This window comes from Deefgea rivuli DSM 18356 (assembly GCF_000620145.1).
GTDB lineage: Bacteria > Pseudomonadota > Gammaproteobacteria > Burkholderiales > Chitinibacteraceae > Deefgea > Deefgea rivuli.
Window position 1 is genome coordinate 170,462 of the sequence record NZ_KK211083.1, and the last position, 113,762, is coordinate 284,223.

The following is a 113,762-nucleotide window of genomic DNA, read 5'->3' on the forward strand; positions in this document are numbered from 1 at the left end:
GCAAGGATTTTTACTGGCGCGCCAATTCCGGCTGGCGCAAATGCGGTGGCAATGCAGGAGGTGTGCAGCGTGGTGGAGGGGCGTGTTATGGTGAATCCCCCTCACCCCTTACCCTCTCCCGCAGGGGGCGAGGGGGATGAGCAGCGCCTGCGGCGCGATTTTATTTGTGCGGGCGCGAATATCCGCCGTGCCGGTGAAGACATCGCGGCACAAGCTGTGGTGCTCGCGAAGGGAACGCGCTTGGGCGCGGCTGAAATCGGTTTGGCGGCATCAATCGGCATGCCGACATTGAGCGTGGTGCGACCACTCAAAGTGGCGCTGCTCAGTACCGGCGACGAGCTGGTCGAGCCGGGGTCGGCTTTGAGCGCGGGGCAGATTTATAACTCGAATCGTTATGCGATCCATACTTTGCTGCAAAGTTTGGGCTGCATCGTAACTGATTTTGGCATTGTGGCGGATGATAAAGAGGCAACGATTGCGCTATTAGAAAAAGCCGCCGCCGAACATGATGTGGTGATGACGTCGGGTGGGGTATCGGTCGGCGAAGAAGATCATGTAAGGGTTGCGGTTGAATACCTAGGTATTCTGAATTTATGGAAAATCGCCATGAAGCCGGGCAAACCATTCGCGCATGGTCGGATCGGCGAGGCGGATTTTATTGGTTTGCCGGGTAATCCGGTGTCGAGCTTTGTGACTTTTCTGATGTTGGTGCGGCCGTTCTTGTTGGCGCGACAAGGTGTCGCAGCGCTTGAACCTGTGCGTTTGCCGTTGATTGCTGCATTTGACTGGAAAAAAGCCGGAGATCGCCGTGAATTCTTGCGCGTTCGGCTCAATAGTGCAGGGCAAGTTGAGCTATTTCCGCGCCAAGGCTCAGGCTTGTTGATGTCTATGGTGTGGAGCGATGGTTTGGTCGACTTGGCGGCGGGCGACACAGTTGCGGTGGGTGATGTGGTGTCGTATTTGCCTTTATCGGCTCTGCTTTAAGTACGGTATGTATAAAGTTATTTACACAAGAAATCATCAATTTGTCATTCCGGCGAAGGCCGGAATCCAGCTGCAATGGAGATTTTACCTTCGCTCTGGATACCGGCTTTCGCCGGTATGACGATCTAAATGAATGTTTTTTAAGCTGTGTTGATGCTTATTAGCTTTAAGGATAAACAATGATTTCAGTGGTCTATTTTGCACGATTAAAAGAACTGTTCGGCGTTGCCGAGGAAGTGATCACAGCCACACCTGCAACAGTCGCCGATTTGATTGCGTTGCTCGTCGCGCGCGGTGGCGTGTGGGCGGAGGAGTTGGCTGCGGGTAAAGTGTTTCGCGTGGCGATTAATCAAGACATGGCGCAGCTTAGCGATGTGATTCCAGATAACGCTGAAGTCGCGATTTTTCCGCCAGTGACTGGCGGTTAAGGTGGTGGCGCATAAGCAATTGGTAAAAGCTGAGGATGTGGCAATGGACTTGATTCAGGTTCAAACGGATGACTTTGATGTCGCGCTAGAATATGCGCGTTTAGTGGGTAATCCGGCAATCGGTGCGGTGGTGATGTTTGTTGGGCGGGTGCGTGATTTGAATCCAGAGCCCGAATTGATCGCACTCGAATTAGAGCATTATCCCAAAATGACTGAGCGGGCTTTGCTGCAGATTGTGCAAGATGCGCGCACGCGCTGGCCGTTGGATGCGGTGACGCTGATTCACCGCGTTGGCCCTTTGCATCCCGCCGAACAAATTGTATTAGTTTTGACCGCTAGCGCGCATCGGCATGCTGCATACGCAGCAAATGCGTATATCATGGATTACTTAAAGACTGAGGCGCCGTTTTGGAAGAAGGAGCGAACTTCAAGCCAGAGTGTTTGGCTGGATGCCCGCGAATCGGATCAAGCGGCTAGGCAACGTTGGGAATGACGTGATGCACGTCGGCGCGCAGATTAAGACGCGTTGGCAAGCAGATGGAGTGGATTGATGATTGTTGATGCGGTGATTCTGGCGGGCGGTGAAGGCCGCAGAATGGACGGGCGCGATAAGGGCTTGGTCGAGTTATCGGGCCGGCCTTTGGTCGAGTGGTGCTTGGAGGGCGTGCAGCGCCAATCGGTGCCGGTGGATCATATTATTATTTCGGCCAACCGCAATTTGCCCGATTATGCCCGCTACGGTTATGCGGTGTTGCGCGATGTGTATCCGAGCAATCCTGGCCCATTGGCGGGAATTCATTCGGCGTTTTTGGCGTCGCCTGCTGAAATGCTCTTGGTGCTGCCTTGCGATTTGCCTTTTGTGCCGCATGATTTATTGCTGCAATTGCGCGGCGCTTTGGCCAATTCCAGTGCCGATGCCGCAGTCGCCAAAACGGCAGATGGGCGAATTCATCCGACGATTTGCCTGCTACGCCGCAGCGCGATGCCGTCTTTGCTGGAGCATTTATCCAGTAATCGACTCAAAATGCTCGATTGGCTGGCCAGTATCAACGCGGTGCAAGTGACGTTTGCCGATGGTAGCTTCCCTAATTTGAATACCAGCGATGATTTAGCGGGCTTGGCGGCGCGATTGTCCGGTGTTGAGGCGATCCCCGTTGCCGGTGGTCTGACGCATTTTAATAGTGCGGGTGAAGCGCATATGGTGGATGTTGGGCAAAAAGCCGATACGCATCGCATTGCGACGGCGCAGGGCGAGATTCGGATGTTGTCTGATACGCTCAAATTGATTGAAGACGGCAATAATAAAAAGGGTGATGTGCTGGGCGTGGCGCGGATTGCTGCGATTATGGCCGCGAAAAAAACTAGCGATTTAATCCCGCTATGCCATCCTTTGCCGCTGACCAAAGTGAGTGTCGACTTTACGATTGACCGCGTGAAATCAACGGTGCGCTGTATTGTGACGTGCGAAACTCAGGGTAAAACCGGCATCGAAATGGAAGCGCTTACCGCAGTCAATATCGGCCTATTAACGATTTACGATATGTGCAAAGCCGTCGATAAAGGCATGGTGATGACCGATATTCGCCTGATGGAAAAAATCGGCGGTAAGTCGGGGCATTGGGAAGCAGCGAGTGAAATCTTGAAAATTTAGTATGGGCGTTTTAACGCGCCCGCGATGTATCACATGCTGAATGTCATTGAATGAGCCTCGAAAGAGGCTCTGTTCAATTGTTCATTATGCCCAAGGGATTGGGCTTTTTGTTATCGCTACGGCAATCATATAGCCAAACGTACAGAGCGCGGCAACAAAAGCCGTGGCGCGGATTGGGTAGGTTTTACCGCGTTTAATTGCAATCGTCCCTAGTGCAATGTACACCACCAGCGCAATCAATTTGGCCATAATCCACGGCGTTTCGCTGGGTTTTAAGCCACTTAATACCGCCAAACTCACGCCCGCAATGAGTAAACAGGTGTCGACAATATGCGGCGCAATTTTGAGTGTTTTCATTTGCAATGCCGCTGATTGCTTGAGCATCAAGATGCCGCGTAACAAAAAAAGCACGCCAGAAAGGGCGACTAAGCTTAAGTGTAAATGCTTAATTCCGAAGTAATATTCCATGCTTTTGTCTCGATGTGATGAATAGGTCTTATGCCTAGACGATTAAAACAGTAAAATGTTGCATTGTCGGCCTTAAATGTAGAAAAAACCATGGAAGAACCTCTTCGCTTATCCAAACGCATGGCTGAACTCGGCCTGTGCTCGCGTCGCGAGGCCGATGAATATATTTCCCGTGGCTGGGTTTTGGTCGATGGCCAAGTCATCGACGTGCTGGGTACCAAAGTATTACCTAGTCAAAATATCGAGCTGCACAAATTTGCAATGCAAGTGCAAGCAGGTCGCGCAACGATCATTATTAATAAGCCTGTCGGCTATGTTTCGGGTCAAGCCGAAGATGGTTACGAGCCTGCGGTAGTGTTGTTCAAGCCAGAAAATCATTGGGTGGGCGACACCAGCGGGATTCCGTTTTCGCCCGTGCATTACCAAGGCCTTGCGCCTGCGGGTCGCTTGGATATTGATTCGGTTGGGCTTTTAGTGCTGACGCAAGACGGCGTGGTCGCCAAAACGCTGATTGGCGAAAATTCGCAAGTTGAAAAAGAATATCTGGTACGCGTACAGGGGCATCTGAAATCGGATGGGCTGCGTTTGCTCAATCACGGTCTGGAACTCGACGGCGCACGCCTGAAACCCGCGCGTGTTTGGTGGCAAAATACCGATCAACTGCGCTTTATTTTGCGCGAAGGTAAAAAACGTCAAATCCGCCGCATGTGTGAAATGGTCGGCTTGGAAGTGGTCGGCCTGCAACGGATTCGCGTGGGCCGCATTATGCTCGGCGATTTGCCGCGCGGGCAGTGGCGCTATTTGGGGCCGGATGAGTCCTTCATTTGATTTGAAATGGCGCTGGTTTTGTTCGCTTTTTTAGACTGCCGCGCTATTTTCAATTTTAACGATCTAGATCGCCCTCTCTGTTGAGAGGGCGTCTTTTTTTAATGGTTATTTTTCAGGGATAAAGCGCATGCGTGCAGATCTTTGGCTGGTTGAACTCGGTTTGGCCAGTTCGCGTACCGCCGCGCAGACGATGATTTTGGCGGGGCGGGTGTTGGTCGATGGTCAAGCGATCAGCAAAGTCGCGGCCAAAGTGGCACCGGCTTCGGAGATCAGCGTAATTCCTGATGAGCTAGATCGTTATGTGTCGCGTGGTGGTTTGAAGCTCGCGGGTGCTTTGGCAGCGGCTGAGTTGGACGTTACTGGCATGTTGGTGCTCGATGTCGGGATTTCGACGGGAGGATTTACCGATTGCCTATTGCAGTCAGGCGCGCGCCGCGTCGTAGGTGTTGAAGTGGGTCATGATCAATTGCATCCACGCTTGTTGGCTGATTCACGGGTGACGCAATTTGAGGGCATCAACGCGCGGCATTTGACCTTGGACATGATTGCGCCTGCGCTGGATGCGCCAATTGATGTGTTGGTCGGCGATATTTCGTTTATTTCTTTGACTTTGGTTTTGCCCGCATTGCGTTCAGTTTTACCTGTTGGCGGACGACTCTTGTTTTTGGTGAAGCCGCAATTTGAGCTAGGGCCGCAGGCTTTGGGTAAAGGTGGCATTGTACGCGATGAGAGTTTGTATCCGCAGGTCGAAGAAAAAATCCGTATTGCTGCAATGGCAGCGGGTTTTGAGGTGATGAGTTATTTTGCCAGCCCGATTGCGGGTGGCGATGGGAACCGAGAGTTCTTTATTTATGCACTTGCGGTTTGATGATGGGTATATTGATCTAGGCTTGATTAATAAAGCGCTGTATTGATATACCTATTGATGCTATCTTTGTAGAAATGGCTTCGCGATTTAGTATTAAATCGCGAAGCCAATCAATCATACGGCCGTTTTCACGGCTGAATATCTTGAATATTTAGAACCCATCGTTCAATGCAAAGCCTGCGCCGATGGTATTTTGGCGCCAGTTGTAATCAATCAAGGTCTCGCCATAGCCAGTGAAGCCTTGCACATAGGCGCGTAGCGGGCCGATGACAGGTGGCGAGTACCAGCCGACTTGCAGCGAGCCTTTGCCTGTTTTCAAATTGCCACGCGCTAGGCCAGTAAAGCTATGACCTTTCCAGCGGTAAACCGCATTGAGCTGGCCGTGGCCGTAGTAGTCGAGGATGGTTGCATTTTCATCGACGTCATCGCTTTCTGGGATGCGATACCAGGCTTTACCGTAGATAGCGAAGTTACCATTGTCGATCCCCACCTCAGCAAAGAGTCGATCCCAACTGCGCGAAATGGTTTCAGTGCGGCCATTGGATTGATGCGTGTAGCCCGCATTGAGTAGTCGCCATTTAAATCCTGCGCCTAAGTCCACATCGGGACGGAAGCTAACGATTAGCTCTGGCATGTAATTGGTTTCGCGGAAAGGACGAGATTCTTCTTCGTTGTAGACTTGCCAATGATTATTTTGCGTGTACGCGCCCCAGATACCCCAACGGCGGTCATCGGTAGTCCAGAGTCGACCTTTAAAACTGAGCTGAAATTTGGCTTCGACTTTGTCTAAGTCGACCGTTTTATCAGCGTGCAGCACTTGATACGGTGCATCATTTGGATTGTCCGAGTAGCGACCTAGTAGTAGATAGTTAGAGTGATACATACCAAGGCTATAACGATCCGAGGCCGGATTAAAGCCCCATGCGGCATCGATGATGGAGTCTGAATTACTGCTGGTGCTGCTTGCGGGCGCAGTGCTTGTCGCCATCGTCTCTGTTGGCGTAGTGCTAGCGGTGGTGGTTGCGGCTTGAACGGGCTCGGTTGCGGTGTTGCTTGGTGCGCTAAAGCCGCTGGCTAGATCGTAGCAGGCTAGTCGCTGTGCGCTGTCGCTTATGCTACGGCAATTTGCATCGGCTAACGCGGCGTTGCCGCTTAAACCAGCTGCTGCGACAAGAATCATCCGCAGGCCGATTGAGTGTTGAACGGGTTTCATTGTGATATCCATTGGTTGTAACGCTAAATTGACTGTGGAAATAGTGGCAAATCAATGGCGCCTTAGGCGCGCGTAGAGGATGCCGGATTGCTGACTGTTGCTTTGATCGTTATGTTTAAATTGCAAAGTTTTTGTAGTAATTTATGCCGACGAACTAGGGGCCAGCGGTCGTAAAGCAAAATCTCAATCGGCCGCCAGAGCGCGACCCAGCCAAAAATAATCAGGCTTTGTTCCAGTGTGCCAATGAAGCCCGAAGATGGAAATGAATTCATCAAGGTAATGCTCAGCAAGGTACACAACAGCATAATCATAAAGCCGAATAACAGGCCTTTATGGCCGAGGCGGCGCAATTCCTCAATGTCGCCGACTTGCTCTTGGGCACGTAATTGGAAATGATGCCGGATTGCTAACTCAAGCGGTTGGTTTTGCGTTTGTGCGATTTGATTCGGCGGTAAATAAATTAACAGTTCAATGTTTGATTGCGATGGCATTTTCTGACTGGCGCTTAGGATGTAACGCTCTGCATTGCGATCTAATTCGCGTTCGCGAAAAGGAGCAGGATCCAAACTATTAAATAATTGCTCAATACTATTAATGCAGAGTTCGATTGTTTCTGTGTTACTCATCGTTGTTTTCTCGTGTCGATTCGCTGTCAGATGCGGCCAATTAGGGTGATGGCGACGCCAAATAGTAGTAGCAAACTCAGTAAGGTGATTGTGGCCAGCGGCCAGCGCCCCAAGGCGGCATCCATTTTGACGAATGCAGTGCTAATGCCCTGTGCAGGGCGTGCCAGCACATTAAGCATGGCGCTGCCGATATCACCCGGCGTAATTTCTGGCACGCGTATTTTGATTCGAGATAATCCCAGCGCCAGCAAGGCACCCAATAAAATCGGCCATAGCGCTGACCAGATCGCATAGGGTTTAAAGGCATCGGCAATATTTTGTGAAGGGGCAAAACAATAAATTGCGACGGGAATCACTAAAGAAGCTAAAGCCAGTACCAACCAAGGCAATGATTTACCACGCGGCGCTATGGCTGCTGATTCGGGTAGGAAAGTAGTTGTGAGCGTGCGCAGGAAATGCAGCATTAAGAGCGTCGTCGCAACGGAAGACATTGTCGCCACGGTATAGGCCAAGCCATCGCCCATGATGTCTTTGGTCACCGATTTGGCGAGTGCGCCGCCAGTGAACGGCAGGCCGGCAATACTGAGCGCGATTAAAATCACCGGCGTAAAAACCAGCCAATAGCGTCGTAAACTGGTGGCCGCAATGACGCCAACTGCGAGAAATAGGCCACCTTTGGCGAGTACATGGCGAGCCGCATAAAATGCTGCCGCCAAGCGAGAGCTTTCATCTGCCACCATAATGCCCATGCCGATAATGGCAATGATAAAACCCATTTGGCTGACGCTGGAATAGGCCAGTATTGTTTTTGGATTGCGTTGTGTCAGCCCGATGACGACGCCATAGAGCGCGCCAAATAAACCAATTGCCGCCATTGCCATTCCCCAATCGGGTAATGCAATTTGTGGCAAAAAGCGGATTAATCCTAAGATGCTGGCTTTAATCACCGCGCCACTGACGACGGCCGCCACCGGAATCATCGCCACGGTATAGGCTTTGGGCATAAAAAAGTGCGTTGGCACTAAACCTGCCTTGATGCCGAAACCGATAAAGAGCAGCGCGAGGATGATGTTGCGCCAAGAGGAATCAGCCAATGCCAGCGCGGCATCGCTAATCCATAAGCTATTGTCTGGCGTGATTGAAGCCAGCAATACAAAAGCCAGCAGCAAGAAGGTCTCGGCAAATAAAGCAATGCCTAGGTAAATCATCGCGGCATTTTGTGAACGAGGCGTGCCGTCGAGCATCACCAGCGTGCTGGCACCAACACTCAGCAGCGCCAATAAACCATAAAAGCTCACCATATCAGCGGCTAAATAGACGCCCATGCAGCCTGTCAGCGTCATTAGCCAGCACACCGAAAAACGTCCTGCATCGACGCGGCCGCGCATTTCTGTAATCGCGTAAAAGCCAGCTGCAATCCATAAAATCGCCGCAGCACCGAGTAAAATTGCACCCGGCACATCAAGCGCAAAAGCGATGGGGATTCGTGCATTACCCAGTACTAAAGCCGGTGCATTAATGGAAAATAGCGCCGCCAATAAGGCGGGGAGGGCGGCATAAGGCAAGAGCCTCAACATATTTTCCCTGACACTACGCAGCGTGCAGGCTAGTAGTAAGGCCAGTGGTAAGCCAATGGTGAGAGCGATTAAAAACGTAGCGAGGGTCATGGTTGCACCATAGTGAAAGGGCGACCAATTTGTAGGATATCAACAGGCGAAAATGCCGCCAGCCCAAGTAAAAATGCGATAGAAGCCAAAGCGAGCACGGCGGCTTCACGGTAACGTGGCACGGCGATTTTTGGCGCGAGCGGCGCTTCAGTGAACAGCATGGCTTTTGCCAGCACGATAAACACATAGGTACTCGTGAGCAGCCCACCGATGAGCATTACCGCACCCCACCACCATTGACCCGTGGTCAGCGCAGCAGTGAGCAGCAACCATTTGGCTAAGAAGCCGCCTGTTGGTGGCAAGCCAATTAAAGACGCTCCGGCGAGTGCAAAAGCCAGCATCGTCATGGGTAATTGCCGCCCTACGCCGCGTAGATCGGCGATGCGATCATGCCCCAGCGTCGTGTAAATCAAGCCCGCCGCCATAAACATTGCCGCTTTCGCCGTAGCGTGTGAAATCACTTGCAGCATGCCGCCTATTTCTGCGGCAGCAGACGGTAGATGCATTGCAGTCAAACCCGCAGCCAGCGGAAACATTAAAAATAAGTAACCAATTTGCGCGACAGTGGAATACGCAATTAAGAGTTTGAGTCTCGTTTGGCGCAGTGCGACGATATTGCCGATGATAATCGCGCTCGCGCCTAAACCTGCCAGCAATTGCCCAGCCGCAGGGGTGATGATATTGGGCATCACATCCAGCCAGAGCCTGAGCAGTAAGAAGAACGAGCCTTTGACGACTAGCGCCGAAAGCACGGCGCTTGCACCGGCAGGCGCACCGGCATGTGCGGGTGGCAGCCATAAATGCAGTGGAAATAAAGCGGTTTTGGCCAGCAAACCGACGGTCATTAAGGCTGCTGCGGCAAACGCGGCGGGTTCTGGGCGTATCGCTTGAGCGAGTAATGCAATATCTAAAGTGCCGTAAGCGCCGTATAAAATCACCGCGCCGAGTAAATACAGCACCGAGCCAAGGAGTGCGAATAGTAGATAACGCAAAGCGGCTTGTAGTGTTTCAGCTTTACCGTCGAGGCAAACCAAAGGCACGCCTGCAAAGGTGAGTAATTCGAGCGCCACATAGAGAGTGAATAAATCACTGGCGAGAAATAAGAGATTGAGTGCTCCCCAAACCCCAAGCAGCAAAGTCCAAAACATCAAAGGTGCACGTGCTTCGGCTTGCTCGATTGGGGTTTGAAAGTCGGCACTAGCGAAGATGGAGACGGCGAAAAGGATGATTGCAGTGATGAGTAACATTGCGGCGGATAAGCCGTCGACATGCAGCGCGATGCCTAGCGGTGGCGCCCAAGCACCGAGTTGATAGCTTAAGGCTTGTCCGGATTGAATCAGCGTGTAAACAATCCCTGTATTTAGGCCTACTCCGATCAAAATAGAGCCAATAGCGATTCGCTGGGCTTGTTTACCACCGATTGCGAAGGCGAGCATCATGCCAATAAAGGGCAGCGTTAAAGCGAAAACAAGCAGCAAGTTTCCAGAGGAGCTGGCTTCGGGCAAATAATTTAGCATTATGACTCTGGTGGTGAGGAGGGCTGTTTGGGTTCAAGTGCGTCCAGTGTGGCCTGACCGGTGCTGGCGTAGAGGCGCAGTAGCAAAGCGACGGCTAGCGCTGTGGCAGAGAAGGCAACGACGATGCCGGTAATGACCAGTGCATGGGGCACAGGATCAACGGCCATTCCGGCCGCCGCACCACGCCGCGCGACAACACCGAATAAAAGAAAAATTCCGCTACCGATTAGGTTGAACGCCAGAATTTTTCGTAGTGGTTGCGGGTTAACGATAAAACCGTACAAACCAAGGCCAAACAGGATGGCACCGCATACGCCAAATAAGGTTGTAGTACTCATGTTTGCTCTTCCTGTTCAGCAATTCCTGCGACCAATAAAGCCAAGGTCACCGCAATCGATACCATTGATGCAAACTCAATAATGATGATTAAGGGCTTTGCAAAGCCTTCCGGATAGGCGAGGAAAGCCCCCGTTAGTGGTATACCAGCGAAGCCAATAATCAAAAACACAGCCGTACCTGTGAGTAAGGCTAGCCGTAGCCAGCGTTGGCTAGTTGGAGGTAGTTTGATCAGCCCAGCCATTAGCAGTAGTAAAGCCATTGCTGCTAGTAGCGTACCGGCTTGGAATTTACCGCCGGGTAAATCAGCGCCAACCCAAAGAATGTACACAGCGATTACGATGCCAATTGGTGGTAGCAAGCGCGCTAAATACGTCAGTATGCCATTTGGATCGCTCTTCGTTTGCTGGCCAGGTCGATTACCCCACAGATGATTGGGCGTGAGCGACCAAACGGCAATGAGCGCCAACATCAGCACGATGGCTTCTAATAAGGTATCGGCAGAGCGGAATGCCAGTAAAACGGCAGTAACAGGATTGCCAAGGCCGGTGCTTGGCATTTGCTCGAGGACTTGGGGGGCTAAGCTGTTTGGTGTTTCCGGTAGAGACAAGATCACAGCCACTAATGCTGCAGTCAGCGTGGCGCACAGTAGTGCAGCTCCAATGCGAATCGATAAGCGAGGATAGCGTGCTTGCGCTGCCGCCTCGGTTGGGCGTAAACGTACTGCCGCGCTAATCAGCAAAATACCGGATAAACCACCGCCGATGGCCGCTTCAGTCAAAGCGGCATCAATCGCATGGAGTCGCACCCAAACCAGAGATAGCAAAAGGCCATAAATGGCATAGCCAATCACAGCTGAGAATGTGTCGCGAACTGCAACGACCCAGAGGGCTAAGGCCAAGATTAAGATAAAAAGACTGCCATCAAAAAGCATTTCCATGACGATCTTTAATCTCCAGAACGGCGTGATAAGCGTGCAATCAGCTGCGACACTACGGCACCCATTAACAAAATGAGTAGCCAAACTGCAATTAATTTAAGCGCGATTAAGGGGCTAGAAACTCGGGGTAGTAGGCCGATGATAATTAAGCCTAATCCTAAATTATCGGCCTTAGTTAAGGCGTGCAATCGAGTTAAGGCATCTGGAAATCGCAAAAAACCGATTGTTCCAGCAAAAAAGAAGAATAAACCGACTGAAATGAATGTCACTGTGAAGATGTTAAGCAGTAAATTCATTCTTTGTCCTCTGAAGGCTTCTCACTGGATGCGGCCGCCTTAACAAAAGCAATGGCTGCCAGCGCTGCGAGTAAGGCAAAAGTGAGTGCAACATCAATGGCTGCGGGTTCATCACTGGCCGCGCCAATGAGCAATAAAATCGCTACGCCGCCCGTGCCAATGAGTTGCGCCGATAGGATACGATCAAGATCACTGGGGCGACGTAAAAGACGCAATAAACTGAGTGCGGTAAAGAGCAGCACCAAGCAAGCTGCGCCCATTAGGAATTCATTCATCTGCGTCCTTCAATACCAATACGCTTGCCAACGCTTGTTGCTCTGCTCTGAGTTGCTCGGCCACAGGCTGCTCGGTGTCTAGAGTGTGGTATTCCAGTGCACCGGCACTTTCACCGCAAGGCACTGAGCCAGGTAACAGACTGGTGATGCTGGCGAAGGTATTGCGTAGGAATCCCGGTGGATAATTGATCGGATATTGGATGATTCCGGTGCGTAGCGGTAATTGTGGATCGAGCGCTCTGCGAGCCACGTCCCAGCCAGACAGTACCGATTGCCAGAGAAAATGCGGTAGGAATAAGCACAGTTGGCTCAGTTTCATTTGCTGTGATGTGGGTGGCATTAGTAGCAAGCTCGCCCAAGTTGCGGCGAGTGCTGTGAATAGGCCGACAATCAAATCTGTCCAGCCTATTCCCATTAATGCGATCCACAGCGCCAAGAATAAACCACAGCGAATCACGCCGGTGTTTAGCCTAGACCTCATTCTGTCACGATCTCTTCTGTTTCTTCTGCCTGCACAGGTGGTGTACCACCAAATACGGTGACATAGAGCGTTGGTAGGAAGACTAAGGTAAGCAAGGTTGCAACGAGCAAGCCCCCCATAATGGCGAATGCCATAGGCCCCCAAAATACTGTTGGTGCAATCGGAATCAAACCTAAAATGGTTGAAATAGCGGTGAGCGACATCGGGCGCAAGCGCGAAGTACTTGCCGTCACGACGGCATCCCAGATCTCTTTGCCTTCTTTTCGATCACTTTCAATCTGATCAATCAAGATCACCGCATTTTTAGCAATCATGCCAAATAGCGCCAAAATCCCCAGAATCGCCACAAAGCCAAGTGGACGCCCGGATAAGAGCAGTGCTGCAACGACGCCGACTAATCCCAAAGGCAATAGCGCAATCACCATCGCCAAGCGACGGAAGCTGACCAATTGGAACATGAGTACGGCCAGCATAATCGCAAACATAACCGGTACGACTGCCAAGACTGAAGCTTGTGATGCGGCACTTTCTTCTGCTACACCACCGATTTCGATTTTGTAGCCTTTAGCTAGGCTGGCATTGAGTTTTTCGATCTTTGGTTCGAGTACGGTCACTACGGCATCAGGCAATACGCCAGGCATAACGTCAGCCATTACAGTCAGCGTTGGTACGCGATCACGTCGACCAATGCGTGGAAGTTCTTGCACCTCTTTGAAGGTCGCAAATTGACTGAGTGGAACGTTTCGTCCATTAGGTAGTGGAACCTGTAAGGTGCGTAGTGTTGAAAATGACAAACGTTGGTCATCATTGGCTCTAGCCACCACATCGATGAGATAAATTCCATCCCGAACTTGGGTTACCGTTGAACCCGAGACTGCGGCATTAAGCGCTGCCGCGAGTGAGCTGGAGCTAACACCAAGTTGCCTTGCTTGGTCTTGGTCGACATGCAGGCGTAACTGACGGGCAGGTTCAAACCAGTCAAAGTTAACGTGACGCGCTTGTTTGTTGTCCCCGACCAACTGCGCGACTTCTTGAGCAATACGGCGAACTTCATTGGTGTCTTCACCGCTAATTCGGTATTGCAATGGCCAACCCACTGGCGGGCCAAGCTCTAGTGGCCCAACCCTTGCGACTACATCTGGGAATTCTTTAGCAAGGATTTTCTCAAGCTTGGTTTGTAGGCGAAGGCGTGCTTCAAAGTCTTTGGCGACTACTACAAATTGCCCTACAAACGGATCTGGCAAATGTACGTTGAGAGGGAGATAAAAGCGAATCGCGCCACGACCAACATAGGCACTCCAATGATCAACATCAGGATCACCTTTGAGTACTTTGTCTAAGCGCTCTGATACATTTTCACTCGCAAAAATAGACGCACTTTGGGGCAGCGTGATGTCTACGAGGATTTCAGGGCGATCTGATGAGGGGAAAAACTGATTTGGTACAAATTGCACTGCAAATAAAGCCAGGAAAAATGCACCAATGGTGAGTGAAATAGTCAGCCATTTTGCGCGCATTGCACCGTTGAGCAAGCGGCTGTAATGTTTGAGCATTGCGCTTGGTTTTTGATCGGGGTCGACTTTTGGTGCTTTTAGTAAGGCGATACCAATCAGTGGCGCAAAAATAACTGCCACAAGCCATGAAACAATCAATGCGATACCGACTACAGCAAAAATAGAGAAGGTATATTCACCGGCAGAGCTTGCAGCAAAGCCGATAGGGATAAACCCCGCAATCGTGACTAAAGTACCGATCAGCATCGGCGCGGCCAATGTTTTGTAGGCGAAGGTTGCTGCGTCTTCTTTTGAATCGCCAAGCCCAAGCCTGCGAATCATTGCGTCGACGGTGGTCATCGCATCATCAACGAGCAAGGTCAGCGCGATAATCAATGCACCGAGTGAAATCCTCTGTAGATCAATGCCGTAAATCTGCATGATCACAAAAACAATCGCCAAAGTGAGCGGAATGGCTAGCGCAACAACCGTACCTGGTCTTGCACCCAGACTAACAAAACTAGCGGCAATAATAATCAGAATGGCTTGCCACAATGAGGTGGTGAAATCGTTAATTGCCACATCCACCGTCACAGCTTGATCGGAGACGAGTACGGGTTCAACGCCGACAGGAAGCTTGGCGCGAATTTCAGCCATTTCTTTTTTTAGATTTTCACCAAGTGCGAGGATGTCACCTGAGTCTCGCATCGCAATTGCCAAACCAATGGCGGGTTGGCCATTCACTCGAAACATCGGTTGCGGTGGATTAACAAAAGTGCGGTGAACTTTGGCAATGTCGCCTAAACGAATCATTCGATCACCAACGGCAAAGTTGATGGCTTCGATGTCTTTTTCTGAGTCAAAAGAGCCTGAAACTCGTAATGAGATTCGCTCATTGTCGCCGTGTATAACGCCGGAAGGGCGAACCACGTTTTGTGACTGCAGTGCTCGCGCAATCGAGTTGTAGTCTAAGCCAAGGCCAGCCAAACGCTCGGTCGATAGCTCAATAACGATTTGCTCATTCTGCGCGCCAAGAACTTCAATTTTTGAAACGTCGGGGACGTGTAAAAGACGTGATCTAGCATCTTCGGCAAAGTCACGTAGTTCGCGCTTTGAAAAACCATCGCCGACAAAACCATAAATCGTACCAAATGTATCGCCAAAATCATCATTAAAACCAGGTCCAACGACTCCGGCGGGTAATGTTCCGCGAATATCGGCAATGTTGTTACGAACACGCTGCCAAGTGCTACGAACTTCGCTTGGCGGTGTTGAGCCTTTTAAGTCGATATAAATGGTGGTGACACCTGCCGTAGTAAAGCTACGCACCGTATCAACGTGAGGTGTTTCTTGGAGCTTACGCTCTAGGCGCTCAGTGACTTGTTGTATCGTATCGTCGATCGTGGCACCAGGCCATGCGGCCTGAACGATCATTGTACGAAAAGTAAATGCAGGGTCTTCTGCGCGGCCCAAGCCCAAAAAGGCCATACTGCCGCCAATTAAGGCCATAATCATTAAAAATATAACGAGAGAGCGGCGCTTAATCGACCATTCGGAAAGATTTGGACCGATCATTTATCACCTCGAAGCAAGCTCACTTTTTGATTCGGGCGTAATGCTTGTACGCCAGCCGTAACGATAATATCGCCGGCGGCTAAGCCGTTCCCAATAATAACGTTTGAAATTCCGGAATGAAGGACTTCTACTTTTCGTAGGGAAACTTGTTCGGTTTTTTTATCGACTAACCAGACTGCAGCAGCGCCATCACCACGTGTCAGTGCTGTACTCGGGATCTCAAATCCTTTTGGTGCATCGATTTGCATACGTCCTGTTACCGTTGTGCCTAGACGCATGGCGGCAGGTGGATCGATTAAGCCGACGCGAATACGGAATGAGCCTGTTGCTGGATCGGCGCGCGGCGAGACTTCACGGACACGACCTTCTACGGAAACGCTAGGGTCGGTAGCTAAGCTGATTGTGATTTTTGGTGCAGCAGGAGCAACATCTTTGAGTTGTGCTGGAATATTGAAAATTGCATCACGGCCATCTTGCAGTGCAACTTCAACCACCATACGTCCACCTTGCACGACTTCGCCAGGTTCGGCACCTACAGCCGTGACTACGCCAGCGGCATCTGCAGTGAGTCGAGTGTAGCCTAGGCGATTACGTGCGATGCTGGCATTGGCTTGTGCTGCATTGACTTGTGCTTGTGCGCTATTTGCTTGTTGTGTGATGCGATCAAAAGCCGCTTGAGAGATAAAATTCTGTGAAAGCAGGTATCGATTACGTCTTTCATTGGCACGCGCTTCGATTAATAGTCCACGTGCGGCTTCTAAATTGGCTTCTGCGGCATTGACGCCGTTTTGCTCATTGTCTGGGTTGAGTAGCGCGATTTCTTGCCCTGCTTTAACTGCATCGCCTACGTTGACAGATCGGCTCACCATTCGGCCATCAACGCGAAATGCCAAATTGACTTGATTCTGCGCCTGTACAGTGCCAGAAAGTACAGTCAAATCCTTGCTGTCGGTTGCACCCACGGTCATTACTTTCACTGAGCGGATATCTACTGGGGCCGCTTCTTCTGCAGGTTTGCATGCAACGAGGAGTGTGAGCACTGCACCGAGTGCAAGCGTATTTCGCACTGAGGATTTTGTATCAATCAATGGCATAAACGGATTCCAATCAAAATTTACACAACATATAGGTAGTTAAAAACAGAGGGCTCATTTGAAGGAGCGAAGCCTTGTCTTTTCACACAAACCCATTCAAACGCTATAGTACGTTGACATTATTTAGAACCCCTATGGTTCACTTTATAGGGCTCAGTCTAGCGATACTTAATTACACTAATTGGCGAGTAGTTTTCGTATATAAATTTTATGGCAAGGCGTGAAAGTCATAGGCGGTACTGATTCGTACGACTAGGCGAGACAGCGATGCAAGAAAATTTTTGTTGATCTACTTCCTTCAAATTGTTGGCCTAGAGGATCGGTTTACACAAGAAAACCCCATTCAGGGAGAGTGCCTGAATGAGGTTTCTAATTTCTTGCCATTTTCAATTTATTTCAATAATTTAATACGCTTAGAAATCAACTGCATCGCGTACGATTGGGCAAGTCATGCAGTGTCCACCACCACGTCCACGACCTAATTCAGCACCAACGATAGTGATAACTTCAACACCTTCTTTGCGTAACTGCGTATTTGTTTCTGTATTGCGGTCATAAGCAAATACAACGCCAGGAGATACCGCGACTAAGTTATTGCCACTATCCCATTGCTGACGCTCAGAAGCATAATGATCGCCGCCAGTTTCAACGACACGCAATTTTTTGAAGTTTAGTGACTCTGCAACTACGTCAACAAACGATTTTTTCTCAATCGTTGCTTCGATACCACTTGGTTTATCGCTTGGACGCAATGAAATTGCATGAACTTGATTCATAAACTCAGGTGAGAGCGTCACAACATCACGATCTGCGAAAGTAAATACGGTATCCAAGTGCATTGCAGTACGTTTGCTTGGCATTGCCGCGATAATTACGCGTTCTGCTGCGCCTTTCTTAAACAAGGCATTGGCTAATTGGCTAATACCTTGGCGCGAAGTACGTTCACTCATCCCGATTAACACAACGCCATTACCAATTGGCATCACATCGCCACCTTCAACCGTTGCTGAGCCGAAGTTGGTGTCAGGATCGCCCCACCAGTATTCAAAGCTTGCGCTAGTAAATGTTGGGTGGAAACGGTAAATCGCGGTAGTCAGTAGTGTTTCTTCTTTGCGAGCTGGCCAATACAGTGGATTGAGCGTTACACCACCATAAATCCAGCACGTCGTATCACGTGTGTAGAGCGTGTTTGGTAATGGCGGCAATAGATACTCAGTCACACCATGAGATTCGCGCACCAAATCTAAATAGCCGCAGGTCGAGAATTCATCAGGCAAATCAAAAACAGAGATACCACCAATCAATAGTTCAGCGAGTCGACGTGGCTCCAAGCTTTCTAAGTAGGCGCGAGTATCTTCAACTAGACCAGCACCCACATTATTGACTGTGACTTTGCGATCCAAAATCCACGCTCGAGCTTCTGGGATCGCGACTGTTTCAGCCAGTAAATTGTGCATTTCAAGCACTTCAACGCCACGATCACGCATTTTGCTCATAAAGTCAAAATGGTCACGTTTGGCGTTTTGTACCCACATTACATCATCAAATAGTAGGGCGTCGTTGTTGCTAGGTGTCAGGCGAGTATGGGCTAGGCCTGGGGCGCAGACCATTACTTTACGCAAAATACCGACTTCAGAGTGAACACCGAAAGCATTTGTTGCAGTCATTGATAGCTCCTTGTTAAACGAATCTTGCTTAGATAGCAATTTGGCCGGTGATCAGTGCAAAGATTCCGATAACGGCACCGATTGATGTGGCCACAAATAACCCTTTTTCCGCTGGGTTAAATACGGTTTTTCCTTGCTCACGCTGGGCAAGAATGAACATGATTGAACCAGGCGCAAACAAAATGCACGCCAGTAGAATGTGTTTAAATCCCCCAGAGAACAACATGAACAATGAGTAGAGTGTTGCAACAGCAGCGATTTTCATATCACTCGAGAGCGCTTTATCATCGGCTGCGTAGGTGTCACGTTTTAGGGTGAGTTTGAGAGCATAGGCAGCAACGAGCACATATGGGATTAAGGTCATTGCGCTGGTCATATCAAGCGCAAGATTGAATGCCTCTTGTGCAAACATCGTTGAGATTAAGAAGATTTGAACCAAACTATTGGTAACCCATAGCGCGGCAACAGGCACACCATTTTTGTTTTCGCGAGCCAAAAATTTCGGCACTAGTTTGCTTTTTGATGCTGAAAATAAGACTTCGGCCGCTAGCAGTGACCAAGCCAGATAAGCACCCAGCACTGAAACAATCAGACCAATACTGACAAACCATGCACCCCAAGGTCCAACGATATAAGCGAGTACACCCGCCATTGATGGCTGGCGTAAAGCGCCCAAATCATCGCGTAGCATGACGCCATAAGGAAGTAGTGTGACCATCACTAATAGGCAAAGCACACCAATGAAGCCCATTACGGTTGCCCAGCCCACATCCTCACGTTTTTTTGCAAAGCGTGAATAAACGCTGGCGCCTTCAATACCGATAAACACGAATACCGTAACTAGCATCGTGCTACGAACTTGGTTAAATACATCGGTGAGGCTGTATGAGCCACCGCCCCAGAAGCTGGCGGCAAACATATCTTTTTGAAAGGCGAATATAAGGATGATAACAAAGAGAATAATCGGGATGATTTTGGCGACAGTCACGACTTGATTGATAAACGCAGCTTCTTTAATGCCGCGCAAAATCATAAAGTGAACGCCCCATAAAATGATGGACGAGAAAAACACCGCCATGGGGGTATTGCCATCGCCAAACATCGGAACAATTGCGCCAATAGTGGATTTAATCAGAATAAAATAAGTTGTATTCCCAAGGCAGGTACCTGCCCAGAAACCAAATGCAGCCATAAAACCGGCGTAGTTACCAAATCCGGCAGTGGCATAACCGTAAATACCTGTATCGATTTCTGGTTTACGCACCGCCAGAGATTGAAATACAAAAGCAAGCATCAGCATACCGCCGCCAGCGATAAGCCAAGACACAATCGCGCCAAATGGACCGGTTGCTACCCCAAAGCGAGCAGGAATTGAAAAAATCCCTGCGCCAACCATGGAGCCGACCACCATTGCGGTCAGCGCGAGGCGGGATATTTTATGTTCTTCTGATGAACTCATGATCTCTCCGAATTGAAAGTGTATTGGCGTATTTTTGTAGACTTACTAATTGTGTTGAGTAAGTTAGCGCAAAGTAAAAGTGCTGTCCAACAGAAAATTTCATGGCTCATTGGGTTTAGTAACAAAATGCTGACTAGCGTAGCTGCTACGCTGCTTGTATTTTAAATACTTACTTGGTGTATTGTAGGCTTAAATTGGTAAGAGTTTGTGCTTGATCATTTGATTAAATACTGAATTTAAGCTGTCATAGGCTACAAGTGAATTGTGTGGCACAATTTCACGCGACTAGAAGCGGCGCGGCCGACTGTAAGACAAATTGCTGTGTGACTTATTTAATATGGGAAACAATTGTGAAACTAAAGCCTATCTTCTTTCTTTTCGCTTCGATTTTTGTGCTACCCGCGCATGCTGTCGATTTGCTGGATGCATGGCAAGCGGCAAAAAAATATGACGCTAATTTTTCTGCCGCCAATTCAGCACGAATTGCAGGGCAAGAAAAAGCAGTTCAAGGTCGCTCTTTACTCTTACCGCAAATCGGTTTGGGCGCGAATGTGAATCATGCGCGAATTGATAGCTCGCCAGGCAATCCAACACCGAGTAATCCGCAGCTTGATAAATCCGGCCAAACTTATGGTTATAGTGTCAGGCTGACTCAGCCGATTTATCGGCAAGAGGCTTTTGTTGCTGCGGATCAGCTATCCAAACAAACCGAGTTGGCCGATTTACAATTTCGCGTGGCTGAGCAGTCATTGATTTTGCGCGTGGCGCAAAGTTATTTTGATGTTTTAACCGCGCAAGAAAACGTATTGTTATCGGCCGCTCAGCGGGATGCGGTTGCGCAGCAACTCGCATCAGCCAAGCGCTCATTTGATGTGGGATCAGCCAATATTAATGACGTGAATGCAGCACAAGCTCGCTATGACGGGATTGCAGCTAATGAGATTATCGCGGCGAATGATCTCGAAATTCGGCAAAACGCATTTCGATTCTTAACTAATTTGGAAGCGATGCAATTGGCAACGGCAGCCAATGCAATTGAGCCTACTTTGCCAGTGCCCAATGATTTAAAAGAATGGCAGGCGCGCACAGAGACCGGCAGCTTTGATTTACTGGCTCAGCGCTTAAATCTGGAGATTGTTGGCAAAAATATTGAGCTTTACCGTTTACAAGATTCACCCACCTTGGATTTGGTCGCTAGCTACGGTCAGGCTTTTGATGGCAGCGGTTTATCCCGTAATGGCGGTACGGATCGATTGGGAACGGGTGTGATTGGCGTGCAGTTCTCTGTGCCTATTTTCACGGGCGGACGTCGTTCTTCACAACTTAGAGAAAGTTTGGCTAATCGTGATCAACAAGTTGATCGAGTTGAAGCAACACGTCGCGATGCATTGCAAACTAATAAACAGGCTTTTTTGGGTGTTTCAGCGGGGGCGGCTCAGATTCGCGCGCTGCAGCAGGCTTTGACTTCTAGTAAGTCTTTGCTTGATTCAACCAAGTTAGGGCATGAAGTGGGCGTGAGTACCATGCTGGACGTATTGGATGCTAACCAGCGTTATTATGAAACGCGCTATCGCTTAGTCTTAGCCAAATACGCGTACATTTTCTCGACCTTGCAACTTGCTGCATCGACAGGTGTGTTGAATGAGCAAGTGCTACAGCATGCAAATCAATGGTTCAGTAGTAATTTATAGTCGTCATCTGTGAATTAAAGCCATCGGTGTCGCCACCGATGGCTTTTTTACTTAAAACGACCCAAACATCGTTCCCAGAACAATCACCACCACCAACGCAATGATCGCGCCGACAATACAACTCATCACGATATCGAAATAGCTTTTACTATGCGTTGATCCGCATAGCGTTAACAAAGTCACCACCGCGCCGTTATGCGGCAAGCTATCTAATGTGCCCGCGCCAATCACCGCAACGCGATGGAGCAAAGCTGGATCCATGCCGATTTCAGTTGCCAATTGCAAATAGTTAGCCCCCAGTGCTTCAAGAGCAATTGTCATACCACCCGATGCGGAGCCAGTGAGCGCAGCGAGAATATTGGTCGAAACGGCCAAAGAAACCAGCGGGCCGCCCTGAATCGACAATACCCATTCGGTAACCAGAGAAAACACCGGCATTGCAGCCACAACGGCACCAAAACCCACCAAACTGGCAACGCTGAGAATCGGCAAGCTGGATGCATTTGCACCCGCAGCCACGGTTTCGCGCAAATTGAGTAGGCGTTTACGATTGCCAATAATCAGCACCGTAATTGCAGACAATAGCGCCACAATCACCGACCACACGCCACTCACTGAAGACAGGCTGATGCCACCCCATTGCGAATCGGCCAAAAAGCTCGTGTCCATTCTGGGTAAGATCACCATCGACATAATGAAATTGACTGCAATCACGACCAAAAGCGGCAAAATAGCCATCAAAGTGCTTGGCGCTTGCGTGCTATGGCAGCCTGTGTGGATCTCATGCGGGTCGAATGCATCTGTTGTTGCTGCGCGTTCGCGAGTTAAAGCATTGTCGGCAAGTTCAGCAACTTCAGCGTTCACTTGTTCAATTTGGTCTTCGCGGCCATAGCCCTCACCAGCACGGCGCGCAGCAGCGGCGGCGCGTAGCAGCCACCACATACCAAATGAAAACATGACGGCAGACGCAATCATGCCCAAGCCCGGTGCGGCAAATGGCGTAGTGCCAAAAAATGGCATTGGAATCGCATTTTGCACCGCAGGTGTGCCCGGCATCGCCGACATGGTAAAGGTGAACGTGCCTAAACCAATCGCGGCAGGCATTAAGCGATAAGGAATATTTGCGGCACGGAACAAGCCTTGTGCCATCGGAACAATCACAAAAAAGGCGACAAATAAGCTCACGCCGCCATAAGTGACCAATGCGCCAGCCAAAACCACCGCCAAAATAGCGCGCTGAATACCGAGTTTTTCGGTCATAAAGCGCGTAATTTCGGTGACTGAGCCACTATCGTCCATCAACTTACCAAAGACGGCGCCGACCAAAAATAACGGAAAAAACTGCGCGACAAAACCGCCTGCCGCACCCATAAATGTTTGCGTCCAGTGCGCCAACATTGGCTCACCCGAAGCAATCGCGACAATCAGTGCTGCCAGCGGTGTCAGAACCAGTACGCTCCAGCCACGGAAGGACATCCAGATTAAAAATCCCAGTCCCAGCAAAATACCGAGCAAACCCATTTCTTAAACCTCCGTGAGTAGGAAATCAATATCGAGTGTTGAGCGCACGCCAATGCTGTCGCCGTGCGTGGCTAAAAATTGCTCCGCAGCCTTGCGGCCTTCATCGCGCAACATGCAAAAGAAAGCCCATTCGGCCAGCATTTTTGATGAATAACCCAGTTGCAACATGATGGATTCACTTTCAACGCGGTGAATTCGCATTTTGGCCCAGTTCGCGCCTTCACCCGTGCTGTTTGGATCTGCCACTTTGCGCAACAGCGCCGCCATGCGTAGCTCTTTAATCAATGGCGAATTAAATGAAATTTCATTTAAGCGATTATTGATTTCGTTGGCAGTACGCGGTGTGCCGGGGCGGGAAACCGGATTGATTGAAACTAAAATCGTATCGTCCGAATCGCAATCGCGCACCAGAGGCGTGATCGTTGGATTGCCGGTAAAACCGCCGTCCCAATATGGTTCGCCATCAATTTCGACGGCTTTAAACATCGTTGGCAAACACGCCGATGCCATCAACACATCAGAACTGATTTCGGCATTGCGAAATACGCGGCCACGCCCAGAATTCACATTGGTTGCAGTTACAAATAAGCGTGGCACTGTGGTTTTGGCCAAACGCTCAAAGTCGACGCAATCATTCAGAATTTTGCTGAGTGGATTTGCTCCGCCCATTGAGGTGTCATACGGCGAGCACAGGCGTGCCGATAAATCAGCAGCAACGAAGGCTGGGGAATAATCTAGCGTCCATTTACCGGTGAGCATCTCAATGGGGCCACGGCGAAACGGGCTAAGCAAAGCGGCGTCAGCAACGCTGCGCCAGAATTTTTCTAGCGCTTTTTTCGCGCCTTCACGACCGCCAGCGGCTAAGCCATCTGCCATCACTGCTGCGTTCATTGCGCCAGCGGATGTGCCGGAAATCCCGTCAAATTCCATCCATGTTTCTTCTAAGAATCGATCCAGTACACCCCAAGTGTAAGCTCCATGCGAGCCGCCGCCTTGTAAAGCCAGATCAACTAATACTGTTTTACGCGTGCCAGCAGCTTGAGCTGCGGGTTTATCTTTTGCAATCGCCATTTTGAAGCCCTTGTCTTGTAGATGAATCAATCCGTCGAGTGATGCAGCGAAAGTCTTATCTTGCTGCGATTTTTTCTTTATTACTTAGGTTTTAGATGTATGTGAATGTAGGCCAATTAAAATATGGCTTGCAGGTGTATACCTATATATTGCTGCAATGCAGCACCAGCTGACTGCCTATCTTAGCGTAGCGCTTGCAAAAAGTAAGTTAATTTTGTTTGATTGCTGCAAATTGACTAGGGTCTGTTGACGTTTGGTTTACGATCACTTCGCCATGAGTTTTACAGTTGCATTGGAGCAGATTGTTTATGGCAACAGCATTTAGATCAGAAATTAAAGTGAGAACTGATTTAAGCAGATTGGATAGTGCCAAGATTTGATGCAGAGGGGAGCGTCCTTTGCGGACGTGTTTGATGCTTAAAACAAAAGATGAGAATTCATCATGAATGGGCGGCCCCTTCAAGGAAGTGAGCCGCCGCAGTGTGATTAAGGTTTTTCTAAAGGCTCGCTACTGATTTTGTTTTCAGGGCGCTTGAGTTTGAAATCGAGTTTGCTATTGAAAAACTCGCGGCCTTCATCGACTTCTTTAATGAGCGCGCGAACTTCAGACTCTTCAAAGCTAAATAGCGTTTCGTAGAAATAATCGTAACTTTCCGGATAGGCAAATGCGGCTTGGCGCATGAGAGTGTGGGCAATGGCCTGATTGCCACTGAGTGCTTCCATTACCGCTTGATCGGTCATTTGACCTGGATAAGGTCGAATTGCATTTAAGCGTCGTAAGATACCGAGCTTCCACGGCATTTCGCTGGTGCTGGCCACGATGTAATTGGATAAAGCAAAATCGGCGTAAAAATCGATCAGCGGGTTACTGCGTAGCCCTTCCAAGGTGTGAATTCGCTCGGCGTTGATTTTTTCCTCTTTGGCAGGATCCATGATGGGGTAGATTTTCAGGTAGAGCTGACCACCTAAAACGGCAATGGTTAATGCGATGCCGGCCCAAATCGTCCAAATCATCCGCGCCGCACTGGCTGGTAGATTGAACTGGGGCGCGTCACTGCGTAGCAAAAATAATGCAATCGCAAACGGGCCAAGAAAATGGAAATACCAGAGCGGATATTCGACCAAACTGTGCAGTAGCGATACCACCGCGAGCGATGCGCCAAACACAACAATAGGGTTATTCCACTGCCGAAATAGATTACAAAATGCCCACAGAATGCCGCCAACGATAATGAGACTGCCAAAAAGACCCGTCTCAGCCAGTAGGTTGAGTACTGAGTTATGGGCATGGGTAAACAGCACGCTTTCGGACACGATGGCAAATTCAGGTCTTAGCTGTAACGCAATACTTTGCGATCCATACGCGCCCCAGCCTAAGCCGAGCCAAGGATGATCCAAGAACGCGAGCCACGCTTTATGCCATTCAACCAAACGGCGTGAGCCATTTGAATCGATCCGATCTAGCCCTGTTGGCACTTCGTTTTTTGCTTTCAGCGCCGCTTGCAGCAATTCATTCACGACAGGTGCGATAAATTGCATGACGATAATCAGTACGGCAGCAATCGTTAAAGCCTTACCAAACTGGCGCACAATGACGCCGCCACGCCACCACAGGAACAGCCCCGCAGGCAACCATGCAAACGCGTATAAGAACGGTGAGCGTGAACCGCAAAATGCCAAAGACAGTGCCAACCACGGCGCAACAATCCAGAACATCCAGCGTGGCAATTCGTCTTTTTGCGTCACCAAATAGGCTGCGCTGGCTAAGCCCCACGCCAGATAATGACCGTACATATTTTTTTGGCCGATATTGCCAAAAATTAAGCGTGGGCCTTCTTGAATGAGCTGCATGATTTGCGGTACAGCCAGTCCCGAATTAAAGATCGCGCCTGCTAATAAACCCCATGCAAACATCGTGACCAATTCATTGCGGTCGTACACCGCGAATGCTCGCGATAAACCCCAAGCCACGCCACCTGCGCCGAGGGCATAGATAATCGGGTAAACCACTTCGGTATTGTAATAAGGCTGAATAATCAATGCTTGCACGCCAATCAAAGCGGCAAAGCTAATCCAGATCAGGCTAGTCCACGGTGGATTCGATTTTTCACCACGCTCATTCGGAATAAACGCGCAAGTGAGTGTGATCAGCACACACAGTACAAATGCGGCGAGTTCAGAAGGAAATACCGGATTGGGATTCCAGCGAAAAGGAATGCCGCAGGGCACAGCGGCAAATAAAAATAATAAAGTCTGCAAGACGCGCAGTTGGATTGGCATAAGTCGCTCGGGAAAAAATCAATCAGAATGAATGAGGTAGATCAGTAAAAATGTTCTTGCTGCGTCGTTTCCTGAGTCGTGCTTGCTGTAGTGTCGGCGCAGCCTTTGCCACAAATCGTTGTATACGCACTTAGGTGGTTTTAGGGCGATACAGCAGAGAGGCAATCACCACGCCGGCTTCATAAAGTAGCCACAGTGGGATGGCAAGCAGCAGTTGCGATACAACATCTGGCGGCGTGACCACGGCAGCAATGACAAAAGCGCCGACAATCACATACGAGCGAATTTCACGTAGTTTTTCAATCGTGACCACGCCGGTGCGAACCAGCACAATCACCGCAATCGGCACTTGAAATGTCACGCCAAACGCGAGAAACATCCCCATCGCGAAATCGAGGTATTCGCCGGAGTCGGGCAACCACTGCATGCTGGTGGGGACGACCGAAACGATAAACTTAAACACCACGCCAAACACCAGAAAATACGCAAATGCCATGCCTGCCATAAATAATAAACTCGACGCAATAATCAGCGGCACGATGAGTTTTTTCTCATGCTGATACAGCCCCGGCGCAACAAAGGCCCAAACCTGAAACAGCGTATGCGGCAATGTAGCGACCAAGGCAACCAGCGCGGCGATTTTCACTTGCACCATAAAAGGTGAGGCAATCCCGATGGTGACTAGCTTTTGCCCCGGCAACACATGCGCGAGTGGTGCAACCATGATGTCGTAAAGTTGGGCAGAAAATGCAAAGGCAATCCCGAAGCCAACGAGGAAAACGATCACGCCACGCACCAAGCGAGTACGCAGCTCTAATAAATGGCTAAATAAAGGCTGTAAATTATCGACCATATCTCGTTTCGTTGGCGGCCAAGCAAAGACGCGCAAAAAGCGCGCTGCGGCGGGGGTGGAGATGGGAAATATCAGGCGCTTGCATTTGGCTTAGCGTCGATCACGGTAGGCGCTGTTTGGTTGGCGCTGATCTTGTGCAAAAAAGTCGCGCTGTCCGTGTTGATCCTGAACGGGCTCGATGAAATGATCAGTTTCATCGGTCACCACATCTGCGGCGGGCGGCATTTGCGCGCCTTCAGCAAGCATATTGGCGGCATCTGAAAAAGGCTGCTGAATGGCGTTGTGGATTTCATTTGTGCCTTCGCGCAACTCAGCTTCTAGCTTTGCCAATTCACCCATTTGCATTTCTTGTTGCAATTCGGTTTTTACATTGGCAATAAAGCGTTGTAGACGACCCAGCAGCATCCCCGCCGTTCTCGCTACTTTGGGCATGCGTTCTGGGCCGACGACGATCAGCGTGACCGCACCGATGGTGAGTAGTTCGCCAAAGCTAATGTCAAACACGGCGCCAACCTACAGCGTGAGCTGTCGCCCAGTTTAAATTCGGCATGCATCACTCTTTGGGGATCTTATCAATTCTGGGTCAACGACAATCAGTGTGACCGCACCGAGGGTGAGTAATTCGCCAAAGCTAATAACACGGGCGTTACCTGCGTTGTGCGGAAATGGCCACAGCGCTAGCGTGGTTCTGCAATGGCGCACGATTAAGGTTTGTCGTTATCAATGACGCGGCCGACTTCTTTCTCGGCTGGTTTTTTGTCGGCGTCTTCGCCTTCTTTGATGCCGTCTTTAAAGCCTTTGACTGCCGAGCCTAAATCTTTACCTACTGAGCCGAGTTTTTTCGTACCAAAAACCAAAATAATAATGACTAATACCACTAGCCAATGCCAAATGCTAAATGAGCCCATGATGCACCTCGATGAAAAAAGTGTCTTGCTGATGCAAGGAAATAAATCTAGTGACCTTTAGGTATATCTATGCAGGCTAACTAATATAATGCCTAGCATCAATTACCCTTGTGGGGTACCTAGTACGTGTAAATGCAGGTGAAAAACTTCCTGTCCGCCGGCCAGTCCGGTATTGATTGCCGTTTTAAATCCTTCGCCCAAACCTTGTTCGCGCGCGATGCTTGGCGCTAAAGCGAGCATTTTGCCCAGCAAGGCTTGATCTTGCTCGGTCGTGGTGAGCAAAGATTCAATATGCCGTTTTGGAATCAGCAAAAAATGCACCGGCGCGGCAGGGCGAATATCGTTAAACGCCAGCACGTCATCATCCTGATAGACGATTTTCGCAGGGATCTCGCCGCGAACAATTTTGCAAAATAGGCAATCGCTCATGATGTCATCCAATTATTTGCGTGCGGCTTTTTCATCAATGCCGGAAATACCTTCTCGGCGCGCTAGCTCAGCCAATACATCTTCATGGCTCAAACCTTCATGCGCTAGTAGCACCAAAGTGTGAAACCATAAATCGGCGACTTCGCGCACGAGATGTAATTTGTCACCGTCTTTGGCGGCCATGATGGTTTCAACGGCTTCTTCGCCGATTTTCTTTAAGATCTCATCCGTGCCTTTGTGATAGAGCTTGGCCACATACGATGATGACGGATCTGCCGAACGACGCTCAGCCAGCGTGGTAGATAGTCGTTCAAGAATTTCGGTTGAAACCATAGCAGCTCCTAAAAGCAGAGGATTATATTGCGTGTAGATGACACTTTCGTGGCTATTGTAACGCCGCAGGCGATTTATGTGTTTCTGCTGGATCAAATTATTCAATGCTGCGCTAACGAAGAATTTAAGAGCGGGCGCGATAAGGGGGCAAATATGTGTTCTTCTGATAAAAGCGAGGGTTCTCAGGTAAAATCAGCCTAAATCCTGATAATCAGGGTGCGATTAATGTAAGCGATAGATGAGCTTGTTGTTCAACTGGAGAAATTAAAATGCAGCCCAGATTATTTCGCACTATGGCTTGTGGCCTAGCCGGTATCGCACTGTCGAGCATCGTTTTCGCGCAAGATGGCGCCGCGACCTTATTTCAGAATGTGCGAATTTATGATGGCAAAAGTAGTGCTTTGTCGGCAGCCAGCAATGTTTTGGTGAGGGGCAATCATATCGAGCGGATTTCAGCGCAGCCGATTGTGGCCGATGGCGCGACGGTGATTGCGGGCAATGGCCGTACTTTGATGCCCGGTTTAATTGACGCGCACTGGCACACGATGATGGTGCGGCCCAATCCGCTGCAAGCGATTGCCGCTGATATTGGTTACAGCAATTTGCTCGCCAGCGCAGAAGCGACAGCGACCTTGATGCGCGGTTTTACAACGGTGCGTGATTTGGGCGGCCCAGCGTTTGGTTTGAAGCAGGCGATTGATGATGGGTTGGTGATTGGGCCAAGGATTTATCCATCAGGCGCAATCATTTCGATTACCGGCGGACATGGTGATTTTCGGCAGTCTTTTGAAGTGCCGCGTGTAATCGGTGGTGGATTAAATCGGATGGAGCAAATTAACGGTACGATGATTGCTGACACGCCCGATGAGGTGCGGATTCGTACTCGCGAGCAACTCATGCTGGGGGCGAGTCAAATTAAACTCACTGCGGGCGGCGGAGTGGCGTCACCGCATAGTCCGCTAGATGCTTCGACCTTTACTGAAACCGAGCTGCGCGCCGCAGTGGAAGCGGCAGAAAACTGGGGCACGTATGTGGGCACGCATGCTTACACGCCAGTATCGATTCAGCGCGCGATTAAGGCGGGCGTGAAAGTGATTGAGCACGGGCATTTGATGGATGAAGCCAGCGCCAAGTTGATTGCTGAAAAAGGCATTTGGCTGAGTTTGCAGCCGTTTCTTGATGATAAGGATGCTGCGCCACTGCCTGCTGGATCAGTCAATCGCGAGCGGCAAATGCAAGTTTTTGCAGGTACGGATACTGCGTATGCCTTGGCTAAAAAATATAAAATCAAAACTGCTTTTGGTACCGATATCTTATTTTCTCAAGCTTTAGCGCAGCGACAAGGCGCGCAGCTGGCCAAGCTCACGCGCTGGTATAAAGTGCCTGAGTTACTCAAAATGGCCACGTCGACCAATGGTGAGCTTTTGCTGTTGTCGGGGTTGCGCAATCCTTATCCGGGTCGTTTGGGCGTGGTGGAAGAGGGCGCTTTGGCTGATTTGCTGCTGGTGAACGGCAACCCTATCGAGAATATTAAATTGATCGAAGATCCACAAACTAACTTTGTCGTGATTATGAAAGACGGCAAAATTTATAAAAACTTAGTTTCAGCCGATAAGTAGCGGCTTTTTAATATGAAAATAATGCAATCACGCTTCGCCCAACGATTATTGACTTGGATTCATACGCCGACGTCTTGGTTGTTCGCTATCTTGGTTTTTCTATGTGCATTTGGTTTGGTGGCGTGGGGATCTTTGGCGCTGTATTGGTCGAATTTACCTTGGAGCGAATTGCGCGTGGTGGCTGCGGCGGTGTTTGCGCTGTTTGGTATTTGGGCATTGTGGCTGACCTGCAAATCTAAAATGCGTTTTGTATTTGCTGCGCTGTTTTTATTGGTACTGGCCTATTGGTGGATGATTCCAGCATCGCATCAGCGGGAATGGCAAACTGATGTCGCTGTGATGCCGCGCGCGGTGATTGATGGTGATCGTGTACTGCTAAAAAACGTCCGCAACTTTCATTACACAGGGCGGGATGAGTTTACGGTGAAATATGAAGATCGAGAGGTATTGCTCTCCCACCTAACTGGCGTGGACTTCTTCATCTCATACTGGATGAAAGGCCCGGTGGGGCATACTTTTGTGAGCTTTATTTTTGATAATGCGCCGCCCGTTTCGATCTCGATTGAAACGCGGCCAGAAACGCACGAAGGCTTCGATCCGCTCGCATCGATGTTTAAGCAATTTGAGCTGATTTATGTCGTTGGCGATGAGCGCGATATTGTCGGTGTGCGCACTAATCACCGTAAGGAAGACGTATTTTTGTATCCAGTGAAAGTGTCTGCCGAATCGGCGCGAGCGTTGTTTTTGGTGTATTTGGAGCGGATCAATGAATTGGCCGACCGCCCAGAGTGGTACAACTTACTGAGTAATAATTGCACGCTGAATATTGTGCGTTATGCCAATCGTGTGGGGCGTGCGGATGATTTTAATATTCGCCATCTGCTTAATGGTTGGATTGATGCTTATTTGTTTAATGCGGGATTTTTAGATACTGATTTGCCGTTTGATGAGTTTCGTCGACTCTCGCATATTAATGAAGCCGCGCAAGCCGCAGAGGGTGCACCAGATTTTTCTGAGCGAATTCGTGCGCATTTACCAAGGCCGCCAGAGCGGGAAAAATAGTCCTTGATGACTTCGAACGGGACTAAGATGCGTTTGTTTTGCGTAGGTTTAGTGTAATCTCGACGTTGTATTGATTGCTGCGCAGCATTCATTTGGTTGATAATCAGTGCAATTCTGAAATTGCGCGTGCTATCTATGCTAGCTTGGTGTGAGCGCAGTTTTGCCCTTGAATTGAATCTATAGGAAGTCTTCAATATGCAACGTTCAAAAATGTGGCTACACGTGATTTCAGCAGCGGCTTTGCTGGCAATGACTAGCGTTTCTTTTGCTCACTCGACTGTGTCGTATGGTCGGATTACTGCGGTGAATGCCGCGACCGAAGGCAATGCCAATGCACAAGTGGCCGGCGCATTGGTTGGTGGTACTGTGGGTTTGGCATCGGGTTCTGGTCGATCTAGCAGCAACCGTGCTTTACGCGCCGTGGGCGGTGGATTTGCTGGGCAACAATTGACGCGTATGGCCACCAATTCACAGGTATTTGAATACACGATTCTGATGAATAATAATCGCACCATTACGATGGTCATCGATCAAGCCGGCAAGCGCGTGGGTGACTGCGTTTCAGTTGAGCAAGGCGCATTTAATAATCTACGTCTCGCGGCGGATTCTCGTTGTACTGGCCGTGCGCAAGCAACTGTGCCACGTAATGATGCCCGGAATGCGGATGCTTGCGATGAAGCTAAACAAGGCCTGTTGACAGCAACGACCGATGCAGCGTTCGATCAAGCCGAGCGCCGCGTGCGTTTGTTGTGTGGAAATTAATCGATTAGTTTTAGTGCCGTAAATAAAAAAACCACGCTGACTCGGCGTGGTTTTTTTGTGATCCAGATTAAAAATTAGTGCGAATGGCCAGCGCCATAAATAGCGCTCGGGTCTTTTAAGACTTCTTCAGTGACTTGCCATTGGCCATCCGTCAAGGTGCGGAAAAAGCAGCTTTCGCGGCCAGTATGGCAGGCGATGCCGCCTTCTTGGCGAATTTTATAAATCAGCACATCACCATCGCAATCGAGCTGAATAGCCGATACATGTTGAAAATGCCCCGATTCTTCACCTTTATGCCACAGTTTTTGTCGTGAGCGCGTCCAGTAGTGTGCAGTATGCTTCTGTGCGGTAAGCGCTACGGCGTCTGCGTTTGCATACGCAAACATCATGACGCGGCCGGTGCTTTCATCTTGCGCGATCACTGGAACAAGGCCTTTGTCGTCCCACTTAATCTCAGCGAGCCATGTTGGCAGACTCATAAACGCACCTCGATGCCGGCTGCCTGCATCGCAAGCTTGGCTTCACGCACCGAATATTCGCCGAAGTGGAAAATACTCGCTGCGAGTACCGCATCGGCATGCCCTTGGGTAACGCCATCGACCAAATGCTGCAGATTGCCTACGCCACCTGAGGCGATCACTGGAATACTGACTGCATCAGATACCGCACGCGTGAGCGGCAGGTTGAAACCGATCTTGGTGCCGTCTCTATCCATGCTGGTGAGCAAAATCTCACCCGCACCGAGTTGCTGCATTTTCAGTGCCCATTCCACCGCATCGAGCCCCGTCGCCCGGCGGCCACCATGCGTGAACACTTCCCAGCGGCTATTGGTTGCATCGGTTGCTTTGGCATCAATCGCCACCACAATCGCTTGGCTACCAAAACGGCTGGCGGCTTGTTCTACGACTTCGGGATTGGTCACTGCGGTGGTATTGATACTGACTTTATCCGCGCCCGCATTGAGCAGGCGGCGAACATCGTCTGGAACACGTACGCCACCACCGACGGTGAGCGGAATAAATACTTGCGAGGCGACGGCTTCGATGACGTGCAGGATTAGATCGCGATTGTCGCTAGAGGCGGTAATGTCGAGGAAAGTGAGTTCATCCGCGCCTTGCGCATCGTAACGGCGGGCGATTTCAACAGGGTCACCGGCATCACGTAGTTCGAGGAAATTGACACCTTTAACGACACGACCATTAGTCACATCAAGGCAGGGAATGATACGTTTAGCTAAAGGCATTTTATTTCCGTGCGGTATTGCACCGCAGATTATTCGAGTTGTTGCTGTTTCCAGGTTTCCCAGATTGCAGCGGCAGCTTCGGCATATTGGCTGCGGCCGCCGGCAAATTCGGGGGTAAACCATTGCGTGAAAACATTAAATATCAATTGCTGAACATCATCGACGCCCATGCACTGCGGCAGACTGCGCAAAATGCTGCCGACTTCGGGCGCATAGCCAGCAGGCTCTTGGACGAGCGTCATCATCATCGGGTCGCAATCAAACAAAATTTGGCAAACTTGGGCAAACCATTCGGGATTATTCGCGCGTATCCATTCGCCCGTTTTTTTCTCGTCGTTTGCCCAATCAAACCACTCTGGTTTTTCCATGCGCCCTCGATTGATTAGGCGGAAAGCTCATCCGCTAAATCTTGTGCTTTAGCAAAATCAATGGTGCCTTCGTAAATCGCACGGCCCGTAATCACGCCTTCGATGCCTTCATCGGCGACTTCGCATAATTTGCGAATATCATCCAGATCGGTCAAACCGCCCGAGGCAATTACCGGAATCGTCAATGCTTGTGCCAATTTAACGGTAGCTTCGATATTCACGCCAGACAGCATGCCATCGCGGCCGATATCGGTGTAAATGATGCTTTCTACGCCGTAGCCTTCAAAGCGTTTGGCTAAATCAATCACATTGTGATCGGTGATTTTCGCCCAACCATCAGTGGCTACCATGCCATCTTTGGCATCTAAACCCACAATAATATTGCCAGGGAAAGCGTCGCACGCTTCGTGCAAAAATCCCGGTTGCTTGATTGCCGCCGTGCCAATAATGACGTAATCGATGCCGGCATCAAGATACATTTCGATGGTTTCGAGTGAGCGAATCCCGCCACCCAATTGCACCGGCACTTCGCCTTTGATTTCAGCCAAAATGGCTTTTACCGCAGCTAAATTTTTTGGCTTACCTGCAAACGCACCGTTTAAATCTACCAAATGCATGCGGCGTGCGCCTTGGCCTAGCCAGTGGCTAACAAAACTTGCCGGATCATCGGAAAATACCGTTGCGCCTTCCATTTCACCTTGGCGCAGGCGGACGCACTGGCCATCTTTTAAATCAATTGCAGGAATAATCAGCATGATATGAGCGTGTAAATAAGTGAGTCGTTAATGGGCTTAAAACTAAGTTGGCAGTATAGGTTAAATATTTACTACTTTATGATTTCATTCGTTTTTCTGTAAAGAGAATATGTAGCTTAGTGCTTGCCGTTCCAATGCACAAAATTCTTTAATAATTGCAGGCCAGCAGTACTGCTTTTTTCTGGATGGCATTGAATCGCAAAAATATTGTCTTTCGCAATCGCCACGGCAAATCGATTTGGGTAACCCGTTTCAATAAAGGTATCGTGCGGCTCAGCGGGGGCGAAGTGGTAGCTGTGCACGAAATAAAAGCGTTCCGCATCGTTAATCCCCGCCCACAGCGGATGATCTTGCACGATGAACATTTCATTCCAGCCCATGTGCGGTACTTTGAGTTTTTGCCCATTCGCATCATGCATATTTTCAGGTTTGAACTTAATCACATTGCCTTTGAATACGCCTAGGCAATCCATATCGCCTTCTTCGCTGTGTTCAAACAATAATTGTGCGCCAACGCAAATGCCTAAAAATGGCTTATTCGCAGCCGCATCGAGCACCGCTTGTTTCAGGCCGCTGGCTTCTAGTTCGCGCATACAGTCGGGCATCGCACCTTGGCCGGGAAAAACGACTTTATCTGCACTGGCCACAACGGCAGGGTCGGCGGTCAGAATCACTTCCGCGTTATTCTCGGCGACCAATTCAAACGCTTTGGTGACCGAATGTAAATTGCCCATGCCGTAATCGACGATCGCAATGATAGGTTTTTTTGTCATATCAACCTACCAGCGTGCCTTTGGTTGATGGCGTAATGCCTGCCATCCGTGGATCGAACTCTACCGCCATGCGCAGTGCGCGGCCCAAAGCTTTGAAAATCGTTTCGGCTTGGTGGTGGGCGTTTTTGCCTTTTAGATTGTCGATATGCAAGCTGATTGCGGCGTGATTGACAAAACCACGGAAAAATTCGCCGAACAGATCCACATCAAAACCGCCAATCATGGCGCGAGTGTATTCACAGTCGTATTCCAAACAGGGGCGGCCCGACAGATCGATAACGACGCGGCTCAGCGCTTCGTCGAGCGGCACATAGCTGTGACCGTAGCGAACGATGCCTTTTTTGTCGCCGACGGCTTTAGCAAAAGCCTGACCTAGTGTGATGCCGACGTCTTCAACCGTGTGATGCGCATCGATATGTAAATCGCCAACGGCTTTGATTTCAATATCAAACAGACCGTGGCGCGCCACTTGGTCGAGCATATGTTCAAAAAACGGCACGCCAGTATCAAATTTACTCACGCCCGTTCCGTCGAGGTTCAGCGTAATGGTGATTTGAGTTTCTAGCGTATTGCGGGTCACAGTAACTTGGCGCATGAGTCAGTTCTCGGTATTTGGAGCGGAACGGCGCTTATTCTTATCCTGATTCAAATCTGAAATGTCGGCTTCGCGCCATCTTTGATTCAGAACGTGGACTAATACAGCGCGTTCACAGCAATAGACGCTTATTTTCTAACAGAAACCGCTCTACGGGAAGCTTTGTTAGCGTTTCTCTGTATTGCGACTGGATTTCTTCGGCGCGCGCAGCGCTGTGGCGATGCCTTCTTTGGCCCAATCGATCAGCTCGCTGGGTGTTTCTAGCGCGGATTCTGGCAGCGGATAGTAGCTCATGCTTTGCTGGCGACCATCTTTCATTGCATAAGTAAACGGCGCGAGTTGGGCGGCGATAAAGCGTGGGCGATTCAAATCATCGACTTTGACGTAGAAAATATCGTCGACGACGATGGCAAAAAATAGCTCGTCGCAATACACGCCAAAACCACCAAACATGGCTTTGGCGCGCAGTGTACCGAGCGGCGCGAGCTCGCCCAATAGATAATCGACGTACTCGCTGCGCTTAGCCATGATGAGTTAATCCAAAATGTCTTTGCATCGTGTCTTGCCTCGCCGTGTGCTAGGGTCTGTTGACGTTTGGTTTACGATCGCGCTGGAGCGATTTTCGCGGCAGATCAAGGCATTTCGTGCGAAGCATAGCCAGCTATTCGAGCACGGAATAACGCAGAGATGCCGCGAAAATCGCCCAGCCCTTCGGGTTTGGCTGCTTTTGGCCTGACCCTGCGTTACAAAACGCTGGCATAGAATGACTATGCGACGCGTCTTGTGCCTTGTTTCAGGCCAAAATCAGCACAAACGCGATTCGCAAACCAAACGCCAATAGACCCTAGACCGCTATTTGTAGTAGCGGCTACGCGTGGTTTGCACTAAGTGGTAAATAATCGTGCCTGCTGCCAGTGTTGAGAGCAAATGTTTCAGCGTGTGGCCGCTCATAAAACCAAGGACGGCGTAAATTTGATGGTCGGCCAGTTCGGCGACTTTGGCGAGTACATATAAAGCAATTGCCGCCGCAAATGCGATGCGAGTGCTTTTCGGTGCATGCCATTGCCAGATCGGGATTAGCAGCAGCGGCAAGGCTTGTAAGCCTAGATACAAGCGCAAGTCGCCGCTAAAGTGCCAGTACACGACGCCCCCGATGGCAAAAACGCTGAGTGCGATGACTAAAGGCCATTGATTTTTGTGCGCTGAAAAATTCTGCCAAACGCCTGCCAACAAGCCTGCGCAGGCCAATGAAATCGGCATGCGATCCCAAACGAGACGCTCGTCGTTTGGCGACCAGTGGTAATAGCCCGAGCCTATCGCAGTCAGGAAAATAGCGATAACAAACAGCGTGAAGCCTAAATTAAGCTGCTGACGCTCTGGCCATAGACGCAACATGCCCCACAGCGCGACCAGTGCAAAACCAGCATTGGACAGTACATCGCCGCAATTGATAATGCCAAAACGCAGCAACTGATCAGCAAATGAATGATAGCCTTCAAGCTGGGCAATCGGCCCGTGAACCAGCATGCCGATCAAAATCGCCAGCAAAACCAAGATAGTTAACAGCTTTTGCATACAAAACCTTGGGTACAGAAAGAGGTAGGGCAGCTTAGCATAAATGCACTAATTTGGCCTTGGGTGTGAATTGATGTTGGGGTATTTAAATCTAGGCTTTATTTATTAATGGCTGCATTTGTATACCTATGGTTTTTAATCTTTCATCCATTGCTGAAAGAACACTGTTCCAGCGGGTTAAGCTCACTGCTAGAAACCTTAGAAATTGAATTTTACTACTGAGATGCTGCGATTCAGTAGTTGATTGCATCACACGGGCTTGGTTCTGCAAATGGTAGGAACTTTCGCTGTGCCTTTGTCTTGGCGCAAATTGACTTTGCTGCGTATGCTTAATTTTTATGTAGGAGTTAAATAGTCGATGGTTGATGCAGTCAAATCCGACGTGCATAGCGCTCAGCTCAAAGCGGTTGAGCAGCTGATTTTTACCGAGCCTGTGTTGGCGCGGCAGAAATGCCTCGCCGTGCTGGCTGGCGCTCGGCAGGCATTTGATGCGCCAACGTTGATTGCCGCCGCTTTGCAATTGTCTTTAATTGAAGACCAATTGGGCGATTTGGAGAGCGCAATTGCGGTGCTGTCTGAGGCGTTGGTATTTGCCGAGGAATTTAAATTGCAGCAGCGTTTGCCCCAATTGTTAGAGCAAATTGGACGTTGCTATTATTCGCAAGCGCGCTACCCGCAAGCTTTGGAGTTTTGGCACCAATGTGCGGTGCTCTGCGGGAATGATGCTGATTTTATTGCAACGCGTGGTCTGGCTCTGATGGGGCTTGGGCAAATTTGCGATGCTTGTGGTGAAAATAGCCAAGCGATTACTTTGCATCAGCGGGCTCACACTTTACTGGCCGGCATCAATGATTGTTTTTTGCTGACGATGGCGAAAATTAATTGGGCCGTGAATTTACAGAAAACAGGGCAAAACGATGCCGCTGAATTCATTTTGCAGGATGCTTTGCAATTAAGTCTGACGCACCAATTACCTCATCATGCGGCGGAAAGCTATTTCCGTTTGGCTGAGATTGCAATTGTAAAGCAGCATTGGGATCAAGCAGAACGCTTGCTGGAAGAAGGTTTGTTAACCTTGGCGACAACGCCTTATCATTGGTGTGAAGTGAATCTGCTGGCGCTGTGGGCGACGGTTGCGGCACAGCAGCAGCGGCTAGCCCAAGCACTCGAAAGCGTAAAACGTGGTCTATTAATTGCTGAGCAGGATGGTTTGCGGCATTTGGAAATGCGCCTGAATCAGCAAGCGTCGCAATATGCGCGTGCGATGGGGCTGGATGATCAGGCGGAAGAATTTTTGCGTAAAAGTCATTTTATCGAAATTCATTTAAATACGGCATTCGCACCAACCACGCTGTTGAATTTCAGTGCACTGAGCGATTTGCTGATTTAGTTGCTTCGCTATTTCGCCTATGATGGCTATGGTTTGACGCAAAATAATTAAAATCATGATTCCAATCTCAAACACCACCGCGCTGCGCCTCTGCATGCTCGGAGTCTCCTTGCCTAGGCTCGGTATTTTACGAATTAAGGCGAATCGATAATGCCCATGATTGAGCCGCAGCCTCGTCAATCTCAATTAGATGCGATTCAAGCGCTCTTGTTTACTGAGCCGGTGCGCGCACGCGAGCTTTGCTTGGCGCTGCTTGCTCAAACGCGGCAAACTTTTGATGCGAAAACATTTATTGCAGCGGCTTTGCAACTTTCGCAAATTGAAGATCAGCTTGGGGATTTAACGAGCGCAATTAATCAGTTATTCGAAGCAATGGTTTTTGCTGAGGAATTCAAACAAAGCCAGTGTCGACCTGAAATTCTCGAGCAAATTGGCCGCTGTTATTACACTCAAGCTTGCTACCCGCAAGCGCTAGAGCATTGGCTGCAATGTGTGGTTTTATGTGGCAAAGATGCCGAATTTTTGAAAACCCGTAGTTTGGCTTTAATGGGCTTGGGGCAGATTTGTGATGTGTGGGGCGATCATGCCTTGGCGGTCAGAATGCATGCGTCAGCGCATCAATTGCTGCTTGATACTGGCGATGTGTTTTTGCGTGTTAAAGCCAAAATTAATTGGGCAGTGAATTTGCAAAAAACCGGCGATTTGATTGGCGCGAAAGAATTATTACGCCGCTCCTTAACTTTATGTTTGCAGCATCAGCTCCCGCATTACGCCGCCACCAGCTCGTATCGGCTGGCTGAAATTGAATTGATGAATGGGCATTTAGAGGCGAGTGAATGCTTAATTGAAGAGGGTTTGGCGATTGTCGCTATTACGCCTTACCATTGGGCCGAAGTCAATTTACTGGCGCTTTGGGCGCAATTGATGGAGAAGCGCGGGCAAAGTCAACAGGCCTTAGACATTGTTCAGCGTGGTTTGCAAATCGCGCAGCAAGACGGCTTTCGCCATCAGGAAATGCGTTTGGCCGATCAGGCCGAGCGCTATGCGCGTGCAATTGGCAAAATCGATCTGGCTGACGATTATGCTCGGAAAGTAAACTTTATTATGCTGCATTTAAATACCACGACCACTCCGCAATTTGCACCGAATTTATCGAGCTTAAGTGATTTATTAGAGTAAGGGTATAGACCCGTAGCTTAATATTGGCGAGCGCTGCATTTATATAAATAAATAAAAAATCCGCAATAAAGCGGATTTTTTTATGGTTAACGATTTCAAATCGGCTTATTGATCTAAGCGCATTTCTGCTGCATTGGCATGTGCCGTCAAACCTTCGCCGTGCGCCAAGATGCTGGCGATTTTGCCGAGCTTTTGTGCGCCAGCTTGCGAGACTTTAATCAGGCTAGAGCGTTTTTGGAAATCGTACACCCCAAGAGGACTAGAGAAGCGCGCGCTGCGGGCGGTTGGCAATACGTGGTTGGGGCCGGCGCAATAGTCGCCCAAACTTTCCGAAGTGAATTGCCCCATAAAAATCGCGCCAGCGTGGCGAATTTGCGGCAGAAGCGCGTCAGGATCGGCGACTGACAATTCCAAATGCTCGGGTGCGATGTAATTGCTGATTTCACACGCCTCAGCCAAGTCTTTAACCAGAATCAGTGCGCCGCGATTGGCGAGCGAGGCGCTGATAATGTCTTTGCGCGGTTGGCTTGGTAGTAGTTTAGCGATGCTGGCTTCAACTTCAGCCAAGTAAGCGGCGTCGGTACAGAGCAAGATCGATTGCGCGATTTCGTCGTGTTCGGCTTGGCTAAATAGATCCATCGCCACCCAATCGGCTGGCGTTGTGCCGTCGGCAATCACCAAAATTTCGGATGGGCCAGCGACCATATCGATGCCGACAATCCCAAATACCGCGCGTTTGGCGGCGGCGACGTAGGCGTTGCCTGGTCCGGTGATTTTGTCGACTTGCGGAATCGTTTGCGTACCAAACGCTAGCGCGCCAATCGCTTGCGCGCCGCCAATCGTAAACGCGCGCGACACGCCAGCGACATACGCCGCACCGAGCACCATATCATTGCGCTCGCCACGCGGCGTTGGTACGACCATGATGATCTCGGCCACGCCCGCAACGTGCGCCGGAATCGCGTTCATCAAGACGGACGAAGGATAAGTCGCTTTGCCGCCCGGCACGTAAATGCCAACGCGATCGAGTGCAGTGACTTGCTGGCCGAGCAGCGTGCCGTCTTCGTCTTCGTACGACCACGATGCCATTTTTTGTTTTTCATGAAAGCTACGCACGCGGGTCGCAGCGGCTTGCAGCGCGCCAGCTTGATCTGCTGGCAAGCGCTCGAATGCGGCTTTGAGTTCAGCCTGCGTGAGTTCTAAATCTGCCATCGATTGGGCGGATGTGCCGTCAAACTGATTGGTATACGCAATCACCGCGTCGTCGCCACGCGCTTTCACATCGGCCAAAATGGCGGTAACGCGAACATCGACTTGCGGGTCTTGTGAGGTTTCAAACGCCAGCAGCGCGGCGAGTTCAGATTGAAAATCGTTCGAGGTGGAATCAAGACGGCGAATCATGGCGTAGACCCAAGGCAATAAAAGTTACGCTGATTATACCCTGACTTACGGGGGTGACTGCAGTGCTGCGGCATTGATCTGCGTAATATCAGAGCACTAGGGTCTTGTGGATGGTTGACCGGGTTTTTGCTGCGCGGGGTGTGATGCTGATGTGTTTTAAAGGTTGAATTTATTTTTATAGGTATTGCCATCTAGGCTTTATTCTCAAATGGCTAGATGGCAATACCTATTGGTTAGTGCTTTTGGTCTGAGACCGAATGCAGTAGTTTGTCGGTGTAGGCGAGCGCGGCTGCGGAGATGAGGAAGGTCAGATGAATCGTCACCTGCCATTTTATCGTCGCTTCTGGAATTTGGGACGCGTTGATAAAGGTTTGCAATAAATGAATCGACGAGATACTGATAATCGCCATCGAGAGTTTAACTTTCAGCACCGTGGCATTCACGTGGCTGAGCCATTCAGGTTGATCAGGATCGTTATCAAGACGCAAACGCGAGACAAATGTTTCATAGCCACCCATTGTGACCATGAGCAGCAAATTCGCAATCATCACCACATCAATTAAGCCCAATACCGTGAGCATCACGTCCGTTTCTGACATCGACGTGAGGTTCATCAGCATCCGCGTCAGTGCCGCTAGAAATTTATACGCGTAAACGCCTTGAACGATAATAAGGCCAAGATAAATCGGCAGTTGTAACCAGCGGCTATTAAAAATAACCTTCGCCAGTAGCGTGGTTTTTTTCGGATTGGCATTAGTAGGGGGCAGCATAGGCTCTTTGTGTTGCGTTGCAAATGGGCTTAAATTGTCTCTGTTCTGGCGGCTGTTTGGCAAGTGACTTTATAAATACGGGGGATTTGAAAGTATAAAAAAGCCGCTGGTGCATCGCACAAGCGGCTGGAGTAGCCCGTGTTTTTACTGGAGCCGGATGGTTACTGAGCTGGGCAGTCGCGCTGTAATTCGGCCAGTTTTTTTCGCAGGATTTCATCCATTTGTTCTTGGCTCATACTCAAACCTATTTTACTCATTTCGGCCTGTATGGCAGAGACCATTTCACTGCGTTCTGCCGCTGTTATTTCTCGGCATGGATCTTTTTTCGCTACTATTTCGTTATCGCTGGATTCTTCTGCGTCGATGGTTTCAGTTTCATCGTTATTTGCTGCTTCGGCTTCTGCATCTATTTTATTGTGTTGTGATAGGGCGTTAAAATCAGTTTTTTCAAAAGCAGAAGGCAGGCTGAGTAAGGAAATGACAATGCCGATACTGCCAGCAATGATAATAAATAGCGTGGGTGGTTCGGCAGGAAGACCATAATCATTTTCACCTGCATTACCCTCAAGGCTCATTAGCGCGAGTGAGCCCAGCATCATCAGGCCATAAAATATGGCCCCAAGTCGGGCGTCGATGAAATACGCCACAATCACCGCGAGGCAGCTCCACGCGACCCAACTGCCAGGTTTATTTAAGTCGTGCAGGCGTAATACGGCAATTCTCAGACACTGTGCTACTGCAAATAGGCTGGCTAGTCCTGCAAGAATTAATAGCGGTTTGAACGTACTCAAGAAAATCATTAGCAGCGCGCCAATGAAGATCACTAGCGTCATTAAAACGCTTTGCGCCAGATAACGCATTCGCCCAAGTCGCCCTTGGAAGCTCAATTCAAATAAGGCTGGGGTGGCAAATTCTTCGTCATTTTCGATGGGCGCAGCGGTTCGAGCCGTAGTGTTGTTTCGATTGACCGTGCTGATGATAGGCTCTGGTATCGCTTGTGCGGCTAAAACGCGTGGCATGTCGCAACCGCAGCCTAGGCATAGCGTGCGTTTGGGCTGTTGGCGGCCGCAGCTGGGGCAAGCGATGGTTTCTACTTCAGCGATTACCATCACGGGAGCTACTGCTAATGGGGGGATTTCGCTGGGTACTTTTGGCTTGGCTACTGGCGGAGTAATCGCTTCTGCGCGTACTTCAACGCCGACTTTACCGAGTAAGCTTAAATAAGTATCTAGCTGCGCTTTGGGAAGCTCTTTTTTGATAATGCTGGGAGCGCTTGCGAGTAAATGAGCGGCTTTGGCGTAATCGAGCTTGAGGAGTTGTGCGAGCGATTGGGTTGCATTTTCAGGGCTCACGCCTGGTAAAAAATTGCCAGTCAGCACCAGACGGATTGTATCGCTCATGATTAAGCCAGATAAGAATAGCCGATCATCATATTTAAATTACTTCTTGATTGCAATTTTATTCAGGTGTGTTGGTTGTTGTCTTGAGGAACGCGGTTGGTATTGAAAATGAATGTGCGAAATAAAAGTTTCATAGCCAACCACGGTGAACATCGGCGGTTATTAAGATTAGGCTTTGCTCGGGAAAATAACACGGCTAAATATCAGCGTGATGAAAATCCCGAAATGGGTCGAGCCAATAATTGATTCGGCGATAAATAGCGTTTTGCCATGGGCATTGCAGGGCAGAAAGTCGCCAAAGCCAACGGTGGCAAAGATCGTCGTCGAGAAGTACAGCGAATCCAGAAAGTCGCTGCTATTGTTGCAACCCGCACTAGTGCCATACACATCAAAAACCTGCCAGCCGGCCGCAAAGGTCAGGATCAGCAAAATATTACTCAGCAGAAACAGCCAGACCGCTTGCGCCGGATGCAGCCCCGTTTGCATGCGCTGGCCGTAGGCAATGCTGAAAATAAATGACAGATAATTGAGATAGGTGAAGGCAATAAACCAATACAGCGTATTGCCGCCGGGATCTAAAATTCTCAACCTAACCAGAAACGGCCAGACGAACATAAACAGCAGCGTATACAGCGGTACATGCCGCCAATTTATGTTCTTTAACATCATCATCAGGCGTGACGGCTTGCCACGGTGGCGTTAAAGGCATCGAGCATCGGTTGCAGGCGTTCGTGCTTGAGTTTCAGCGCGGATTGATTGATCACCAAGCGGCTAGAAATATCGCGGATATGTTCGACGGCGACCAGATTATTCGCTTTCAGTGTGCCGCCCGTTGAAACCAAGTCAACAATCGCATCGGCCAAGCCAACCAGCGGTGCCAATTCCATCGAGCCGTAGAGTTTAATTAGGTCGACATACACGCCTTTGCTGGCGAAATGCTCTTTCGCTTGTTCGGTGTATTTGGTGGCAATGCGTAAACGTGCGCCTTGTTTGACTGCGCCTTCGTAATCAAAACCATTTTGCACCGCGACCATCAGCTGGCATTTCGCAATTTCAAGGTCGAGCGGCTGGTACAGACCTTGGCCGCCGTGCTCGATCAAGACGTCTTTACCGGCCACGCCGATGTCGGCTGCGCCGTATTGCACATACGTTGGCACGTCGGACGCGCGCACGATAATGAGCTGCACATCAGGCTGATTGGTGCCAATGATGAGTTTACGCGTGCTTTCTGGCGCTTCGCTCGGCACAATGCCAGCGGCGGCGAGGAGCGGCAGCGTTTCTTCAAAAATCCGGCCTTTGGATAGAGCAATCGTAATCATGTTGTTTCCAGTAGGGCACGCCAGCGGCGTGCGACAGCTTATTTAAATAATTTAATGCCTGCTGGGTATTTTGAAGCCCAGCCGTTCATGGCTTTAGCCGCTTCCCAGACCGAAAATAGTGCAGCGCCAATGGCGACCCACCACACAAACAAGGGTGTTCCGAACATAATCGTTGCCAGCAAGGAAAGGGCATAAAAGCAGCCCATCAGCATTTGAAAGTTGGCAGCTTGCACTGCATGCTGTTCGACAAACTCAGAATGCACGCGAGCAAACTGCAGGCCTAAAAATGGAATAATCAGCGCCAAAATCGGCAGCGGCACAATCGGCAACCAGCAAAGACCGGACAAATGAATAATTACCGCGCAGGTTTTTTCGCCTTGGCTTGGTGGTTTAAGTTTGCCGTCGCTATCTTCACCTGCAGGTTTTGGATTGATCGTTAGCATTAATGAAAACGCTCGATACTCGCGCCGATGCCGGCGAGTTTAGTTTCGATATGCTCGTAACCGCGATCCAAATGGTAAATACGGTCAACGATGGTTTCGCCTTCAGCGATCAAACCGGCAATCACCAAGCTCGCCGATGCGCGTAAATCCGTTGCCATCACGACGGCACCCGAGAGTTTTTCAACGCCAGTGATAATCGCCGTATTACCTTCGGTATTGATTTTTGCACCCATGCGCACCAATTCTGGCGCGTGCATAAAGCGGTTTTCAAAAATCGTTTCAGTCACAACGCCCGTGCCTTCAGCGATGCAGTTCAGCATCATAAATTGCGCTTGCATATCGGTCGGGAAGGCTGGATATGGCAAAGTGCGCAGATTCACGGCTTTGGCGCGGCGTTTCATATCCAGCGAAATCCACGTATCGCCCGTTTCGATGTAGGCACCGGCTTCGCGCAATTTATCCAGTACGGCATCCAGAATGTCGGCGCGCGTATTGCGTAGCAACACTTTGCCTTGTGCAGCGGCGGCGGCAACGAGGAAAGTGCCAGTTTCGATCCGGTCGGCGATGATGGCGTGTTCTGCGCCATGCAAGCTGGCAACGCCTTCAATCGTGATCGTGTCCGTGCCGTGGCCGCTGATTTTTGCACCCATTTTAATTAAGCAAATTGCTAAATCAACGACTTCTGGCTCGCGCGCGGCATTTTCAATGACGGTGATGCCATCGGCTAAAGTCGCGGCCATTAGCAAGTTCTCAGTACCGGTTACGGTGACCATATCGCAAACGATGCGCGCGCCTTTGAGGCGACCTTTGGCTTTCACATAACCATGCTCGATGACAATCTCAGCGCCCATCGCTTCGAGGCCTTTAATGTGCTGATCGACCGGACGAGCGCCAATCGCGCAGCCGCCGGGCAATGACACTTGCGCTTCGCCGAAACGCGCCAACGTTGGGCCAAGCACCAAGATCGATGCGCGCATGGTTTTCACCAATTCGTACGGCGCAGTCAGGCTAGTGAGTTCAGCGGCAGTCAGCTCGTATTCGTGGACGTTATCGGTCATCACGCGAACGCCCATGCCTTGCAGCAATTTTTGCGTGGTTTTCACGTCGGCCAATTGCGGCACATTGGTCAGGCGTAAAGTGTCGGCAGTCAGTAGCGCCGCACACAAAATTGGCAAAGCGGCATTTTTGGCGCCAGAAATCGTGATTTCGCCAGCGAGTGGATGGCCGCCAATAATTCTAAGTTTATCCATTTTTTTAAACCTTTGATGATGCGTGGGAGCGGGCTTGCCCGCTCCCACAGGTGCAAATTATTTAAAGTAAGCCCACCAGACCCAAGCGACGATGCCGATCAGCCACGGCACATTCGTTAGCGCGACTAAGCGGCCGACACTGCGGCGATCTTGCGGTTTTCTAGCGTCGATTTTGGCCTGCTCGATGATGGCTTTTTGGTCATCAATCGCGGATAAATCAAAACGCTTATCGGGTTTGCTCATTGGCGCAGCGCGAATTCGGCGGGCGTTAGCGTGGCGCGCATCGAAATGGCGTGCAGCTCGCCTGAGTCGATATACGATTTTAAGCCGTCGTTAATCAGACGATGACGCGCCAGCAAGCCCATGCCTTCAAATTGGCTAGACACGATGGTGGCGTAAAAATGATGGCCGTCGCCTTCAACATCTAATTGCGTACAGGGCAGAATGTTGGCGATTAGGGCTTGTACTTGTTCTGGCGTCATGGTGTCTTCTAAATAACGGAGCGTGCGGACTGAAAAGGAGTTCACAAAAATGAGAAAAGCACAAAATTAAAAAGTGCTTTTTCTTGGGTATGTGAGTGTGGCGCTTATCTAATATTGCCTGCACTCATATACCCATCAAGGCGATTGGTTTTCAAATTAATGCAGCATAATTTGATACTCGCGCCTTGCTGGGTTTTTATGGACAAAGTCTTTGTTACTAATGCCTTAGCGGCGAATTTTGTAGCCGGATTTTATCAAACTGAGCGCCAGTGCGGCGAGAATAAGTAAACTAAATCCGACGACGGACAAAGAAAGCCAAGGATTTACATCGCTTTGGCCGAAAAAGCCGTAGCGAAAGCCGTCGATCATATAAAAAACAGGGTTGAAATGCGATACGTTTTGCCAGAAAACCGGCAAGCTATGGATGGAATAAAACACGCCAGATAAAAACGTCAGCGGCATAATCAGGAAGTTTTGAAACGCCGCGAGCTGATCGAATTTCTCCGCCCAAATCCCTGCGATCATGCCCAATACAGCCATCAAGCCGCAGCCTAGAATCGCAAAAATGATAATCCACAATGGGTATGTGATGGGCGGCATTGCAAATATTAATGCAGTGACTGATACCCCAAGGCCTACTACCAAGCCACGCACAATCGCCGCCAGCGTATAGGCGGTGAAAAATTCAAAATGTGACAGCGGTGGTAGCAACACAAACACCATGCTGCCGGTGATTTTGGATTGAATAATGCTGGAGCTGGTATTGGCAAATGCGTTTTGCAACATGCTCATCATCATCAAACCCGGAATCAAAAACGCTGTATAGCTGACACCCGGAAACGGCTGTACATGCTCGGCCAATACATGCGCAAAAATCAGCAAATACATCAGCGCAGTGAGTACGGGCGCACAGACGGTTTGGAAGCCAACTTTCCAAAAGCGCAGAATTTCTTTGTAAAACAGCGTGTAAAAACCCATGGTGTGTGAGGTGTTCGGCGTGATGAGGCGGTGTAAAATCTACCGACTCAATCGCTTGAACACATCTCCTTATCAGTGATTGTTGTGGGGTCGTAGGTTGGAATTCACCCCGACAATCGGCTTGAAATCCGACCTACGAATCAGCCGTATTGGCGACTAGCGCATCATTTGAACGAAAATTTCTTCTAAATCCGGCTGTGAAATTTCGATGTCTTTGAGCTGAATCTGCGCTTGGCGTAGCGTCGCCAAGATGCTTTCTAGCCCGTTGCAATCAGCCAGTTTCAGCTCGAACCCGCCGTCACGCTCTTGCAGTAGCAAGCTCGAAAGTTCTGTCGGCAATTGCGCTGGTTTGAGTTTCAGAAACACGCTGCGCGCTGCGCCACGGCTCATGATTTGATCTTTGTCTTCCAGCGCCAGCAAGCGGCCTTGTTTGAGCATCGCGATGCGATTGCACAAGGTTTCGGCTTCTTCGAGGTAATGCGTGGTCAGTACGATCGTGTGGCCGTCGCTATTGAGGCGGCGAATAAACGCCCATAAAGTCTGGCGCAATTCGACATCGACGCCAGCAGTCGGTTCATCCAAAACAATGACTGGGGGTTTGTGCACCAAGGCTTGAGCGACCATGACGCGGCGCTTCATACCCCCAGATAGCGAACGCATATTGGCATCCGCTTTGCTGGTTAATCCGAGGTTTTCTAGAATCTCGGCTATCCAAGCTTGGTTGTTTTTAATGCCGAAATAACCCGATTGAAATTGCAGTGTTTCACGCACGGTAAAAAATGGATCGAACACCAATTCTTGCGGCACGATACCGACGGCGCGGCGGGCTTGGCGATAATCGTTTTGCACGTCAAAACCCATGACCGTGGTTCGACCCGATGTCGCTTTGCTTAAACCCGCCAAAATTGAAATCAGCGTGGTTTTACCTGCGCCGTTTGGCCCCAGTAAAGCGAAGAAATCACCTTCGGCGACTTCAAAACGAATGTCATTGAGCGCCGTGAAATCGCCAAATTGCTTGCTCACGCCATCAAAAACAATTGCACTCATGGTGTTGCCTCGGTCGGCGTGCTGGCTGCGATAGCAGGCTTATTATCATGTTCGGGCGCGTCATTATCACTTCTCATCGGCTGCGGATTAACGGCCGTGGATTGACGTGCTGCGGGTTTAATTTCTAGCTCATCTTCTTCATCACCCATCGGCAAAGGATGCGGTGGATTGCCATCGTGAATTTTGAACCAGCGGCGCTGCAAATAGCTATCGCGGATAAATGCATACGGGTCGGCTTGCTCTTTCAGCATTGCATCGAGTGGCAGCAATTGTGAGCGCGCATTGATGATAAAGACGGAGTAATAAGCAATTTGCCCCGATAAATCATCGATATAGTCAATCGGTCCCCACGCTAGCCGTACTAAAGGATCGGCACTGTCTCGCAGTGTGAGCGGCCCATAAAATGGCACCATCAGGAAGGGGCCGGATGGTACGCCCCACACGCCTAAAGTTTGGCCAAAGTCATTTTCTTGTTTTTCAATCGGCAAATCACTGGCCCAATCAATCAAGCCGCCCACGCCTACTGTGCTGTTCACCAAGATACGGCCAAAACTTTTTGACGCGGGCGTGGCTTTGCCTTGCAGCAGTGCTGCTGGGATGGCAAAGAGATCGTCGATATTCTCAAAGAAATTATCCACGCCTTTACGCAGTGGTGGCGGCACAAAGCGCGTGTAGCCTGTGGCAACAGGCCGTAGCACGGTATCGTCGATGGCTTTGTTAACCGCAAATACAGGGCGATTAATGGCTTCAAGCGGGTCGTAATTGTTTTGTGGAGTCGCACAAGCGACCAGCAATAAAAGTGGTAAAACAATGAGACGGCGCATGATGGCTACTCGAGAAAAACGTACAGATATCAATTATATAGGGAGTAGGGAGGGTCTGTTACCTTTACTGAGTCACCGTTGGCGGCTCAGTAAAAGTCTTAAGTTGTCGCGTCAGCCGTACCCAGTAGGGCACTTAAACCGTACACCGCAATCAACTGCTGCAAATTGCTCGGTAAATGCATAAAACGTAACTGGCAGCCTGCCGCTTTGGCGCGGCGTTGCCATTCGAGCAAAACTGCAACTGCGCTCGAATCAACGATTTCAAGCGCAGCGCAGTTGATGCTGAGTTCAGTTTGCGCTAAAGCCCCATCGAGCAAAGACAGCGCGGCGGGGCTATTGGCAAAGGTCAGTTCACGAGCGAGGATGATTTCGTTCATTTGGATTTCATTTATTTGCTTTGGCGTGAGCTGTTATTTCTTTCCATCAGGCTTTTAATCAGGCCATCGATGCCGTCTTTACGAATCTCTGCGCCAAATTGGTTGCGGTGATTATTTATAAAGCTAATCCCTTCAACGGTAATGTCGTAAACCTTCCAGTCGTTGCCCGTTTTTTCAAAACTAAAATCAAGTGGGATCGGTTTTTGGCTTGGTAAAGTGACTTCGGTGCGCACGGTTTGTTCGTTTGCATCATTGCCAGCGCGCGTACCTTTCACATTGATCTGCGCATTTTTATATAAAGTCAGCGCTGATAAATAAGTGCGTACCATCATCGTGCGAAATTCTTTGGTCAACGCGTCTTGCTGCGCTGGTGTGGCGCTTTTCCAGTAACGGCCCACAGCCAGTGATGTCATGCGTTCGTAATCGGCCAATGGAGAGAGGCGTTGATCGACTAGTTCGCGGGTTTTGGCTGGGTCTTTATCATTTTTTTTAATAATATCGAGTACGTCTTTGCTGGTTGCGCGGACGATTTGCTCAGGACTGTCGTTGGCCGCCAAACTTGCGCCGCTCATTAAGCCTAAAGTGGTGACGAGCAAAAGCTGTCGTAAAACGTGAAGCATGATTTATTTCTCCGATGAAGTTTGTTTTGAAGTCGCCGTACAAAAGTTTTCACGCAAGGCGCAAAGTCGAAGACAGTACAAATTGTACGGCGAGACGAAGCAACGATGCGTGGGAGCTTTTGTCTTATTTTTTATCGTCTTGGCTAAATAAGAAGCGACTAATTAATTGTTCTAAAACGATGGCTGATGAAGTGACTTTAAAAGTATCACCAGCGGCTAGATTTTTTTCTTCGGCGCCGGGCGTGATGCCGATGTATTGTTCGCCAAGCAGACCCGAGGTCAGAATCTCGGCGGAGCTGTCTCGGCTAAAATGATAACGGCTATCCAGTGCCATCTCGACGCGCGCCACATAGCGTTCGCCATCCAGCGTGATATTGGTCACACGACCAACGACCACGCCCGCACTTTTAATCGGTGCGCGCGGTTTTAGCCCGCCAATATTCTCAAAATTGGCGACCAACTCGTAGCTGGATGTGGCGGGTAAAGAACTTGAGCTGCTGACTTGTAAAGCCAGAAACAACAGTGCCGCTAAGCCGGCGGCAGCGAATAAGCCCACCCAAAAATCGATCATTCCCCGTTTCACTATTTAAACTCCTCTGAACATAAACGCGGTCAGGATAAAATCCAGCGCCAGAATAACTAAAGAACTCGTCACTACAGTACGCGTCGTCGCGCGGGAAATGCCTTCTGCAGTGGGCGGTGCGTCAAAACCTTCAAACACGGCAATTAGCGATATGGCAAAGCCAAAGAACACGCTTTTAATCACGCCATTCATCACATCAAGCCTAAAATCCACTGAGCCCTGCATTTGCGACCAGAAACTGCCATCATCCAGTCCAAGTAGTTTCACACCGACTAAATAACCGCCAAAAATACCCATCGCGCTAAAAATAGCGGCCAGTAGTGGCATTGAAATCACGCCACCCCAAAAACGCGGCGCCACAACGCGGGCGATGGGATTGACGGCCATCATTTCCATTGCGGAGAGCTGTTCGGTGACTTTCATCAAGCCAATTTCGGCGGTAATCGCACTGCCAGCGCGGCTGGCAAACAATAGCGCCGCGACAACGGGACCGAGTTCACGCACGAGTGACAGTGCGACCAAAATCCCCAGCGAGCTGGAGGCGCCAAAGCGTTGCAGCGTGTCGTAACCTTGCAAAGCCAAGACCATGCCGACGAACAGTCCTGATACTGAGATAATCAAGACGGATAACACGCCTGCAAACCAGATTTCGCGCAGCGTGAGATGCGGGCGCAGTAGGCTAGTGCCGGAGTGCCGTAAGATCGCCACCAAAAATCGGCAAGCGAAACCCAACTTGATGAGGGTATTGGTGAGTGGTGCGCCTACGCGGCTAAAAAAATTAAATAGCACGGTGCTCCTTGGGGATCAATTTCATATTACAGCCCCAACTGTTCAGCGTAAGGCTGTGCTGGTTTATGAAACGGTAAAGGGCCATCCGGACGCGCATTGATAAATTGCTGTACATAAGGATGTTCTGAGGCGCGCACTTCGTCGGGTGTGCCGTGGGCAACGATCACACCGTCGGCCAGAAAGTAGATGTAATCAACAATCGCGAGCGATTCGGCCACATCGTGCGTGACGATAATCGAAGCTGTGCCGAGCGCATCGTTGAGTTCACGAATCAGCTTGCCCACCGTCGCTAGGGAAATGGGATCAAGCCCAGTGAATGGCTCGTCGTAGAGCATCACCGCTGGATCGAGTGCAATGGCTCGCGCCAAAGCGACGCGACGCGCCATACCGCCGGATAATTCATGCGGCATTTGCTGCGCCGCACCGCGTAAACCCACCGCTTCGAGCTTCATCAACACCAAGTCTCGAATCATGGATTCAGGCAATTTTGTGCGTTCGCGCAGTGGAAAGGCGACATTATCAAACACCGATAAATCGGTGAATAAAGCGCCAAATTGAAACAACATGCCTAGCTTGCGGCGCATCTGATACAGCGCACTTTCATTCATCGAGCCGACGTTTTCGCCATCAAGTAACACCGCGCCTTGCTGCGCTTGGAGCTGGCCGCCGATCAGTTTGAGTAAGGTGGTTTTACCCGAGCCAGAGCCACCCATAATCGCCACAACTTGCCCGCGCTGGATGGTTAAAGACACATCGCGCAGGATGGGATTCTCGCTAACGTTCTCGCCATAGGCAAAGCTGACATTTTGAAATTCAAGCAGGTTCATGGATTGAGGGGTCGTAGTTAAGGGTGGATTTTAGGGCTTTCCGCCTTTGCACGCTAGAGATATACGGCTTTGTTGCGATGCAATATAACAGCATGCATGCATTTTAGAGGCCTTGCATTGCCTGCGTGTGATGAGTGGCGCGCTTTATTGTTCTCATTTTTATTCAGTGTCGTCATTTGTGGACAGATTAATTATTGATGTATTTATCTATAGCCCTTGATATAAATAGCCTGCATGGAAATACCCATGGTTAATTTGCTATGAATATGGCTTGCACTAGCCTTTATTACGCTTTTGATTGTTGAAAGGTATGATGTTTTTGGGTGTTGGTGTACTTTTACCCTTGCTTAATTTCACATCATGAGGTCGACGACTTGTACCTTGCTTTTTTTGGATTAAAAAGTCCGCCTTTTCGCCTAACTGCGCATCCCGATTTTTTCTTTAGTGGCGCAGGTCGTGGCGCTTTGCTCGATGCTTTGCTGTATGCGATTGAATCGGGCGAGGGTTTAATTAAAGTCACTGCAGAAGTTGGCGCAGGGAAAACGATGTTGTGCCGAATGCTGCTTGAGCGCTTACCTCAGAAGATTGATGCGATTTTCTTACCGAATCCCCTGTTGCGCGAAGATGAATTGTTGCTCACTTTGGCGGATGAATTGCAGATCGAATTTCGCTCTGATCGGGCAACGCAAAAAATTCGCCTGATCGAAGAGGCATTGATCGCTAAATACGCAGCGGGTCGTCAAGTGGTGCTGCTGATCGACGAAGCGCACGCGATGCCTGATGCGACGCTGGAGCTGATTCGTTTGTTATCGAATTTGGATGCGGGTCATCATAAATTATTGCAAATCGTGCTGTTTGCTCAGCCTGAATTAGATGAAAAACTGAAACAAACTGAGCTTCGTGCGCTGCGCGAGCGCGTCAGTTATAGCCTCAATCTGCCTTTACTGAATCCTGCTGAAGTGGGGGATTATTTATCCTGCCGGTTGTTTGCTGCGGGGCATACAGGTAATGCAATCTTCTCGGCTGCGGCGGTTGAGCATATTGCGACTGTGGCGCAGGGTTTGAGTCGCCGCGTGAATGTACTGGCCGATAAAGCGCTGTTGGCCGCGTTTGCCGAAAGCGCTCCGGTGGTGAGTGTGAAGCATGCCAAGTTGGCCGAGATCGAATGTGATTATCAGTCGCCATCGTCGCATAAAAAATATGCCGTCTTGGCTTTGCTGGCGCTACTTTTTGTGGCGGCATACTGGCATTTTTACCCACGCCCCGCCAGTAGCACGGCGCAAGTGAGCGTCAGCCCGCCGTCCGTTGAGCTGAATGTTTTGGCGAGCCATGCCGCGGTGAAAATGCAGGCGATGCCTTTTAGCGATTTACTGTTGTTGTCGCGGCAGAAATTGATTGCTGCAGAAGCCAGTAGCGTGACGGTGCTGGTTTCCAAGATTCCACGCACGCAAAACGAGCGATTGCAGTTATTAGTGGCTGAAATCGAAGCGCGGATTGGCCCCGGCCGCGTGATTGTGTACCCAACGCGCAGCAAAGGTGTTTTGGCATGGGGCGTGCTAGCGGGTCTCTATCCCGATCGGCAACACGCGCAATTGGCAAATATTGAATTGCTGCAAGGCAGCAAATTGCGCGGGACACAAGTGCAAACGATAGGCGTGTTAAGGGACGATATGTTGTTGTCACGCGACTAGAGTTGTGTGATTAGGTAAGAAAGAGGCAAGAAAACGGGTTTTTTTCTTTGCTGTGCTAAGTTGAGATAGGTTTATTTTTTGAAAACGATAAATGAATAATTTAGCTCTTGCCGTATTGTGTACCGCGCTGTTGTTGACTGGATGTGCAACTTCGAATGGTTTAGCACCATTAGCGTCCGGCCATATCACCGCGCCAGCTGCAGTTGCTTCCTCTGTGAGTTCAGCTATCCCACCTTTAGCCCGCCCCATTCCGGTGCTGGCCAAGCCCAATGGATCACCCAAATTAGAAACCTATAGCGTGGTCGTGAGCCAGCTCGACGTGCATGATCTGCTATTTGCGCTAGCACGCGACGCACGAATTAATGTCGATGTGAGCCCCGGCGTGACGGGCGTCGTGACATTGAATGCAATCAATCAAACGCTACCGCAGATTCTGGATCGAATTACCCGCCAAGTCGATTTGCGCTGGACGATGGAAAACGGCGTGTTAAATATCACACCGGATTTGCCTGTCGTTAAAATTTACCATGTCGATTATTTTAATTTATCGCGAAATATGAAATCGACACTGAATATTCTCAATTCAGTGAAATCGGCTTCTGAGGGATCTGGCAGTGGTAGTGCGGGTAGTACATCATTTTCATCGATTGAAAGTGAATCACAAAACCAGTTTTGGAAACGTCTTGAAGCTAATTTGAAAGAGATTTTAGACGTTAAAACGGATGCACCGCAGGCGCAAACGGCAGTGAATACCAGTAAAAATGCGCAAATAGCTCAGGATGCCGCGCAGAAGATCGCCGCAACAAGCACGGATGCGTCTGCGGTTTTGGCCGCTGTCGATAAAGTGGCTAAATTAGATAAAACCTTGGCGCAAACTGAAAAAGTTCAAGCTGAAACGGCCGTATTGCAAACAAGATCTACTAGGGCTGATTCTCGGCCAGTTGATGCCAATTTTGTCGTTGTCCATCCAGAAAGCGGCACGATCACGATTCGTGCGAGCAATAAAGCACAAAACAAAGCGGCTGAATTTTTAGCGTCTATCCAAGCCTCGTCGCAACGGCAAGTATTGATTGAAGCAACGATTGTCGAAGTGGTATTGAGCGATCAATATCAAGCCGGTGTGGATTGGGCTCAAATTGCCAGCGGCGCGGGGTGGAGTTTTGGGCAAAGTGTGTTGGGAAGTAACTTGGCTGCAGCGCCTTTAAGTTTGATTTCATACAAAAGCACTAATTTCAATGCCACTGTAAAAATGCTAGAGCAATTTGGTAAAACGAGAGTGCTTTCCAGCCCGAAAATTACCGCCTTGAATAATCAGACCGCCGTGATGAAAGTGGTTGAAGAACTGGTTTACTTCACCATCAACGTGACTCAGGCAACATCAAATAGTAATGGCAATACGCCAGCAACATACGAAAGTGAGTTGCATACGGTGCCTGTGGGTTTGGTGATGCAAGTCACGCCGCAAATTTCTGAATCGGGTGCGATTTCAATGAGTGTTCGCCCAACAATTACGAATGTTAGCGGCTATGTTGCAGACCCAGTTGTCGCTATTTTGGCTGCGCAAAACAACACTCCGGTACAAAGTTTAGTACCTGAATTGCAGGTACGAGAATTTGACTCCACCTTAAAAATTGCCAGTGGGCAAGTGGCTGTATTGGGGGGCTTGATTCAAGACAAGCAAATGAATAAACGCCAAGGCGTGCCAGGTTTATCGCGCATCCCTTGGGTGGGTGATGCATTCAGTTATCGCGATGACAAAGTCAGCAAAATAGAATTGGTGATCTTTTTGCGGCCGATTGTGGTCAAAGACAAAACGCAGGAAAACATGGGTGGTTTTGAGCTACCCACTGATAATTTCTTTAATCTTGCCAAAGATCAGGATTTATCGGCATTTCAAAGTGGTTTGATTCCGCTGCCTAGCCAAGCAGGGGCGCGGCAATGAGTTTGTTGTTGCAAGCTTTAAAAAAGGCTGAAGAAGACAAACGCCGTCGTGCTGCGTTAGCTCAGTCTGAGCCCCCCTTGGCGGAAGTTGAGTTCCCTACTTTAAATTTGGTTGAAGAGGTGGTGGAAGATGCTGTTGAGATCCCCATGCTTGAGATCGCAGCGGAGGACGCTGCATCTGCTGCAACGAACATCCAGTTAGCCGAAGAATTCATGCCCTTAGTAGAGGCAGAAACGGAGATTCCAATCGAGATCGTGCAGATGGAGTCGCCAGCACCAAGCGCCGCGCCCGAAGAAGCCATTCAGCCGATAATTACTTCGACCATTTCATCTCAACCACCAAAGTCAGCACCTGAGTCGCCAGCGGCTGAGCCTGTCAAACCTGTGCCGATTCCCGCTCCGCAAAATGCACCGCAGGCTTTGGCAAAAAGCATGTTTGCTAAACGCCCGCGCCCACAAGGACGTGGGCTTTTGCCGTGGTTGGTTTTGGGGGCGAGTTTGCTTTTGGCTGGGATGCTCGCTTGGTTTACTTGGCAATATCGACAACTCACGCAGCCCATCCCCAGTGTCGTCGTTAATCCTGCAGCATCAGCGCCGGCCGTGCAAAATCATAGTGATGGGTATGTGAATGAAACTTCTGCTACTGAAGCTCTACACGAAGATACCCTATCTAATGATGTGGCGACGACGACTGTTGCTCCTGCCGCAGCTATTAAGCCTATAGAGAGTGCACCTACAAATCCGAATAAACCAAATCAGCCCGCGCCGCGCGTTCTCAATGAAGGTGGCGAATTTAACTTGCCGCCTAAATTTATCCGCCACACCGCTAATTTGTCCGCAGCCGAGCCGGTATTGCTGGCGTGGCAAGCGTACCAGAGCGGTGATTTTGTGCAGGCCGAGCGAATTTATCGCAAAGTATTAGTGGCGGATCCTCGGCAGCGCGATGCTTTATTGGGTTTGGCGGCGATAGCACAGCAGCGTGGTGATTTGGCCGATGCAGAAAGTTTATATCGGCGCTTGCTGCGGTTTAACCCGCAAGATGAGGCTGCTAAAGCCGCTTTGTTGGGTTTAAATTCGGCGCAAATGCCAGAAAAAGACGCGGTGCAGCTAGAGCAAACCGGCAAGGCTGATCCGCTGGTGCTGGGACATTACTTTGCCGCGCAGCAGCGCTGGAGCCAAGCGCAAGAGCAATTTTTCTTGGCCTACACGGCCAATCCAAACAACGCGGATGCGGCGCTCAATTTAGCGGTGAGTCTGGATCATCTGAACCAAACAGCGCTGGCGCGAAGCTATTACCGCAAAGCCTTGCAAGCCAAAGAGCAAATCAATTTTGACCGTAGCAAAGTCGAGCAGCGGCTTTTAGAGTTAGATGCGGCGGCGGAGCAAAAATCATGAGCGCGCCCAGCCGGAATAAGCTGCCGCTGGGTGAATTGCTGGTCGCCAAAGGGCTGATTACCGACGATCAATTACGAATTGCACTGTTGGAGCAGCGCCGCTCTGGCACGCAGCTCGGCAAATTGATTGTGGCGCTGGGCTTTGTTTCTGAGAATGTGCTGCGTGAAGCGCTGTCGGAAAATCTGGGCCAAGAAAGTGTTGATCTTAGCCGCGTCATTGCTGATGTACAGACGATACGCTTGGTGCCCAAAGAGATGGCCAAGCGCCTGCTGGTGCTGCCAATTGGACTGAATATTGAGACCAAGCGCCTCACTGTCGCGATGGCCAATCCCAATAATTTGCTCGCGCTCGATCAACTGCGTTTACAAACTAAAGATCAGTTTGAAATCGAAACGCTGCTGGCCGCGGAATCGGATATTGTTCGCGCAATCGATCAATATTATGGTTTTGAGCTGTCGATTGATGGCATTTTGCGCGAAATCGAAACCGGTGAAATCGATTACGCCAGCCTCGCTAATGCCGAAGCCGAGTACAGCCAACCCGTCGTGCGCTTGATTGATGCGCTGCTCGCTGATGCAGTAACGCGCGGCGCATCCGACGTGCATTTTGAGCCCGAGCAATCCTTTGTGCGGATTCGTTATCGGATTGACGGCGTGCTGCGGCAAATTCGTGCGCTGCATAAAACTTATTGGCCAGCGATGGTGGTGCGGCTCAAAGTATTGGCAACGATGAATATCGCCGAAACCCGCGCGCCGCAAGATGGCCGAATTTCGCTGACTTTATCGGGTCGCCCGCTGGATTTTCGCGTTTCGGCTCAGCCGACGACGTGGGGTGAAAATATTGTTTTACGGATTTTAGATCGGCAAAAAGGCCTTGTTCCGCTCGATCAGCTCGGGTTGACCAGTGAAAATCTCGATGTGCTGCGCTTAATGATTGCGCGCCCCGAAGGGATTATTTTGGTTACGGGTCCAACCGGATCGGGCAAAACGACGACGTTGTATTCCATTTTGAATCACATCAACTCGGTTGAAGTGAACATCATGACCTTGGAAGATCCGGTCGAATATCCGATTCCACAAATTCGGCAAACTTCAGTTAGTGATGCGTCCAAAATGGATTTTGCTAATGGCATACGTTCGATGATGCGGCAAGATCCCGATGTCATTTTGATTGGTGAAGTGCGTGATAGAGATACCGCCGAAATGGCGTTTCGCGCTGCGATGACCGGCCACCAAGTGTATTCGACGCTGCATACCAATTCGGCGATTGGCGCTTTGCCACGCTTGCTGGATATTGGCGTGCTGCCGGATATTTTGTCCGGCAATATGATAGGGATTATTGCGCAGCGTTTAGTGCGCACCGTATGCACGTTTTGTCGTGAGGAGTATAGCCCTGACGAGTTTGAAAAACGTTTGCTACAGGTCGATACCCTATCCGACATTAAAATCTATCGCGCTGTCGGTTGCCCAAAATGTGAGCATCAAGGTTATAAGGGCCGCATGACCGTCATGGAGATTTTAAAGCTCGATGCTGATTTAGATGAGTTGATCGCGCGACGCGCAACGATGCGAGAGATTCGCCAGCATGCTTTAGAAAAAGGCTTCGTACCGCTGGCCGTTGATGCTTGCCGCCGTGTTTTAGAAGGCCGTACCACGATTGACGAGATCGCTCGCGTGGTCGATTTAACAGATCGAGTGGCCTAATGCGTTTTGCGTATCGAGCTGCTGATGCTCAAGGCCGCGTTCAGCAAGGGCAAATCGAAGCGGCAAATATGGCCGATTTAGAGCTGCGGCTCGGTCGGCTCGGCTTAACCTTGATTCATGGCAAAAGCAGCAATTCAGATTTATTTGGTCGCAGGAAAATCAGCCGCCGTGAACTGATTACGTTTACGTTTCATCTAGAGCAATTGACTCGTGCTGGCGTGCCGCTGCTAGAAGGCCTCGCTGATCTGCGCGATAGCATTGATCATCCAGTGTTTCGCGAGGTGATTGCCAATGTCATTGAAGACATCGAAGGCGGTAGTCTGTTGTCGCAAGCGCTGTCGGCGCATCCCAAAGTATTTGACGTGGTGTTTGTGAATTTGATTCGCGCCGGAGAAGCCAGTGGTGAATTGTCTGAAGTGCTGAGAAACCTCACTGAATCGATCAAGTGGCAGGATGAATTGATCGCACAAGCGAAAAAAGTTGTCATGTATCCGATGTTTGTCGGGGTGCTGGTGTTTTGCGTCGTGGCATTTTTGATGGTGTATCTGGTGCCGCAATTGGTGGATTTTATTAAATCAATGAAGCAAGAAATTCCGCTGAATACACGAATTTTGCTGTGGATTTCAGACTTTTTTGTGCATTTTTGGTGGCTTATTATCCTGACTCCGCCAGTGGTGTTTGCTTTTATTCGCTGGCGCGTTAAAACCGATCCCGCGTTCCGCTTTAAAGTCGACGGCTGGAAATTGCGTGTTCCAGCGGTGGGCAGCATTGTGCATAAAATCATTTTGGCGCGCTTTGCGAATTTCTTTGCGCTGCTGTATGGCGCAGGGATTCCGATTCTCGATTGCATCAAAATTACGCAAGGGATTGTGAATAACGCCGTGATTGTCGATGCGCTGCAGCGCGTAGAGGCGCAAATCCGCGAAGGCCAAGGCGTGAGCGCCAGTTTTGAGCGTGTCGGTATGTTCCCGCCTTTGGTGCTGCGTATGCTGCGCGTCGGTGAAAACACCGGTCAACTTGATCATGCGCTGCTGAACGTGTCATATTTTTATAATCGCGATATTAAAGAAGCCATCGAGCGTGTACAGGCGCTCGTCGAGCCGACGATGACGGTGGTGCTGGGCTTGATTTTGGCGTGGATTATGTCGTCGGTCTTGGGGCCGATTTTCGATACGATCAGTAAGTTGCGATAGATGAAAAAAATTGTCCTGCTCTTAACGCACACGCATCTGGCGGCAATGACATGGTCGGCGCAAGGCGCGCGGCCGTTGATGCATTTTGCGCACGATGCACAAGGCAATGCAGACTTGGCGGAGTTTGTGCAGCGGCATCAAAGTGCGCAATTTTATGTGCTGACTGATTTGGTCGAGGAAGATTTTCAGCGTGATGTGGTGCCACATTTGTCTGCACGCGATCAAGCACAATTATTGAGGCGCAAGCTCGATCAACTGTTCCGCGCAACGCCTTATCGGCGTGCCGTGGTGCAAACCAAAGGTAAGCGCGGGCAGCAAGATCAATTGCAATTATCCGCGATTATCAATCGTGAGTTGCTCGACAATATTGTTGAAACATTATTGGCCGCGCGCTGCGCTTTGCATGGCATTTATTCGGTCGCCTTATTAACGCAAGAAATGCTACGCAAGCTCAAACTCGATGCGCCGCATTTATTGCTGATGTCGTCTTCTTGTGCCGGTACTTTGCGGCAAAGCTATTTTACGCCCGCGGGTTTGCAGTTTTCGCGGCTTGGTGCGTTTGATGCGATGCAAAGCATCACGGCACAAGGGCTTTTGATTGCGAGTGAAATCCGCCGTGCACGGCAATACTTAAGCACGATGCGTCTGATGGGGCGAGACGATCAATTGCAGATTGTCGCTCTATTTGATACCAGCATGGCTGAGCAATTGACCTTGATTGCTCAAGAGTTAAAAGAAGATGCGGTGCAATTACAGCTGGATCTGGAATCTGGCTTGTCTCGCTTTATTCAAAAGCTCAAATTACCGGCCTGCTGTTCAACGTGGCAGGATGTATTACTGGCAACATTACTGCACAGCAAAACGCCAAATCAATATGCGCAGCCTGATATGTTGCGCTATGCGCGTTTATATCATTTTGGCTTGGGTATGCAGTGGGCTGCAGCGGCAATATTCAGCTTGGGGCTGATACTGTCTGGCATTGGTCTGCTGCAGGGTGATCAAATTCAGCAGCAGCTCAAGCTCGCCAATACGCAAATTCAGCATGAACAATCCCGTTTGCGTGAATTGAATCAAAAACTCAAATTAGCCAATGCCGGTAATCCGGCACAAATTCAGGCTGCCGTTGAATTGTATCAACGAGATCTGGCGCAATGGCCCAGCGCTGAAGCGGCCGCAAAACGCTTTAGCCAAGTATTTAGTGATTTTCCACGGCTGACTTTAGAGCAATTTCAGTGGCAAGTGGGCGGCATGAATCTTGCCGTCGCCGAAGGGCAGGCCAGCCCTGCCACTGAGACAAGCTTGGCGCGGAGCGCGCAGCAGTTAACGATCGTTGGGCGGGTCAGTGATCCAGCGGCTTATCGGCAGGCCTTATCGGATGTTAATCGCTTGGCCGAGCAATTGCGGCAATGGCCCAATGCCAGCGTTAAAATTGTGAAGCGTCCTTTAGATACTCGGCCTGAAGCGGCAATCGATACGCAAGCACAGGCAAGCACTGAAAAAAACCGCGTTGATTTTGCATTGCAAGTGGATTTAGCCCCTTCTTTATCGGCGCAAGGGGAGGCAAAATGAATTTTTCAATTTACACGCGGCAAGATTGGCTCTTGATTCGCAGCGCGATTGTTTGGTTGGGCAGCGCCATGTTACTCGCTGGCGTGCTGCTGCTGGGCACGCAAATTTACTTATATTTTAGTGAGCAAGAGCAACGCAGTCTGCGCGAACAATTGCAGCAAGTCCGTAGTCGCGCAGATGCTGCGCAAATGTCATGGCAAAGCGTGCGTGAGCATCATGCACAATTTAATTTATTGCAAAAGCGTAGTATTTTTGGCGAAGAGCGTCGCTTAGATTGGATTGAAGCTTTAGCTAATAAAGCCAAAATGCAGCCCGATATGCAGTTGCAATACCAATTTTCTCCCCAAAAAGCGCTGCCGCAATCTGCACCGCTGCATGATTTACAAATCTACGCGAGCATGATGCGGATTAATTTCTTGGCGCGCAATGAGTTGGGTTTTTCCGATTTCACGCAATGGCTCGCTACTTTACCGGGTTATGCCGCGCCCACTTCATGCCTACTGCGCCGAGCAGAGAGTGCAGGTTTAGTGATCAATTGCGAATACGCTTGGCTGACTATTTCGCCTGTGAAAGCGGAGGTTGCACCATGAAATTACAAATGATTTGCTGTCTGTTGATTGCAATGCCAGTTCAGGCCAATGAATGGGGGCGCTTATTTTTTACGCAGCAAGAGCGCCAAGAAGGCGTGAGCGCGCCAGCTGCCGCTGATCACACGCTAGTTTCTGCGCGGCGCTTTGACGGCGAGCTGCAAACGCCGCGCGGCAAAGTGCGTTGGGTGAACGGTGAGAAAGCGCAGCCACCCGCTGGCAAAAAGCCGGGGGATATTTGGCAAGAGTAACTGGCGTTGAGATTTGTTTTAGGGTATTTGCTCGTAGCCTTTTATTTATAATGCTTGCATTGATATACCAATAAATTTTTACTTTGTTGAACCATCGCCGCTGCTGGCAAATCGATGATACAAACGCTGTAAACACTGTGTTACAGCGTTTTTTTATTGAGCGCGTAAAATGGCCAGATTGTTGCCGCTGTGGCTGAGGGATTTGTGTGTTTGATGCGCGTTTGCGTTCTAATATTTTTGCCTTGTACTTGGTGCAAGGGCTCAATTACGTTGTTTCATTCGTAACTTTCCCTTTTTTGCTGGTTCAGTTGGGTACAGAGGGCTTTGGCGTGATGAATTACGCCTTTGCCGCCATTCAATACGGTGTGTTGCTGACGGATTTTGGTTTTAATTTATCGGCGGTGCGCGATGTGGCGCAAGTGCGCGACGACCCCAAGGCGGCGGCGCGGATTTTCTGGCGTGTAACTTGGGCAAAAACGCTACTGATGGTGGCTTCCAGTCTGATTTTGCTGGTGCTGACTTTCACGCTGGGTAGCTGGCAAGAACACGCGAATGTGTTTTTGTGGAGCCAGCTCTATATTCTGAGCTCGGTGTTATTCCCGATCTGGTATTTCCAAGGTTTTGAAAAACTTCAGCTCGCCTCAGGGCTAATGGTTTTGGCGCGCGCGTTGACGCTGGGCTTTTTGCTGCTGTGGATTAGCGGCCCAGACGACGTGGCGCTGGCCGTGATTTTACAGGCAACACCGCAAATTCTGGCTGGATTACTGTGGTGGTTTACCGGTTGGGGTGTTGCCAAACCAGAATGGGTAAAAATCCAGTTTTCCGAGCTGAAAGCCGCGCTTAAAGCCAGTTCGCCGTTTTTTCTGTCGGCGATTTCGACCAGCTTGTATACAACGTCCACCACGGTCTTGCTCGGCCTGTTTGCCGCGCCGCTGCAAGTGGGTTTGTTTGCTGCGGCTTATAAGCTGGTGTATATCGCCCAAGGCCTGATCGGCCCTTTGGTGCAAGCGATGTACCCACGGATTGCACAATTGGCGGTGACTGATAAGCCTGCGGCGATTCGTTTAATTCATAAAGCATTTTATATTCAAGGCGCAGTGGGCTTGGCGATGACACTCGCTTTGGCGCTGGCTTTACCTTTGTTTACACCGTTGAGCGTCGCATGGTTTGGTGCTGATTTTTCCGTATCGCGCGCTTTTCTAGCGTTGAGCAACTCGCAGGACGTCATGTTTTGGTTGTCGCCGGTGATTGTGCTGGGTGCATTGTCGGTAGTGTATGGCCAGCAAACACTGTTGGTATTTGGTTTCGAGCGCTACTTTGCGCGCATTTTGGTTGCGGCGGGCGTACTGAATATTGCGTTAATGTGTTGGTGGGTGCCGGGCTCAAGCCATGCAGGCGTGCGTGCGGCGCAAAGTGTGTTGAGCGTAGAATTATTCATCGTATTGGCATTTTGGTGGCGAGCGCAGCAGATTTTCCGCGAAGCGCGTTCCAGTGAAAAAAGTGGAAATCACCTATGACTTTAGTTTCCTTCTTATTGCCCTGCTTTAACTCTGAAGCGTATCTACAGCAAACATTGGATTCTATTTGCGCACAGAGCTATACCCACTGGGAATGTATCACCATTGATGATGGCTCGACGGATGGCACTTTAGATATTTTACAAGCCGCCGCCGCGCGCGATCCGCGCTTTATCGTCATTAGCCGCGAAAATCGCGGATTGATTTCGACATTGAATGAAGCGATAGCCGTTGCGCGCGGTGAATGGTTGGCGCGGATTGATGCGGATGATATTTGCACGCCGGATCGCCTAGATAAGCAACTCGCCCGCCTCATAGAAACCGGCGCGGATGTGTGCGGCGCGTGGGTGCGTTTTATCGGTGATCGTTCAGGTGTTTGGCAAACGCAAAGTAGCGATGGGGCGATTAAAGCGGGATTATTGTTCAATTCAACGTTGGCGCATCCCACCGTCATGCTACGCGCGAGCTTAGTGAAAGATCAAGGCTACGACGCAGCGGCGCTGCATGCGGAAGATTATGCGCTGTGGTGTCGCCTCGCGAAAAACGGGGCGATCTTTACTGGCGTCGCTGAAGTGTTGCTGGAGTATCGCTGCCATGCAGGGCAAATTACGCAGTCGAAAAAAGAGCAATTGCGCGCCACCGCGCAGAAAATCCGTCTGGATTACGCAAGCCATGCGCTACCTTTGCCCTTGCAACCCGTCGCTAGCGAATTTGCCGAACTGGCTGAACCGGGGCGAATCTTGACCGTCATCGAGTGCCGCAGCCTGTTTACGATTTATCTGCAATTGGCGCAGCTCTGGCCAGAAAGCCGTGCTGCCTTGGGCGAAGTGTGGCTGGATACTTTGCAGCGAACTCAAGGTATTTCTATGGGTATGTTAATGGATTCTTTGGTAATAAAGACCAAGCTACCAATACCCATTGCTGAAAAAAATAAGTGGCGCAAGCAATTGTTGCGGATGTTAGTTAGCGACCGCGTTTGGCAGCGTTTAAAGCGATGAATGATTTTCAAGTTCGCAGAGCCGATGCCTCAGATGTTGCGAGTATCGCCGCGCTGGGAATCCAAGTTTGGCTCGATACCTATACCGAGGGCGTGAGTGCCTTGTGTGCCGATTTTGTACTGCAAGAGTTTGCGGTGGCACGCGTGCAAGCAAGTATTGCGCAGCATGATTATTGGGTTGCGGTGCAAAATGAGCTTTTGCTGGGTTATATCGTGGTTGATCCGAGTTGCGTTGCGCCTTGGGGCGCAGAAGTTTGTAAATTGTATGTGCAAGCACGCTGGCAAGGTAAAGGGGTTGGCGTGGCGTTATTGGCGATGGCGAAGCAAAATTTCCCGCAATTCTGGCTTTCGGTTTATCACGCGAATGCAAAAGCGATTCAATTTTATCAAGGGCAGGGGCTGTCGCAGGTGGGGAAAACTGATTTTATGATGGGCAATCAGCGGCATGAAAATTATATATTTGCACTGGCCTCAGCATGAAAATCGCTATTTTCCTGCGTGATTTAGGTTTAGGTGGCGTTGAGCGTTGTGCGGTCTTGGTCGGCGAAGCGCTGGCCGCGCGTGGCTTTGCGGTGACGCTGGTGCTGCTGGGCGGTCATCGCAATTTGTGGACATCGCGAATTCACCAAGTTCAAGTCGTTGATTTATCCAATGCGTGGCAGCCACTCAAACCGTGGACGTGGTTGGCCGGTTGGCGCGCCGCCCGCCGTATTGCGCGTGAACACGATGTCGTTATTGCTGGAACATTTTTGCTGCCGCTGTATATGGCGTATGCGGCGACGCGTGGACTCAAAAAACGCGTGATTGGCTGGGTGCATGGGCCGTTCTATGAGCTAGATCAATTTGCCAAAATGAACCCGGTGCATCGAGCGGCGTGCCAGTTTGCGTATCGGCGTTTGGATGAGCTGATTTTTGTTTCTAATCATGCCAAAGATTCGATGGCACGCTGGTTGAAATGCTCGGCCAAAGACGCTTGGCAAGTGCTGCCCAACTTCGTCGATGCCGCGCAAAGCATTCCTACTGCGGTGCCGCGAATCAGCAATTCGCCGCTGCGCATCGTTTTTATTGGCCGCATCGCAACAGAAAAACAGCCGCATCTCTGGCTGGATACGCTGGCTGCGCTGAATGCTAAAAAGGTCGCAGCCTATCTGACCATCGTCGGCGATGGCCCTTTGGAAGATTGGCTAAAGAAAGAGGTCGAACAACGCGGCCTGAGCGAACAAATCACCTTTGCAGGTCGGCAAGAAAACGTCAGCAGCTACCTCGGAGAAGCCGATGTCTTGCTTTTAACTTCTAGTTTTGAAGGTTGTCCTTTGGTTGTATTGGAGGCTATGCCAATAGGTGTATTGCTTGCAAGCACAAACGCTGGTGGAGTATATGAGTTATTCGCTGAGCGCCGCGATGAGTTTGTTGTGGATGAAGCCAGCGGAGATGCACTCGCCAACTTAATCATTGCGCAGCAAACGCATGCGGCAGAATTAAGCGTATGGCTAAAACAGCGCGCCGAGCACTATTCGCAAGCCGCACTGATTGAGCGTTGGGTGGCCTTGCTTGAGGATGCGGGCGATGTTTGAACTCGACCACATTTTTGTTCTATGCGAGCCAGGTGCGCCAGAGGCGGATGAACTCGTCGCGGTTGGGTTGATTGAGGGGCGAGGCGGCTCGCATCGCGGGCAGGGAACGAGCAATCGTGTGTTTTTCTTTCAGGACGTCTATCTGGAATTTTTGTGGGTACACGACGAAGTCGAGGCACGCTCTAGCCGCACTGCGCCAACGCAATTGTGGGAGCGTTGGTCGCAACGCCAGCGCGGGGCATCGTCATTTGGTCTTTGTTTTCGCCCATCGCAGCCGCAGTTTTCTGAACAAAAACCATTTGCAGGCTTTGATTATCGGCCCGCGTATTTCCCAGATACGTATTCGATTTGGCTGGCAAAGCAGCCGATCACGCAAGCGATGATGTTCTATTTATCATTTGCTCGCCCGCCGATTCACTCAATGCCTGATGCACCATTGAACCGGCTGGCGACTGAATTAATTCAACTGCAGCTAGCCTCACCAGTGTTCATTGAGACCGCACATTGGCCAGTAAAAATGCAATTGGAAAATCATTCCTCTGAACAAATGACTTTGCGATTAAACGGCTATGCGCAACGTAGTGTGGCGTTATCAAGCTTGCCGTTGACGATTTACTACTAGGAATAATCTTTAAACATAAATTGGATTTGAAGCTCTGCACCGCGCTCAAACCTTTCGACATCTTGTTACGCCCACAATCGCGCAATCCCGCTAGAAACCGTTAAAATAAGCGGTCACTTTATAAAGACTGCCATGAATCGCGCTGCATTGTTAATCCCCCATTTTAATAATCCGCAAGGCCTTGCGACATCGCTCGCATCGGTCGGTGTGGATGAGTGCGTTGATGCGGTGATTGTTGACGATGGCAGCGTGCGCGCTCCGCTCGACGAAGCGCTGTGCCGCGCCGCATGGCGCGCGAAAGGCGATTTGAAATTTTATTATTTGCCGCACAATTGCGGCATTGAGTACGCGCTCAATACGGGGCTGGAAGCGATTCTGGCGGCAGATTACGAATTTGTGGCGCGGCTCGATTGTGATGATCTGTGTGTATCTGACCGTATCGCTCGCCAAATCAGCTTTCTGGACCAATACCCCGAGGTTTATTTGCTCGGCAGCGCAGTGACTTTTTTTGATGCGTCGGGTGATCGCTTTACCTTGAACCAGCCGCAAACGCATGCTGAGATCGTGCAGCAAATGCACAAAGACAACGCGTTTACGCACCCGAGCGTAATGTTCCGTACCGCTGGCGTGCGCGAAATCGGTCTGTATCCAATGGATTGTATTGCCGCCGAAGATTTTGCTTATTTTTGGAAGTTTGTTGATCGCTACCAAACGGCGAATTTAGCCGATGTTCTGACCAAAAGTGAATACAACGACAGCGGCATTTCGCTGAGCCGCCGTCGCCAGCAGCAAGCAATGCGCATCAAAATCCTCGCGCGCTACTTTGATTGGCGGCCACGGTCGCTGCTCAATATCGGCAAGGCGGCGGCATCATTCGCATTGCCAGTGTCATTCACACGCAAAATTAAACGTCTTTTAGGGGTCGGCAAATGGAATTAAGCATTCAAGTAGAGCAAGCCGCCGACGTTGAAGCCGTCGAGAATTTGATGTTGCAGGCGTTTGCCAATCATCCGCATAGTAATAATCAGGAATATAAATTGGTGAACGCTTTGCGTGTCGCGGGTGCATGTGCTGTGGCCTTGCTGGCAAAGAAAGATGGTGCGTTGTGTGGCGCGGTGTACGCCTCACTCATTCAGCTCAATGGCGTTGAAGACGGCTGGTATTGTATTGCACCGGTTGCGGTATCGCCAGCTGAGCAAAAGCAAGGCATCGGCCAAGCGTTGATGCGCGCCGCGTTGCATCAATTGCAGCAATTGGGCGCGAAAGGCTGTGTCATTGTTGGCGATCCCGCGTACTACAGTCGCTTTGGTTTTGCACGGCATGAAGGGCTGGTTTCTCCGGGTATTCCTGATGAATACGTGATGGGTCTGGCCTTTGCTGATGCCAAGCCGCAAGGCCGCATCGATTATCATGCTGCGTTTTTGGCGATGGAGGCTTGATGGATCAGCCCGTACAGCATTCGGTTTTACTGCTTATTCCGCACTACAACAATCCTGAAGCCTTGGTGAAATCGCTGGTGAGCATCGGTCGTGATGAGCCGTGTGATGTGTTGGTCGTGGACGATGGTAGCGTGCGTGCGCCGATTGAGATGGCGGCTGCGAATGCAGCGTTCCGTGGCTGCGGCACTTTGCGCGTGTTGAATTTGCCGCAAAATAAAGGCATCGAAGGCGCGCTCAATGCAGGTTTAGCGTGGGCGAAATCGCGTGGCTACGAGTGGATCGCGCGGCTCGATTGTGGTGATGAGAATGTATCTGACCGTATCGCTCGTCAAATGGCGTTTCTAGAGCAATACCCTGATGTAGTATTGTTGGGCGGTGCGGCGAGTTTTGTCGATCAAAATGGCGTTGAGCAATTTGTGTTGCGGCACCCAACTGCGCAAGCGGATATTTTGCAGGCCATGAAGAAAAACTCGGCGTATATCCATCCCAGCGTGATGTTTAAATTGTCAGCGGCCGATACAGTAGGGATGTATCCTTTGGACTTTCCAGCCGCCGAAGATTACGCGCTATTTTGGGCGATGGCGCGGCAATTCAAAGTCGCCAATCTGCCCGATGTATTGATTAAGTATGAACTTGATCCGAACGGTATTTCGCTGGGTAAGCGCAAAACGCAGCTCAAATCACGGCTGCTTGTACAGCGCAAATACTTCGATGGCAGCCCAGCGGCGATTGCTGGTATCGCATGCACACTGGCCTTGTTGGCAATGCCATATGAGTTGGCGTTTAAACTCAAAACAAAACTCCGTGGGAGCGGGCTTGCCCGCGAATAGCGATGCCAGCCCATTCCGCTGATTTGCGTAAAGGGCGAATGTCTGCAATCGGGCAAGCGTATGTGATTACCAGTATCTGTTCGCAACGGCAGCCGTTTCTTAGCGATTTATATGCGGCGCGCTGTGTGGTGAATGGATTCAAATCTTGCGATGAATTGGGCTTGAGCCAAACCTTAGCTTTTGTAGTGATGCCGGATCATTTTCATTGGTTGTTGATTTTGCAAAAAGAGGGGCTTGATTCGCTTGTTAGGCGGTTAAAATCAAGCACCGCGATTGAGTTAAATCGAAACGCTGGCACAGTGGGACGAACGGTTTGGCAGACTAGTTTTCATGATCACGCGGTGCGCTATGACGAAGATGTGCAAGCGATTGCTCGGTATATCGTGGCGAATCCTGTTCGCGCTGGCTTGGTGCAGAAAGTGGGTAGTTACTCTTATTGGGATGCGTGTTGGCTATGAATTAATGCAAGAAGTTGTTAAGAAAAAGGCTTTTCGTGGGAGTGGGCTTGTCCACGAAAGCGATCTAATGAGCAGAGCATTCGCGGGCAAGCCCGCTCCCACAGGTGAACAATGGCTTTAATTATCCACGTAGTCGAATCGTTTGGTGCGGGCACGCTGTCTATGGTGTCGGCGATGGCGAACCGCCAGTCGCAAGATGGGCATTCCGTCACTGTGATTCATTCGGTGCGTGAGGAAACGCCGGAAAATTGGCGCGCGCTGTTTGCGGAGGCCGTGCAGTGCATCCATTTGCCGATGCAGCGCGCGATCCATCCGCTGAATGATTTTCGCACTGGCCGCGCCTTGCTGAAATGGATTAAAGAACTGTCGCCCGATGTCGTGCATTTGCATTCGAGTAAAGCTGGGGCAGTGGGGCGTTTGGTGAGCTTGGCTTGGGCGGGTAAATCGGACGGGCCGCGCTGGTTTTTTTCGCCGCATGGCTTGTCGTTTTTGCAGCGCGCTGAAGGTCGGCTCAAAAATAGCGTATTTTTAGCGATTGAAAAATTACTCGCTGGCGTGCCAGTGACGTTTATTGCGTGTTCACCATCTGAAGGCGAAGAAATCCGGTCACATTTATCCAGCAATGTCGTCGTCGTGAATAATGCGGTCGATTTAGCTGCGATTCCACCGGCATTGAGCTTGCCTGCGGCAGGGCGAAAATTGCGGATTGGCACGGTAGGTCGCGTGTGTTTAGCGCGTAATCCTGAGTTTTTCGCCGAAGTTGCCGTTAAAATGGCAGACGATAACCTCGAGTTTGTGTGGGTTGGCGGCGGTGATGAAAGCGGCGAAGCGGCATTGAAAGCTGCGAATGTTGTGGTGAGCGGCTGGTGTGATCGCAGCGTAGCGTTGGCGCAGCTGGCGACGCTGGATATTTATATTCAAACCAGCCGCTGGGAAGGTTTACCAGTGGCGGTGATTGAAGCCATGGCGGCAGGTTTGCCGGTGGTGGCGACCAATGTGGTGGGTAATCGAGATTTGGTGCAAGAAGGCGAGAATGGCTACTTGGCGCAAACGCCCGATGAGTTTGTGACGCACTTAAAAGCGCTGATTGATGACGCCGATTTGCGCGCCAAACTGGGTCAACAAGCGCGCGCGTTTGCGCGCGAGTTTTATTCACTCGATCAAATGATGACAACTTTGTATGCGGCGTATGGCTTAAAGCCTGCTAGCGAGCTGGGCGAAAAATAATGAAGCAAGAAAAACATTTACAAGCCGAGCGAGCCAAATCGTGGCTGGCTTTGGCTGATTTTTCAGCGCTGGCGCTGTCGTTCGGTATAGCGATGTTGCTGCTGTGGATTTTTCGCTATGACCGAATTTCGGCGAGTTTTGAGCTGTGGTGGGCTTGGGAAGGACGGCAACAGGGTTTGGCATTTTTGGGTTTGTCGCTGATTACGGTGATTAACTTTTGGTGGCGCGGGCATTACAGTTTGCGCCTGCCGTTTTGGGATGAATTGCTCGAAGTGCTGCGCGCCCTGCTGCTGGCGGCATTGCTCAATGGCATGCTGGTGCTGCTGGGTAAATTTACCGTATCGCGTTTCTTGTGGCCGGTATCCTGGGGTATGGCTTTGCTGCTGTTGCCGTATTTTCGCAGCATGATGCGCGACGTTCTGCTCAGAAAGCGCATTTGGCAATTGCCAACGGTGATTATTGGTGCCGGTGTGAATGCGGTTGAAGCGTATCGTGCGATGTATAGCGAGCGGCAATTGGGCTTTGAAGTGCAGGCGTTTTTGTCGGTCGATCAGGATGCGCCAGCCGAATTATTGATTAATGGCGATGTGTTGCCGGTGGTGCGTTTGCCGCGTGAAGAATTGTTGGCATGGTTGACCGCGAATGGTCGCCCACATGTGGTCATTGCGGTGAATGAGGATGAATTGCGCCAATTGGAAAATCAGATTGAGCAGCTTTCCCTTCGATATAAAGACCTGCACATTATTCCGCCGATTGCGGGTTTACCGTTGTTTGGCGTCGTGCCGCATCACTTTTTCAGCCACGAAGTTTTGCTGCTGCGCGTACGTAATAATCTGCTGGTAAAACCACTGATTTTACTCAAGCGCGCTTTTGATTTGTTCGGTGCGATTTGCGGTCTGCTGGTGCTCAGCCCATTGCTGACTTACGTGATGTGGCGAATTAAACAGGAAGGCGGCCCGGGCGCGATTTTCTTTGGCCATGTTCGTGTCGGCATGAATGGCGTGCCGTTTAAGTGCTGGAAATTCAGAACCATGGTGCACAATTCGCAAGAGGTGCTTGATCACTTGCTGGCGACTGACCCACAAGCGCGGGTTGAATGGGATACTGATTTCAAGCTTAAAAACGACCCACGTATTACCAAAATTGGCGCGTTTTTACGCAAGACCAGCCTCGATGAAATCCCGCAATTATGGAATGTGATTTGTGCTGAGATGTCGTTGGTAGGGCCACGACCCATTATTGATGCGGAGCTGGAACGCTACGGCGATAAAGTCGATTTTTATCTGGAAGCGCGGCCGGGGCTTACGGGTTTGTGGCAGGTATCGGGTCGCAATGACACCAGTTATGCTGAGCGCGTAGCGCTGGATGCTTGGTATGTAAAGAATTGGAATTTATGGTACGACATTGCGATTGTCTGCAAAACGATTAAAACCGTGGTGAGCGGGCATGGTGCTTACTAACGCGGATTAAAATTTGAATTGGTAAGCGGCGATAATGATTTCGCAGCCGGGATTTTGTTCGGCAAGGCCAGCGTTGGACCAGTGATAAACATTGAGGCGCAAGCTGTGATGGTCTTGCCAGTGGTATTGCACGCCGATGCTGGTTTCAAAGTTGAAATCGCTGCCTAGATCGTGTTCTGTCGTGATGTTGCGGTCGTTAAGCACTACGCCGCCCCAAGCGAATTCGATTTTCCAGCGCTCGTTCACGCTGTATTGCGCGCCGACTCCAGCGCCGACAGCAAAATGGCTACCATCATCGTTATGCCAAGCATTGCCGTTGGCTTGCCAGTAGCCGTGTAGATTGTCGCTGATGGCTGTAAGCCATTCGTCGGGTATCGGCGTGCGGCCTTCAATACGTAGCAGTGCGCCACCGCTGCTGGGGCGAGCGATTGCGCCTAGGCCGAGGGCGATTTCTGCGGCATTAGCTATGCTGGCGCTGCAGGCGAGGAACAAAAATGTGCTGTAGATGAGTTTCATGGCGGCTCTCATGCAAGTGGATGAGGCGTTAAGTAAAAATGGCCTTGTTGAGCATCGTGTTTTTGATTGCCTGCTCTCAAACGTTGGCATGGACACTGAGTACTTATCTTCAATCTAGTGAGCGAATGCCGCAGACGCCAAAGATTGAAGATTAAAAATAAATACCAAACCTTGCTCATGATAGGTATATGGTTGTATCGCTTATAATAAATAATGTTCTTACCAATACCCGTGCAGGGTATTTGAGAGGCTCAGATGCAAGATTTTGTTCAATGGTTCCGCCAAGCTGCGCCGTATATTCATGCCTTTCGTGGCCGTACTTTCGTGATTGCACTCGGTGGCGAAGTGGTGCGTGATGGTAAGTTTGCGACGCTGACGCACGACATTAATTTGCTGACCAGCTTGGGTGTGCGGCTGATTGTGGTACACGGCGCGCGGCCTCAAATTGAGGCACGGATTGCCGAGCGTGGTATTGAAGGGCGCTACCTGAATGGGATTCGCGTCACCGACTTGCCGACACTGGAATGCGTGATTCAAGCGGCGGGGCATGTGCGCGTTGAGATTGAATCGTGGCTGTCGATGGGTTTGCCAAATTCTCCGATGGCGAATGCCGATATTCGCGTTTCGGCAGGTAATTTTATTACCGCGCAGCCGATGGGCGTGCGCGATGGCGTCGATCTGCAATACACCGGCGAAGTGCGCAAAGTCGATACGACGGCGATTAATTACCGCATGGATGATGGCGAGCTGGTGTTGATCTCGACGATTGGCTATTCGCCAACCGGTGAAATTTTTAATCTGACTTTGGAAGACGTGGCGACGACGACGGCTACAGCGCTCAAAGCCGATAAATTACTGTTTTTGTTTGGCCAATCGGGCGTCGTTAACGATGCTGGCGAGTTGCAAACCGAGCTGACGGCATCGGAAGCTGAGCAGTTTTTGGCAGCGCATCCCGATGCCAACGATGATGTGTCACTTTACTTGCCCTGTGCGGTGCGTGCGGTGCGTAATGGCGTACAGCGGGCGCATTTGATTAGTAATAATGTCGACGGTAGCTTGTTGATGGAGCTATTTACGCATGATGGTATCGGCACGATGGTGTCGCGCGAGCCGCTCGAAACCTTGCGCCAAGCAACGATTGACGACATTGGCCGAATGTTGGCGCTGATTGAGCCGCTGGAAGATCAAGGCGTACTGGTGAAACGTGGCCGTGAATTGTTAGAGCGCGAAGTGCATCGTTATTCGGTGCTGGAGCATGATGGTAAAACCATCGGTATTGTCGCGATTCATCCGTTCCCGAATAGTAAAATGGCTGAATTAGCGTGCTTGGTGATTCATCCCGATTATCGCGATGAAGATCGTGGTGCTGATTTGTTGCGCCACGTCGAGCAACAAGCGCGTGGTTTGGGCATCGAAAAACTCTTCGCACTGACGACGCGAACCAGCCATTGGTTTGTCGAACGCGGTTTTAAGCAAGCGTCGGTTGAGGATTTGCCGATGGAGAAAAAAGAGCTGTATAACTATCAGCGGCGCTCTAAAGTATTTATTAAGCTATTGCAGCGTTAATAGATCTGGGTGGCGGTGTCGCGTTTAATGCGACAGCCCGTGTGTTTTTCTAATGCTGGATTTTAAGAGATAGTAAGCTCTGTCATGTCCTTATTTTCCTTCTCCCCTCGTTCGCGTTTTATTGCGATCAGCGTTGCGCTGCAAGTGCTGCTGCTGGCTGCTTTGGCTTTTAATGCGCATCGCATTTGGGCTGAAATGGCGCAGCAGGAAACCGAGCTGCACGTTCAGGCTTTGTCTCGGCTACTTAAATCCTCTTTTATGCCCGCCATGGTGGCCGGCAATCGCGTTAAAGCGGCTGATTTGCTCGATAGCTTGCAGGCGGCCGATGGTATTGATTATCTGGTGCTGCTCGACGCGCATCAGCAAGTGATTGCCGCACGCGGTTGGGATGTTTCAAAAAAATTACCTCCAAGTGATGTGAGTTTTGAATCCGCTATGGCGGCAGGTCGCGTGATGCATGCGCGTACGCCGTTGGAGTTTGGCGGTGAGCAATTGGGTGAGTTGCGTTTTGGCGTGTCAGCAGATGTGTTACGGAGCGGGTTTGAGCGCTTGATTTGGCAAAATGGCCTTATTTTACTGGCCGGATTTTTGCTTTCAGCGGCCTTGTTAATCTATGCCGGATTGTGGATTTCTCGACATTTATATCGTGTGATTGAAGCCACCGAAACGTCCTTGACCGGCTATTTTGAACCGATTGAGGTTCCGGCTGGTTCAGACGAAATCGCTAAAATTTCGCGGCGTTTTAATGAGATGGCCAGAACGATTAAATCGTATATTTTGGCACTCAATCAGAGTGAGGCAAAATATCAGGCGATTGCCGACTCATCTAATAGCGCCGAGCTGTGGCTTAATCCAGAAGGGCGGCTGGTTTGGGCGAATGCGTCCGTCGTGCGTGTGACGGGCTATTCGGTCAATGAATGTCTGCTGCTGCCCGATTTTCCATTAACGATTGCCACGCCCGAAGAGCGTTTGCGCGTTGAAGAAACTTTTCGCATTGCATTACAGCAGCAATCGTCCGAGCAAGATTACGAATTTCGTGCGATGCGCCGTGACGGCAGCCTATTTTGGGCCGCGGCGAGCTGGCAGCCCATGCTTGATGTGAATCACAGCTATCAAGGTTTGCGGCTGAGCATTCGCGATAATTCCGAAATTAAAGACGAGCGTTTGGCATTGCGTAAATCGGTGATTGAATTGCGCCAAATTCAATCCTTGGGCCAAAGCTATTTACAGCACGCTGAATCCGAGCGAGCGCGCATGCTGGCTTTGTTGGCAGCGATGCGATTTGGGGTGTTGTTTGTTGATAATGACAATCGGATTGTGTTTTTTAACCCCGCATTTTGCGAAATGTGGGGTTTGTCTTCGCAGAAAATGATGATTGGTCGCCCGATTGGGCAGATTTTGCAGTTGGCGGATAATCGCCCAGCGAAAGGCGATGTGCTGTCGTATTACTTGGAAGAATTGGCGTCGCTGGAAGAGCGCGTTGATTTTGGTGAAGTGACGCTGAATGACAATCGCGTTATTTTGCAAAGCTGCTATCGCGTGACCGACCCGCAAGGCGAAACCAATGGCCGTATGTGGGTTTACGAAGATGTGACGCAGCAACGGCAGATTGCCGAGCGCATGGTGAGTTTGGCCGAGCGCGATGCGTTGACGGGCTTATTTAACCGCCATCGTTTCCAGCAAGAACTCAATCGCATGGTGTCTGAAGCGGATCGTCGGCAAACGACGATGGCTTTGGTGTTTTTTGATTTGGATGAGTTTAAGTTGGTCAACGATAGTTTTGGCCATACCGTCGGCGATGAATTACTCAAAAGCATCGCGCGTGAGATCAGCAAGCAAGTGCGCTTACATGAAGTGTTTGCCCGCTTGGGCGGCGATGAGTTTGCGGTACTGCTGCCTGAATGCGATGAGTTTGAAGTTAGTAAACTCGCTGATCGGATTGTGCAAACCGTGATGCAAACGCAGTTTGTTGCGGGTAATCATTTAATGCGGCCTTCGACCTCGGTGGGTGTCGCGATTTATCCCTTGCACGCCAATTCGCCGGATCAATTGGTCGCCCATGCCGATACGGCGATGTATCAGGCCAAAGCGGCCGGCAAAGGCACGTGGCGCGTGTACCGCCCTGATTCGGATCATTCGCGCAGCGAGTTGAATCGCCTGTCGTGGAAAGAGCGGATTGTTGATGCGCTGGAGAATGATGGTTTCGAGCTGCATTACCAAGGGATTTACCACACGACAGATCGCAGCCTCGCGCATTTAGAAGCGCTGGTTCGGATGAAAGATGCGGATAGTCCGGGCGGCATTATTATGCCGGGGCAGTTTATTCCGCATGCCGAAAAAACGGGCAAAATCGTCGATCTGGATCGCTGGGTGATTAAAGAAGTGATTCGCTTGCTTGCTCATTACCCTGATTGCCCATCGATTGCAGTCAATGTTTCGGGGCGCTCGTTTGATGAGCCTGAGTTGCCGCTGTATATCGCCAGCCTGCTGGAGCACTACAAAGTGAATCCAAAACGGCTATTGGTCGAGTTGACTGAAACCTCGGCGGTGTCAGATTTATCCGATGCACAGCGCTTTATTGATGCATTGCGCTCAACGGGTTGCGTGGTGTGTTTGGATGACTTTGGCGTGGGTTTTGCGTCGTTTGCTTATTTGAAACAGCTCAAAGCCGATGTATTGAAAATCGACGGCCTGTTTATTCGCGATTTGCCGAATGATAGAGACAGCCAGATTTTCGTGCGCGGCATGGTCAGTATCGCGCACGATATGGGCAAAACGACGATTGCCGAGTTTGTCGAAAGTGAAACGATTTTTAATATGCTGGTTGAATTTGGTGTGGATCAAGTGCAAGGTTATTGGCTAGATAAACCGCAAAAAGATCACCCAGGATTAAAGTAGTATTGCCACCTAAGTATTGTTTAGTAATCCATAGATGGCAATACCCTACTGAGCGATCACCGCTTTGATATTGTTATCGCCAGTCACTCGGCTAATCACTTGCAAAGCATCATTCCGACTGGCAAACGGCCCTAAGCGGACGCGGTATAGATTGTTATTGCTTTGAATACTCAGTTTATTGGCATCATTATCCAATTCACGCGCTACGTGCGCTCTGAAATTCTCGGCATTGCTTTGCGAAGCAAAAGCGCCTAATTGCACATACACGACACCATTGCTCTCTGCGACCGGAATCGGGCGGGGTGCGCTGCTGACTGCTACTGGAGTACGCACAGGCTGCGGTGCAACGGCCAGCATGTCCTTCGGTGTATCGCCTGCTTGCAGGCTTTCGACGATGACTTCAGCGCTGCCATTATTGGCGTAGCCTAAGCGGCAAGCGGCCAGAAAAGATAAATCCATCACGCGGCCTTTGTGAAACGGACCTCGATCATTGACGCGAACAATCACGCTGCGGCCATTTTTTACATTGGTCACGCGTGCATAGCTTGGAATCGGCAAAGTAGGATGCGCGGCGGTCATTTGAAACATATCGTAGGTTTCGCCGATACTGGTTTTCTGGCCATGAAACTTGCGGCCATACCAGCTCGCCATGCCTTGCTCAGGGCCATTTAGCGGCTGCGGTGTAAATGATAGACCCAGCACGGTATATGGGCGATTCGCCCATTTATGCAGCGGTTCCCAGCGCGGTGTTGGTTCTAAGGCTTGATCCATATTGGCGGGAAAATCGGCCATTGGGCCATCATCTTTATAAAATGCACCGCCACCCGATTTCGCTGTGTAGCTGCAAGTATAAGCGGATGGCTTGCCGCCGATCACTGGGCTTGGTGTCGGTACGGGCGATACAGTCGGTTTGCTAGGTATACTGGGCTTAGGTGTTGTGCTGCAAGCAGCGATTAGTAATGCGCACAGTGATATACCTAGTTTAGTTGGCTTCATTTTTATGCCCACAGAAGTAATAATTGCTGATGCCACGTCAACAGACCCTAGCCTTTCATTAATGGGCGATCACGCTGGATGCTCATTAAAATACCAAAGCCAGCCAAAATCGACACCATCGACGTGCCGCCATAGGAAATCAGTGGCAAAGGCACGCCAACTACGGGCAGCATGCCGGTGACCATGCCCATATTGACCAGCGCATAGGTAAAGAAATTCATTGAAATCGCGCCGGCGAGCAAGCGACCAAATAAAGTGGATGCATTATTGGCGATCATCAAACCACGGAAAATGACGGCTAAATACAGCACGAGTAACACGCAATTACCCAATAGACCAAATTCTTCGCCATACACGGCGAAAATAAAGTCGGTGGTGCGCTCAGGGATGAAATCAAGGTGAGTTTGCGTGCCAGCCAGCCAGCCTTTACCAAAGATACCGCCCGAACCAATCGCAATTGTGCCTTGAATGATGTGATAGCCCGCGCCGAGCGGATCTTCCATCGGGTTTAGCATCGTGGCGATGCGGCGGCATTGGTATTCGTGCAGGATGTTAATGCACATATCCCAATGGGTGACGGTGTACGCGCCAGCGGCAATGCCGACGCCCATCACCGCCAAGACCGCCCACGGTAGGCCAGCAAAAAAGAGAATATAAAAGCCCGACGAGGCGACGAGGAGGCTGGTTCCCAAATCGGGCTGCTTGAGAATCAAAGCAACCGGAATCAGGATAATGATGGCGCCGCCAATAAAGTGTCGCCAATTGAGGCTGGCTTGATAATGATTAAAAAACCACGCCACCATCAGCGGCAAAGCAATTCGCATGATTTCAGAAGGCTGAATTCGCGTAATGCCAATATTGAGCCAGCGCGTGGCTCCATGGCTGGTGACGCCAAATAGCTCAACGGCAATCAGCAAAATCACGCCAAAGACATACGCAGGTAAAGCCAGCTGCATCAAGGTGCGTTGCTGGATATTGGCAACGAACCACAAGATGCAGAGGGAAATTCCCATGAACACGATTTTATCGGTCACACGCTCTAAATCACGATTCGATGCCGAATACAGCACGCCAGCCGACAGCGCAAAAATCAGCAGGATAAAGCAAAACAGCGCAGGATCAATTGGGCGCTTAATGCGCTCCCAGAAATAACTAATCACGGACATTTTCCTCTACAGCAGGGGTGACAGCAGAGGCACCTGATGCCGCTTTATCAATTGGATCGACAGGCATTTTTCCGGTGAGGTAATAGTCGAGCACTTTACGCGCAATCGGCGCTGCGGCTTGCGCGCCAAAACCGCCATTCTCCACAATCACGGCCAAGGCAATCGTCGGTTTATCTGAAGGTGCAAATGCGATAAACCACGAGTGATCGCGCAAACGCTCTTTCACCGAGTGCGCATTGTATTTCGCGCCTTTCAAGCTATACACCTGCGCCGTACCCGTTTTACCTGCAGACACGTATTCAGCACCGCGAAAAACATTGGCACCCGTACCGATGGTCATCACGCCTTCCATGCCGCGAATTACGCGCTCAATATTTTCTGGTTTCCAAGTCATGGCTTTCAGCGGTTTAGGTTCAACCTGAGTTTGTTTGCCCGTGACCGGATCGGTGAGTGTCGCCACCGCATGGGGTTTAAACGCAATGCCGCGATTGGCGAGTGTGGCGGTTGCATGCGCCATTTGTATTGGTGTAAAGGCGTTGTAGCCTTGTCCAATCCCGATGGAGACGGTTTCGCCGGAGAACCATTTTTGTTGCGCTGGATTTTTAAAGCGCGCTTTTTTCCATTCAGGACTCGGCAAAATGCCTGGTCGCTCGCCGGGTAAATCGACGCCGGTTTGCTTGCCGAAATCTAAAGTCGACATAAACGCCGCAATTTTATCGATACCGAGCTGAACTGCGAGCTGGTAAAAATAAGTGTCACTCGAAAGCGCAATCGAGCGATCAAAGCTCATCGAGCCATAACCGCCTTTTTTGGAGTCATTAAAGCGATGGCCGCCGTACATATAGTAGCCAGGGTCTGAAATCGTTTGATGCACGAGTGGCGTATTGTATTCAAGCGCTGCCATCGCCATAAATGGCTTGTAAGTCGAGCCCGGTGGATATTCACCGCGAATGGCACGATTCAGTAGCGGCTTATCAATCGAGGTATTGAGTTCATTCCAGCTCACCGGATCAATGCCATCGACAAATAAATTCGGATCAAAGCCGGGTTTGGATACCATCGCTAAAATCCCGCCGGTTTGCGGATCAATCGCCACTAAAGCGCCGCGACGGTCGCCAAATTGCTTTTCGACCATTTCTTGCAAGCGGATATCGATGGACAGCGTTAAATCCTGCCCTGATTTGGGTGCGGTGCGTTTGAGTGTACGAATGGCGCGACCGCCAGAGTCGATCTCAACCTGCTCGAAGCCTGTTGTGCCATGCAGCTGTGCTTCATAGCTGCTTTCGATACCCAACTTGCCAAGGTAATCTGTGCCGCGATAATTGGCGTAAACACCTTGTTCTTCTAAATCTTTAATGTCTCTGTCGTTGATGCGGCCAATATAACCAATTAAATGGCTACCCACTTCGCCCATCGGATATTGGCGAAATAGTCGTGCTTTGAGTTCAACACCGGGGAAAAGATAACTTTGCGCGGCAAAGCGCGCGACTTCTTCATCGCTTAGGCGAGTGCGAATCGGTAGCGTTTCAAAGTCTTTGGTTTCGTCTTGTAGCTTTTTAAAGCGGCGGCGATCTTTCGGTGTGATATCGACAATGCCTTTGAGCTTGGCAATGGTTTCATCTAAATCACCGACTTTGGAAGGCGTAATTTCGAGCGTGTAGGCCGAAAAATTATGCGCCAGCACCACGCCATTGCGGTCACGAATAATCCCGCGTGACGGCGGGATCGGCACTAAAGAAATTCGATTTTGTTCGGCTAGCGTTAAGTAGCGGTCGTGTTCTAGCACTTGTAGCCAAATAAAGCGCGCGAGCAAAGTACCAAACATCAGCAAGATAAACAAAACGGCAATAATCAGGCGGATTTGAAAAGCGAAGCGTTCGCTTTTTTGATTGAGGACGACATTTTTACTCATGACGCTCTCTTGCACTATCAGTGTGGCGTGTGACGCAGCACAGCGGTTTCAGCGCTAGGGCTGAAAAAAAAGCAGAATACATTACTGAATACGCCAAAGATCAAGGTTTATCGTCAAGCTCATAATTCGTCAGGCACGTTTTTACGCTGGTACATCAGCATTAAATTAGAAAACGGTGGCCATAAAATAGCGGCAAATAAACTACCGGCAAAATAGCCCCAACCGACAAATGGCTCGCCCATCATGCTACGAATAAAAACCATAATGGTTTGCGACAGAATCAAGAGCGCAAATGCAATCAGTGCTTGTTGCCAAAAAGGAAAGATGACCAATTGTCGTTGTCGTGCCAAGGCCAAATAGGCAATGACCGAATAGGCGAGCGCATGTTGCCCTAATACATTGCCATCGGCGACATCCATCGCCACGCCTAAAAAGAAAGCACAAGCGACGCCGACGCGGCGCGGCTGATTGAGCGCCCAATAAATAATCAGTAGCGCGACAAAATCAGGGGCGAAGTTCACGGCCGTGGCTTGCCATGGCAATAAATTGACCAGCATGGCTAAAACAAAAGAACAGAAAATAAAGCTCGCGCCAGCAGGGCGGAGCAATTGGCGGCTAATTGGCATGAATTAATTCATCTCCTTGGGCGCAGCTGAGCATGAGTATTTTTCATGAGTCGCATTAGTGTTTCTTCGCTTTTGGCGCAGAGGCTTCAATCGGATAAGGTGGTGGTGCAGCGGGCGCATCCAGAATCAGAAAATAGCGATGCTGATCGATTTTGGCCAAAGGCTCGCTATAAATTCGCGCAAACGCATTACCCGTCGTGCGCTCAACCTTGGTGACTTTCGCCACGGGTAGGCCGGCGGGATAAATGCTATCAATCCCAGAAGTGAGGAGTTGATCGCCGACTTGAATATCGACATTCGGTGCCATATTGCGCACCTCAAGCGGCGTATGGCGGCCTGAGCCGTATACGACGGTACGCAGCTGATTGCGCGCCACGATGACGGGTACCATATGATTACGATCAGACAGCAAGCGTACTTCGCTGGTGAGCGGTTGCACGCGAACAATTTGCCCGACCACACCGCTGGCATCGAGCACGATTTGCCCTAGGCTAATTTGATCTTGCTGGCCTTTGTCGAGTACCAATTTGGCGGCAAAGGGATCGCGGCTATTGTATAAAATCTTGGTCAGCTGGGTTTGACGTGGCGTGCTTTCGCTGGCGACTTTTAAACTACGCAAATGCGCGTTCTCGATTTCTAGCGCATGCAAGCGCATCGCCATGCCTTGCGCGGCGAGCTTATCGTTATTGAGTGTTTTATTTTCGCCGACTAAAAGTGTTTGCTGCTGTAGAAAGTCTTTGCCTTCAATCAGCGCATTGATCGGCGTGGTCGCCAGCCATTGCAAGGGATACAGCGCGAGCGAAAGTTTGTCGCGGACCTGATTGAGTAATTGATAGTTGGCATCGCCCACGATTAATCCCACCGATAGTGCGGAAAAAATCAAAACTCGCGTGAGCGGTTTGGGGCCTCTGTTAAAAAAATCGGGCTGATTAGCTTGCATGCTCAGTGAGGTCGCTTGGCGTTATACGTGGGCCAGAGTGCCCGCGAATAATATAAGATATTAAAACGTCAATAAGACAGCAAAAGGCGCGAAAACGCGCCTTTGCCATCCATCCATTCTCGCCGTGCTTAATCGTTGGCAAAAATACCAATGCCGCCCTTGTCGAGTTTCTCTAGCGCCTTGCCTGTGCCGCGTACTACGCAAGTCAATGGATCTTCAGCCACAATCACTGGCAAGCCGGTTTCTTCCATCAATAGGCGATCCAAATCGCGCAACAATGCGCCGCCGCCAGTGAGTACCATGCCTTTTTCGGCAATGTCCGCACCCAACTCTGGTGGCGTTTGTTCCAGCGCTTGTTTTACCGCAGAAACGATCTGGTTCAGTGGATCAGTCAACGCTTCCAAGATTTCGTTACTAGAAATCGTGAATGAGCGTGGAATGCCTTCGGCCAAATTGCGACCCTTCACTTCCATCTCGCGTACTTCTGCACCTGGGAAGGCCGAACCAATGCGTTTTTTGATTTCTTCTGCGGTCGTTTCGCCGATCAGCATGCCGTAGTTACGGCGAATGTAGTTGATGATGGATTCATCAAATTTATCACCGCCAACGCGAACGCTGGTCGCATAAACGATACCGCCCAGTGAAATTACGCCCACTTCAGTCGTGCCGCCACCGATATCGACGACCATTGAGCCCGTTGCTTCTTCAACTGGTAAACCTGCGCCCAATGCGGCCGCCATTGGCTCTTCGATCAACTCCACTTTACGTGCGCCAGCGCCGAGTGCTGATTCACGAATCGCACGGCGCTCGACTTGCGTTGAACCGCAAGGTACGCAAATCACGATACGCGGAGGTGATGAAAACATGCGGCTTGGATTTACTTTTTTAATGAACTGTTTCAGCATCTGTTCGGTGATGGTGAAATCGGCAATCACGCCGTCTTTCATCGGGCGAATCGCATTGATATTGCCAGGCGTACGGCCCAACATTTTTTTTGCCTCCGCACCAACGGAGAGAATTGTTTTTTTGCCCGAAGGGCCGCCTTCTTGTTGAATCGCCACAACCGAGGGTTCATCCAAGACAATCCCTTTGCCTTGCATATAAATCAAGGTGTTAGCGGTGCCCAAGTCGATGGCGATGTCGTTGGCAAAGTAGCCAGAGAGAAGTCCAAACATTAAATATCCCGCAATCTTTAGAGGTGTGATGGTTAGCTGAACCGTCGGTTCAGCCCACTGTAAATGGGTCTAATGCGCGTATTATGCTGCATTGCAGCGAAACCCGCTGTGCATTTGTTTTTATCATTTCGCATCCACTTTTCTTACCACAGCGAGACTCAGCTGCAGGTGGGAGAAACAAACCCAATATGATACCCTATTGTGCTGATGTTTAAGAAGGTTTAACGGGGTAAATACAACCATGTTGCTATCAATTTGCGATGTGCGGCGTAAATACCTCCGCGCTGTTGCTTGAGGTTTGTATCTACAGGGAATAATCATGTCGCCCTATCCACAGGTACGCATCTACTGGGTAAATATGACTAAGCCGTTTAAGGACGTATCTAGCAGGGAATAAGCAATGCGGCCCTACTAGATACGATGTACTGGGTAAATATGAACAAACCGTTTAAGAACGTATCTAGCAGGCAATAAGCAATGTCGCCTTACTAGGTACGATGTACTGGGTAAATATGACCAAGCCGTTTAAGGACGTATCTAGCAGGGAATAAGCAGTGTCGCCCTACTAGGTACGATGTACTGGGTAAATATGACTAAGCCGTTTAAGGACGTCATCTACAGGAAATAACCATGTCGCTCTCTACAGACGATGTACGGCGCATTGCGCGTCTGGCACGGATAGCCGTGACCGAAAATGAAGTCGCTGAGAGCCAGATTCAGCTTAACCGCTTGTTTGGTTTGATCGAAGAAATGCGCGCTATCGATACCACTGGTATTGCACCGATGCCGCACCCGCAAGACATGCTATTACGCTTGCGTGACGATGTGGCGACGGCGGCCAATCGCCGTGAAGCATTTCAAGCGGCCGCACCTGCGGTAGAAAACGGCCTGTATCTGGTTCCGAAAGTCATTGAATAAGCCTTGAATAAGGAGTTGGGTATATCTTGCTACGCATTGCTAGGTAATGGCTACACGTCAATACCCTTTGTGTTCGGGTTGACCTACGGAAGAATATGAATTTAACCATTAAACAAATCATCGACCAACTCGCCGCAGGTGAAACCACTGCGGTCGCGTTGGCAACGCATTATCTTGATCGAATTGCAGCACACGCCGATCTGAATGCCTTTATCACCGTGGATCGCGAAAAAGCCTTGGCGCAAGCCGCCGCCGCCGATGCCGCGCGCGCTGCGGGCGATACGCGCCCCTTGCTGGGCGTTCCGTTTGCACACAAAGACATTTTTTGCGCTGAAGGTTGGAAAACCACCTGCGGCAGCAAAATGTTGGATAACTTTGTCGCGCCGTATTCAAGCAATGTGGCAGAGCTCTGTGATGCCGCTGGTCTGGTCACGCTAGGTCGCACCAATATGGACGAGTTTGCGATGGGCTCATCCAATGAAAATAGCTTTTACGGCGCAGTCAAAAACCCTTGGGATGTAAGCGCTGTACCAGGCGGTTCGTCGGGTGGTTCGGCAGCGGCAGTCGCAGCACGTTTAGTGCCCATGGCGACCGGAACCGACACCGGAGGATCTATTCGGCAGCCTGCGGCATTTTGCGGCATTACGGGGATTAAACCGACCTACGGTATCGTCAGCCGTTTCGGCATGATCGCTTACGCGAGTTCCTTAGATCAAGGCGGCGCGATGGCGCAAACCGCCGAAGACTGCGCGATTTTGCTCAATGTGATGGCGGGTTTTGATGAGCGGGATGCGACCAGTCTTGAACACAAAAAAGAAGATTACACCCGCGATTTGAACTTGCCGCTCGCGGGTCTGAAAATCGGCTTGCCGCGCGAGTATTTCGCAGAAGGCTTGGCTGATGACGTACGCGCGGCAATTGAAGCGGCCGTTGCTGAATATAAAAAGCTCGGCGCGATCATCGTTGATGTCAGCTTGCCGAACACCAAAATGGCGATTCCAGCGTATTACGTGATTGCCCCCGCCGAAGCATCGACCAATCTAAGCCGTTTTGACGGTGTACGTTACGGTCACCGCGCTGCGGAATACAGCGGCCTTAACGAAATGTACGAAAAAACCCGTGCTGAAGGCTTTGGCGATGAAGTCAAACGCCGTATTTTGACTGGCGCTTACGTGCTCAGCCACGGTTATTACGATGCCTACTACCTGCAAGCACAAAAAATCCGCCGCATTATTTCGAATGATTTCCAAGCTGTGTTCAAAGAATGCGACGTGTTGTTTAGCCCCGTATCGCCAAGCACCGCATGGAATTTAGGCGAGAAAAACGCCGATCCAGTCGCGATGTATTTGGAAGACATTTACACACTGGGCGTGAACTTGGCCGGTTTGCCTGCAATGAGCGTGCCAGTCGGTTTCGGCAGCAATGGTCGCCCAGTCGGCATGCAAATCATCGGCAACTATTTGTCGGAAAGCCGCATGCTCGGCATCGCCCATCAGTTCCAGCAAGTGACGGATTGGCACACCAAAGCACCGCAAGTCTAAGGAGATCGCCATGGCATTAACGCAAAGTGATTTTGTTTCGCCTGAGCAATACTTGGCGGAAGAAGAATTACGGCAGGAACGGCATGAATATTATGACGGCCTCGTTTATGCCATGACGGGGGGCACATTGACGCACAATATTCTGGCGATGAATTTGCTTGTTCGTCTGATACCGCATTTGCAAGGTTCACCTTGTCGAGCGTTTATTAATGATGTTCGCCTGCAGATTGAAAGTGCCGATTGCTATTTTTATCCAGATTTGTTGGTTCATTGTGCTGAAACTGCAAAGTCGAGTTCGACAGTCAATTCAGCCAAGGTGGTGGTCGAAGTGCTTTCGCCCTCGACAGGTAGCTACGATCTGGGCAAGAAATTTGACATTTATCGCCAGCTCGACTCATTGCAAGAATATGTCTTAATTGATTCTGAATCTCGCAATGTGCGGGTGTATCGCCGTGCAGAGTATGGTGACTGGGTCTTTCACGCATATACCAATGACGAAGTAGTGCGCCTAGCCAGTATTGATTTTATCGTGTCGTTGACTGATTTGTACGACGACACGGGCATTGAGGAATAAATTATGAAATGGGAAGTCGTAATCGGGCTAGAGGTTCACACTCAGCTCACCACAAAATCGAAAATTTTCTCACCGGCCAGCACGGCATTTGGCGCTGCACCGAATACGCAAACGGCGGTGGTCGATATCGCCTTGCCGGGCGCTTTGCCTGTGATGAACCGCGCTGCCGTTGAGCGCGCGATTCAGTTTGGCCTTGCGATCGGCGCGAACGTAAAACGCAGATCAGTCTTTGATCGTAAAAACTACTTTTATCCTGATTTGCCAAAAGGCTACCAAATTAGCCAGATGGATTTGCCAGTGGTCGAAGGCGGCGTTATCACGATTCAAGTCGGCGATGAAGAGCGCAAAATCAACCTCACTCGCGCGCATTTAGAAGAAGATGCTGGCAAATCGCTGCACGAAGACTACCAAGGCATGACCGGCATCGACTTGAATCGCGCGGGTACGCCGCTGCTGGAAATCGTGTCTGAACCAGAAATGCGCTCATCCGCCGAAGCAGTGGCTTACGCCAAAGCGCTGTACGAGTTGGTCACATGGATCGGCATTTGCGACGGCAATATGAGCGAGGGTTCGTTCCGTGTTGACGCTAACGTTTCAGTGCGCCCAGCAGGCCAAGTTGAGCTCGGCACTCGCCGCGAAATCAAGAATCTGAACTCGTTTAAATTCTTGCAGCAAGCGATTGATTACGAAATCCGCTGGCAAATCGAAACCATCGAAGACGGTGGCCGCGTCGTGCAAGGCACGGTGCTGTTCGATCCGGACAAGGGCGAAACGCGCATGATGCGCAGCAAAGAAGACGCGCACGATTACCGTTACTTCCCTGATCCAGATTTGCCACCGCTGGTGATTTCGGAAGAATGGATAGCACGCGTACGCAGCGAATTGCCTGAATTGCCAGTTGCAATGCAAGCGCGCTTTATCGAGCAGTATGGTATCTCCGCCTACGACGCGCGGATGCTGACCACCAGCAAGATACTGGCTGCCTATTTTGAAGCGACGGTTGCGGCTGGCGCGGATGCTAAACTCGCTGCGAACTGGATCATGGGCGACATCTCCGCCACGCTGAACCGCGAAGAGAAAACGATTGCCGATTGCCCTGTCTCTAGCGACGCCTTGGGCGCATTGATTGCTCGTATTTCGGACAATACAATCAATAACAAAACCGCCAAAGACGTTTTGAAGAAAATGTGGGAATCAGGCGACACCGCCGATGTGATTATCGAACGCGACGGCCTGAAACAAGAATCTGACACCGGCGCGATTGAAGCGATTGTCGATACCGTGCTGGCGGCGAATCCGAAGGCGATTGAGGAATATCGCAGCGGTAAAGAGAAAGCGCTCAATGCCTTGGTCGGGCAAGTAATGAAAGGCTCAGGCGGCAAGGCCAATCCAGCGATGGCGTTGGAGTTGTTGAAGAAGAAGGTGGGGTAAGATGAATAAGCGGATCAATAAAATGATTCGCTTTTTTATTTTTAACAACTTGAATTTATAATGGACTCATTTATGAATAAATTGTTGTTGGTTGTTTTTATTTGTTTATTTAGTCAACTTTCGTATTCCGAAGATATAAAGCCAACGGTTCTTGATATTTATAAAACAGGAAAAGATGGAAAGTCTAAAGCATTGCTTGGTGGGCTTGTTAATATGGATACAATCTATATAGAAGCAGGATCAAATTGCACTCAGATGATTGGAATGGTTAAGGTTGATGGTATTCAATTTAGTGAGAGTGGGGCAACTTTAGAGAGTTTTCGCTTTGTTGATGCGAAAAATAATCAATGGTCAGTTCCAACCAACATTAAAGATTTATCATCAGTGGATCGGTCAAGGGCGAATAATTTTATCCGTCAAGGTAAAAGCTATTTTGCACATGTACAAGTATGTGGAAGTGGTGGGTTTGCGAGTTTAATTAGCTTGTATGATCCAAAGGTCACATTTGGCGCATTTGATTAGAGTTTTTCTGAAAGAAGAGCTCCAATATGATTGGTGATCGCGTAATTGAACCTACGATTATTAAAAGGTTTGTAACGTTAATGTGGGGTGCCAGTGAGTGTGTTGGAAAAAATAAAGTCATATATAGCTGATTGGAAGGTTTTAGCTAAGAAAAATCTAACCAATGATTTGGCTAACGTCAAGAATGTATGTATTTATTATGTATCAGTAATTACATGGCGATCATGTTTAACAGTGATTTTTGTTGTTGCTCTTTTCTTTGTTTTTATTAATTTTAATGTAGGTAATTATTTCGAATCAGAGAGTGATTCAATATCAAATATTGCTGGTGATGCAGAGGTTTTAGCCTCGCTGCTGCTACAAGCACAGAATAGTTGTTATAAAGTTGGGTTTGATTGGAGCGAAATTGTAGCTTGCTCGAGATATAAGGGTGAGCTGCCTTCAGAGAAAACCGCTGCCGTGATGGCTGACTTGGCGTTGGAGATGGCGGGGAAATTCAAGACCAAATGCTATGAATTAGAAACCAAGGAGTATTGTGATAAGTTATTGGAACGCGCAATTTTTATAAAAGTTGGGCGCTAATTACACTTATTTCAAAATTGGATTTGGCAAGTTATCCGTCAAGCCCTGTAAGGCGGGTCGTGATCCGCGCTGATTGATGTTTGTGATATCGGAAACGGATTGGCGGGTTACGCCTTCGGCTAACCCGCCCTACGTTGTGACACAAAACAACCCGATTGATTCTGGCGGTTGATGCGGCTGCGCCGCGTGGTTTTGGGGCGCGTTCTGCCATGCGGGCTGAAAGGGGAACTTTTGCATCTAATTGTCATACCGGCGAATGCCGGTATCTAGAGCGTCGTTTCGGCTGGCGTTGCTGCTGGATTCCGGCCTTCGCCGGAATGACGAGTTGAATAGGGTGTTGATGTATTTGATCTTAGCCCTTAATAGCCAATGCCTGGCAGGCAATACATCGAGTTAATTTAAAACCTCGTTGATCTGCGTGAGATCCCTTGTGTCAAGCCGAGCGAAGGAAAAGCGGGGCGGGGTTTTTGCGATCAATGTTTGAGCGAGGCCGATGTTTTTGGTTTTGAGGCCGAACGAGTTTTGAGCGCAACCGCCTCGATTGTCCGCAGCGAGGGCATCCGACGAAGTCGGACGCAGATACTAGGGCGGCCTTCTTTGCTTACTTTCTTGGCCGTTCAAGAAAGTCAGTGCCGCGCGGCACTAGCGCCGATCCCGCCTGAAAATATCCCACAGTACCAATCTCTCATATTGGCAAGCTAGATCACATTTTCGATTCATCAGAGCGCTGATCGTTTCCGCTTGTGAGTGCATCAAATTTTTACAATTAGCAGAAAATGACGTCATGAATTAGTGGGTGTTTCGTTATTTATTTGTAACCAAAAACACAACAATATGACAAATAAATAAACTTAGATTGACCGAATATTAGCGTGTCGTCATATTGCTTACTGCAGTGCTTTCAACTTGCCCAATTCAGGTTTGTATTAACTTTGCATTTCCCCACGTATATTTTGCGTGGGGCGTTAATAAAAACGGCTGCTAATTCTTTGAAATTTAATCTGTTTATTTACTCCTTGACGATGGAAATTTTCATGAAAAAAATTATTGCTTCGGCTGTTGTGATGCTTGTTGTGTCGGCTTCTGCTTTTGCTGCTGCTTATACTTATGCGGGAACCGTTCGTTGGAACAGCAATGTTGAGAGCCCAATTACTGCTTGCCAAAGACAAATCCCAGGTTCTGGACCAGCTCCGGAATCTAAATATCAATTGGGCACTAATGGTTGGTTTGCTTGCTATTATTATAAGTAATAAGCGATGCGATATCGCTCGGGGTAGTTTTAATCAACTAGCCTTAGCAACAAAAAACCGCGAGATTGATTCTCGCGGTTTTTTGTTTTCTTCGGTGTGTGAGCGCTTGTAGCGCGGGTCGCGATCCGCGCGATTGCGATTGTAAAACCCCGTGCCGCAGGCACTTAAAACGATCAATACGTCATCTAAAGAGTAAATTTACAATGGGTATATATTTGTATGGCTTTAATTTAAAGCTATAGATTGATATACATCTAATATTGGTGTGATGTTTAATTATGCATTAATTCGCCGCTACGCATGGCAAGACGAGTGTGAAGCAGGCGCCTTGGCCTTCGGTGCTGGTGACGAGAATCTGGCCGTGTAGCGCGGTAGACACAAGATTGTCGGCGATGTGCAAACCCAATCCACTGCCGCCTTGTCCAAGTCGGGTGGTGAAAAACGGGTCAAATAGGCGGCTGAGATTGGGGGCGGGAATGCCAATACCATCGTCACTAACGTGTAAATGGACTTCGTCATTTTCTGTCAATTGGGCAAAAATACTGATTTTCCCCTGCATTTTGTTAGGAAACGCATGCACCAATGCATTGTTGATCAAGATAATCAGCACTTGTTCAATCGCGCCCGGATCGCTATCCATGATGATGTCCTCAGGAATACTCGCTTCAACACTGCGGCCATGCTGGCGTAGTAGCGGGCGCAGCATAATGAGCGTGTCGCTCACCGTCGTATTTAGCGCAAAACTGCGCCGCACCATGCTCGATTGATCGATGGCAATTTGCTTAAAGCTGCGCACCAATTCGGCGGCACGACTTAGGTTCCGCATGAGTATTTCGGTGCCTAGCGTCAACGATTCACCCAGTTGCTGCATTTCGCTACGTGTCAGCGCAAGGCCTTGATCGCGATGCGCCATAAAAGTGCTAACGTCGCTTTGCAGCGTACTGGCGGCCATCAGGCCGTTGCCGATGGGCGTATTGAGTTCATGTGAAATGCCAGCCACCAGCGAGCCTAGTGCCGCCATTTTTTCGGAATGTAGTAGTTGTGCTTGCATCTGCGTGACGGTGGCGAGCGCGGCATTGAGTTCTTGATTGGATTGGGTTAATTTTTGCGCATCGGCTCTTTGTTGCTCGATGGCGATTCGTAGCTCGGTATTGCTGGCGATGAGTTGTTCTTGTTGGCGTATCAGTTTGAAATCCGATTCAATGCCTTTTTTAATTTCCCATAGCAGATTGATGTATTGCGTATGAAAAGTACGCTCTTTGTTGTCGAGCACGCAAATTGTGCCAAAAACCGAATCGTCGGGCCAAATTAAAGGTACGCCCAGATATGAAATCATATTCAGTGCAATATCAGGATTCGTTTTCCAGTCTTCATCGTTTAAAGCATTGGGTACCTGCAAAATGCGCTGCGTGCGCATTACGGTTTCGCAATACAGCCCACTATTGAGTGGCGCTGTTTCGCAGGCTTCGTAGGGGTTTTCTTCACCATGGCTGGACACTAGCACTTCGATTTTCTCGGGATGCACGCGCATGATCAAGCCAGCAGGTACATCAAAAATCCGCGCCATGACATCGCTGGTGTCTTGCCATTTGTTCAAAAAGCTATCGGGAACAGCGTGTGTTTGATAGGTCATTGCGGCATCCTTTCGGTTAGCTTTGGCAAGTTTTATTTCGGTGGTCAGTTACGATTGAAATTCATTGTATTTCGCACTTTTGCAGATTGCTGTGGATTTGATTGATATGGGCTTATCAGCGTATTTCTGCGATTTACTTGTTAAGCGCTGTGAACTATTGCGGTTTTGAAGCCTTCGCTTTTTTCGGGCTACTTTTTTTTGGTCAAGAAAACTAGCTGCCGCGCGGCATTAGCGGGATGCCGTGTTGGGATATCTCAGCCGATTGAATAAAGCCAAAATACAAAATCGGGTGTAATTCGCTGCGCTTTGTGCAACCTATATGGGTTGGTATCTGTTTACGGATTCGACGCATCAATGTCTTTCAGCCAATACATCCATATAATCTCAAAACACGCTACCGCCAAACCCCATCCCCAACCATACATATTTATTTTGCATTGGAACTGAACGCCAATCCCTCAGTCTGAATCAACGCAGGTTTAATTTTCCAACTTATAAATAAAGAGAGAATGGTCATGGGTTTGTTTGATATGTTCAAGAGCGACACCAGCACGACAATGAGTCCACATTTCGCTTTTGCGACTGGGCTGCTGTATATGATGTCGGCCGATGGCGAGATGGATAATGAAGAAGTCGGCCATTTGTTGTCGGTGTTGGGCGGCGAAAAATCTAAAAGCGGTGCGATTGGTGTTGGCGCGCAAAATCGTCAATTGCTTGACCGCGCTTTGGCGTATCGCCAAAAGAACTCAATTGAGACTTTCCTTGCTGAAGCAACGCCGGTGCTGACTGATGCGCAAAAGGTTTGTATTTTGATGAATTTGCTCGATTCAGCGTTCTCGGACGGCGAAGCCGAGCCAGAAGAACAAGCGTTGTTTGCTAAGATTCAAGCGGCGTTTGGTATTAGCGATGCGCGCTTTAAACCGTTCTTTGAAGTGTTGATGATCAAAAACGACCGCTCAGTGTTCGTGAATAAAGATCATCCAAGCAATCAAGCGGGTTATACCGTTCAGTTGAGCCAATAATTTGCTGAGTTTGTTGATGATGTAAAAAAAGCCACGCATCAGAGCGTGGCTTTTTCTTGGGTGGCGTTTAAATTACTTGAGTTTCACGGCCCATTTGGCTTCAACGCATTGCGTGTATTGATTGTCGATCAGCGCGCTAAATCCCGATTGCTCGCTAGTGAGGCGGCATTGGTATTTGGTTGGTGCTGGATTGTCGGCGGTTTCTTCGGATTTGTTCCAATAAATCGCCACTGCGGCCGAGCTGCCACCGCTGAAGCCTTTCATATCGGTACATTTCATTGATTCTTTCGAAATATCCAGATTCAACTCGCGGGCAAATTCAGCGTAGAAATCGTTACGCGCTTGTGCGGTGGGTTTGATTGGATTGGACATGCATTCGCCGTTGATAATCTGGCTGGTGGTCGGGAAATCGTTACCCAAACCGCCGGCGGTATCCACCGCGTTTGGTACCCATGTGCCGTCCAGCGTATGCAATACCGATGGTTTTGGTGGTTGCGGCGTGACAAAGAAGTACAGCGCCGATGCCATATTCAACCATGTTGATGCGACCAAATCTGGATTGTCACGTAGCACCGCGCGGTCGCCGTAAATCGCGAGTGATAGCGGTGCATAGTTGAAAATGTAGGAGATTTGATGCGCGCCACGGCCGTAGTAAGAAATCCATTTGCCGTCTGGCGTTTTGCCGCAAGCCAGCGTGCCGTCGAACAGTTTTTGCCAGTTCGCATCGTCGCAGCCCGAGGTGTACGCGGCTGAACCATTGCCATCGCCGCCTTCACGTAGCGCGGTGAGGCCTTGACGCCATTTGGGGTTCGGGCTGGATGCGCTGTGATTGCCGGTTTCTTGTACTACATGGGCAAAGAATGCGGCGACGACGCGGCGGCAGATTTGATCTGCGTTACGGCCATCGGTGTAATCGGCGCAGAAGCTTGGGAATTTCGCCACGCCACGCAAGAAGTTGGTGTAGGTGTAGCCTGGATTGATTTCTGGGAAGAAGTAATCCCATTTTTGCTGCGACACGATGCCTTCGACGCGTTTCACGTTGGCTGGATTGCTTTGATTGCCCGGTGTGACTTGCTCGACCAGTTTATTGTCTAGCGTGGCGACCGAGGCGCGTACCATTTTTAGATAAGGCGTGTTGAGCGCAGCGGCTTCGTGTGCTTGGGCTTCAGCGATGCTTTCTGGGCCAGATGCGCGGGGCGTGCTAGCACCAGTACACGCGCCGAGTGATTTCCACGCGCCGCCTGTCGATGAATTGGTGCTCGGTTCGATATTGCTCGAATAATAATTGGCCTGATAATTCTGGCCGTAAGCGCTGCGGACGACCGCGCCGAGATTCGGGCGATAGATTTCATCGGGATTCCACACGGGCGCGCAGCTGGTCGTGCCATTATTTGGCGTCGGGCTGGCGCTTGGCGCTGCTGTTGGCGCAACGGTGGGCGCTGGAGTTGGCGCGATAGTGGGTGCAACAGTTGGTGCGATGCTTGGTGTCGGTGTGATGGTCGGTTTGATCGTCGGGGTAGCGGTCGGTGTGGTCGTTGGTTTGATTGTCGGCGTAATAGTCGGTGTGGTCGTTGGTTTGATCGTCGGCGCGGTAGTCGGTTTTGTAGTTGGAGCTAGCGTTGGCGCGGCAGTTGGGCTTGGCTTGATTGTCGGTACCGCTGTTGGGATCATTGTTGGCTTGATCGTTGGTGCAGGGCTTGCACTACTGATTAGTTCCCACGGGCCCCATTGCGCCGTTCCGGGAATGTCGCCGATGTTCCACCATTTGGCTTTCCAATTTTTACCTTGATAGTTCACTGTTTCGCCGCCTTTGTAGGTGGCTTTGCTGTCCCAATCGGCAGCCATCACACTGGCGCTAAAACACAGCGTGGTTAACAGCATCGCTAATTTAATATTCATTTCTCTCTCCATCCTCGGGATTGAATCTGTGCTCAATTCGAGCTTGCTGCTGCGCCCCATTACAGCGGCCAGATATTCGTTTTGATTTATAAAGACTTTTCAGTCGCAAGCTGAATTGGTCTTGTTGTTATGGCAGCAATAATACCTTTTGCGGACTGTGAGTCAACGACGGCGCTATTAAAATGTCAGCTTTGTGAGCTAGATTACGCAGGATTTTTGCTGAAATGCTGCTGTGTAGCTGACAGAGGTAGGGGAGGAGGGACAGGCCGGAATGACGAATTGATGGGTTCTCGTGCTGTTTACGATCTGAGTTAGTTCGTCGTTTTATGCGGCGTCGCGCCATTGGCGGTAGGTGGCGGCTTGGCCGTGCTTTACGCCTGCTTCGTCGATCAAATTCCACATCGTGACGTCTTCAATCCAAAAGCGTCGCCCTGATTTGGCGATGCGCAGGCCGCGATAGCCGTTGGCGTAGCCCTGTGTTGCGACGCGGGCGATGAGTTGCTCGCGTTCGGCACGGTTTGGCGCTTCCGCTGAGAGTCGTGATGGCAGGCCGATGAGTTCATCGTGGCGGTATTCAAAGCAGGTTTGCGCGGCACGATTGGCAAAGATAAAGCGCGGATCATCGCTTGCGTCGTGCGCCAGCACGCAAAATGGTGCTTCATTTTGCAGCCAAGCAGCAGCTTCATCCAATGACCAATCCGGCGGAACGAGGTTTTCGCCAACGAGGCGGCGGTAACTACTCAGAATGAGTTGAACAAGCTGTAATTGGGGCATAAGGCAATCAAGGTGAATCAAACACGGCGCAACTGTAGCGCAATTGAGCTTGAAATTGTTGTTGCAGTGGGTATGTGAATGTAGCAATTATTAAATAAGCGCTGGATCTATATACCTATACCTTTTTTAGCATGTGGTTTGAGTGCGCTAGCCAGCGTGCTATGCTGATTTTCTTATTGGGGAGGAAAGCGTGATGAAATTGCTAATCGGAAATAAAAATTATTCATCGTGGTCGCTACGTCCGTGGTTGGGGCTAAAAGTGGCGGGGATTGCGTTTGATGAGCAAATGCACAATTTATACGCCGCCAATGCGCGCGATGAGCGCCTGCAATTTGCGCCAACGGCCAAAGTGCCGGTGCTGATTGACGATGAAATTACAATCTGGGAAACGCTGGCGATTGCCGAATATATCGCCGAGCGCTTTCCGTTGGCTAAATTGTGGCCGCACGATGTCGCCGCCCGCGCGCATGCCCGCACGGTTTGCGCCGAGATGCATGCCGGATTTGTGGCGTTGCGTACCGCCTGCCCTATGGATTGCCGCAGCCGAAAATCGGCAACGATGAGCGCTGAAGTGCAGGCCGATGTGGATCGAATTGTGGCGCTGTGGGCGGATTGCCGTGAGCGTTTTGGTATCGAATCGAGCGAAGGCGAGTTTTTATTTGGCCATTTCACGTGGGCCGATGCCTTCTTTGCTCCTGTGGTGACGCGCTTGGTGACCTACGGCATTGAAGTGCCAGCGGCGGCGACTCTGTATATGAATACGGTGCTGGCCTTGCCCGCGATGCAAGAATGGCTGGCTGCCGCAGAAGTTGAGCCTTGGACTGCGCCGTAAGCTTGCCGCCGCACGATACACTGGTGCGAGCTTGTTACAATAAATAATGTGAAAACAGTACTTGCGGGTGCTGTTTTTTATTGCCTATTTTTTAAGCACGGGGTAGAATCCGCGCCTTCCCCTATTTGATTTCAATGCCATGCACATTGGCCCGTATCAGTTAAAAAATAATCTGATCGTCGCGCCCATGGCAGGCGTGACTGACCGTCCGTTTCGTAAATTGTGTAAACAGTTTGGCGCTGGGCATGCTGTTTCAGAAATGATGAGTAGCGATGCGACCTTGCGAGCCAGCCAAAAATCGCTATTGCGCGCGAATTTTGATGGCGAACTGGCACCGATTTCGGCGCAAATTGCGGGGCATGATCCGAAAATGTTGGCCGAAGCGGCAAGGTATCAAGTTGCTAATGGCGCGCAAATTGTCGACATCAATATGGGTTGCCCAGTGAAAAAAGTCTGCAATAAGCTCGCCGGATCGGCGCTATTGCAAGATGAAAAATTAGTCGGTGAGATTTTAGATGCCGTCGTCAATGCGGTGGATGTCCCCGTCACGCTGAAAACGCGGCTCGGTTTTGCCAACGGCGCGGAGAACATTATTCGTATCGCGCAGCGGGCAGAAAGCGCAGGCATTGCGGCGCTGGCGATTCATGGCCGAACGCGCGAAGACATGTATAACGGCGACGCGCGCTATGCTTTGATTCGTGAAGTAAAGCAGAATTTGACGATCCCCGTGATTGCCAATGGCGACATTGATAGCCCGGAAAAAGCGGCGCTGGTGCTGCGTGAAACCGGTGCGGATGCCATTATGATTGGTCGAGCGGCGCAAGGGCGACCGTGGATTTTTCGTGAAATCGCACATTTTTTAGCCACGGGTGAGCATTTACCACCGCCGGAAGTGCTAGAAATTCGTGATGTATTGCTCGGCCATTTGGATGAGTTGTACGCGTTTTATGGTGAATACTCGGGCTGCCGTATCGCCCGTAAACATATTGCTTGGTATACCAAAGGGCTGCACGGCAGTAATGAGTTCCGACAGACGATGTATGCCGAGGAAAGCACCGCAGCCCAAGCGCTAGTGGTCGATACCTACTTAAAAGGTTTGCTCGCCTTTGGCGAGAGATTGCAATACCTAAAAGAATAATTGTCCACGAAAAGGCATGGCCTCCAGCCTTTCGTGGATATACAAAAAAAAACATTAACACAGTAGAGAGTTATGTCTGAACAAACCGATTTGATTGCGACCGCGATTACTGAATCGCTGGCGCAGTATTTTAATGATCTCGATGGTGAGCCGCCGAGTGCTTTGTACGAAATGGTTTTGGCTCGAATGGAAAAACCATTGTTAATCGACGTATTGCGCCGCGTAGAAGGCAACCAGTCGCGCGCCTCGGAAATGCTGGGGATTAACCGCAATACGCTGCGTAAAAAGCTCCAAACTTATGATTTGTTGTGATGCAACGGCATCGCAACCGGGGTGAACGGATTACACCCTCAAACCGATTTGATTTTAATAATTAAGGAATGAAGCAATGAGCAAAATTACTCGTGCGCTGATTAGCGTTTCGGATAAAACCGGTGTTTTAGAATTTGCCCAAGCGCTCGCGGCGCAAGGCGTTGAAATCTTGTCGACGGGCGGCACCGCCAAATTGTTCGCGGATAACGGCGTGCCTGTGATCGAAGTGGCTGATTACACTGGTTTCCCAGAAATGCTCGATGGCCGTGTGAAAACGCTGCATCCAAAAATCCACGGCGGTATTTTAGGCCGCCGTGATTTGGACGCGCACGTGGCAACGATGAGCGAACACGGCATCGGCAATATTGATTTGGTCTGCGTGAATCTGTACCCGTTTGAAGCAACAATTGCCAAGCCAGACTGTTCTTACGAAGACGCAATCGAAAACATCGACATCGGCGGACCAGCGATGGTGCGCTCAGCAGCGAAAAACCACGCGCATGTGGCGATTGTGACCGATGCCTGTGATTACAGTTTACTGATTGCAGAAATGCAAGCCAACGGCGGCGCATTGACTTTAGCAACACGCAAAAACTTGGCGAAAAAAGCCTTTAGCCATACCGCAGCCTACGATGGTGCGATTTCAAACTACCTGACTGCGTTGACCGCAGACGGCGAAAAAGCCGCTTATCCAACTCGCCTAAACTTGCAGTTCGAAAAAGTGCAAGACATGCGTTACGGCGAAAATCCGCATCAAAGTGCGGCGTTCTACCGCGATTTGGATCCAGCAGCGGGCAGCTTGGCGAACTACAAGCAACATCAAGGTAAAGAGTTATCGTTCAATAATATTGGCGATTCAGATGCGGCGTGGGAATGCGTGAAGCAATTTGAAGAGCCAGCTTGCGTGATCGTAAAACATGCCAATCCTTGCGGCGTTGCCGTGGGTAAAGACACGTACAGCGCATACCGCCTAGCCTTGGCGACCGATACCACCAGCGCGTTTGGCGGCATTATTGCCTTCAACAAAACGGTGGATGCCGATACGATCGAAGCGGTTTCAACGCAATTCTTGGAAGTGTTGATCGCACCAGCCTACACGGCGGAAGCTTTGGCTTTGATCGCGAAAAAGCAAAACGTTCGCGTCCTTGAAATCGCGATTGAAAGCGGCGAAAACCGCTTTGATATCAAGCGCGTTGGCGGTGGGTTGTTGGTGCAAACCCCAGACGTTCACGCGCTGCTGTTGTCTGATTTGAAAGTCGTGACCAAATTGCAACCGACTGCTGAACAATTGAAAGATCTATTGTTCGCGTGGAATGTGGCGAAATTTGTGAAATCAAACGCGATTGTATTCTGCAAAGGCGGCCAAACTCTGGGCGTGGGCGCAGGTCAAATGAGCCGTGTGGATTCAACTAAAATTGCCGCGATTAAAGCGCGTAATGCTGGTTTGGAATTGCGTGGTTCTGTCGCTGCGTCAGATGCGTTCTTCCCCTTCCGTGATGGCGTGGATGTGATTGCCGAAAACGGCGTGGCAGCGATTATTCAACCGGGCGGCAGCTTGCGCGATGAAGAAGTGATTGCCGCGGCCGATGAGCACGGCATCGCAATGGTGATGACCGGCATTCGCCACTTCCGTCATTAATTCTTGGCTGCGCGGTCTGCTGACTTTGTCGCTGCGCGGCTCGTGTATAAAACATACACGTCGCCGCTAGCTTCGCGCCAGCAAACTGCTCGCTCAAGAATTTAGGTTTTATACAACGCTAAGGTATTGGTTGAGCTGGAATTTCCCATTTTTCGTCTTGCCGGCATCGGCTGGTATCCAGAGCGACGGTAAAGTTAACATTTTTCTCGTTTGGATGTCCGTTGTGGCGCTGCATTAATTCTGTCTTGTAACTTGCGGTAGAATGTCCTGAGTCGGTGAATTTATCTTGGATGTTGAATGCTAAGAAAAATACTAGTGATCTGTGTTGGTCTCGTTCTGTCGGCGAATGTGCTGGCGGCGGACTGTGAGAACTGGTGGCAGGGTTTTGATGCCGCCTGTACGAGTGTGAGCCGAGTTTGGAATGAAGGCGAGGCGGGATTGCTGCTTAGCGGTTACGCTTGGCATAACCGCAGCACGTATTCGAAAGAAAATATCGACAGTTATAACGAGTTTGCCTACGGCGGCGGTTTAAGCTTGTTCCGGCCGCTGGAAAATAATAATGAAGAAATGATTTATTGGATGACGTTTGCCGATTCACATAGCAAGCCTGAAACGCATGTCGGTTACGCGTATATGTGGTATTGGGATGTCATTGGCCCATTAAAAGCGGGCGCCGGTGTGACTGCGGGATTTTTCTCGCGCAGCGATATTGCTAGCTACGCGCCTTTGCCTTTTGCCCTGCCTTTGGTGGCGGTGAAGTACGATAAAGTCAACTTTTATGCGACTTATATCCCTGGCGGCAACAACAATGGCAATGTGCTGTTTATCTTTTCCCGCTTTGATTATTGATTGATTGTGAGGGATTTGGTGCGCTGAGCGGATGTTTGTATCTCGTTCGCTGGCATGCCAGAGACTTAACGGAGTAGTTATGAATATATTAGTGATTGGTTCTGGTGGCCGTGAACATGCTTTAGCTTGGAAATTGGCGCAATCAGAGCGCTCAAGCAAAGTTTTTGTAGCACCGGGTAATGCGGGTACTGCGCTGGATAAAAATCTGACCAATGTGGCGATTAGCGATATTGCAGGCTTGATTGAATTCGCAAAAGCTGAAAATGTGCAATTGACGGTGGTGGGGCCAGAAGCGCCTTTATCACAAGGTATCGTTGACGCCTTCCGTTTGGCTGGTCTGAAAATTTTTGGCCCAACGCAAGCGGGCGCACAGTTGGAATCGTCTAAAGACTTTGCCAAAGCGTTTATGCAACGCCATGGCATCCCGACGGCGGACTATCAAACTTTTTCTGATGCTGCAGCAGCACACGCCTATATCGACACCAAAGGCGCGCCGATTGTCATTAAGGCTGATGGTTTGGCGGCGGGTAAAGGCGTTGTTGTCGCGATGGATTTGGCGGAAGCGCATGGCGCGGTCGATGCGATGTTGTCAGACAATCAATTCGGTGACGCCGGCGCTCGCGTCGTGATTGAAGAATTCCTGACTGGCGAAGAAGCCAGCTTTATCGTCATGGTCGATGGCAAAAACGTATTGGCGATGGCATCCAGCCAAGACCATAAACGCTTGCTCGACGGCGATTTAGGCCCGAACACCGGCGGCATGGGTGCGTATAGTCCTGCGCCTGTCGTGACGCCAGAAATCAATGCACGCGCAATGCGCGAAGTGATTTTGCCTACCGTACAAGGTATGGCCAAAGACGGCATCGAATACACCGGTTTCTTGTATGCTGGTTTGATGGTGAGCCCTGATGGTTCGTTGAAAACCTTGGAATTTAACTGCCGTTTTGGCGACCCTGAAACTCAACCGATTATGCTGCGCTTGAAGTCAGACTTTGTGACCTTGATCGAGCACGGTGTGAATGGCACGCTGGATCAAGTCGAGTGCGAATGGGATCGACGCGTGGCATTGGGCGTGGTGATGGCAGCGCATAATTATCCAGAAACACCGCGTAAAGGTGATGTGATTACGGGTTTGCCAGGCGAGTTGGAAGACGGCCACGTGTTTCACGCGGGTACGACACTGAACGCAGCGGGCGAGCCAGTGACCAGCGGTGGTCGCGTGCTGTGCGTTACGGCATTTGGTGAAAACTATCACCTCGCGCAAAAACGTGCGTACGAGATTTTGGCTGATGTGAAATTCGACGGCGCGCAATATCGTACGGATATTGCATGGCGGGCGATTAATCGCAAATAAGGAGTAAGTAAAAACTTTCTTGCCGCGTTGCCGCAGCCTCGCCGTACTTCACGTACTGTCTTCGACTGCGCGCCTTGCCATAAAGTTTTTACACGGTTGTTCAGATAAAAAAGCGGCTTCGGCCGCTTTTTTCTTGGGCGAAAGCCGCGTAACAAGCGGTAGCTTGACGTTGAGCGCAGCTACAAACCGTCATTCATTAATCTGTCATCGACCTGCCATTGCGAGGTAACTTACGCTGAGTAGAGTGAGCGCTCCAATTCATTCTAATGATGCGCCATGTTAAAATCTGCTATTCCCCTTACGATTACTTTGGCTTTGAGTGCATGTGGTGGCGGTAGCGATACTGTTGCGCCGACTGCTACGCCTAGCCCTTCGCCAACGCCTGTTGCCACCGCAAAACCATTTCTGACTTTAAATGGTCTGCAACCTATCGTGGTCGCGCATCGTGGGGCTTCAGGATATGTGCCGGAAGAAACCTACGAAGCGTATGTGAAAGCGATTGAGTTGGGCGCGGATGCGATTGAGCCTGATTTGGTAGCGACCAAAGATGGCGTGTTAATTGCGCGCCACGATCCTAATTTGGCCTACAGCACCGATGTGGCTCAGCATCCTGAGTTTGCAAGCCGCAAAAAGACGCAAGTCGTTGATGGCGAGACTCAGACCGGTTGGTTCGCCAGCGATTTCACTTTGGCTGAAATTAAAACCCTAGGCGGCATTGCAACAGACGCCGAGCGCCCGCAAGCGTTGAACGGGAAATATAAAATCCCAACGTTCCAAGAAATTATCGATCTTGCTAAGGCTAAATCCACGGCAACTCGCACCATCGCCGTTTATCCAGAAACGAAGAATCCGACTTATCACAAAGCTTTGGGCTTGCCGCTAGAGGATCGCCTGATTGCGATCATTAATCAGGCCGGTTGGAATAGCAAAACGGCACCGATTTATGTGCAAAGCTTTGAGCCGAGCAGCTTGAAATACCTGAAAAGCAAGGGCTTGCAGACCAAGCTGATTCAACTGATTGATGCCGATGATGTGGATCTGAAAACTGGGCAGCTCACGTTTACCGCGCCGTATGATCGGCCTTTTGATTGGGCAATGGCCGGTGATAAGCGTTTATTTAGCGATATGGTGACGCCAGCTGGCTTGGCTGAAATCAAGACCTATGCCGATGGGATTGGTCCTTGGAAGCCTTATATCATGTCGGTTAAAGGCGTATTTGGCGCGGATGGCAAGCAAGTCGATGTGAATGGCGATGGCAAGCTCAATTATGCGGACGCCAGCAGCTTGCCACCGAGCACATTGATTGCCGATGCGCATAAAGCAGGCTTGATGGTGCATGCGTATACCTTCCGCAATGAGTCTCGGCGTATTCCCGCTGATTTCAAAAACGATGCGAAAGCCGAATATAAAGCGTTTTACCGCCTCGGTTTAGACGGTGTGTTTTCCGATTTTACGGATACGGCTATTGTGGCAAGGGATGAATACGTGAAAGAAATGCAGGCTAAGTAATGGGTGGAGCGGCTATTTGGCATGCAGCTTGAGTATTTCATGCTGATGTATTGCTCTGTAGCCCTTTATTAGCATAATCTACATGGCAATACGTCTTATATTATTGCTGGTATTTAATTGCAGCTTAATGCTTTGCGGCGCATTGTTAATTCATAGATTTGGTAAAAAAGCGGCTTTGGCTGCTTTTTTATTGACTACAGCAAAGCTCAAATCAATGCTTTTTGGTATTTCGCTGTAGCCTTTTATTAATAAGGCCTATGGTGATATACCTTTAGATAATCCTGTTTTTGCCGCCTTTATTGACCTGAAGCAATGGGAAGCCAGATCGCTGAGATGATAATGAATCATTCTCATTTAGGTCTTTCTCCATGTTGAATCTTGCCCAACTCGCACTCAATCAACGCGCTGCTGTGCGGCTTATTGCGACTGCTGATGATTTGGTTCCGCGTTTATCAGCGCTGGGTTTGCGCGAGCACTGCGAAATTATCGTGTTGCGGCGTGGCTGCTTGGGCGGGCCTTTGCAGCTTCGCGTTGGCAATACTGATTTCATGCTGCGCCGTGCCGATGCCGCGCTGATTCAAGTGGCGATTATGGAATCTGCTCCAGCTGCGCCGCTGGATACCGCCGAGGTATTAGCATGAAGCGCGTTGCTCTGGTGGGTATGCCTAATACCGGAAAATCTACCTTATTTAATCGTTTAACCGGCGGCACGGCGCGCGTTGCCAATTGGCCCGGATTGACGGTGGAATTGGCATCAAGTCGAATTTTGCTTGGTGCAGAAATGGTGCAAATCTTCGATTTGCCCGGAATTTATGATTTGACCGGTGGTGCAGAGGACGAACAAGTCGCGCAGCGATTTTTGGCGGAAGCCAAGCTTGACGCGATTGTGCTGGTGCTGAATGCCACGCAGCTGGATCGGCAATTGGCGCTGGCTTTGCAACTCCAAGCGCTCGGTGCTCCGTTATTGGTGTGCCTGAATATGTGCGATGAAGCCAAACGCGCGGCAATTAGCGTGGATTGCGACAAACTCTCGCAAGAACTGGGTTGCCCCGTGCAACTGATTAGCGCCAAATTGGGCGATGGTCTTTTTGATGCCAAAACCAAACTCAGTCGCTTATTTACTCAGCCCGCCGTAACTTTAAACCTGAGCCGTGTGCCGACTGCGGTGAGCGTGCATGCCGAGGAAAAACGCATTTTTCAGGCGGCAGTACACCAGCCGCCCATTTTAGCTGCGGATATTACCGCTAAAGTTGACCAGTTTGTGTTGCACCCGTGGTTGGGCTTGCCGCTATTTATTATCGTGATGTTGGGCTTGTTTCAGCTCACTTATACGATAGGCACGCCATTGCAGGACACGCTGGAAGCGGGTTTAGGCTGGTTTAAAGAAACCGCTTTACTGCCGATGACCCAAGGTTTGCCGAGTTTTTGGCAAGGATTGATCGTTAGTGGATTGTTTGATGGCGTAACGACGGTACTGACGTTTGCGCCGATTATTTTTCTGTTTTTCTGCTTAATGTCGGTGATTGAAGACTCCGGTTATTTCGCCCGTGCTGCATTTATGATGGATGGCATCATGAGTCGAATGGGGCTGGATGGCCGTGGATTTGTCATGTTGATGATGGGCTTTGGCTGCAATGTGCCAGCGATTATGGGTACGCGCGTGATTCGCGACCATAAAGCACGGTTGCTAACGATGCTGACGATTCCGTTTTCGCTGTGTTCGGCGCGTTTGCAGATTTTCCTATTTTTGAGCGGCGCGCTGTTTAGCCCAGCGAATGCGCCATGGGTGCTGCTGTCGCTGTATATCATCAGTATTTTGATCGCGATGGGCACCGCGCTGTTGTTCCGTTCTAGATTTCAATCGAATGAGCCGTTTGCGCTGGAATTGCCGCCTTATCGCCTGCCATTGCTCAGCCATATCTGGCGGCGTGGTTGGGGCGAGGCGCGGGATTTTCTGCGTTTGGCCAGTACGATGATTGTCGTTGGTGTGGTGCTGGTGTGGTTGCTAACCAATTTCCCGAGTCCGCAAAGCAGTTATGCGCTGATGATCTCCAATTTCTTCGAGCCAGTGCTGTCGCCGATCGGCATTGATTCCACCTTGTCGATTGCCTTGATTTTTGGTTTTGTCGCCAAAGAAGTCGTGCTCGGCGCGTTGTCGGTGATTACCGGTCATGAAGGCGCTGCGCTGGCAACGCAGCTAGCGCACACGCTTGATCCAGTGTCGGCGTATAGCTTTATGCTGTTTACGCTAACGTATATTCCTTGCGTCTCGGTGATTGCGGCGATGAAAAAAGAATCTAAATCCACGGCGTTTACGGCATTCTCTTTGGTTTGGTCGCTAGGCTTGGCGTGGACGATTTCTTTTGTGTTCTATCAATCCGCACGGGGTTTGGGTTTTTAATTTGCCAATGAGTGAGTTGGCGTAACTAGCGTTGTCTTGATGAAAGCTTTAGTATTGCTTTCTTTCAAATTTCCTCTGGCTCAATACATGAAAACCCGCGCCTGTTTTTGTGCTGCTCTCCTGTTGTGCGGCGCAGCCCAAGCAGAAAAGAATGAAACGGCAGGCACGGTGTTAACTGTTGCTATTTCAGCGGCGGCTTTTGGTTCAACATTTTATATGGATGATCCAGAGGGTAGAACACAGTTTTACCCCGCGTTTCTGACTAATTTGGTCGCCACTGAAGCCTTAAAGTACACCGTGCAACGTGAACGGCCGGATGCTTCTGATAAGCATTCTTTCCCATCTGGACATACATCGATTGCATTTCAGGGTGCTGCGTTTATTCATCAGCGCTATGGGTTTGAATATGCAATTCCCGCGTATTTATTGGGGGCTTATGTGGGCTACACCCGAGTTGATGCCAAAAAGCATTACACCTCAGATGTATTGGCTGGCGCTGCGCTAGGGATAGTGAGTAGCTTTTATTTTGTAGATCCGTACACCAAAGCGATTGTGTCGCCCGTCGTGAGCGAGAATTATTATGGCGTTCAGTTGGCGGCCAAATGGTAAATATTAATTTGCTATGAAAAATCAGCCGTTTTATCGAAGATTGGGTTTTGCTTGGCATGGCATCGTGTCTGCATTTCAAAGCGAGGCCAGCTTTCGTCAGCAGGTGCTCATGGCGTGCATGCTGTTGGCGATTTTAATTTGGCGCAATCCCCCAGCAGTGTGGTGGGCGATATTGCTCACTAATTGCTTTTTAGTTCTGGCGGCTGAATTATTTAATACTGCGCTGGAGCACACGCTAGATCATCTCAGCCCAGAAATTCATCCCAGCGTAAAACTAGCTAAAGATTGCAGTGCCGCAGCCGTGCTCGTGCTGAGTATGGGCGCTTTGCTGTCGTTTGCTGCATTTGTCTATTCAACATGGCCGGTGTAATTCATCTCAAGGGCTGCTGCGGCTCAGCCGCATTCGCACTGCTTCATTGTTTTTGATTGATCGAATAAAAAATCCCCTGAGTGTAATCAGGGGGTTTTTTTAGGCTGTGAGCAACTGAGTTTCTTCAGCTTCGCTGCGGAGCAAGTCTTCGTAAAAAAGCGCGCTTGTGGTTTGCATATAGGGCAACAGCCATATAAAGCCAATCAGTAAAGTGAGTATGCTCAGTAAAATCCAGCCAAAAAAGCGGCAACCGAGGCAGAATAATTTCCAACGATTGCCGTACATCAGTGCTTTACTGCGCTTAAGCGCTTCGAGTGGCCCGAGTTCGGGTTGATCGTGGCGGACGTAAAAAACGACTGCATATGAAAGAGCCGCCATAATTCCAGGGATAATTAGAAGTAGCATCCACAGGAGGATAAACAGGGTGGCCAGTAATTGAGTCAGTAATGCAGGAACAAAACGTGAAAAGCCCTGTTTTAATTCATTGATGTCGAGTCTTTGTTCACGAATAAATGCGAGATAAAAATAAACAAATGACAAAGCAATCGGGCCGCTCAATATCAATCCAAAAATTAGACTGAGCACTTCAGAGAGATTAGCAATGGCATAAATGATGCCATAACCCAGAGTAACGAGTACCGGGGTTTTCCATTGCCCGCGCAAACGTTCCCGCGCTTGGCTCATAAGGTCTTTATTGCTGGTGCTGCTTCGTGCCATCGCTCTGATTCCTTGTAAAGAAATTGTTGTTTGCCGCAAGGTGCGGTTTTATTTGCTGACTGTAAACGAAAAATAAATTCAGGTCATTTGAAAGTGGCGTGATGTATTGCGCGATGAACAGTTCATCATGCTTGAAATCTCCGCTTGTTTTTCTGCGCGGCTAGCCGTCTACCGCTTTAGTGGCAAGCGGCTTTGCCCACCAAGTACCTGTTTTCAGGGTAAAATGGCGGGTTTTCCGAATCCGCCACACTTCATGAACCTGCTCGTCTTAGGCCTCAACTACCAAACTGCACCGCTTGCGGTACGGGAGCGGCTGGCCTTTAATCCGGATGAGCTCAACAACGCTTTGGCCGATTTAGTCGCAATGAAAGGCGTTTTTGAAGCGGCGATTGTGTCTACCTGTAATCGCACCGAAGTGTACTGTCACGCCCGCGATATTGATCAAGTGATGTATTGGCTTGCAAGCAATAGAAATCAAAGCGTAGAGAGCATTACTGCCCATATGTATGTATATCAGGGCGAAACTGCGGCACGGCATGCTTATCGTGTTGTGTCGGGCTTGGACTCGATGGTCGTTGGTGAAACGCAAATTGTCGGCCAGTTTAAAGATGCCGAACGCATTGCGCGCGAAGCGGGCACTTTGGGTACTTTGCTCAACGGCGTGTTTCAGCGCGCTTTTTCGGTCGCCAAAGAAGTTCGCACTCAAACCAAAATTGGTGCGTCTTCCGTTTCAATGGCCGCCGCTGCGGTGCGTTTGGCCGAGCGAATTTTCCCGTCGATTAGTGACTGTAATGTGCTGTTTATTGGCGCTGGCGAAATGATTGAGCTCTGTGCGACGCATTTTGCCGCCCAAAATCCGAAGAAAATTGCGATTGCCAATCGCACCTTAGAGCGCGGTGAAGCGCTGGCGAAAAAATTCAATGGCGAAGCGATGTTGCTGGCCGATTTGCCTAGCCGCATGGCCGAATTTGATGTGGTGGTTACGTCGACTGCAGCATCGTTGCCGATTGTCGGCAAAGGCATGGTCGAGCGCGCATTAAAAACGCGGCGCCACCGACCGATTTTTATGGTCGATTTGGCCGTGCCGCGTGATGTCGAATCTGAAGTTGCCGAATTATCTGACGTGTATTTATTTACCGTCGATGATTTGGCCGAAGTAGTAAGACTAGGCGTCGAATCGAGGTCTTTAGAAGTAGAAAGTGCTGAAGCGATTATTAGCGATCGGCTGCAAGATTTTAATACTTGGCTCGCGAGCCGTGCGCTGGTGCCGACGATCCGTGATTTGCGCGATCATACCGACCGCATTACGCGAACTGAGGTCGCCCGCGCGCAAAAACGCCTCGCTGCGGGTGACGATCCCAATAGCGTGATCGAGCAAATGGCGCTACAAATGCAAAATAAATACCTGCACGCGCCGCTTGCAGCTCTCAATAGTGCCGCGCCAGATGAGCAAGAAGCCCTCGTCAATTTGGTGCGCCGTTTATACCGATTGCAGGATATTGATTAGAAGTTAGAGCTTAGGGTAGTTGTTCAGATTGGATGCTATGCCGCGATGATTGGACTGGGGCTTAAAATCCCTTGTATCAAGCCGAGCGAGGAACAAGCGGCAAGGGGGTTTCGGCGGGTTCTGTTTTGTTAAAACCCGACGCCTTGCCGATTGTCCGCAGGGAGGGCATCCGACGAAGTCGGACGCAGATACAGGGCGGCCTTCTTTTGCTTACTTTTCTTGGCCGTTCAAGAAAAGTAAGTGCCGCGCGGCATGAGCGCGACCATGCTGATAAGAAAATAGATGTTTTTATTTTAATGGTGTGTATATGAATGTAGGCTTTGTATTTAAAAGCCTATATTCATATACCCATTATATTGTTTGCTCGTGCTTAATACAGGCACACTCACGCGAGCATCAATGATTAGCATTGGCTGGCGTTGCGTGAGATCGCTTTGATCTTGCTTGCCGCTCGCCTCACGGAAACACCATGAAACCATCGATTCAAGCCAAGTTGTCGCAACTGGCCGACCGTTTAGAAGAAGTTAGCGCGCTGCTCGCCAGTGAGGAAGCCACGCGCGATATGGAGCAGTATCGCAAGTTGAACCGCGAATACAGCGAAATCACGCCCGTGGTTGAGTTGTGGCACGAATTTAATCGCATCAATGCCGATTTGGCGGATGCAGAGCAAATGCTGTCCGATCCTGAAATGGCGGATTTGGCGGCCGAAGAAATCAAAGACGGCAAAGTGCGCCTTGAGCAGCTGGATCGCGATTTGCAAACGGCGCTACTGCCGAAAGATCCGAACGACGAGCGCAATATTTTCCTCGAAATTCGCGCTGGTACGGGGGGCGACGAGGCTGCGCTGTTTGCTGCTGATTTGTTCCGCATGTACAGCCGCTTTGCCGAGCGCAATCGCTGGCAAGTCGAAATCATGTCGATGAATGAATCAGAACTGGGCGGTTTCAAAGAAGTGATCGCGCGTATTGTTGGCGTGGGTGCGTATTCGCGACTGAGATTTGAATCGGGTGCGCACCGCGTGCAGCGCGTACCAGCGACCGAAACGCAGGGGCGGATTCATACGTCGGCGTGTACCGTCGCAGTGATGGCCGAGGCTGATGAGCTGGAAGAAGTGAATATCAATCCGGCCGATCTGCGCATCGACACTTTCCGCGCCAGCGGTGCCGGTGGTCAGCATATTAATAAAACCGATTCGGCAGTGCGCGTGGTGCATATTCCGACTGGGATTATTGTTGAATGTCAGGATGATAGATCGCAACACAAAAATAAAGCGCGTGCGCTAGCGGTGTTGTCGGCGCGGATTAAAGATGCGCAAATGCAAGTCATCAACGCCAAAGAAGCCGCCGAGCGTAAATCGCTGATCGGTTCAGGCGACCGATCTGAGCGCATCCGTACCTACAATTACCCGCAAGGCCGCATGACCGATCACCGGATTAATCTGACTTTGTATAAACTCGATTACATCATGGATGGTGATTTGTTTGAATTAACGCAAGCCTTGATGAGTGAACGTCAGGCTGAGTTGTTGGCGCAATTGAGTGATTAATGGGGTATTTTTCTCTGGGTATTGAAATATAAGATCTAGAAAGATATACCTACTTGTTTAGTGTTTGGCGTTGTTTTTCCATTCCTTCGATTAAAATCGTTGAAATGAGATCGTATGCTTGAGACCAAGCATCGGCCGCTTGCTCGGTGAGATCGTCACCGAGATGCTGTTGTAGTGTTTGGGTGAGCGCTGTTTTGAGTAGGGCAAAATGTGGAATTTGCGCACCGTAGCCCACATGGTGAGCACCCAATCGCAGCAAAATAAAGCGGATTTCATCGATATTTCTGAGGCTAGTTAGCACGGCATTGAGCGTGTAGGCCATTTTGCTGACCAAGACTTCGGGTGGCAAATGAAACAGCGGTTTGAGCGCAGGCTCAAGCGCAAACAGCGTTCGATAGGTATCGGTGATAAATTTTTCGCTATAGGGCGTGATTTTATTCCACGTGGTCTGTACCAATTCGATTTGATCTTCGGTCATCTGACTTTCCTTGGGATGGTGATCTTATTCTAGTTTAGGCCTGTGGTTTACGGCCAGTTTTCTAAACGCGCTGGATTTAATTCCGGCTTTACCCATAAAAGCAGCCGAAGGCTTTGATATAATTGGCTGTTTTGGCTTTGGCACAAAATAATGAACGTTTTTTACGAAGAAGATGGCAGCTTTAAAGTTGCAACGATCCAAGACGAACAGCCTGCGAGTTTGCAAGTTGAGGATACGCGCGGCAAACGCAGCAAAATCAAGGCCGCCAACGTTCTGCTGAAGTTCGATAAAGTCAGCTTGGACGATTTTTTCAAAGCTGCGCAGGCCGAAGCCGCTGAAGTCGACGTGACCTTGTTGTGGGAATGTTGCGGTAGCGAAGAATTGAGCTTTGCCGCGATTGCGGCTGAGTATTTCGGCAAAAATCCAAGCCTCGTTCAGCAAGCCGCCGCCGCCATCGCGCTGCATGCTGCGCCGATGTACTTCTATCGTAAAGGTCGTGGTAATTACAAAGCTGCGCCCGAAGAAAACCTGAAAGCCGCGTTAGCAGGACAAGAGCGCAAGCAGCGCGAAGCCGAGCAAATGGCCGCATGGCAAGCTGAGCTGCAAGCAGGTATCTTGCCAGAAGCCTTCGTGCCTATGCTCGCCAAGCTAATACATCGCCCAGATAAAAACGGTTTGGAATACAAAGCTTTGGCCGCTGCGGCTGATGCAGCGCAAACTTCG

Annotated in this window: 114 protein-coding genes (2 of these 114 running past the window's edge); 55 read left to right on the forward strand and 59 right to left on the reverse strand. The window is 50.0% G+C overall.

Annotated features, from left to right (window positions below; all coding sequences use genetic code 11):
* From Q320_RS0115740 to moaC, 4 genes are all read left to right on the forward strand, one after another.
* A protein-coding gene (locus Q320_RS0115740; protein WP_027469784.1) for a molybdopterin molybdotransferase MoeA crosses the window boundary here: on the forward strand, positions 1–984 show its 3' portion. Its footprint begins 267 nt before the window's first position; 984 of the gene's 1,251 nt are visible here — the last part of the coding sequence; its start codon lies beyond the left edge, outside the window; its stop codon occupies positions 982–984.
* 179 nt (positions 985–1,163) lie between these two features.
* Positions 1,164–1,412 carry a MoaD/ThiS family protein gene (locus tag Q320_RS0115745; RefSeq protein WP_027469785.1) on the forward strand — a complete coding sequence of 83 codons (249 nt, stop codon included), beginning with the start codon at positions 1,164–1,166 and terminating at the stop codon, positions 1,410–1,412.
* Between the two features lie 43 nt (positions 1,413–1,455).
* Entirely contained in the window at positions 1,456–1,905 is a 450-nt protein-coding gene (moaE, locus tag Q320_RS0115750; protein ID WP_027469786.1) for a molybdopterin synthase catalytic subunit MoaE, read from the forward strand.
* 57 nt (positions 1,906–1,962) lie between these two features.
* Entirely contained in the window at positions 1,963–3,063 is a 1,101-nt protein-coding gene (moaC, locus tag Q320_RS22285) for a cyclic pyranopterin monophosphate synthase MoaC (protein ID WP_084282706.1), read from the forward strand.
* Positions 3,064–3,147: 84 nt separating this feature from the next.
* Here the strand turns inward: moaC and Q320_RS0115760 are convergent, their stop codons facing one another.
* Entirely contained in the window at positions 3,148–3,531 is a 384-nt protein-coding gene (locus tag Q320_RS0115760; RefSeq protein WP_027469788.1) for a SirB2 family protein, read from the reverse strand.
* 90 nt (positions 3,532–3,621) lie between these two features.
* Between Q320_RS0115760 and Q320_RS0115765 the strand changes: the two genes are divergently transcribed.
* Positions 3,622–4,359, forward strand: coding sequence for a pseudouridine synthase (locus Q320_RS0115765; protein ID WP_035854013.1), 738 nt, complete (start codon positions 3,622–3,624; stop codon positions 4,357–4,359).
* Positions 4,360–4,486: 127 nt separating this feature from the next.
* A complete protein-coding gene (locus Q320_RS0115770) occupies positions 4,487–5,227 on the forward strand; it encodes a TlyA family RNA methyltransferase (protein WP_027469790.1) in 741 nt (246 codons plus the stop codon).
* A 151-nt stretch (positions 5,228–5,378) separates the two neighbouring features.
* Here the strand turns inward: Q320_RS0115770 and Q320_RS20255 are convergent, their stop codons facing one another.
* The 13 genes from Q320_RS20255 to Q320_RS0115835 form a co-directional block, all read right to left on the reverse strand.
* The gene (locus tag Q320_RS20255) at positions 5,379–6,440 is read right to left on the reverse strand and encodes a phospholipase A (protein WP_051534824.1); all 1,062 of its coding nucleotides are present in this window, start codon (positions 6,438–6,440) and stop codon (positions 5,379–5,381) included.
* A gap of 62 nt (positions 6,441–6,502) precedes the next feature.
* Positions 6,503–7,066 (reverse strand): hypothetical protein, encoded by a 564-nt coding sequence (locus tag Q320_RS0115780; protein WP_027469791.1) that lies wholly within the window; start codon positions 7,064–7,066, stop codon positions 6,503–6,505.
* Between the two features lie 26 nt (positions 7,067–7,092).
* Complete coding sequence (locus Q320_RS0115785; RefSeq protein ID WP_027469792.1) at positions 7,093–8,733, reverse strand: complex I subunit 5 family protein; 1,641 nt, start codon at positions 8,731–8,733, stop codon at positions 7,093–7,095.
* Positions 8,730–10,250, reverse strand: a complete 1,521-nt coding sequence (locus Q320_RS0115790; protein WP_051534825.1) for a complex I subunit 5 family protein — start codon at positions 10,248–10,250, stop codon at positions 8,730–8,732. The genes Q320_RS0115785 and Q320_RS0115790 overlap by 4 nt, the downstream gene beginning before the upstream one ends.
* Positions 10,250–10,588 carry an NADH-quinone oxidoreductase subunit K gene (locus tag Q320_RS0115795; RefSeq protein ID WP_027469794.1) on the reverse strand — a complete coding sequence of 113 codons (339 nt, stop codon included), beginning with the start codon at positions 10,586–10,588 and terminating at the stop codon, positions 10,250–10,252. Before Q320_RS0115795 ends, Q320_RS0115790 begins: the two co-directional genes overlap by 1 nt.
* Positions 10,585–11,526, reverse strand: coding sequence for a hydrogenase subunit MbhD domain-containing protein (locus tag Q320_RS0115800; RefSeq protein WP_051534826.1), 942 nt, complete (start codon positions 11,524–11,526; stop codon positions 10,585–10,587). Before Q320_RS0115800 ends, Q320_RS0115795 begins: the two co-directional genes overlap by 4 nt.
* A gap of 8 nt (positions 11,527–11,534) precedes the next feature.
* The gene (locus Q320_RS0115805) at positions 11,535–11,822 is read right to left on the reverse strand and encodes a monovalent cation/H(+) antiporter subunit G (protein WP_027469796.1); all 288 of its coding nucleotides are present in this window, start codon (positions 11,820–11,822) and stop codon (positions 11,535–11,537) included.
* Positions 11,819–12,097 (reverse strand): MrpF/PhaF family protein, encoded by a 279-nt coding sequence (locus Q320_RS0115810; RefSeq protein ID WP_027469797.1) that lies wholly within the window; start codon positions 12,095–12,097, stop codon positions 11,819–11,821. Before Q320_RS0115810 ends, Q320_RS0115805 begins: the two co-directional genes overlap by 4 nt.
* Positions 12,090–12,578, reverse strand: a complete 489-nt coding sequence (locus tag Q320_RS20260; RefSeq protein ID WP_084282711.1) for a Na+/H+ antiporter subunit E — start codon at positions 12,576–12,578, stop codon at positions 12,090–12,092. The genes Q320_RS0115810 and Q320_RS20260 overlap by 8 nt, the downstream gene beginning before the upstream one ends.
* Positions 12,575–15,646: an efflux RND transporter permease subunit gene (locus Q320_RS0115820; RefSeq protein ID WP_027469798.1), complete on the reverse strand. Its 3,072-nt coding sequence runs from the start codon at positions 15,644–15,646 to the stop codon at positions 12,575–12,577. The genes Q320_RS20260 and Q320_RS0115820 overlap by 4 nt, the downstream gene beginning before the upstream one ends.
* Positions 15,643–16,740: an efflux RND transporter periplasmic adaptor subunit gene (locus Q320_RS0115825; RefSeq protein ID WP_051534828.1), complete on the reverse strand. Its 1,098-nt coding sequence runs from the start codon at positions 16,738–16,740 to the stop codon at positions 15,643–15,645. The genes Q320_RS0115820 and Q320_RS0115825 overlap by 4 nt, the downstream gene beginning before the upstream one ends.
* Positions 16,741–17,153: 413 nt before the next feature.
* Positions 17,154–18,407 (reverse strand): arginine deiminase, encoded by a 1,254-nt coding sequence (gene arcA, locus Q320_RS0115830; RefSeq protein WP_027469800.1) that lies wholly within the window; start codon positions 18,405–18,407, stop codon positions 17,154–17,156.
* A gap of 28 nt (positions 18,408–18,435) precedes the next feature.
* Positions 18,436–19,866 (reverse strand): basic amino acid/polyamine antiporter, encoded by a 1,431-nt coding sequence (locus Q320_RS0115835; protein ID WP_027469801.1) that lies wholly within the window; start codon positions 19,864–19,866, stop codon positions 18,436–18,438.
* A 350-nt stretch (positions 19,867–20,216) separates the two neighbouring features.
* Between Q320_RS0115835 and Q320_RS0115840 the strand changes: the two genes are divergently transcribed.
* On the forward strand, positions 20,217–21,557 hold the full coding sequence (locus Q320_RS0115840; RefSeq protein WP_027469802.1) for a TolC family outer membrane protein: 1,341 nt from the start codon (positions 20,217–20,219) through the stop codon (positions 21,555–21,557).
* A gap of 51 nt (positions 21,558–21,608) precedes the next feature.
* On the opposite strand, the gene Q320_RS0115845 is transcribed toward Q320_RS0115840, so the two are convergent.
* The 8 genes from Q320_RS0115845 to Q320_RS0115880 form a co-directional block, all read right to left on the reverse strand.
* Complete coding sequence (locus tag Q320_RS0115845) at positions 21,609–23,078, reverse strand: GntP family permease (protein ID WP_027469803.1); 1,470 nt, start codon at positions 23,076–23,078, stop codon at positions 21,609–21,611.
* A gap of 3 nt (positions 23,079–23,081) precedes the next feature.
* Positions 23,082–24,149 (reverse strand): patatin-like phospholipase family protein, encoded by a 1,068-nt coding sequence (locus Q320_RS0115850; RefSeq protein ID WP_051534829.1) that lies wholly within the window; start codon positions 24,147–24,149, stop codon positions 23,082–23,084.
* Between the two features lie 486 nt (positions 24,150–24,635).
* A complete protein-coding gene (locus Q320_RS0115855; protein WP_027469805.1) occupies positions 24,636–26,429 on the reverse strand; it encodes a PglL family O-oligosaccharyltransferase in 1,794 nt (597 codons plus the stop codon).
* A gap of 130 nt (positions 26,430–26,559) precedes the next feature.
* On the reverse strand, positions 26,560–27,282 hold the full coding sequence (gene tatC, locus Q320_RS0115860) for a twin-arginine translocase subunit TatC (RefSeq protein WP_027469806.1): 723 nt from the start codon (positions 27,280–27,282) through the stop codon (positions 26,560–26,562).
* Between the two features lie 90 nt (positions 27,283–27,372).
* Positions 27,373–27,786, reverse strand: coding sequence for a Sec-independent protein translocase protein TatB (gene tatB / locus Q320_RS20265; protein WP_051534830.1), 414 nt, complete (start codon positions 27,784–27,786; stop codon positions 27,373–27,375).
* Between the two features lie 200 nt (positions 27,787–27,986).
* Positions 27,987–28,190 (reverse strand): Sec-independent protein translocase subunit TatA, encoded by a 204-nt coding sequence (gene tatA / locus Q320_RS0115870; protein WP_027469807.1) that lies wholly within the window; start codon positions 28,188–28,190, stop codon positions 27,987–27,989.
* Positions 28,191–28,292: 102 nt separating this feature from the next.
* Positions 28,293–28,619 (reverse strand): histidine triad nucleotide-binding protein, encoded by a 327-nt coding sequence (locus Q320_RS0115875; protein ID WP_027469808.1) that lies wholly within the window; start codon positions 28,617–28,619, stop codon positions 28,293–28,295.
* A gap of 12 nt (positions 28,620–28,631) precedes the next feature.
* Entirely contained in the window at positions 28,632–28,952 is a 321-nt protein-coding gene (locus Q320_RS0115880) for a phosphoribosyl-ATP diphosphatase (RefSeq protein ID WP_027469809.1), read from the reverse strand.
* A 269-nt stretch (positions 28,953–29,221) separates the two neighbouring features.
* Between Q320_RS0115880 and Q320_RS0115885 the strand changes: the two genes are divergently transcribed.
* From Q320_RS0115885 to Q320_RS0115895, 3 genes are all read left to right on the forward strand, one after another.
* Complete coding sequence (locus tag Q320_RS0115885; RefSeq protein WP_035854016.1) at positions 29,222–30,571, forward strand: metal-dependent hydrolase family protein; 1,350 nt, start codon at positions 29,222–29,224, stop codon at positions 30,569–30,571.
* Between the two features lie 12 nt (positions 30,572–30,583).
* A complete protein-coding gene (locus tag Q320_RS0115890; RefSeq protein ID WP_027469811.1) occupies positions 30,584–31,633 on the forward strand; it encodes an Lnb N-terminal periplasmic domain-containing protein in 1,050 nt (349 codons plus the stop codon).
* A 195-nt stretch (positions 31,634–31,828) separates the two neighbouring features.
* Positions 31,829–32,395, forward strand: coding sequence for a hypothetical protein (locus Q320_RS0115895; RefSeq protein WP_027469812.1), 567 nt, complete (start codon positions 31,829–31,831; stop codon positions 32,393–32,395).
* 74 nt (positions 32,396–32,469) lie between these two features.
* On the opposite strand, the gene hisI is transcribed toward Q320_RS0115895, so the two are convergent.
* The 8 genes from hisI to Q320_RS0115935 all read right to left on the reverse strand — a co-directional run bounded on the left by hisI (position 32,470) and on the right by Q320_RS0115935 (position 37,704).
* Positions 32,470–32,874: a phosphoribosyl-AMP cyclohydrolase gene (gene hisI / locus Q320_RS0115900; RefSeq protein WP_027469813.1), complete on the reverse strand. Its 405-nt coding sequence runs from the start codon at positions 32,872–32,874 to the stop codon at positions 32,470–32,472.
* Entirely contained in the window at positions 32,871–33,638 is a 768-nt protein-coding gene (hisF, locus tag Q320_RS0115905) for an imidazole glycerol phosphate synthase subunit HisF (RefSeq protein ID WP_027469814.1), read from the reverse strand. The genes hisI and hisF overlap by 4 nt, the downstream gene beginning before the upstream one ends.
* Before the next feature lie 29 nt (positions 33,639–33,667).
* Positions 33,668–34,006, reverse strand: coding sequence for a hypothetical protein (locus tag Q320_RS0115910; protein WP_027469815.1), 339 nt, complete (start codon positions 34,004–34,006; stop codon positions 33,668–33,670).
* Positions 34,007–34,020: 14 nt separating this feature from the next.
* Positions 34,021–34,761, reverse strand: a complete 741-nt coding sequence (gene hisA / locus Q320_RS0115915; RefSeq protein ID WP_027469816.1) for a 1-(5-phosphoribosyl)-5-[(5-phosphoribosylamino)methylideneamino]imidazole-4-carboxamide isomerase — start codon at positions 34,759–34,761, stop codon at positions 34,021–34,023.
* A gap of 116 nt (positions 34,762–34,877) precedes the next feature.
* On the reverse strand, positions 34,878–35,534 hold the full coding sequence (gene hisH / locus Q320_RS0115920; protein WP_027469817.1) for an imidazole glycerol phosphate synthase subunit HisH: 657 nt from the start codon (positions 35,532–35,534) through the stop codon (positions 34,878–34,880).
* A gap of 1 nt (position 35,535) precedes the next feature.
* A complete protein-coding gene (hisB, locus tag Q320_RS0115925; RefSeq protein WP_027469818.1) occupies positions 35,536–36,129 on the reverse strand; it encodes an imidazoleglycerol-phosphate dehydratase HisB in 594 nt (197 codons plus the stop codon).
* 165 nt (positions 36,130–36,294) lie between these two features.
* Entirely contained in the window at positions 36,295–36,657 is a 363-nt protein-coding gene (locus Q320_RS0115930; RefSeq protein ID WP_027469819.1) for a TfoX/Sxy family protein, read from the reverse strand.
* 324 nt (positions 36,658–36,981) lie between these two features.
* Positions 36,982–37,704: a hypothetical protein gene (locus Q320_RS0115935; protein WP_027469820.1), complete on the reverse strand. Its 723-nt coding sequence runs from the start codon at positions 37,702–37,704 to the stop codon at positions 36,982–36,984.
* Between the two features lie 358 nt (positions 37,705–38,062).
* Here Q320_RS0115935 and Q320_RS0115940 point away from each other — a divergent pair, with 358 nt between their 5' ends.
* Complete coding sequence (locus Q320_RS0115940; RefSeq protein ID WP_027469821.1) at positions 38,063–39,094, forward strand: tetratricopeptide repeat protein; 1,032 nt, start codon at positions 38,063–38,065, stop codon at positions 39,092–39,094.
* A 150-nt stretch (positions 39,095–39,244) separates the two neighbouring features.
* Positions 39,245–40,273 carry an ATP-binding protein gene (locus Q320_RS0115945; RefSeq protein ID WP_027469822.1) on the forward strand — a complete coding sequence of 343 codons (1,029 nt, stop codon included), beginning with the start codon at positions 39,245–39,247 and terminating at the stop codon, positions 40,271–40,273.
* Positions 40,274–40,378: 105 nt separating this feature from the next.
* Here Q320_RS0115945 and hisD read toward each other — a convergent pair whose 3' ends face one another.
* From hisD to Q320_RS0116030, 17 genes are all read right to left on the reverse strand, one after another.
* A complete protein-coding gene (hisD, locus tag Q320_RS0115950; protein WP_373277232.1) occupies positions 40,379–41,674 on the reverse strand; it encodes a histidinol dehydrogenase in 1,296 nt (431 codons plus the stop codon).
* A 233-nt stretch (positions 41,675–41,907) separates the two neighbouring features.
* A complete protein-coding gene (locus tag Q320_RS0115955; RefSeq protein ID WP_051534831.1) occupies positions 41,908–42,444 on the reverse strand; it encodes a TIGR00645 family protein in 537 nt (178 codons plus the stop codon).
* A gap of 161 nt (positions 42,445–42,605) precedes the next feature.
* Positions 42,606–43,844: a DUF805 domain-containing protein gene (locus Q320_RS0115960; protein WP_027469825.1), complete on the reverse strand. Its 1,239-nt coding sequence runs from the start codon at positions 43,842–43,844 to the stop codon at positions 42,606–42,608.
* A gap of 168 nt (positions 43,845–44,012) precedes the next feature.
* Entirely contained in the window at positions 44,013–44,516 is a 504-nt protein-coding gene (locus Q320_RS0115965; protein ID WP_027469826.1) for a potassium channel family protein, read from the reverse strand.
* On the reverse strand, positions 44,516–45,163 hold the full coding sequence (hisG, locus tag Q320_RS0115970) for an ATP phosphoribosyltransferase (RefSeq protein WP_027469827.1): 648 nt from the start codon (positions 45,161–45,163) through the stop codon (positions 44,516–44,518). Before hisG ends, Q320_RS0115965 begins: the two co-directional genes overlap by 1 nt.
* Before the next feature lie 38 nt (positions 45,164–45,201).
* Positions 45,202–45,606 carry a DUF4870 domain-containing protein gene (locus tag Q320_RS0115975; protein ID WP_027469828.1) on the reverse strand — a complete coding sequence of 135 codons (405 nt, stop codon included), beginning with the start codon at positions 45,604–45,606 and terminating at the stop codon, positions 45,202–45,204.
* A complete protein-coding gene (gene murA / locus Q320_RS0115980; protein WP_027469829.1) occupies positions 45,606–46,856 on the reverse strand; it encodes a UDP-N-acetylglucosamine 1-carboxyvinyltransferase in 1,251 nt (416 codons plus the stop codon). The genes Q320_RS0115975 and murA overlap by 1 nt, the downstream gene beginning before the upstream one ends.
* 57 nt (positions 46,857–46,913) lie before the next feature.
* Positions 46,914–47,099, reverse strand: coding sequence for a hypothetical protein (locus Q320_RS0115985; protein ID WP_027469830.1), 186 nt, complete (start codon positions 47,097–47,099; stop codon positions 46,914–46,916).
* Positions 47,096–47,338, reverse strand: a complete 243-nt coding sequence (locus tag Q320_RS0115990; protein WP_027469831.1) for a BolA family protein — start codon at positions 47,336–47,338, stop codon at positions 47,096–47,098. Before Q320_RS0115990 ends, Q320_RS0115985 begins: the two co-directional genes overlap by 4 nt.
* A 225-nt stretch (positions 47,339–47,563) precedes the next feature.
* The gene (locus Q320_RS0115995; RefSeq protein WP_035854020.1) at positions 47,564–48,316 is read right to left on the reverse strand and encodes an ABC transporter permease; all 753 of its coding nucleotides are present in this window, start codon (positions 48,314–48,316) and stop codon (positions 47,564–47,566) included.
* Positions 48,317–48,472: 156 nt separating this feature from the next.
* A complete protein-coding gene (locus Q320_RS0116000) occupies positions 48,473–49,363 on the reverse strand; it encodes an ABC transporter ATP-binding protein (RefSeq protein WP_027469833.1) in 891 nt (296 codons plus the stop codon).
* Positions 49,360–50,187, reverse strand: a complete 828-nt coding sequence (locus Q320_RS0116005) for an MlaA family lipoprotein (protein WP_027469834.1) — start codon at positions 50,185–50,187, stop codon at positions 49,360–49,362. Before Q320_RS0116005 ends, Q320_RS0116000 begins: the two co-directional genes overlap by 4 nt.
* 98 nt (positions 50,188–50,285) lie before the next feature.
* Entirely contained in the window at positions 50,286–50,564 is a 279-nt protein-coding gene (locus tag Q320_RS0116010; protein WP_035854022.1) for an STAS domain-containing protein, read from the reverse strand.
* An 11-nt stretch (positions 50,565–50,575) separates the two neighbouring features.
* Positions 50,576–51,184, reverse strand: a complete 609-nt coding sequence (locus Q320_RS0116015; protein WP_027469836.1) for an MlaC/ttg2D family ABC transporter substrate-binding protein — start codon at positions 51,182–51,184, stop codon at positions 50,576–50,578.
* 124 nt (positions 51,185–51,308) lie between these two features.
* Positions 51,309–51,767: an outer membrane lipid asymmetry maintenance protein MlaD gene (gene mlaD / locus Q320_RS0116020; RefSeq protein WP_027469837.1), complete on the reverse strand. Its 459-nt coding sequence runs from the start codon at positions 51,765–51,767 to the stop codon at positions 51,309–51,311.
* 3 nt (positions 51,768–51,770) lie between these two features.
* Positions 51,771–52,556 carry a lipid asymmetry maintenance ABC transporter permease subunit MlaE gene (gene mlaE / locus Q320_RS0116025; protein ID WP_027469838.1) on the reverse strand — a complete coding sequence of 262 codons (786 nt, stop codon included), beginning with the start codon at positions 52,554–52,556 and terminating at the stop codon, positions 51,771–51,773.
* 26 nt (positions 52,557–52,582) lie between these two features.
* Entirely contained in the window at positions 52,583–53,383 is an 801-nt protein-coding gene (locus Q320_RS0116030) for an ABC transporter ATP-binding protein (protein ID WP_027469839.1), read from the reverse strand.
* Positions 53,384–53,757: 374 nt separating this feature from the next.
* Between Q320_RS0116030 and Q320_RS21070 the strand changes: the two genes are divergently transcribed.
* From Q320_RS21070 to wbaP, 19 genes are all read left to right on the forward strand, one after another.
* Positions 53,758–55,074: an ExeA family protein gene (locus Q320_RS21070; protein WP_169734468.1), complete on the forward strand. Its 1,317-nt coding sequence runs from the start codon at positions 53,758–53,760 to the stop codon at positions 55,072–55,074.
* Between the two features lie 91 nt (positions 55,075–55,165).
* Positions 55,166–57,016 carry a type II secretion system protein GspD gene (locus tag Q320_RS20275; RefSeq protein ID WP_051534833.1) on the forward strand — a complete coding sequence of 617 codons (1,851 nt, stop codon included), beginning with the start codon at positions 55,166–55,168 and terminating at the stop codon, positions 57,014–57,016.
* Positions 57,013–58,410, forward strand: a complete 1,398-nt coding sequence (locus Q320_RS21075; protein ID WP_051534834.1) for a tetratricopeptide repeat protein — start codon at positions 57,013–57,015, stop codon at positions 58,408–58,410. The genes Q320_RS20275 and Q320_RS21075 overlap by 4 nt, the downstream gene beginning before the upstream one ends.
* Positions 58,407–60,113 (forward strand): GspE/PulE family protein, encoded by a 1,707-nt coding sequence (locus Q320_RS0116050; protein WP_027469840.1) that lies wholly within the window; start codon positions 58,407–58,409, stop codon positions 60,111–60,113. Before Q320_RS21075 ends, Q320_RS0116050 begins: the two co-directional genes overlap by 4 nt.
* Positions 60,113–61,306, forward strand: coding sequence for a type II secretion system F family protein (locus Q320_RS0116055; protein ID WP_027469841.1), 1,194 nt, complete (start codon positions 60,113–60,115; stop codon positions 61,304–61,306). The genes Q320_RS0116050 and Q320_RS0116055 overlap by 1 nt, the downstream gene beginning before the upstream one ends.
* Positions 61,307–62,875: a hypothetical protein gene (locus tag Q320_RS0116060; protein ID WP_027469842.1), complete on the forward strand. Its 1,569-nt coding sequence runs from the start codon at positions 61,307–61,309 to the stop codon at positions 62,873–62,875.
* Positions 62,872–63,465 carry a hypothetical protein gene (locus Q320_RS0116065; protein WP_027469843.1) on the forward strand — a complete coding sequence of 198 codons (594 nt, stop codon included), beginning with the start codon at positions 62,872–62,874 and terminating at the stop codon, positions 63,463–63,465. The genes Q320_RS0116060 and Q320_RS0116065 overlap by 4 nt, the downstream gene beginning before the upstream one ends.
* Complete coding sequence (locus Q320_RS0116070) at positions 63,462–63,713, forward strand: hypothetical protein (protein WP_027469844.1); 252 nt, start codon at positions 63,462–63,464, stop codon at positions 63,711–63,713. Before Q320_RS0116065 ends, Q320_RS0116070 begins: the two co-directional genes overlap by 4 nt.
* Before the next feature lie 221 nt (positions 63,714–63,934).
* Positions 63,935–65,230 carry an oligosaccharide flippase family protein gene (locus Q320_RS0116075; protein WP_169734469.1) on the forward strand — a complete coding sequence of 432 codons (1,296 nt, stop codon included), beginning with the start codon at positions 63,935–63,937 and terminating at the stop codon, positions 65,228–65,230.
* Positions 65,227–66,228: a glycosyltransferase family 2 protein gene (locus Q320_RS21080; RefSeq protein ID WP_051534835.1), complete on the forward strand. Its 1,002-nt coding sequence runs from the start codon at positions 65,227–65,229 to the stop codon at positions 66,226–66,228. The genes Q320_RS0116075 and Q320_RS21080 overlap by 4 nt, the downstream gene beginning before the upstream one ends.
* On the forward strand, positions 66,225–66,707 hold the full coding sequence (locus Q320_RS0116085) for a GNAT family N-acetyltransferase (protein ID WP_027469846.1): 483 nt from the start codon (positions 66,225–66,227) through the stop codon (positions 66,705–66,707). Before Q320_RS21080 ends, Q320_RS0116085 begins: the two co-directional genes overlap by 4 nt.
* Positions 66,704–67,801 (forward strand): glycosyltransferase, encoded by a 1,098-nt coding sequence (locus Q320_RS0116090; protein ID WP_027469847.1) that lies wholly within the window; start codon positions 66,704–66,706, stop codon positions 67,799–67,801. The genes Q320_RS0116085 and Q320_RS0116090 overlap by 4 nt, the downstream gene beginning before the upstream one ends.
* Positions 67,794–68,423, forward strand: coding sequence for a VOC family protein (locus tag Q320_RS20290; RefSeq protein WP_051534836.1), 630 nt, complete (start codon positions 67,794–67,796; stop codon positions 68,421–68,423). The genes Q320_RS0116090 and Q320_RS20290 overlap by 8 nt, the downstream gene beginning before the upstream one ends.
* 132 nt (positions 68,424–68,555) lie before the next feature.
* Positions 68,556–69,362: a glycosyltransferase gene (locus Q320_RS0116100; RefSeq protein WP_027469848.1), complete on the forward strand. Its 807-nt coding sequence runs from the start codon at positions 68,556–68,558 to the stop codon at positions 69,360–69,362.
* Positions 69,353–69,862, forward strand: coding sequence for a GNAT family N-acetyltransferase (locus Q320_RS0116105; RefSeq protein ID WP_027469849.1), 510 nt, complete (start codon positions 69,353–69,355; stop codon positions 69,860–69,862). Before Q320_RS0116100 ends, Q320_RS0116105 begins: the two co-directional genes overlap by 10 nt.
* Entirely contained in the window at positions 69,862–70,692 is an 831-nt protein-coding gene (locus Q320_RS0116110) for a glycosyltransferase (protein ID WP_035854026.1), read from the forward strand. The genes Q320_RS0116105 and Q320_RS0116110 overlap by 1 nt, the downstream gene beginning before the upstream one ends.
* Before the next feature lie 2 nt (positions 70,693–70,694).
* Entirely contained in the window at positions 70,695–71,150 is a 456-nt protein-coding gene (locus Q320_RS0116115) for an REP-associated tyrosine transposase (protein WP_027469851.1), read from the forward strand.
* A 111-nt stretch (positions 71,151–71,261) separates the two neighbouring features.
* Positions 71,262–72,377: a glycosyltransferase gene (locus tag Q320_RS0116125; protein WP_027469852.1), complete on the forward strand. Its 1,116-nt coding sequence runs from the start codon at positions 71,262–71,264 to the stop codon at positions 72,375–72,377.
* The gene (wbaP, locus tag Q320_RS0116130; RefSeq protein WP_051534837.1) at positions 72,377–73,837 is read left to right on the forward strand and encodes an undecaprenyl-phosphate galactose phosphotransferase WbaP; all 1,461 of its coding nucleotides are present in this window, start codon (positions 72,377–72,379) and stop codon (positions 73,835–73,837) included. The genes Q320_RS0116125 and wbaP overlap by 1 nt, the downstream gene beginning before the upstream one ends.
* A gap of 6 nt (positions 73,838–73,843) precedes the next feature.
* Here the strand turns inward: wbaP and Q320_RS0116135 are convergent, their stop codons facing one another.
* A complete protein-coding gene (locus tag Q320_RS0116135; protein ID WP_027469854.1) occupies positions 73,844–74,353 on the reverse strand; it encodes an acyloxyacyl hydrolase in 510 nt (169 codons plus the stop codon).
* 255 nt (positions 74,354–74,608) lie between these two features.
* On the opposite strand from Q320_RS0116135, the gene argA reads away from it, so the two are divergent.
* Together argA and Q320_RS20295 are read left to right on the forward strand one after the other, a co-directional pair.
* Positions 74,609–75,919, forward strand: coding sequence for an amino-acid N-acetyltransferase (gene argA, locus Q320_RS0116145; RefSeq protein WP_027469855.1), 1,311 nt, complete (start codon positions 74,609–74,611; stop codon positions 75,917–75,919).
* 84 nt (positions 75,920–76,003) lie between these two features.
* A complete protein-coding gene (locus Q320_RS20295) occupies positions 76,004–78,817 on the forward strand; it encodes an EAL domain-containing protein (protein ID WP_051534838.1) in 2,814 nt (937 codons plus the stop codon).
* Positions 78,818–78,862: 45 nt separating this feature from the next.
* On the opposite strand, the gene Q320_RS0116155 is transcribed toward Q320_RS20295, so the two are convergent.
* The 6 genes from Q320_RS0116155 to Q320_RS0116185 form a co-directional block, all read right to left on the reverse strand.
* Positions 78,863–79,813: a septal ring lytic transglycosylase RlpA family protein gene (locus tag Q320_RS0116155; RefSeq protein ID WP_156939093.1), complete on the reverse strand. Its 951-nt coding sequence runs from the start codon at positions 79,811–79,813 to the stop codon at positions 78,863–78,865.
* 47 nt (positions 79,814–79,860) lie between these two features.
* Complete coding sequence (gene rodA / locus Q320_RS0116160) at positions 79,861–80,979, reverse strand: rod shape-determining protein RodA (protein WP_027469857.1); 1,119 nt, start codon at positions 80,977–80,979, stop codon at positions 79,861–79,863.
* The gene (gene mrdA / locus Q320_RS20300; RefSeq protein WP_035854029.1) at positions 80,966–82,891 is read right to left on the reverse strand and encodes a penicillin-binding protein 2; all 1,926 of its coding nucleotides are present in this window, start codon (positions 82,889–82,891) and stop codon (positions 80,966–80,968) included. Before mrdA ends, rodA begins: the two co-directional genes overlap by 14 nt.
* Before the next feature lie 119 nt (positions 82,892–83,010).
* Positions 83,011–83,517, reverse strand: coding sequence for a rod shape-determining protein MreD (mreD, locus tag Q320_RS0116175; RefSeq protein ID WP_027469858.1), 507 nt, complete (start codon positions 83,515–83,517; stop codon positions 83,011–83,013).
* 55 nt (positions 83,518–83,572) lie between these two features.
* Positions 83,573–84,457 (reverse strand): rod shape-determining protein MreC, encoded by an 885-nt coding sequence (gene mreC / locus Q320_RS20305; RefSeq protein WP_035854030.1) that lies wholly within the window; start codon positions 84,455–84,457, stop codon positions 83,573–83,575.
* 128 nt (positions 84,458–84,585) lie between these two features.
* Positions 84,586–85,632 carry a rod shape-determining protein gene (locus Q320_RS0116185; RefSeq protein ID WP_027469859.1) on the reverse strand — a complete coding sequence of 349 codons (1,047 nt, stop codon included), beginning with the start codon at positions 85,630–85,632 and terminating at the stop codon, positions 84,586–84,588.
* A gap of 630 nt (positions 85,633–86,262) precedes the next feature.
* Here Q320_RS0116185 and gatC point away from each other — a divergent pair.
* The 7 genes from gatC (at position 86,263) to Q320_RS0116220 (ending at position 92,450) form a co-directional block, all read left to right on the forward strand.
* Positions 86,263–86,550, forward strand: coding sequence for an Asp-tRNA(Asn)/Glu-tRNA(Gln) amidotransferase subunit GatC (gene gatC, locus Q320_RS0116190; protein ID WP_027469860.1), 288 nt, complete (start codon positions 86,263–86,265; stop codon positions 86,548–86,550).
* Positions 86,551–86,645: 95 nt separating this feature from the next.
* Positions 86,646–88,091, forward strand: a complete 1,446-nt coding sequence (gene gatA / locus Q320_RS0116195) for an Asp-tRNA(Asn)/Glu-tRNA(Gln) amidotransferase subunit GatA (protein ID WP_027469861.1) — start codon at positions 86,646–86,648, stop codon at positions 88,089–88,091.
* 10 nt (positions 88,092–88,101) lie between these two features.
* Positions 88,102–88,665 (forward strand): Uma2 family endonuclease, encoded by a 564-nt coding sequence (locus tag Q320_RS0116200; protein WP_035854031.1) that lies wholly within the window; start codon positions 88,102–88,104, stop codon positions 88,663–88,665.
* A gap of 3 nt (positions 88,666–88,668) precedes the next feature.
* Positions 88,669–90,096: an Asp-tRNA(Asn)/Glu-tRNA(Gln) amidotransferase subunit GatB gene (gatB, locus tag Q320_RS0116205; protein ID WP_027469863.1), complete on the forward strand. Its 1,428-nt coding sequence runs from the start codon at positions 88,669–88,671 to the stop codon at positions 90,094–90,096.
* 72 nt (positions 90,097–90,168) lie between these two features.
* Positions 90,169–90,618, forward strand: coding sequence for a hypothetical protein (locus tag Q320_RS0116210; protein WP_035854032.1), 450 nt, complete (start codon positions 90,169–90,171; stop codon positions 90,616–90,618).
* A gap of 93 nt (positions 90,619–90,711) precedes the next feature.
* Positions 90,712–91,200: a hypothetical protein gene (locus Q320_RS0116215; RefSeq protein WP_027469865.1), complete on the forward strand. Its 489-nt coding sequence runs from the start codon at positions 90,712–90,714 to the stop codon at positions 91,198–91,200.
* 1,034 nt (positions 91,201–92,234) lie between these two features.
* Positions 92,235–92,450: a hypothetical protein gene (locus Q320_RS0116220; RefSeq protein ID WP_027469866.1), complete on the forward strand. Its 216-nt coding sequence runs from the start codon at positions 92,235–92,237 to the stop codon at positions 92,448–92,450.
* Positions 92,451–92,733: 283 nt separating this feature from the next.
* Here Q320_RS0116220 and Q320_RS0116225 read toward each other — a convergent pair whose 3' ends face one another.
* Positions 92,734–94,083, reverse strand: coding sequence for a GAF domain-containing sensor histidine kinase (locus Q320_RS0116225; protein ID WP_027469867.1), 1,350 nt, complete (start codon positions 94,081–94,083; stop codon positions 92,734–92,736).
* Positions 94,084–94,598: 515 nt separating this feature from the next.
* Between Q320_RS0116225 and Q320_RS0116230 the strand changes: the two genes are divergently transcribed.
* On the forward strand, positions 94,599–95,105 hold the full coding sequence (locus Q320_RS0116230) for a tellurite resistance TerB family protein (protein WP_027469868.1): 507 nt from the start codon (positions 94,599–94,601) through the stop codon (positions 95,103–95,105).
* A 72-nt stretch (positions 95,106–95,177) separates the two neighbouring features.
* On the opposite strand, the gene Q320_RS21885 is transcribed toward Q320_RS0116230, so the two are convergent.
* Positions 95,178–97,004, reverse strand: a complete 1,827-nt coding sequence (locus tag Q320_RS21885; protein ID WP_211251246.1) for a glycoside hydrolase family 19 protein — start codon at positions 97,002–97,004, stop codon at positions 95,178–95,180.
* 324 nt (positions 97,005–97,328) lie between these two features.
* The gene (locus tag Q320_RS0116240) at positions 97,329–97,778 is read right to left on the reverse strand and encodes an MEKHLA domain-containing protein (protein WP_027469869.1); all 450 of its coding nucleotides are present in this window, start codon (positions 97,776–97,778) and stop codon (positions 97,329–97,331) included.
* A gap of 193 nt (positions 97,779–97,971) precedes the next feature.
* Between Q320_RS0116240 and Q320_RS0116245 the strand changes: the two genes are divergently transcribed.
* From Q320_RS0116245 to Q320_RS0116300, 11 genes are all read left to right on the forward strand, one after another.
* Positions 97,972–98,610 carry a glutathione S-transferase family protein gene (locus Q320_RS0116245; protein ID WP_027469870.1) on the forward strand — a complete coding sequence of 213 codons (639 nt, stop codon included), beginning with the start codon at positions 97,972–97,974 and terminating at the stop codon, positions 98,608–98,610.
* Positions 98,611–98,749: 139 nt separating this feature from the next.
* Positions 98,750–99,748: a tRNA dihydrouridine synthase DusB gene (gene dusB, locus Q320_RS0116250; protein WP_027469871.1), complete on the forward strand. Its 999-nt coding sequence runs from the start codon at positions 98,750–98,752 to the stop codon at positions 99,746–99,748.
* Positions 99,749–99,820: 72 nt separating this feature from the next.
* On the forward strand, positions 99,821–100,060 hold the full coding sequence (locus Q320_RS0116255; RefSeq protein WP_027469872.1) for a helix-turn-helix domain-containing protein: 240 nt from the start codon (positions 99,821–99,823) through the stop codon (positions 100,058–100,060).
* Between the two features lie 76 nt (positions 100,061–100,136).
* On the forward strand, positions 100,137–101,699 hold the full coding sequence (purH, locus tag Q320_RS0116260; RefSeq protein ID WP_027469873.1) for a bifunctional phosphoribosylaminoimidazolecarboxamide formyltransferase/IMP cyclohydrolase: 1,563 nt from the start codon (positions 100,137–100,139) through the stop codon (positions 101,697–101,699).
* A gap of 297 nt (positions 101,700–101,996) precedes the next feature.
* Entirely contained in the window at positions 101,997–102,548 is a 552-nt protein-coding gene (pagP, locus tag Q320_RS0116265) for a lipid IV(A) palmitoyltransferase PagP (RefSeq protein WP_027469874.1), read from the forward strand.
* 79 nt (positions 102,549–102,627) lie between these two features.
* Positions 102,628–103,902 carry a phosphoribosylamine--glycine ligase gene (gene purD / locus Q320_RS0116270; RefSeq protein WP_027469875.1) on the forward strand — a complete coding sequence of 425 codons (1,275 nt, stop codon included), beginning with the start codon at positions 102,628–102,630 and terminating at the stop codon, positions 103,900–103,902.
* Between the two features lie 276 nt (positions 103,903–104,178).
* Positions 104,179–105,411: a glycerophosphodiester phosphodiesterase gene (locus Q320_RS0116275; RefSeq protein ID WP_027469876.1), complete on the forward strand. Its 1,233-nt coding sequence runs from the start codon at positions 104,179–104,181 to the stop codon at positions 105,409–105,411.
* Positions 105,412–105,779: 368 nt separating this feature from the next.
* On the forward strand, positions 105,780–106,052 hold the full coding sequence (locus Q320_RS20320; RefSeq protein WP_051534839.1) for a FeoA family protein: 273 nt from the start codon (positions 105,780–105,782) through the stop codon (positions 106,050–106,052).
* Positions 106,049–107,812, forward strand: coding sequence for a ferrous iron transport protein B (gene feoB / locus Q320_RS0116290; RefSeq protein ID WP_027469877.1), 1,764 nt, complete (start codon positions 106,049–106,051; stop codon positions 107,810–107,812). The genes Q320_RS20320 and feoB overlap by 4 nt, the downstream gene beginning before the upstream one ends.
* A gap of 87 nt (positions 107,813–107,899) precedes the next feature.
* Positions 107,900–108,421 carry a phosphatase PAP2 family protein gene (locus Q320_RS0116295; protein WP_027469878.1) on the forward strand — a complete coding sequence of 174 codons (522 nt, stop codon included), beginning with the start codon at positions 107,900–107,902 and terminating at the stop codon, positions 108,419–108,421.
* Between the two features lie 13 nt (positions 108,422–108,434).
* Positions 108,435–108,791 carry a diacylglycerol kinase gene (locus Q320_RS0116300; protein WP_027469879.1) on the forward strand — a complete coding sequence of 119 codons (357 nt, stop codon included), beginning with the start codon at positions 108,435–108,437 and terminating at the stop codon, positions 108,789–108,791.
* Positions 108,792–108,890: 99 nt separating this feature from the next.
* Here the strand turns inward: Q320_RS0116300 and Q320_RS0116305 are convergent, their stop codons facing one another.
* Entirely contained in the window at positions 108,891–109,547 is a 657-nt protein-coding gene (locus Q320_RS0116305) for a DUF975 family protein (RefSeq protein ID WP_211251247.1), read from the reverse strand.
* Between the two features lie 214 nt (positions 109,548–109,761).
* On the opposite strand from Q320_RS0116305, the gene hemA reads away from it, so the two are divergent.
* Together hemA and prfA are read left to right on the forward strand one after the other, a co-directional pair.
* Positions 109,762–111,015: a glutamyl-tRNA reductase gene (hemA, locus tag Q320_RS0116310; RefSeq protein WP_027469881.1), complete on the forward strand. Its 1,254-nt coding sequence runs from the start codon at positions 109,762–109,764 to the stop codon at positions 111,013–111,015.
* A gap of 469 nt (positions 111,016–111,484) precedes the next feature.
* A complete protein-coding gene (gene prfA / locus Q320_RS0116315) occupies positions 111,485–112,561 on the forward strand; it encodes a peptide chain release factor 1 (RefSeq protein ID WP_027469882.1) in 1,077 nt (358 codons plus the stop codon).
* Between the two features lie 49 nt (positions 112,562–112,610).
* Here the strand turns inward: prfA and Q320_RS0116320 are convergent, their stop codons facing one another.
* Complete coding sequence (locus Q320_RS0116320; RefSeq protein WP_027469883.1) at positions 112,611–113,039, reverse strand: globin domain-containing protein; 429 nt, start codon at positions 113,037–113,039, stop codon at positions 112,611–112,613.
* A 150-nt stretch (positions 113,040–113,189) separates the two neighbouring features.
* On the opposite strand from Q320_RS0116320, the gene Q320_RS0116325 reads away from it, so the two are divergent.
* Positions 113,190–113,762 carry the 5' portion of a ribonuclease catalytic domain-containing protein gene (locus Q320_RS0116325; protein WP_027469884.1) on the forward strand. Its footprint extends 1,287 nt past the window's final position, so the window shows 573 of its 1,860 coding nt (coding positions 1–573); the start codon lies at positions 113,190–113,192; the stop codon falls past the right edge of the window.

Excerpts from the sequence above, each read along its gene's own strand:
- Q320_RS0116050 (WP_027469840.1), top strand. The coding sequence starts at position 58,407 with ATGAGCGCGCCCAGCCGGAATAAGCTGCCGCTGGGTGAATTGCTGGTC.
- Q320_RS0116320 (WP_027469883.1), bottom strand. The coding sequence starts at position 113,039 with ATGACCGAAGATCAAATCGAATTGGTACAGACCACGTGGAATAAAATC.
- Q320_RS0116070 (WP_027469844.1), top strand. The coding sequence starts at position 63,462 with ATGAAATTACAAATGATTTGCTGTCTGTTGATTGCAATGCCAGTTCAG.
- Q320_RS0115930 (WP_027469819.1), bottom strand. The coding sequence starts at position 36,657 with ATGGCTAAGCGCAGCGAGTACGTCGATTATCTATTGGGCGAGCTCGCG.
- pagP (WP_027469874.1), top strand. The coding sequence starts at position 101,997 with ATGCTAAGAAAAATACTAGTGATCTGTGTTGGTCTCGTTCTGTCGGCG.
- Q320_RS0115935 (WP_027469820.1), bottom strand. The coding sequence starts at position 37,704 with ATGCAAAAGCTGTTAACTATCTTGGTTTTGCTGGCGATTTTGATCGGC.
- Q320_RS0115875 (WP_027469808.1), bottom strand. The coding sequence starts at position 28,619 with ATGAGCGATTGCCTATTTTGCAAAATTGTTCGCGGCGAGATCCCTGCG.
- prfA (WP_027469882.1), top strand. The coding sequence starts at position 111,485 with ATGAAACCATCGATTCAAGCCAAGTTGTCGCAACTGGCCGACCGTTTA.
- Q320_RS0115855 (WP_027469805.1), bottom strand. The coding sequence starts at position 26,429 with ATGCCAATCCAACTGCGCGTCTTGCAGACTTTATTATTTTTATTTGCC.
- Q320_RS0115800 (WP_051534826.1), bottom strand. The coding sequence starts at position 11,526 with ATGGAAATGCTTTTTGATGGCAGTCTTTTTATCTTAATCTTGGCCTTA.
- Q320_RS0115785 (WP_027469792.1), bottom strand. The coding sequence starts at position 8,733 with ATGACCCTCGCTACGTTTTTAATCGCTCTCACCATTGGCTTACCACTG.
- Q320_RS0115955 (WP_051534831.1), bottom strand. The coding sequence starts at position 42,444 with ATGCTGCCCCCTACTAATGCCAATCCGAAAAAAACCACGCTACTGGCG.
- feoB (WP_027469877.1), top strand. The coding sequence starts at position 106,049 with ATGAAGCGCGTTGCTCTGGTGGGTATGCCTAATACCGGAAAATCTACC.
- Q320_RS0116200 (WP_035854031.1), top strand. The coding sequence starts at position 88,102 with ATGGCATTAACGCAAAGTGATTTTGTTTCGCCTGAGCAATACTTGGCG.
- Q320_RS0115790 (WP_051534825.1), bottom strand. The coding sequence starts at position 10,250 with ATGCTAAATTATTTGCCCGAAGCCAGCTCCTCTGGAAACTTGCTGCTT.
- murA (WP_027469829.1), bottom strand. The coding sequence starts at position 46,856 with ATGGATAAACTTAGAATTATTGGCGGCCATCCACTCGCTGGCGAAATC.
- dusB (WP_027469871.1), top strand. The coding sequence starts at position 98,750 with ATGCACATTGGCCCGTATCAGTTAAAAAATAATCTGATCGTCGCGCCC.
- hisG (WP_027469827.1), bottom strand. The coding sequence starts at position 45,163 with ATGATTACGATTGCTCTATCCAAAGGCCGGATTTTTGAAGAAACGCTG.
- Q320_RS0116185 (WP_027469859.1), bottom strand. The coding sequence starts at position 85,632 with ATGTTTGGACTTCTCTCTGGCTACTTTGCCAACGACATCGCCATCGAC.
- hisF (WP_027469814.1), bottom strand. The coding sequence starts at position 33,638 with ATGCCTTTAGCTAAACGTATCATTCCCTGCCTTGATGTGACTAATGGT.
- Q320_RS0115945 (WP_027469822.1), top strand. The coding sequence starts at position 39,245 with ATGCCCATGATTGAGCCGCAGCCTCGTCAATCTCAATTAGATGCGATT.
- hisH (WP_027469817.1), bottom strand. The coding sequence starts at position 35,534 with ATGACAAAAAAACCTATCATTGCGATCGTCGATTACGGCATGGGCAAT.
- gatC (WP_027469860.1), top strand. The coding sequence starts at position 86,263 with ATGTCGCTCTCTACAGACGATGTACGGCGCATTGCGCGTCTGGCACGG.
- Q320_RS0115910 (WP_027469815.1), bottom strand. The coding sequence starts at position 34,006 with ATGGAAAAACCAGAGTGGTTTGATTGGGCAAACGACGAGAAAAAAACG.
- Q320_RS0115810 (WP_027469797.1), bottom strand. The coding sequence starts at position 12,097 with ATGAATGAATTCCTAATGGGCGCAGCTTGCTTGGTGCTGCTCTTTACC.
- Q320_RS0115880 (WP_027469809.1), bottom strand. The coding sequence starts at position 28,952 with ATGGTTTCAACCGAAATTCTTGAACGACTATCTACCACGCTGGCTGAG.
- Q320_RS0116255 (WP_027469872.1), top strand. The coding sequence starts at position 99,821 with ATGTCTGAACAAACCGATTTGATTGCGACCGCGATTACTGAATCGCTG.
- Q320_RS20275 (WP_051534833.1), top strand. The coding sequence starts at position 55,166 with ATGAATAATTTAGCTCTTGCCGTATTGTGTACCGCGCTGTTGTTGACT.
- Q320_RS0116245 (WP_027469870.1), top strand. The coding sequence starts at position 97,972 with ATGAAATTGCTAATCGGAAATAAAAATTATTCATCGTGGTCGCTACGT.
- Q320_RS0115795 (WP_027469794.1), bottom strand. The coding sequence starts at position 10,588 with ATGAGTACTACAACCTTATTTGGCGTATGCGGTGCCATCCTGTTTGGC.
- gatB (WP_027469863.1), top strand. The coding sequence starts at position 88,669 with ATGAAATGGGAAGTCGTAATCGGGCTAGAGGTTCACACTCAGCTCACC.
- Q320_RS0116295 (WP_027469878.1), top strand. The coding sequence starts at position 107,900 with ATGAAAACCCGCGCCTGTTTTTGTGCTGCTCTCCTGTTGTGCGGCGCA.
- Q320_RS20255 (WP_051534824.1), bottom strand. The coding sequence starts at position 6,440 with ATGAAACCCGTTCAACACTCAATCGGCCTGCGGATGATTCTTGTCGCA.
- Q320_RS20290 (WP_051534836.1), top strand. The coding sequence starts at position 67,794 with ATGTTTGAACTCGACCACATTTTTGTTCTATGCGAGCCAGGTGCGCCA.
- mreD (WP_027469858.1), bottom strand. The coding sequence starts at position 83,517 with ATGCCAATTAGCCGCCAATTGCTCCGCCCTGCTGGCGCGAGCTTTATT.
- Q320_RS0116015 (WP_027469836.1), bottom strand. The coding sequence starts at position 51,184 with ATGCTTCACGTTTTACGACAGCTTTTGCTCGTCACCACTTTAGGCTTA.
- Q320_RS0115745 (WP_027469785.1), top strand. The coding sequence starts at position 1,164 with ATGATTTCAGTGGTCTATTTTGCACGATTAAAAGAACTGTTCGGCGTT.
- moaC (WP_084282706.1), top strand. The coding sequence starts at position 1,963 with ATGATTGTTGATGCGGTGATTCTGGCGGGCGGTGAAGGCCGCAGAATG.
- hisA (WP_027469816.1), bottom strand. The coding sequence starts at position 34,761 with ATGCTGATTATTCCTGCAATTGATTTAAAAGATGGCCAGTGCGTCCGC.
- Q320_RS21885 (WP_211251246.1), bottom strand. The coding sequence starts at position 97,004 with ATGAATATTAAATTAGCGATGCTGTTAACCACGCTGTGTTTTAGCGCC.
- Q320_RS0115820 (WP_027469798.1), bottom strand. The coding sequence starts at position 15,646 with ATGATCGGTCCAAATCTTTCCGAATGGTCGATTAAGCGCCGCTCTCTC.
- Q320_RS0116010 (WP_035854022.1), bottom strand. The coding sequence starts at position 50,564 with ATGAACGAAATCATCCTCGCTCGTGAACTGACCTTTGCCAATAGCCCC.
- Q320_RS0116225 (WP_027469867.1), bottom strand. The coding sequence starts at position 94,083 with ATGACCTATCAAACACACGCTGTTCCCGATAGCTTTTTGAACAAATGG.
- Q320_RS0115890 (WP_027469811.1), top strand. The coding sequence starts at position 30,584 with ATGAAAATAATGCAATCACGCTTCGCCCAACGATTATTGACTTGGATT.
- Q320_RS0115940 (WP_027469821.1), top strand. The coding sequence starts at position 38,063 with ATGGTTGATGCAGTCAAATCCGACGTGCATAGCGCTCAGCTCAAAGCG.
- Q320_RS20320 (WP_051534839.1), top strand. The coding sequence starts at position 105,780 with ATGTTGAATCTTGCCCAACTCGCACTCAATCAACGCGCTGCTGTGCGG.
- Q320_RS0115990 (WP_027469831.1), bottom strand. The coding sequence starts at position 47,338 with ATGACGCCAGAACAAGTACAAGCCCTAATCGCCAACATTCTGCCCTGT.
- gatA (WP_027469861.1), top strand. The coding sequence starts at position 86,646 with ATGAATTTAACCATTAAACAAATCATCGACCAACTCGCCGCAGGTGAA.
- hisD (WP_373277232.1), bottom strand. The coding sequence starts at position 41,674 with ATGATTCGCCGTCTTGATTCCACCTCGAACGATTTTCAATCTGAACTC.
- Q320_RS0115995 (WP_035854020.1), bottom strand. The coding sequence starts at position 48,316 with ATGGGTTTTTACACGCTGTTTTACAAAGAAATTCTGCGCTTTTGGAAA.
- Q320_RS0115770 (WP_027469790.1), top strand. The coding sequence starts at position 4,487 with ATGCGTGCAGATCTTTGGCTGGTTGAACTCGGTTTGGCCAGTTCGCGT.
- Q320_RS0116230 (WP_027469868.1), top strand. The coding sequence starts at position 94,599 with ATGGGTTTGTTTGATATGTTCAAGAGCGACACCAGCACGACAATGAGT.
- purD (WP_027469875.1), top strand. The coding sequence starts at position 102,628 with ATGAATATATTAGTGATTGGTTCTGGTGGCCGTGAACATGCTTTAGCT.
- Q320_RS0116110 (WP_035854026.1), top strand. The coding sequence starts at position 69,862 with ATGGATCAGCCCGTACAGCATTCGGTTTTACTGCTTATTCCGCACTAC.
- Q320_RS0115765 (WP_035854013.1), top strand. The coding sequence starts at position 3,622 with ATGGAAGAACCTCTTCGCTTATCCAAACGCATGGCTGAACTCGGCCTG.
- rodA (WP_027469857.1), bottom strand. The coding sequence starts at position 80,979 with ATGTCCGTGATTAGTTATTTCTGGGAGCGCATTAAGCGCCCAATTGAT.
- Q320_RS0115965 (WP_027469826.1), bottom strand. The coding sequence starts at position 44,516 with ATGATGATGTTAAAGAACATAAATTGGCGGCATGTACCGCTGTATACG.
- Q320_RS0115895 (WP_027469812.1), top strand. The coding sequence starts at position 31,829 with ATGCAACGTTCAAAAATGTGGCTACACGTGATTTCAGCAGCGGCTTTG.
- Q320_RS0116005 (WP_027469834.1), bottom strand. The coding sequence starts at position 50,187 with ATGCGCCGTCTCATTGTTTTACCACTTTTATTGCTGGTCGCTTGTGCG.
- Q320_RS20260 (WP_084282711.1), bottom strand. The coding sequence starts at position 12,578 with ATGAGGTCTAGGCTAAACACCGGCGTGATTCGCTGTGGTTTATTCTTG.
- Q320_RS0116065 (WP_027469843.1), top strand. The coding sequence starts at position 62,872 with ATGAATTTTTCAATTTACACGCGGCAAGATTGGCTCTTGATTCGCAGC.
- Q320_RS20295 (WP_051534838.1), top strand. The coding sequence starts at position 76,004 with ATGTCCTTATTTTCCTTCTCCCCTCGTTCGCGTTTTATTGCGATCAGC.
- Q320_RS0115825 (WP_051534828.1), bottom strand. The coding sequence starts at position 16,740 with ATGCCATTGATTGATACAAAATCCTCAGTGCGAAATACGCTTGCACTC.
- Q320_RS0116085 (WP_027469846.1), top strand. The coding sequence starts at position 66,225 with ATGAATGATTTTCAAGTTCGCAGAGCCGATGCCTCAGATGTTGCGAGT.
- Q320_RS21080 (WP_051534835.1), top strand. The coding sequence starts at position 65,227 with ATGACTTTAGTTTCCTTCTTATTGCCCTGCTTTAACTCTGAAGCGTAT.
- Q320_RS0115805 (WP_027469796.1), bottom strand. The coding sequence starts at position 11,822 with ATGAATTTACTGCTTAACATCTTCACAGTGACATTCATTTCAGTCGGT.
- Q320_RS0116055 (WP_027469841.1), top strand. The coding sequence starts at position 60,113 with ATGCGTTTTGCGTATCGAGCTGCTGATGCTCAAGGCCGCGTTCAGCAA.
- Q320_RS0115845 (WP_027469803.1), bottom strand. The coding sequence starts at position 23,078 with ATGGGTTTGCTCGGTATTTTGCTGGGACTGGGATTTTTAATCTGGATG.
- Q320_RS0115985 (WP_027469830.1), bottom strand. The coding sequence starts at position 47,099 with ATGAGCAAACCCGATAAGCGTTTTGATTTATCCGCGATTGATGACCAA.
- Q320_RS0116105 (WP_027469849.1), top strand. The coding sequence starts at position 69,353 with ATGGAATTAAGCATTCAAGTAGAGCAAGCCGCCGACGTTGAAGCCGTC.
- hisB (WP_027469818.1), bottom strand. The coding sequence starts at position 36,129 with ATGCGCCAAGTTACTGTGACCCGCAATACGCTAGAAACTCAAATCACC.
- moaE (WP_027469786.1), top strand. The coding sequence starts at position 1,456 with ATGGACTTGATTCAGGTTCAAACGGATGACTTTGATGTCGCGCTAGAA.
- hisI (WP_027469813.1), bottom strand. The coding sequence starts at position 32,874 with ATGAGTCTGCCAACATGGCTCGCTGAGATTAAGTGGGACGACAAAGGC.
- Q320_RS0116030 (WP_027469839.1), bottom strand. The coding sequence starts at position 53,383 with ATGAACCTGCTTGAATTTCAAAATGTCAGCTTTGCCTATGGCGAGAAC.
- Q320_RS0116220 (WP_027469866.1), top strand. The coding sequence starts at position 92,235 with ATGAAAAAAATTATTGCTTCGGCTGTTGTGATGCTTGTTGTGTCGGCT.
- Q320_RS0116090 (WP_027469847.1), top strand. The coding sequence starts at position 66,704 with ATGAAAATCGCTATTTTCCTGCGTGATTTAGGTTTAGGTGGCGTTGAG.
- purH (WP_027469873.1), top strand. The coding sequence starts at position 100,137 with ATGAGCAAAATTACTCGTGCGCTGATTAGCGTTTCGGATAAAACCGGT.
- Q320_RS0116300 (WP_027469879.1), top strand. The coding sequence starts at position 108,435 with ATGAAAAATCAGCCGTTTTATCGAAGATTGGGTTTTGCTTGGCATGGC.
- arcA (WP_027469800.1), bottom strand. The coding sequence starts at position 18,407 with ATGACTGCAACAAATGCTTTCGGTGTTCACTCTGAAGTCGGTATTTTG.
- tatC (WP_027469806.1), bottom strand. The coding sequence starts at position 27,282 with ATGGTCGATAATTTACAGCCTTTATTTAGCCATTTATTAGAGCTGCGT.
- Q320_RS0116125 (WP_027469852.1), top strand. The coding sequence starts at position 71,262 with ATGGCTTTAATTATCCACGTAGTCGAATCGTTTGGTGCGGGCACGCTG.
- Q320_RS0116100 (WP_027469848.1), top strand. The coding sequence starts at position 68,556 with ATGAATCGCGCTGCATTGTTAATCCCCCATTTTAATAATCCGCAAGGC.
- hemA (WP_027469881.1), top strand. The coding sequence starts at position 109,762 with ATGAACCTGCTCGTCTTAGGCCTCAACTACCAAACTGCACCGCTTGCG.
- Q320_RS21075 (WP_051534834.1), top strand. The coding sequence starts at position 57,013 with ATGAGTTTGTTGTTGCAAGCTTTAAAAAAGGCTGAAGAAGACAAACGC.
- Q320_RS0116000 (WP_027469833.1), bottom strand. The coding sequence starts at position 49,363 with ATGAGTGCAATTGTTTTTGATGGCGTGAGCAAGCAATTTGGCGATTTC.
- Q320_RS0115760 (WP_027469788.1), bottom strand. The coding sequence starts at position 3,531 with ATGGAATATTACTTCGGAATTAAGCATTTACACTTAAGCTTAGTCGCC.
- Q320_RS0116275 (WP_027469876.1), top strand. The coding sequence starts at position 104,179 with ATGTTAAAATCTGCTATTCCCCTTACGATTACTTTGGCTTTGAGTGCA.
- argA (WP_027469855.1), top strand. The coding sequence starts at position 74,609 with ATGCAAGATTTTGTTCAATGGTTCCGCCAAGCTGCGCCGTATATTCAT.
- mrdA (WP_035854029.1), bottom strand. The coding sequence starts at position 82,891 with ATGAGTAAAAATGTCGTCCTCAATCAAAAAAGCGAACGCTTCGCTTTT.
- Q320_RS0115780 (WP_027469791.1), bottom strand. The coding sequence starts at position 7,066 with ATGAGTAACACAGAAACAATCGAACTCTGCATTAATAGTATTGAGCAA.
- wbaP (WP_051534837.1), top strand. The coding sequence starts at position 72,377 with ATGAAGCAAGAAAAACATTTACAAGCCGAGCGAGCCAAATCGTGGCTG.
- Q320_RS0116240 (WP_027469869.1), bottom strand. The coding sequence starts at position 97,778 with ATGCCCCAATTACAGCTTGTTCAACTCATTCTGAGTAGTTACCGCCGC.
- Q320_RS0115885 (WP_035854016.1), top strand. The coding sequence starts at position 29,222 with ATGCAGCCCAGATTATTTCGCACTATGGCTTGTGGCCTAGCCGGTATC.
- Q320_RS0115960 (WP_027469825.1), bottom strand. The coding sequence starts at position 43,844 with ATGAGCGATACAATCCGTCTGGTGCTGACTGGCAATTTTTTACCAGGC.
- Q320_RS0116210 (WP_035854032.1), top strand. The coding sequence starts at position 90,169 with ATGAATAAATTGTTGTTGGTTGTTTTTATTTGTTTATTTAGTCAACTT.
- tatA (WP_027469807.1), bottom strand. The coding sequence starts at position 28,190 with ATGGGCTCATTTAGCATTTGGCATTGGCTAGTGGTATTAGTCATTATT.
- Q320_RS0115850 (WP_051534829.1), bottom strand. The coding sequence starts at position 24,149 with ATGGCGATTGCAAAAGATAAACCCGCAGCTCAAGCTGCTGGCACGCGT.
- Q320_RS0116115 (WP_027469851.1), top strand. The coding sequence starts at position 70,695 with ATGCCAGCCCATTCCGCTGATTTGCGTAAAGGGCGAATGTCTGCAATC.
- Q320_RS0116135 (WP_027469854.1), bottom strand. The coding sequence starts at position 74,353 with ATGAAACTCATCTACAGCACATTTTTGTTCCTCGCCTGCAGCGCCAGC.
- mreC (WP_035854030.1), bottom strand. The coding sequence starts at position 84,457 with ATGCAAGCTAATCAGCCCGATTTTTTTAACAGAGGCCCCAAACCGCTC.
- Q320_RS0115975 (WP_027469828.1), bottom strand. The coding sequence starts at position 45,606 with ATGCTAACGATCAATCCAAAACCTGCAGGTGAAGATAGCGACGGCAAA.
- Q320_RS0115835 (WP_027469801.1), bottom strand. The coding sequence starts at position 19,866 with ATGAGTTCATCAGAAGAACATAAAATATCCCGCCTCGCGCTGACCGCA.
- Q320_RS0116060 (WP_027469842.1), top strand. The coding sequence starts at position 61,307 with ATGAAAAAAATTGTCCTGCTCTTAACGCACACGCATCTGGCGGCAATG.
- Q320_RS0116155 (WP_156939093.1), bottom strand. The coding sequence starts at position 79,813 with ATGAAGCCAACTAAACTAGGTATATCACTGTGCGCATTACTAATCGCT.